Source organism: Microbacterium sp. A20 (assembly GCF_004794515.1).
GTDB lineage: Bacteria > Actinomycetota > Actinomycetes > Actinomycetales > Microbacteriaceae > Microbacterium.
In genome coordinates, this window is record NZ_SSDF01000091.1 from 339,759 (window position 1) to 436,875 (window position 97,117).

A 97,117-nucleotide genomic window follows, 5' to 3' on the forward strand; every position below is an offset into this window, starting at 1 on the left:
TCGCGCAGCTCGGCCGCACGCGCTGCGAGCGTCGGCGGGTGCACGACCAGGATCTTGCGCACACCCGGCGCGAGGGCGGCGGAGACCTGGTCGAGGATTCCTCGCCCGATCGTGATGTCGTAGGCGTCATTCCCGGTGACGCTGATGGTCGTCGTGCTCATCGCTGCTCTCTCCTCCATGCCACGATGTCGTCCGCGATCTTCTGCATCGGACGACGTGAGGTGTCGAAGGTCGCCGAGGCGACCTCGGCGTACCACCTCCGGCGCTCCTCGAAGATCTTTGTCCAGCGCTCCACCGGATCCTCCTCACCCGCAAGCAGTGGACGATTGCTGCCGCGGATCCTTCCGGCCACCGCGTCAGCGCTCACGGTCAGGAAGACGACCGGCTGATCCTTCAGCAGATCACGCGTGTCCGCCTGCGTCACCGCTCCGCCGCCCAGGGAGATCACACCGCCTTCGGACAGGGCCTCGGCCACGGCCGCACGCTCGAGCTCGCGGAAGTGCGGCTCTCCGTGCTCGGCGAAGATGTCGGGGATCGGCCCGTGAGCCGCGACGATGCGCTTGTCTGTGTCGACGAAAGCTACTCCCAGTCGACGCGCGACGCGCCGACCGACACTGGTCTTGCCGGCGGCCATCGGGCCGACCAGCACCAGCGTCAGAGGGTCAGCCTCGCTCGTCATGCGCGATGAGCGCTGCTTCGGACGCGGGCGTCGTGCGCAGCTCCGCCGGGATGCCCTCGAGGTACCCGTCGAGGTTGCGCCGGGTCTCGCGGATGCTGTCGCCGCCGAACTTCTCCAGCACGGCGTTCGCGAGCTCGACCGCGACCATGGCCTCGGCGACCACACCCGCAGCGGGGACGGCGCACACGTCGGAGCGCTGGTGGTGAGCGGTCGCATCGTCACCGGTCGCGATGTCGATGGTGCGCAGCGCGTGCGGCACCGTGGCGATCGGCTTCATCCCGGCGCGGACGCGCAGCACGGTTCCGGTGGACATGCCGCCCTCGGTGCCGCCGGCGCGGTCGGAGCCGCGGGTGATGCCGTCCGCCGTGGCGAACAGCTCGTCATGCGCCGCGGATCCTCGGCGCCGAGTGGTCTCGAAACCGTCGCCGACCTCGACGCCCTTGATCGCCTGGATACTCATCAGAGCCTGCGCGAGCCGGGCATCCAGACGGCGGTCCCAGTGCACGTGCGAACCCAGCCCGGGCGGGAGGCCGTATGCCAGCACCTCGACGATGCCGCCGAGCGTATCGCCGTCCTTCTTCGCATCGTCGACCTCGGCGACCATGAGCGCCGACGTCGCGGCGTCGAAGCAGCGGAGCGGATCGGCATCCAGGGCGTCCACGTCGTCAGGGGTGGGAAGAACAGACCCCGGGGGAACCTGCACCGGCCCGATCGAGAGCGTGTGGCTGACCAGACGGATGCCGAGCTCGCCGAGGAACGAACGGGCGATGGCGCCGAGCGCGACGCGCGCGGCCGTCTCACGCGCGCTCGCGCGCTCGAGGATAGGACGCGCCTCGTCGAAGTCGTACTTCTGCATGCCCACGAGGTCGGCATGCCCCGGACGCGGACGCGTCAGCGGAGCGCTGCGACCGCGGGACTTGTCGGTGAGCTCGACGGGCTCGGGGTTCATGACCTCGATCCACTTCGGCCACTCGGTGTTGCCGATACGCAGGGCGATCGGGCTTCCCAGGCTCTTGCCGTGTCGGACGCCGCCCGAGATGGTCAGCTCGTCCTGCTCGAACTTCATGCGGGAGCCGCGGCCATAGCCCAGCTTGCGGCGGGCGAGATCGGCCTGGATGGCCTCGGAGGAGACAGGGACGCCGGAGGGCAGACCCTCCATGACGGCGATGAGTTCTGGGCCGTGGGATTCGCCGGCCGTGAGCACGCGGAGCATTGCTCCAGTCTCCCACGGGTTCGGACCCCCGCTGCGCCGCGTTTCGTCGTGCGAGCGCGTCAGAGTGCCGCGCGCATGGCGGCGATGACCGAACCCTCGTCCCGGAGCGCGATCGCGGGATCGCCGTGATGGAAGATCCGGATCTGACGCACGGCCTGATGCAGCAGCATGCCGAGTCCCGAGATCACGGCCCCGTCGCCCCAGCTCGCCGCGAGAGCCGAGGGCCACGGGGCGTATGCGGCATCGAACAGCGCTCCCCCGCTCTCGGCCAGTGCTGTCGAGATGTGGGCGGGGAGCGTGGTCCCACTGGGCAGAGTCGCGATCGTGAGATCGGCGCGCGAGGGCTTCGCATCGAGCGGCTGCGCCTCCACCGCGACATCGATGCGCGCGCCGAGAGCCACGAGGCTCGACGCCCGTTCGGGTCGACGGGCATGCACGAACACCCGGCTCGCACCGATCTCGGATGCCGCGACGAGGGCAGAGGCCGCCGTGGCGCCGGCTCCGAGGATGCGCACCGTTCCTGCTTCGGTGACGCCCGCCTCGGCCAGCGCGTCGACGATCCCGCCGACATCGGTGTTGTAGCCCGCCGGCGACTCCCCGAGCAGCAGCGTGTTGACGGCGCCGGTGAGCTCGGCGTGGGCGTCGCGCGTCGCCGCCGCGCGGAACGCCGCCTCCTTCAACGGCATGGTCAGCGAGAGACCACGCCAGGAGTCGTCGAGTCCCGCGAGAGCGCCCGGGAACGCGTCGGACGCGACCTGACGGCGTCCGTATTCCCAGTCCACGCCGAGCACCCGGTAGGCCGCGGCGTGCAGGTCGGGCGACTTGGAGTGCGCGATCGGGTCTCCCCAGACCGCCAGGCGGGTACCGGTCACCGTCTCAGCAACCAGCGTCGGGGTTCGCCCGGCACCATTCGCGCCACTTCTCGATCCCCTGCTCGTGCTCGGACATCGTCTCCGAGAACTGCGTCTCTCCGGTGTCCAGATTGATCGTGACGAAGTAAAGCCAGGGGCCGTCCACCGGATGCATCGCCGCATCGATGGCAGCATCGCTCGGGCTCGCGATCGGGGTCGCGGGGAGTCCCTCGCGCTTATAGGTGTTCCACTCGTTGTCGCTCTCGAGCGCCTCCTTGGAGCTCGACACGACACCCTCGTGCAGCGATCCGTAGCCGTACTGGGCCGTCGAATCCATCTGCAGCAGCATGTCGATGTCCAGACGGTTCTGGATCACTCTCGACACCTTCGGGAAGTCGTCCAGCCTGCCTTCGCGCTGAATGATGGAGGCGATCGTCAGCACGCGCTGTGCGTCTTCGGGTGGCACTCCGGCCTCATCGAGCGCTTGGCGGGTGCGGTCGACCATCCGCTGGATGACCTGCGTCGGGGTGACCTCGGGATCGAACGTGTAGACGGCAGGGAACAGCCAGCCCTCGAGGCTCCGGGCGTCGACTCCGTATTGCGCCGGGTCCTTCACCGCGGCCTCGAAATCGGCGAGCGGAAGACCGAGCGTCTCCGCCATGCCGGGCAGTGACGAGACGATCGTGGCGCCCTCGCCGACCGACACCGTGTTCTCGAGCTTGTTGGCCTCGTCCTCGAGAGCGGCGAGGGCAGCCTCGGCCGTCATCTTCTCCTGCAGGCGGTAGACCCCGGGGTAGAACGTCGGGTTGAGGCCCTCGTCCACCAGGTAGTCGTAGAACACATCCTCGGTCTTCGTGACGCCCGCTTCATGGAGGGCGACGGAGACCGGACCGCCGGTGTCGCCGTCCTTGATCGTGACCAGGGCTTCGCCACTCGCCTGCCCGGGTTCCCAATCCTTCGGCTCGCCCCAGCCCATCGCCTCGCTGATCTTGTCACCGTAGGTGTTCGCCACCCAGACGCCCACTCCAGCGAGCCCGCCGATGATCGCGAGGACGATGATCAGCGCGATCAGGCATCCCTTGCGGCGTTTCTTCTTCGGCTTCGCGTCGACGTGATCGTCGTGCGGGGCGAAGAGGTCGTCGAGACCTCCGCCGATCACCGGTTCGGGTGCGGCGGTCGCCGACGGCGGTGTGACCACGGGGACGGCCCGCGTCGGTGTGTCGGCAGCGTCGGCGGACGCACGCACCGGGATCGGCGACGGAGCTTCGCCGCCGGAAGCGACCACCTCGTCGGCGGAAGCGCGCACCGGAACGGTCGATGGCGGGACGGGGATGCCTGATGCGCCCGTCCCGGGAGCGGCCGCGCCATCCCCGGATGCGGCCTCACGGGCTGCACGACGCGACCCCGGAGCGGGCGCGCTGTTGTCGACCGTGGGAATCTGCGTGGTCGGCTCGGGAAGGTTCTCGAACAGTTCCCCCAGGCGGGAGTCGGCGTCGTGCCGCGGCGTTCCGCTGTCGCGTTCGGACATCGTCAGGCGTGCTCCTCGTCGGGCGAGATGGCGGCACCGGCCGGGTTTCCGGTGCTCTTCTCCATGTCGATCGCCTGCTGCAGAAGCACCACGGCGGCGACCTGATCCACAATGCTACGAGACTTCTTCTGAGATCTCCCGGAACTGCGCAGGGCGGCGTGCGCGGAAACGGTGCTCAGCCGCTCGTCCACGAGCCGCACGACGATGCCGCTGCGCTGTTGGAGAGCGGCTGCGAACTCCCGTGCATCGGTGGTCGACGGCGTGTCGGTGCCCTGCATGTTCACCGGAAGTCCCACCACGAACTCCAAGGGCTCGTACTCCCCCGCCAGCTGGATGAGCCGGTCGATCGACGCCTCATCACGAGCGACCGTCTCGACCGGCACGGCGAGCATGCCGTCGGGGTCGCAGCGGGCGACGCCGACCCTCGCCCGACCCACGTCGATGCCGAGCCGCACACCGCGGCGGAAGCCGCTCACGCGACGTGCAGCTCCTGTGAGATGGCGTCGAGCGCCGCGGGAAGAGCCGCCGCATCCGCGCCTCCGCCCTGGGCGACATCATCGCGGCCGCCGCCACCGCCACCCAGCACACCGGCGGCACGCTTCGCCAGCGCCCCCGCCTTCGCGCCGGCGGACCGAGCGGCGTCATTCGTCGCGACGACCACGACCGGGCGACCGTTGACGACCGCGCCGAGGGCGACGACAGCGGCATCGGAGCCGAGGCGATCGCGAACCCCGTTGACGAGGTCGCGCACATCATCCGCGGAAGCGACGTCGCCGAGGTTCTGCGCCGCCAGTCGGAAGGATCCGACACGCTTCGCCGCCTCGACGATGGCCGGGATCTGCCCCGCCCGCTCCTTGGACTCGAACTGCGCGATGCGCTTCTCCGCCGCCTTCAGACTCGCGGTGAGATCGGCGATGCGCTCGGGCAACTGCTCACGGGGCGTCTTCAGCGAACTGGTGAGCTGAGAGACGATGGCCCGCTCGGCCGCGAGCTCGCGGAAGGCATCAGCGCCCACGAGGGCCTCGATGCGACGGTTGGACGCGCCGACGGACGATTCTCCGACCAGGCTGACCAGTCCGATCTCGGCACTCGTGCCCACGTGCGTTCCGGCGCACAGCTCACGCGACCAGGGGCCGCCGATGTCGACCATGCGCACGACGTCGCCGTACTTCTCGCCGAACAGGGCCATCGCGCCGGCTTCCTTCGCCTCGTTCAGCGAGACGATGCGCGTGGTCACCTCGAGAGCGTCCTGCACCGCGCGGTTCGTGATCTCCTCGATCTCACTGCGGGTGTCGGCGGAGAGCGCCTGCGACCACGAGAAGTCGAACCGCATGTAGCCGGCGCGGTTCAACGACCCCGCCTGCGTGGCAGTCGGTCCGAGCGTGTCGCGGAGAGCGGCGTGCACGAGGTGCGTGGCCGAGTGCGCCTGCCGTGCCGCGCGACGGTTGGCGGCGTCGACGACGGTCGTCGCGACGTCGTCGACCGCGACACTTCCGCGGGCGACCTCGACGGTGTGGCTGATGAGCCCGGGAACGGGCTTCTGCACGTCGAGGACCTCGAGCTCATAGCCCGGACCGACGATGGTGCCCTTGTCGGCGACCTGACCGCCCGACTCGGCATACAGCGTGGTCTCGCTGAGCACGACCTCGGCGATCTGCCCTTCGGCGGCGCTGCGCACCGGGACCCCGTCGACGAGGAGCCCGATTACACGGGACTCGACCTCGAGGGCCGTGTACCCGTCGAAGCCGGTCTCGCCCAGGGCGCGCAAGTCGCGGTAGACCGAGACGTCAGCGAGCTGACGCTTGCGATTGCGGGCGTCGTCCTTGGCGCGCTGACGCTGCTCCTGCATGAGCGTGTCGAACGCTGTGCGGTCGACCTCGAGCCCCGCCTCTTCGGCGACCTCGAGCGTGAGGTCGATCGGGAAGCCGTAGGTGTCGTGCAGCAGGAACGCCTCGGGGCCGCTGAGGGTCTTCCCGCCGCCCTTCTTCGTCTCGTCCAGCGCGAGGTCGAGGATCGTCGAACCAGCGACGAGGGTGCGGCGGAAGGTCTCCTCTTCGGCGAATGCCGACGCGGAGAGCACGGACCAGTCGGTCTCGAGCTCGGGATACGTGGTCTTCATGACGTCGCGCGATGCGGCGAACAGCTCGGGGAACACCGGCTCGTCGACGCCGAGCAGACGCATGGAGCGGACAGTACGGCGCATGAGGCGGCGGAGGATGTACCCGCGCCCCTCATTGGACGGACGCACTCCGTCGGAGAGGAGCATGAGCGAGGAGCGCACGTGGTCGGCGACGACGCGGAAGCGCACGTCGTCTTCGTGCTGCACACCGTAGGGGCGCCCCGAGAGCTCGACGGCGCGGTCCAGCACCGGACGCACCTGATCCGACTCGTACATGTTCTCGACGCCCTGCTTGAGGAAGGCGACGCGCTCGAGTCCCATGCCGGTGTCGATGTTCTTCATCGGCAGCTCGCCGACGATGTCGAACTCGGTCTTACCGCGGATGTTCTCGATGAAGTCCTGCATGAACACGAGGTTCCAGATCTCCAGGAACCGCGAGTCGTCGACGGCGGGGCCGCCGTCCTTGCCGTATGCCGGGCCGCGATCGAAGAAGATCTCGGAGTCGGGGCCGCCAGGACCGGGCTGTCCGGTGTTCCAGTAGTTGTCCGCTCGCCCCAGTCGCTGGATGCGCTCGGGCTTCAGTCCGATGATGTCGCGCCAGATGGCCTCGGCCTCGTCATCGGTCTCGTAGACGGTGACCCAGAGGTCCTTCTCGTCGAAGCCGAGACCGCCGTCGGACTCGGAACTCGTCAGCAGCTCCCAGGCGTAGCGGATCGCGCCTTCCTTGAAGTAGTCGCCGAACGACCAGTTGCCGAGCATCTGGAAGAACGTGCCGTGACGCGCGGTCCGGCCGACCTCTTCGATGTCGTTCGTGCGGATGCACTTCTGCACGTCGGCGATACGCGGGTGAGGCGCAGGAACGACGCCCGTGAGATACGGGATCATCGGCACCATGCCGGCGACCGTGAACAGCAGCGACGGGTCGTCGCTGACCAGGGAGGCCGAGGGGACGATGAGGTGGTCGTTCTTCTCGAAGAAGTCGAGGTAACGCTGCGCGATCTCCGCAGTTTTCATAGAGTGCCGGGTGTCCTTGCGTGAAGATGCCGCGCCGGAGCGCTGCTGCGGTGGTTCAGTTCTTGCCCGGCTCCGTGAGCCGTGCCTCCTGCTCGCGGTAGGCGTCGCCGATGATCGCTGTGAAGCCGTTGATGCGGGCGTCGACCTCGGCGAGGATGTCGTGACCGCGCGGGTCCTTGTTCATGAAGTGAGCCGCGACGAAGCCGCCGATCACGCCGATCAGGAACCACTGCAAGCTCTTCATGTCGTCATCCTTGCCCTTGACCCGCGAAGGCGCGGTGTCACCATCGTATGCCGAAACGACAAGAGGCGTCGGGTCACCCCGACGCCTCTTGCGTTGATGCTCTCAGAGAGCAGCGTGAGCGATGCTCAGCGAGCCGCGTAGTACTCGACGACGAGCTGCACTTCGCAGGTCACGGGGACCTCGGCGCGCTTCGGACGGCGAACCAGACGCGACTGGAGCTTGTCGAGCTCGACCTCGAGGTAGCCGGGAACGGGGGGCAGGACCTCGGCGTGACCGCCGGCTGCTGCCACCTGGAAGGGCTCGGTGCCCTCGCTCTTGGGCTTGACGTGGATGAGCTGACCCGGCTTCACGCGGAACGACGGGCGGTCGACGAGCTGGCCGTCGACGAGGATGTGACGGTGCACGACGAGCTGGCGAGCCTGTGCGGTGGTGCGGGCGAAGCCCGAACGCACCACGAGTGCGTCGAGACGCATCTCGAGGAGCTCGACCAGGTTCTCACCGGTCAGACCGTCGTGACGACGGGCCTCGTTGAACGTGTTGCGCATCTGCTTCTCGCGGATGCCGTACTGCTCGCGCAGACGCTGCTTCTCACGCAGACGGACGGCGTAGTCGCTGTCTGCCTTGCGCTTGGTGCGGCCGTGCTCACCCGGAGCGTAGGGACGCTTCTCGAGGTAGCGGGCGGCCTTCGGGGTGAGCGGGATGCCGAGGGCACGGCTCAGACGCACCTTGCGGCGGTCCTGGGACTTCGTGGTCACGAAGTTGTCCTTCCGATGACGTGGTCGCGACTTTCACGACTCACGGACGTATCGTCCGCGTTCTGCCTTGGAGCGCACGCCGGGGCGCCAGCAAGGTGTGGTGTGAACGAGGAGATGCCCGAAAACACGGTTTCGAGCCGCTCAAGTCTAACAGATCGCGGCTCCGCGCCCGATCGTGCGGATCACCGGTCGCCGAGGATGCGGCGGATGCGCTCCAGTCGCGAACCGATGTCGCGCTCGGCACCCAGATTCTTCGGCTCGTAGTAGTGCTTGCCGTCGAGCTCGTCCGGCAGGTATTGCTGCGGCACGACGCCGTACTCGCTGTCGTGGGAGTAGACGTAACCGCGGCCGTGCCCGAGGCGTTTGGCCCCCGGATAGTGCGCGTCGCGCAGGTGCAGCGGCACACGTCCGAAGCCCCCGGAGCGGATGTCGGCGATCGCGGCGTCGATCCCGACGTAGGCGGCGTTGGATTTCGCGGTGGTCGCGAGATAGACGGTCGCCTCGGCGAGCGGGATGCGCCCCTCGGGCATGCCGATGAACGCGACCGCATCGGCGGCGGCGACCGCGATGATGAGGGCCTGAGGATCGGCGAGACCGACGTCTTCCGACGCCGAGATCACCAGGCGTCGCGCGATGAACCGCGGGTCCTCCCCCGCTTCGATCATTCGCGCGAGGTAGTGCAGCGCGGCATCGGGGTCGGAGCCCCTGATCGACTTGATGAACGCACTGATGACGTCGTAGTGCTCGTCGCCCTGACGGTCGTAGCGCAGCAGCGCCTTGTCGACCGCCTGGGCGACGTCGTCGGCCGAGACCTCGGGCACCGTCGCCGTATCGTCTGAATCCTCTTGCGCGGCCTCGTCCGGCTGATCCACCGCAGCGGAAGCATGCGAGAGGGCGACCGCAGCGCCGGCCTCGAGACCGGTGAGCGCGCGTCTGGCGTCTCCCGAAGCGAGGCGGATCAGCGCAGCCCGCGCCTCGGCGCTCAGGGCGACGGCACCGTTCAGCCCCCGCGCATCGACGACGGCGCGATCCACGAGCACGCCGATGTCGTCGTCGGTGAGCGGCTGAAGCGTGAGCAGCAGCGAACGTGACAACAGCGGAGAGATCACGGAGAACGACGGGTTCTCGGTGGTCGCAGCGATCAGGATCACCCACCCGTTCTCGACGCCGGGCAGCAGAGCGTCCTGCTGCGCCTTCGTGAACCGGTGGATCTCGTCGAGGAAGAGGATCGTCGTCTGACCGTAGAGGTCTCGCTGGGTGATCGCCTCCTGCATCACCTCGCGCACGTCCTTGACACCCGCCGTGATGGCGGACAGCTCGACGAAGCGCCGACCCGAGGAGCGGGCGATCGCCTGCGCGAGGGTGGTCTTCCCGGTGCCCGGCGGACCCCACAGGATGATCGACACCGCACCCGGCGACGCCGCATCCGGATCGGCGAGGGCGACGATGGGAGACCCTGCACGCAGCAGATGCCGCTGGCCCGCGACCTCATCGAGCGAGATCGGGCGCATGCGCACGGCGAGAGGCGTCTGCCCGGAGAGCAGCGCGGCAGGGGAGGTCATCCCTCCAGGCTACCGGCGGCCCCTGACACTTCGGGCGGGCGCGCTCGCCCCGGTAGGCTCTCAGCGACGCCGCGCACCGGTGTCGGAACAGGAGATCCAGGCATGGCCGCACGCGGTTCCAAGAACGCACAGTCACGCACCGCCGCAGAGCGCGCGCGACTGCACACCGCGCGCACCCAGTGGCACGAGGGGCAGATCCGCCGCCGCGTCCGCGACAACACGATCGCCGCGATCGTCGGCAGTCTCATCGTCGTCGCCGCGATCGGCAGCCAGGTCGTCCACGCGCAGGTGACGGCACCGGAGCCGACGCCGACCCCGACCGTCGAGCCGACGACCACGCCGACCGACTCGCCGACGACGGCTCCGACCGACGCACCGTCGGAGAGCCCGGCACCGGTCCCCTCGGAGACCCCGGCCGAGTAGCACCCGGCCCGGCGGAAACCGCTAACCGCGACTCGGCAGCACGTACGACGACGGATCCGCTTCGAGGCGAGCGCCGACGAGAGTGTGCAGCGCCGGGTAGGCAGAGGCATCGCCGACCAGGATTCCCCCGAGCAGCGTGTGCGCGTCTCCCGCCAGAACCAGCTTCCGATAGACCCCGGCGACGGGATCTGCGTAGAGCACGTCGACCGCGTCCGGCGTCCGAGCCAACGCATCCCCGAAGCTCGCGACATCGACGCCGGCCAGCGTGATCGCAGCGGATTCGTCGAATCCGGAGAAACTCGCTTCCTGGCCGAGGATGCGCCCCACCGCCACGTCGGCCATGTCGCGGGCCGGAGCGACGAGACCGAAACGACGTCCGTCGAGACTGGCGACCTCGCCGATGGCCAGCACCGCCGGATCCGAGGTCCGGCAGGCGTCGTCGATGATGACGCCTCCATAGGGATGAACCGCGATCCCGGCGTTGCGGGCGAGCTCGTCGCGCGCTCGCAGCCCGACCGTGAACACGACGACGTCCACACGCTGGAAGGAGCCGTCTTGGAACTCGATCGCCGTGACGACGCCGGATTCGTCCGGGTCGAGCCGTGTCACGCGCGTCCCGGTACGCACTGCGATCCCCCGCGCCTGCAGATGACGCTTCACGATGCTTCCCGCGGTGCCGTCGAGCTGCGTCTCCATCAGCCGATCGGCGTACTGCACCACCGTGGCGTCGACCCCGATCGCCTGCAGCGCACCGGCAGCCTCGAGTCCGATGGGGCCTCCGCCGACGACCACCCCGCGCAGATCCCTCTCCAGCTCCGACGCGCGTGCGCCCACGAAGTCCCGCAGCGCCTCCGCATCCTCGACGGTGCGATACGAGAAGCAGCCGGGAAGTGCCGCACCCTCCACCGCGACCCGACCCGCGGCCGCGCCGGTGGCGAGCACCAGCACGTCGTACCGATGCAGGTGACGCGACCGGGTCCGCACCGTCTGCGCCCGACGATCGATGTGCAGCACACGATCGTCCAGGATCAACTCGACCCGGTCGTCCTCGAACGCTGCGAACGGCAGCGGGAGATCGTCAGCCGAGCCACCGAGGAACAGCTCCCGCAGGCGCGTGCGGTCGTACGGTCGGCGGCCCTCATCGCCGATCACTGTGACGCGCACGTCATCGCCGGCCCGCTGCACGAGCTGCTCGACGAAACGCTGCGCCGCCATCCCCGCACCGACCACGACGATCTCGGTGACGAGTGGATGATTCATCGGTGCAGCTCCTGTCGGCGGCGATCGTGCCGTAACCGCGACGCTATTCGGCCCGTGTTTCCCGGATGTCACGCGACGTGTTTCGCGCCGCGAACGATCGCATCACGGATGGATAACGACAGTCATCTCACACGGCGATGAACGGGAAGTGAGGGATTCGCTCCACAGTCGTAACTTCCGGTGCTGCCCCCGGAAACGCGGCTCGCGCATGCTCGAGTCAGTCGAGCATCCGTGCTCCCGTCCCCGTGGAGGTCCTGTGTCCTACATCAAGCCCGCCGAGCTCGCCACGCGCATGGTCGATGCCGGCGCGTACAAACTGCAGCTGTCCACCCGCGACACTCTGATCCGCGCCTTCATGGGCGCGGCACTGCTCACGATCGCCGCCGCCTTCGCCGTCACGGTCTCGACGCAGACCGGTCAGCCGCTGCTGGGCGCGGTCCTGTTCCCGGTCGGGTTCGTGATGCTCTACCTGCTGGGCTACGACCTGCTCACCGGCGTCTTCACGCTCGGACCGCTCGCCGTGCTCGATCGTCGTCCCGGTGCCACCTTCGGTGCGCTGATGCGCAATTGGGGGCTCGTCTTCCTCGGCAACTTCGGCGGCGCCTTCCTGGTGGCGATCCTGATGGCCATCTACTTCACCTACGGCTTCTCGACCGCTCCCAGCGCGGTGGGCGAGGCGATCAGCGAGATCGGCCACGGGCGCACGGTCGGATACGCGGACCACGGTGCCGCCGGCATGCTGACGCTCTTCATCCGCGGCGTGCTGTGCAACTGGATGGTCTCCACCGGCGTGGTCCTCGCGATGGTGTCGGACAGCACCATCGGCAAGATCGTCGCGATGTGGCTGCCCATCATGCTCTTCTTCTACATGGGCTTCGAGCACTCGATCGTGAACATGTTCCTGTTCCCCTCCGGCCTTCTGATGGGCGCCGACTTCACCGTCTGGGACTACCTCGTCTGGAACGAGATCCCGACGGTCGTGGGCAACCTCGTCGGCGGCCTGCTCTTCGTCGGTCTGCCGATCTACTACACGCACGGCCGCCCGAAGGTTCGGGCCGCCCGCGAGGCGCGTCGAACCGAGCGCCGGTCGCGCGTGGCGGCCGTCGCGACGACCGCAGCGGAGGAGCCGGTGCAGGGCATCGACAACACCACGGCGGAGCGAGAGCCGTCGCGGGTCTGACCGAAGACGCACGGAAGGGGCGGATGCTTCGGCATCCGCCCCTTCCGTGTCCTGCGCCGGATCAGGCGGAGCGGAAGCGCTCGACGATCACCTCGGCGATGCGCGGGTCTGCTCCCAACGGAGCGGAGACGAGATCTGCTCCCGATCGCTCCACGAGACCGGCGAAGTACCCCGGCGCGAGGACATGGCTCGCCGCGATCACCCGGGATGCGCCGTTCTGCCGCGCGACGGTGACGGCATCGGCGATGCGGGGCTCGATCGCTGAGGCATACCCGATCGTGACCGGCACGGGGATCAGGTCGGCGAGGTGCGCCGCCGCCGCGGTCACATCGGCCACCGCCGCAGGATTGCTGGATCCGGCCGCCGCGAGCACGACGTGATCGCCGGGAAGCCAGCGGTCGTGCACGGCCGTGCGCAGCCGCGCGCGCAGCACCTCGGCGATCAGCGGGTGGGTGCCCAGAGGAGCTCCCTGCCGAACCCCGTCGTAGGGACTCACGGCGCGCACGATGTCGACCGCGGTGTGGAACCCCACCGAGAGCAGCAGTGGCACCACGACGACGTCATCGTCGAGATGCTCCCGTTCGACGACCTCCGACACCGCCGGCTCCTGCACATCGACGAAGGCCTGGACGACTCTCGTGGTCGGAATGCGCTCACGCACCAGGTCGACGATCTCTTCGACCGTGCGACGTCCGGCCGGTGAATCCGTGCCGTGGGAGCAGGCGACGAGAGTGGTCATCGGGGTTCCTCCACGGTGAGTCGGTAGCCGCGTTTGACGATGGTCTGGATCGCCGCAGCGCCGCCCAGCGCCTCGCGCAGCCGCGCCACAGCCATCTCCACGGCGTGGGCGCTCTCGCCTCCTCGCGGCAATGCGAGTCCCAGCTGTTCCCGAGAGAGCACGCGACCAGCCGCGTCGAAGAGCTCGCTCAGGATGCTCGCGCCGGCGCGGGAGAGCGGAATGAATTCGCCATCGATCAGGACGCCGCCGCTGCGCATCTCCATCGCGCCCAGAGCCGTGTGCAGATGCGGGGCGGCACCCGAGGCGTAGTGGTCGACCACGCAGCGCACCAGAGACCCGAGGCGCCCCCGCGCGGCCAGAGTGGCCTTGAGCCCGGCATCCGTGAGCGGGACGGCCGTGATCGGCCCGACGGCGGCCAGCAGCAGGCGCCCGGACGCGGCTCGGCGACGGATCGATTCGAGCGCCTCAGCGCGGACGGCCGTCTTGACCCACTCTGCGGCACCGGGGGCGGAGGTGAAGAGCACGGCGTCCACTTCACCGGCACCCGCCTGCACGACGGAGCGGCGCACGATCTGAGGGTCCGGCGGCGGACCCCACCGATACACGGTGATGCTGACCACGTCCGCCCCGAGCCGCGACAGGAGGGTGTCGAGCCCGTCGGCGCCCGCGCCGTGATGCTGGATCGCGATCCGTCGCCCGAGCACTCCTTCGGCGACGAGGTACTCCCCCACCTCTGCGGAGGTCTCGGACTCGGCCACCCAATCGGCCACGAATCCCGCCTGCTGGATCGCCCCGTGCGCCTTGGGCCCTCGTGCGATGAACTGCGCGCCGGCCAGCGCGCCGGTGAGCTCCTCGGCCAGGTCGTTCTCGTGCGCGGCATCCATCCACCCGCGGAACCCCACCCCGGTCGTCACGATCACGATGTCGGGAGGGGCCGCGATGAGATCGCGGGTGCGGGCGATGAGAACCTCATCGTCCTCATTGGGGATGATGCTCAGGGCCGGGGCACGGTAGACCTGGCCGCCGCGTCGTTCGAGCGCCGAGACGAGGTCGCCGGAACGCCTGTCCGCGGCCACGACGATGGTGCATCCGGCCAGTACCGGAGTCAGTGGAGCACGGATCGTCACGCCAGAACAGCCCCGATCGAGTCCGAGGACGGGAGGAGCAACGTCTCGGCTGCGACCTCTCCGATCACGATCACCGCAGGGTTGCGGAGGCCGACGACCTGCGCGTCGGCGACAGCGCGTCCGAGGGTGGTTCGCGTCGTGCGCTGCTGAGCGGTGTGGCCGCTCTCGACGAACGCCATCGGCCGATCCGCCGGCACGCCGTGCGCGAGCGCCGCAGCCACCAGACGGTCGAGTGCGGCCACTCCCATCAGCACGACCGTGGTCACCGTCGCATCGGCCAGAGCCGCGAGCGTGCCCTCGCCGATCCTGCCCTGACCGTTCACGACATGGAATGCCGCCGCCGTGCCGCGATGCGTGACCGGGATTCCCGCAGCCTGGGGAACGGCGATGGCGCTCGAGACACCCGGAGTGATCTCGACCGGGATACCCGCCGCGAGGCACGCCTGCATCTCCTCGCCACCGCGTCCGAAGACGAACGGATCCCCGCCCTTGAGCCGGACGACGCGCCGGCCGCCCGCTGCCCGCTCCACGATGATCCGGTTGATCTCCTCCTGCGGCACCGGGTGCCGACCGGGGACCTTCCCCACGTCGATCACCTCGACGTCGGGATCGAGCCCGCGGACGATCTCGGCTGCCGGTCCCAGCCGGTCGGTCACGACGACGTCCGCTTCGGCGATCAGGCGCCGGGCACGCACCGTCATCAGGTCCGCGGGCCCCGGTCCGCCTCCGACCAGGTCGACGCGTCCGCTCCGACCCGCACGGCGCCGCCGGAGCGGCAGGCGTCCTTCGCCCACGAGGTCGACGATCGCGTCCCGGACGGCGACGGACCGACGGGGATCCGCACCGACCGTACTGGTCACCGCGACGGTCACGTCGCCGACCTCGGCCTGTGCGGTGAGCCTGGTCGACCCGTGGGCACCGTCCGACGCGTTGATGCACAGGATCCGCTTGCGCTCGCACCGCTCTGCGACTTCGCGGTCGACGCGAGCATCACCCGTGGCCGCGTGCACGAGCCAGGCGCCGGTCACATCCGATCCGCGGAAGCGACCCGGACGCCAGGCGAGTCCGAAACGCTCGACCAGCAACGCGGTGTCCGGGTGCAGAGCGGGGGCGACGAGCCGCACGCACGCTCCTTCTTCGAGGAAGCGTCGGAGCCTGCGCGCGGCCACGGCTCCACCGCCCACCATGAGCACATCGCGTCCGGCGAGGTCGATTCCCAGCATCACGGTCATCGCGTCTCCTCGATGTTCAGCTCGATCTGACCTTCGCGAACGGTGACATCCCACACCCGCAATGCCGCCGGCGCCTTGCCCTGCGTGTCCAGGCATTCGCCCGTGCGCAGGTCGAAGACCTGCTTGTGCATCGGCGATGCCAGCGTCGGCACATCGCCCCGCGTGCCCACGATCCCGCGGGACATCACGTGGGCGCCGCTGTAGGGGTCGAGGTTCGACACCGCATGCACCGTGCCGTCGGCGAGGAGGAACAGTGCGATCTGGACCGTGCCGAACAGCGCCGCCCTGCCCCTCTCCACCTCGAGGTCGTTGAGCGCGCACACGCGGACCCGCGTTCCGGTCTCGACTCCGAGCGTCATCGCCGCACCTCCAGAGTCGTGCCCGCGATGAGGACGGACGCGTCCGATCGTTCCTCCGTCGTCGCCGGCCGCACCTGACCGCGCTCGGGCACATAGGCCAGAGAAGGGTCAGGGGTGTCGGTCGCGTTCACGAAGGACTCGAAGCGCCGAAGCTTCACCGGGTCGCGCAGGGTCGCCGCCCACTCGTCCTCATAGCGGTCGACGTGCACGCTCATGGCCGCGTCGAGGTCATCGCAGATGCCCAGGCTGTCGTCGAAGATCACCTCGCGCAGGCCGTCGAGCCCGCCGTGGAGCTCGGCGCACCACCCCGCCGTGCGCTGCAGGCGGTCCGCCGTGCGGATGTAGTACATGAAGAAGCGGTCGATCGCGCGGATGAGGCCCTCATCGTCGAGGTCGGCGGCGAGCAGCTCCGCGTGCCGCGGCGAGAAGCCGCCGTTGCCGCCGACGTACATGTTCCAGCCCGTCTCGGTGGCGATCACACCCACGTCCTTCGAACGGGCCTCCGCGCACTCGCGCGCGCACCCCGACACACCGACCTTGAGCTTGTGCGGCGCGCGCAGACCGCGATACCGCAGCTCGAGGCGCACGGCCATGCCGACGGCGTCGAGCACCCCGTACCGACACCAGGTCGAGCCGACGCACGACTTCACCGTGCGCAGCGCCTTGCCGTACGCCTGTCCGGACTCGAACCCGGCGTCGACCAGTCGCTGCCAGATCTGCGGCAGCTGCTCGAGCCGGGCGCCGAACATGTCGATCCGCTGCCCACCGGTGATCTTCGTGTACAGCCCGTATGTCTCGGCGATGTTCCCGATCGCGATCAGCCCCGCGGGGGTGACCTCGCCGCCCGGCATCCGCGGCACCACCGAGTAGGTTCCGTCCTTCTGCATGTTGGCCATCACGTGGTCGTTTGTGTCCTGCAGAGCGGCGTTCTCGCCGTCCAGCACATGCGCTCCGACGAGCACCGAGAGGATGCTCGCGAGGGCCGGCTTGCAGATGTCGCAGCCGCGGCCGGTCCCGAAACGGTCGATGATGGCGCTGAACGTCGTCAGTTCGGACACCCGCACCGCATCGAAGAGCTGGCGACGCGACATCGAGAAGTGCTCGCACAGGGCGTCCGACGTCGCCTGCCCGAGTTTCGTCAGCTCCTGGCCGACGATCTTCTTGACCGCGAAGATGCAGGAACCACAGGTGGCACCGGCCTTGGTGCAGGCCTTCACGGCGGCGGCGTCCGTGCACCCTTCGGTGTGCACCGCCTCGCGGATCCGCCCGGCCGTCACGTTCGAGCAGGAGCAGACGACCGCCTCCGCCGGCAGCTCGCTGTCGGGTACCGACGTGCCGCCCTCCGGCATCAGGTAGGCGGCGGGATCCGCGCCCAGCGCTGCTCCCACCAGAGGTCGGAGCGAGCCGTATGCCGAGGCGTCCCCGACCAGGATGCCGCCCAGCAGTGTCTTCGCGTCGTCCGAGAGGACGAGCTTCTTGTAGACCCCGTTGACCGGGTCGGTGTACACGACATCCAGTGCGTTCGGGGTGGTCGCGAAGGCGTCGCCGAAGCTCGCGACATCGACACCCGAGAGCTTGAGCTTCGCGGAGTCGTCGTAGCCGGGGAACGTCGCGTCGCCGCCGAGAAGCCGAGTGGCTGCCACCTCCGCCATGGCGTATCCGGGGGCCACGAGACCGACGGAGCGTCCTTCGTAGCTGGCGACCTCGCCGATCGCGAGGATGTCTTCGTCTGCCGTGCGACACCTCGAATCGATCAGCACGCCCCCGCTGGGGTGCACGGCGAGTTGGGCGAGGCGGGCGAGCGAATCCTGCGGGCGCACGCCGACGGTGAAGATCACGATGTCCGTCTCGTGCATCGTGCCGTCCTGGAACTGCAGGGCCGAGACCGAGCCCGATGCATCCGGATCCAACCGCGTCGTCCGGGTTCCCGTCCGCACGTCGATGCCCTTCGACTCGATGAGGCGACGCAGGATGGTGCCGCCGGCGAGATCGAGCTGGGCGGACATGAGACGGTCGGATGACTGCACCACCGTGCAGTCGACGTCGAGACCCTGCAATGCGCCGGCCGCCTCCAGGCCCAGCAGCCCGCCGCCGATCACAGTCCCCCGCAACGGACGGCCGAGTGCCGTCGCACGGTGCCGCACGAACGCGTCGATCGCGGCGACATCGTCGAGCGTGCGATAGACGAAGCAGCCCGGAAGGTCCGCACCGTCGACGGCCGGCCGCATGGCATACGAGCCCGTCGCGAGGACGAGTGTCCCGTAGGTGTGGACCGCACCCGAACGTGTGCGCACCGTGCGACCGACCCGATCGATTCCGACGACGCGATCGTCGCCGATGAAGCGCACCCGGTCGTCCCGGAGCGTCTGCGCGTCGAGTGCGAGGTCATCGGCGCCGGCGCCCGAGAAGAAGGAGGTCAGGCCGACGCGGTCGTACGGCGGTCGCGCCTCCTCACCGATGACGGTGACGGTCGGCACCGCGCCTGCTCCGCGGAGCAGGCTCTCGACGAATCGGTGCGCGACCATCCCGGCCCCCACCACCACGACATCCGACGATGTGCTCTCCCGAACGATCACGAGCCCTCCTCTGTCCGTGGACTCGACGATAGGGACACGGTGTTTCGCGAAAGGCCGGGGCGGTGTTACGCCGATCGAACGTTCTCCTCACAACTCGATAACAGTCCTGTGAGAACCCCCGACGGCCGAGTCCGACGGCCCGGCGCGGGGCGTACTAGGCTGAGCCTCGTCCTTTCCGCCTCCCGCGGCCCTACCGCGCAAGGAGAATCACGTGTCTGCCACCGAGCCTTCGAAGCCGACTCCCCCTGTCCCCGCACCGCCTGCTGTGCCGATGCCGCCGAAGACGCCGAAGCCGGCAGCGGTGACGCCCGCGGCTCCCGCGCCGTCGCCCGCCGCGTCCTCGACCTCCGCAGAATGGGGCCGCGTCTCCGACGACGGCACCGTCGAGGTGCGCGAAGGCGACGTCTGGCGGGTCGTCGGCCAGTACCCCGACGGCACGCCCGAAGAGGCGCTCGCCTACTTCGTGCGCAAGTTCGACGACATCGCTTTCAAGGTGCACACGCTCGAACAGCGTCACCAGGCGGGCGGCGCTTCGGCGAGCGACCTCGCGAAGCAGGCTGCTCACCTGATCGACGAAGCGACGGATGCCGCGGCTGTGGGAGACCTCGCCGGACTCCGCGACCGGCTGAACGCCCTCACCTCCTCGCTGTCCGAGGCCACCGAGCAGGAGGCCCAGCAGGCCAAGGAGCTCGTCGACAAGGCGATCGCCGAACGCACTGCGCTCGTCGAGAAGGCCGAGGCCATCGCCGCGCGCGATCTCAGCAAGGTGCAGTGGAAGCAGGTCACCGCCGAGCTCGGCGAACTCTTCGACGCATGGCAGGCCCAGCAGCAGAGCGGTCCTCGTCTCTCCAAGGGCATCTCCCAGCAGCTCTGGAAGCGATTCCGTGATGCGCGCGCCGTGGTCGACAAGCAGCGTCGAGCCTTCTACTCCGAACTCGACGACGCGCACAAGAGCGCACGCGACGTGAAGACCCGCCTGGTCGAGCGTGCCGAGGCCCTCGCTCCGCGTGGCACCGACGGGATTCCCGCCTACCGCACACTGCTCGACGAGTGGAAGGCAGCCGGCCGCGCCGGGCGCAAGGCAGACGACGCGCTCTGGGCACGGTTCAAGGCCGCGGGCGACGCGCTGTATGCGGCTCGTGCCGAGCAGTCCGCCGCCGAGGAAGCCGAATCCGCGCCGAAGATCGAGGCCCGAGAGGCTCTCCTCGAAGAGGCCAAGGCCGTCGCCGACGAGTCGAACATCAAGCGCGCTCGCGCGCTGCTGACCCGCATCCAGCGTCAGTGGGACGAGATCGGCCGCATCTTCCCGCGGGACAAGGAGCGCGCGCTCGACGACAAGCTCCGCACGATCGAGCAGGGCCTGAAAGCCCGCGAAGACGTGGACTGGAAGAAGAACAACCCCGAGACGAAGGCGCGCGCGAACGACATGAGCTCGCAGCTGCTGGAGGCGATCGAGAAGCTCGAAGCCGAGGTCGCCGCTGCCGAGAAGGCCGGCGACAAGAAGGCGGCCAAGGAGGCCGCTGACGCTCTCGAGGCTCGGCGTGCCTGGCTGAGCGCTCTGGGCGGCTGACCCTTCTCCACAGGTCTCCGCGACCGTCTCGAACGCGGGGTGCACTGCGCCAGACTGGCGTGATGCACCCCGCGTTCCTCTATGTCCCCGGCGAGCGGTTGAGTCAGACCGAACTCAGCGCTGCGCGCATCGACGGCCATGTCGTCGACGTAGGCGACGCTTACATTCCGGCCGACTTCGTGGAGGGTCCGGACGTACGGGCGAGCACCATCGCCGCCCTCGTCCGGCCGGGCACCGCCGCCTGCAACCAGACGGCCGCATGGATCCACGGCGCGGGTGACACGCCGCCGGGAGTGCATCACGTCAAACGTTGCGTCGAACGTCGGATCCGTCCGGTCACCAGCTCACGCGTGGTGTTCCACGACACCCTGCTCCCCGAGACCGACATCTGGACGCTCGGCGGCATCGCGGTGTCGAGCCCGGCCCGGACGATGCTCGACCTCGCGACGACGCTGCATCGCGACCCCCGGGTGCTGCCGTGGATGGATCTTCTCGCCGTCGCATGCCCCGACACCCCGGAGGCGGCGCTGCGGGACCTGCAGGACCTTCGACGTGTGCCGGGCAGCCGCATGGGTGCAGCTGCTCTGCAGCGCCTCGCCCTCAGGAGGAGGTGACCCGGTAGACGTCGTAGACGGCGTCGATCCGACGGACGGCGTTCAGCACGCGGTCCAGGTGCACGGCATCGCCCATCTCGAAGACGAACCGGCTCAGTGCCAACCGCTCATCGGTGGTCGTGACGGTCGCCGAGAGGATGTTGACGTGGTGCTCGCTCAGCACCCGCGTCACGTCGGAGAGGAGGCCCGAGCGGTCCAGCGCCTCGACCTGGATCTGCACGCGGAACACGCTCTTCGTCGTCGGGGCCCATGAGACCTCGACGAAGCGGTCCTGCTCGTTGCTGAGCGCCTTGACGTTGACGCAGTCCGCCCGGTGCACCGAGACCCCGCTGCCCCGCGTCACGAATCCGACGATCTGGTCACCGGGAACCGGCGTGCAGCACTTGGCGAGCTTCACCAGGATGTCGTTGGCGCCGCGCACGAGCACACCGGAGTCGCCGGAACGCGGTTCACGCGTCGGGACGCTGCCGGGCAGATCGATCGCGCCCGTACTCGGATCGTTGGCCGCGACGAGAGCCGTGACCTTCTCGAGCACCGACTGCGTCGACACGTGTCCTTCGCCGACCGCGGCATAGAGCGCGGAGACGTCTTCGTAGTGCAGTCCACGAGCGACTTCGGCGAACGAGTCCTGGCTCATCAGCTTCTGCAGCGGCAGGTTCTGGCGGCGCATCGCGCGGGCGATGGCCTCCTTGCCCTGCTCGATGGCCTCTTCGCGACGCTCCTTGGTGAACCAGCCGCGGATCTTGTTCCGCGCACGCGTGCTCGCGACGAAACCGAGCCAGTCCTGGCTGGGCCCGGCATCGGGGTTCTTCGAGGTGAACACCTCGACCACGTCGCCGCTCTTGAGCTCCGACTCCAGGGGCACGAGACGGCCGTTGACCTTCGCACCCATCGTGCGGTGGCCGATCTCCGTGTGCACCGCGTAGGCGAAGTCCACGGGGGTCGCGCTGGCTGGGAGGCCGATCACCCGCCCCTTCGGCGTGAAGACGTAGACCTCCTTCGCACCGATCTCGAAGCGCAGCGAGTCGAGGAACTCCCCGGGATCGGCGGTCTCGGCTTGCCAGTCGGAGATGTGCGCGAGCCACGCCATGTCGGTATCGGAGGCGCGGACCTCGGTCTTGCCGCCGCCGTTCATCCGCTCCTTGTACATCCAGTGCGCGGCCACACCGTACTCGGCCTGCTGGTGCATCTCGTGAGTGCGGATCTGGATCTCGACCGTGCGCCCGGCGGGGCCGATCACCGTGGTGTGCAGCGACTGGTAGAGGTTGAACTTCGGGGTGGCGATGTAGTCCTTGAACCGGCCGGGCAGCGGAGTCCAACGCGCGTGGATCGCACCGAGGACGGCGTAGCAATCGCGCACAGACGCGACGAGGACGCGGATGCCGATCAGATCGTAGATGTCATCGAACTCGCGTCCGCGGATGACCATCTTCTGGTACACCGAGTAGAGCTGCTTCGGACGCCCGACGACCTTGCCGCGGATGCGGAGATCACGCAGGTCCTCGTCGATCTCCTCGACGACCTGAGCGAGGTACTTCTCGCGCTGCGGGGTCCGCTGTGCGATGAGGCTGTGGATCTCGTTGTAGATCTTGGGGTGCAGCACGGCGAACGAGAGGTCTTCGAGCTCCGACTTGATCGCCTGGATACCGAGGCGGTTCGCCAGTGGGGCGTAGATCTCGAGGGTTTCCTTGGCCTTCTTCGTGGCCTTCTCCGGCGGGACGAAACCCCAGGTGCGCGCGTTGTGCAGTCGGTCGGCGAGCTTGATGAGCAGCACTCTGATGTCTTTCGACATCGCCACGATCATCTTCCGGACCGTCTCGGCCTGCGCACTCTCGCCGTACTTGACCTTGTCGAGCTTGGTCACACCGTCGACGAGCATCGCGACCTCGTCGCCGAACTCGGCGGTGAGATCGGTCAACGCGTAGCCGGTGTCTTCGACGGTGTCGTGAAGGAGTGCGGCGGCGATCGCCCGTGGTCCGAGGCCGAGCTCGGCGAGGATCTGGGCGACAGCCAGCGGGTGCGTGATGTACGGCTCGCCGCTCTGGCGCTTCTGCCCCTCGTGCTTCTCCTTGGCGACCGCGTATGCGCGTTCGATGACGGAGAAGTCGCCCTTGGGGTGGTTCGCTCGAACCGTGCGGATCAGGTTGTCGAGGTCGTTGATGCGGGACGCGCGGGAGAAGATGCGGGGAACCAGTCGTCGCAGACTAGAACCCTGCGATGACGTCTGCGGTTCCGCCATCAACTCACCTCCCGATCAGTTCATCCTACGCGTGCTGGGGGCGCCGAGCTTCCGCTCGGGCGCCCCTCAGGCCTCGACCGATGCCCGGCTGCGAGCCTCGCGGATGCGGGCGTCGCGCTCCTTGAGCTGCGGCTCGTTCTCGCGGAACAGCGAGTACAGCGGCGCAGCCACGAACAGCGTGGAGTAGGTCGCCACGAGGATGCCGACGAAGATGGACAGCGAGATGTCGGTGAGCGATTCCGCGCCGAGCCAGAAGGCGCCGATGAAGAGCACCGCGCCGACGGGCAGCGCCGCGACGACAGACGTGTTGATGGAGCGCACGAGCGTCTGGTTCACGGCGAGGTTCACGGATTCGCCGAACAGGCGCGCAGACTTCTCCCCGTCTTCGGTGGTGTTCTCCCTGATCTTGTCGAACACGACGGTGGTGTCGTACAGCGAGTACGCGAGGATCGTCAGGAAGCCGATGACGGCAGCCGGCGAGATCTCGAAGCCGGCCAGCGCATACACGCCGACCGTGATCACCAGCACGTCGAGCAGGCCGATGATCGCCGCCGCCGACATCTTCCACGTGCGGAAGTAGATCGCGAGGATGAGGAAGGTGAGCGCCAGGAAGATCGCGAGACCCCACAGCGACTGCTTCGTGACGTTCTCGCCCCAGGCGGGTCCGATGAACGACGATGCCACGTTGGACGGATCGACACCGTAGGCGTCGGCGAGTGCTTCCGCGACCTCCTGCGTCTCGGCGGCGCTCATCTGGTCGGTCTGGACACGGATGTCCTTCTCGTTGACGACGACGACCTTGGTCGCAGCTCCCGGGACGACCGACTGGACGGCCTCCTTCGCCGTCTCCTGGTCGACCGTGTCCGGTGCCTGCACCGTGAACTGGGAGCCGCCGGTGAACTCGATCGAGAACTGGATGGGCCGGATGAGCGGAACGAGGGCCGAACCCACGACCAGCACGATCGCGATGATGAACCACAGGCGACGCTTGCCGACGAACGGGAAGGAGGTCTTGCCGGAGTAGAGGTTGTTTCCGAACTCATTCATGGAAGGCATCAGGCGTCTCCCTCACTTCCGGGCTTGGTGGGTCTGTCGCCCGCGAGTGCCTCGGCACGCTTGCGTTCCGCGATGGTCTGACGGCGATCCGCCTCGGCGCGCGAGCGGGCGTTCTTCGCCCCGCGACCGGCCGATGCCGTCGCGACCTCCCGATACTGGGAGCGGCTTCGATACACCGCGCCGAGCGCCTCGGGATCCAGGCCGGAGAGCTTGTGCCCACCGCCGAAGAACCGGGTGCGCGCGAGAAGCTGCATCACCGGGTGCGTGAAGATCACGAAGATGAACACGTCGATGAGGGTGGTGAGGCCGAGCGTGAACGCGAAGCCCTTCACCGTGGCGTCGGCGAGGATGTAGAGCACGACCGCGGCGAGGATGTTGATCGACTTCGAGATGTAGATCGTTCGCTTCGCGCGACCCCAGCCGTCTTCGACCGCGGCGGTGATCGACTTCCCGTCGCGGAGCTCGTCTCGTATTCGTTCGAAGTAGACGATGAACGAGTCGGCCGTGAAGCCGATCGAGACGATCAGACCGGCGACGCCGGCGAGCGAGAGACGGAAGCCGAGGCGCCACGCGAGGATGCAGATGATGATGTAGGTCAGGACGGCCATCACCGCGATGGAGGCGATGATCACCGACCCGAGTGCCCGATACACGATGAGCGAGTAGATCGCGACGAGGGCGAGACCGATGAGGCCCGCGATCAGGCCGATCTGCAGCTGCTGGGTGCCGAGAGTCGCGGAGATGGTGTCGGAGCTCTGCACGACGAAGCTGAGCGGCAGGGCACCGAACTTCAGCTGGTCGGCCAGGGTCGTCGCCGTCTCCTGCGTGAAGCTGCCCGAGATGCTGGGGCGGCCGTCGAGGATGACGCCGTTCATCCGCGGAGCGCTGATCACGTCGCCGTCGAGGACGAACGCGAACTGATCGCGCGGCGACAGTCCGTCGATACGGTTCTGGTTGAGCCGCGTGCTGACCTTGCCGAACGCGTCGCCGCCCTCGCCGTTCATGGTCAGCTGCACGATCCATGCGCCGGACTTCTGGTCGCGACCGGCGGAGGCGTCGGTGATCGCGGTGCCGTCGAGCTCCGTCGGGCCGAGGAGGAACTTCTGCGTCTTGTCCGGGGAGCACGCGACGACCGGCTGATCCTTCGGAGCACGCGCCGGGTCGTTGTCGGGGTTCTCGCAGTCGTAGGCCTGGAACTCCGCTGCCAGCTTGTCTGTCACCCAGGACAGGTCGCTCGCATCGGTCGGCTCGGCGGTCGGCGTCGCATTGAGTGAGGGGTCCGGGCTGGGGTAGGGAGTGGAGTTCCCGTCCTCGCCGACGAACTCGGTGCTCGCGGCCGTCGTGTACAGCACGGGTCGCAGTTCGAGCTGCGCGCTCGCCTGAATACGCTCACGCGTCTGCGCGTCCGCCTCGCCCGGGATCTGGACGACGATGTTCTGTCCGCCCTCGGTCGTGATGTCGGCCTCGGCCACACCCGACGCATCGACGCGCTGGCGGATGATCGCCGCGGCCTGGTCGAGCTGCTCCTGCGTGGGAGCCGCTCCGTCCTCGGTCTCGGCGCTGAGGACGATCTGGGTGCCGCCCTGCAGGTCGAGCGCGAGCTCAGGAGTCCAGGAGCTGACCGGCTGTCCTTCGGCGTCCTTGATGACGTACACGCCCAGGGAGTTGATGCCGAAGAGCACACCCGTCACGAGGAGCAGGCCGAGGAGGACCCGCCAGGCGTGACGGACGGGAGAGGATGAAGCCACGTGTGTTCAGCTTTCTGGGAGGACGGAGATCCGAAGGGCCGCGCCGGCCGCGGAGATTACTTGTCGTCGGCGTCGCGCTCGAGGCGAGCGCGCGTCTCCTCGGGGGTCTCGAGTTCAGGGGCGGCCGCCTCTTCGACGACCGGCTCCTCGACCACGTCGACGGGCACGTCGACGACGGCGTCCTTGGGCTCGACGACGCGGAGGATCGCCTGGCTGTGGACATCGATGATGGTGCCGGGAGCGATCTCCACGAGTGCCGGCGTGTCGAGGTCCTCGGGGTCGTACGAGACGATCGTGCCGTAGATGCCGCCCTGCAGAAGGACCTTGGCGCCGGGAACGGTCTTGGTCGCCTTCTCCTCCTGCTCGGCCTTCATCTGCTTCGTGCGCTTGCGCGTGTTGAAGATCATGAAGACGAGGAGGACGGCGAGAAGGCCGAAGAGCAGGAATTCCATGGGCATGGGGGAAGCGCCTTTCTCAGGTGCACGCTCCAGCCTTTGGGCGCGCGAAGGTAACCGGGAAGTCTTCAGTGATTATAGGTCATCCAACTTAAGCATCCCGTCCGGATGCGCGACGCCGAGGTGCTCGTACGCTTCCGGCATCGCCACGCGACCACGCGGAGTCCGCCCGAGGAACCCGATGCGCACGAGGTACGGCTCCACCACGCTCTCCACGGTCTCGCCCTCTTCGCCGACCGCCACGGCGAGCGTGCTCAACCCCACCGGTCCCCCACGGAACCGGCGGACCAGGGCCTCCAGCACCGCACGGTCGAGCCGATCGAGACCGATCGCGTCGACATCGTAGAGTTCGAGCGCCGCGCGCACGTCGTGGATCGTCGCCCCACCGCCTCCGTGCACGAGCGCGTAGTCGCGGACCCTGCGCAGCAGGCGGTTCGCGATGCGGGGCGTACCGCGCGAACGGCGTGCGATCTCGGAGAGCGCATCGGTCGGCACATCGACGCCGAGAACTGCGGCCGAGCGGGCGATGACCTGCTCGAGCTCGGACTCGTCGTAGAACTCGAGGTGTCCGGTGAACCCGAAGCGGTCGCGCAGCGGATTCGGCAGCAGACCGGATCGCGTCGTCGCTCCGACCAGTGTGAAGGGCGAGAGCTCGAGCGGGATGCTCGTCGCTCCCGCCCCCTTCCCGACCATGATGTCGATCCGGTAGTCCTCCATCGCGAGGTACAGCATCTCTTCTGCAGAGCGCGCCATGCGGTGGATCTCGTCGATGAACAACACCTCGCCCGGCACCAGGCTCGAGAGCAGGGCAGCGAGGTCGCCGGCGTGCTGGATCGCCGGGCCGCTGGACAGGCGAAGCGGCCGCTCGCTCTCGTGGGCGACGATCATCGCCAGCGTCGTCTTGCCGAGCCCCGGAGGGCCGGCGAGGAGAATGTGGTCCGCAGGTCGGTTCTGGATGCGTGCGGCGTCGAGCAGCAGCTGCAGCTGACCGCGCACCTTCTGCTGTCCGACGAAGTCGCCGAGGCTCGTCGGACGCAGCGCGCCCTCGATGGCGAGCTCCGTCTCGTCGGAGGGCTCCGTCGCGTCGAGGGCATCAGACACGGGCCTGGCCTCCCTGCGCAGGGCCGAGGAGCGCGAGAGTGCGCCGCAACAGCAGAGCGACGGTCGCCCGCTCCGCCTCCGACGCCTCGGACGCCGTCTGGGCCGCTGCCTCCGCGGCCACCTTCTCCGACCAGCCCAGGCCCACCAAGGCCGCGGCCACCTGGGTGACGACATCGGTGCTGCCCGACACCACCGGCCTCGACGGCGCGGCGAAGGCCTGTACCTTGCCGGCGAGCTGGAGCACGATGAGTTTCGCCGTCTTGGGGCCGATCCCGGAGACCCGCCGGAACGGCGCGTCGTCTTCCGCTGTCACGGCTTCGGCGATCTGATCCCCCGTGAGGTGCGAGAGCACTCCCAAGGCCGACTTCGGCCCGACCCCGGTCACGCTGATCAGGAGTCCGAAGATCTCGAGCTCGCCCCGGTCGGCGAAGCCGAACAGCGAGAGGGAGTCTTCGCGGACGATGAGGCTCGTGTGAAGAAGGAGCTTCTCGCCCACGGTCGCGGTGTGCGCGACATCGGCGGGGACGGCGACGGCGAATCCGACACCACCCACGTCGATGACGACCTGATCGGACGTCGCATGCAGGACGACGCCGTGCAGTGAGGAGATCATCGCCTCAGCCTAGGGTGTGGTTCGGACGTATGTTCGAGCGACACGCTTCTCGGCGTCCGCCCAGGCCCGTTGCGCAGGAGTGAGCGCACCCGATCCGGATGCCGCAGGCCCTCCGCGCCGCCAGGCGTGGCACAGCGCGATCGCCAGAGCGTCGGCCGCGTCGGCCGGCTGCGGGAGCGCATCCAGCCGCAGGATGCGCGCGATCATCGTCTGCACCTGCCGTTTGTCGGCAGCACCGTAACCGGTGACGGCCGCCTTGACCTCGCTCGGGGTGTGCGTGGCTGCGGGCAGCCCGGATTCGGCAGCGATCAGCAGCGCGACTCCGCTGGCCTGTGCCGTGCCCATCACCGTGTGGGTGTTCTGCTGAGCGAACACCCGCTCGACGGCGACCGCGTCCGGGCGATGCTCCGCGATCACCTCACGGATTCCGGCGGCGACGATCGCCAGACGATCACCGATCTCGGCGTCCGGTGCCGATCGGATCACTCCGACGTGCACCAGTGTGCCGCGGCGCGAACGATCGACATCCACGACGCCGACACCGCAGCGCGTGAGGCCGGGGTCGATGCCGAGCACGCGCAGAGAGGAGGTCACTCCCCCAGGCTAGGCGGCCGAACCGACACGGACCGTCCGGCGCGCCTAGGCGTCGTCGTTCTCGAGCTCGGCCTGCACCTCGGCCGACAGGTCGAAGTTGGTGAACACGTTCTGCACGTCTTCGCTGTCTTCGAGCGCGTCGATAAGGCGGAAGATCTTGCGCGCGGTGTCGGCGTCGATCTCGACCTTGAGGTTCGGCACGAACTCGACGTCGGCGGACTCGTAGTCGATCCCGGCTTCCTGGAGTGCGCTGCGCACGGCCACCAGGTCGGTGGCCTCCGTGATGACCTCGAAGCCCTCGGCATGCGGCTCGATCTCCTCGGCGCCGGCCTCGAGTGCCGCCATCATGACATCGTCCTCGGTGGTTCCCTCGGAGCCGACGACGATGACGCCCTTGCGGCTGAAGTTGTAGGCGACGCTACCGGGGTCGGCCAGGGTCCCGCCGTTGCGGCTGAGGGCGGTGCGCACTTCGGCGGCCGCGCGGTTCTTGTTGTCGGTCAGACACTCGATCATGAGCGCCACGCCGTTGGGCCCGTATCCCTCGTACATGATCGAGAGGTACTCGACGGCCTCGCCGCCGATGCCGGCACCGCGCTTCACCGCGCGGTCGATGTTGTCCTTGGGGACGGAGGTCTTCTTGGCCTTCTGAACGGCGTCGAAGAGCGTCGGGTTGCCCGCCAGGTCGGGTCCGCCGAGCTTCGCGGCGACCTCGATGTTCTTGATGAGCTTGGCCCAGGACTTCGCGCGCCTGGAGTCGATGATGGCCTTCTTGTGCTTCGTGGTCGCCCACTTGGAATGCCCGGACATAAGTCTCCGCTCGTCGTATCCGCCCCGGAGCGTGCCCAGGGCGTCGTCCATTCTATAGAAACACGCGCGGTTCCCGATCCCGAACCGCCTTGTCCGACGCCGACCCCGGTGGGAGACTTGCGCGCATGGAGGATCGGGAGCGTGCTCTCGACGCCGCTCACCGCCGCGCGACGGAGTTCTTGGGGACTCTGGACGAACGTCCGGTGTGGCCGCGCGCGAGCCTGGAGGACATGCTGGGAGCGTTCGGCGGGTCCCTGCCCGAGCACGGGGCCGACCCCACCGCGGTCATCGAAGAGATGGCGGTGCGTGCCGATCCCGGGCTCGTGGCGATCCCCGGCGGTCGGTTCTTCGGTTTCGTGATCGGCGGCACACATCCGGCCGCGCTGGCCGCCGACTGGCTCGTCTCGGCGTGGGATCAGAACTCGGGTTCGTCCACCCTCACACCCGCCACAGTCGCGATGGAACGCGTCGCCGGGCAGTGGATGCTCGAGCTCTTCGGCCTCCCGACGACCGCCAGCGTCGGTTTCGTCACCGGCGGTCAGCTCGCCAACTTCACCTGCCTCGCAACCGCGCGACACGCGGTTCTGGCACGCGCGGGATGGGATATCGCCGAGCAGGGTTTCCACAATTCTCCCCCGCTGCGCTTCGTCGTCGGAGCCGACCGACACGGGTCGATCGACCGCGCCGCACGCTTTCTCGGGATCGGCCGGGCGGAGTTGATCGTCATCGCGTCCGACGACCAGGGCAGGATGCGTCCGGACTCCTTGGAGGCCGCGCTGGCAGAAGGAGACGGCCCGCTCATCGTGTGCCTGCAGGCGGGAGAGGTGCACACCGGCGCCTTCGACGACTTCGCCGCGCTGATCCCGATCGCCCGCCGGCACGGCGCATGGGTCCACATCGATGGAGCGTTCGGCCTGTGGGCGGCAGCCGCGCCCGCACTCAGCCACCTCACCGACGGCATGGCGGATGCCGACTCCTGGGCGACCGACGCCCATAAGACTCTGAACGTGCCGTATGACTGCGGCATGGCGATCGTGCGCGATCCGGCTGACTCCATCGCGGCGTTCCGCACGGGAGGCGACTACCTGATCTATTCGGGCCTCGATCCGTGGGATGTCACCCCCGAGCTGTCGCGTCGCGCGCGCGGTGTTCCTGCCTGGGCCGCACTGCGCAGCCTCGGACGCTCGGGCATCGCCGAACTCATGGACCGCCTGCACGCGAACGCCGTCGCCATGGCCGCGGGACTCCGATCCGTGGAGTCGGTCGAGGTCATCAACGACGTCGACTACACACAGGTGATGTTCCGCCTCGGTTCCGACGAGGCGACGCGGGCCCTCGGCGCGGCGATCCTCGTCGAGGGGACGGCGGCCATGACGGGTGCCGAGTGGGAGGGCCGTGCGGCCCTGCGGTGCTCGATGTCGTCGTGGGCGACCACTCCGGACGACGTCGACCGCACCGTCCAGGCCATCCGCGCCCTGGTCGACGCAGGTTCACGCACCGAGTGACCGAGACCGTTGGTCCTGCCGCCGGCTGCTGCTAGCGTCGAGGAACCCGTGCCCCGGGGAAATCGCGACGCTGCGAGCGAAGGGAACGTCACGATGAGCGCAGGCGCCAATCGCCTCCGACCGGAGTGGACCGCACTTCCCCTGGTGCTCCGCGCGCGCATCGTCGACGCGATCGGCGGGCGATTCGTCCGCGATGAACCGGCGCAGAGCGGGTTCAGTGCGGCATACGCCGGCGTCGTCACGACCACGAAGGGCAAGGCCTTCGTTAAGGCGTGCGCGCGGGACTGGCACCCCGACTCGCTGCACTTCCTCCGTGCCGAGATGCAGGTGCTGGCGATGCTGCCACCGACGGTCGCCCCGGCAGTGCTGGGCGAGGTCGATGAGACGGCCGGTTCAGCGCTCGTGCTCGAGGCGATCGACGGGCACCACCCCGGCAGCCCCTGGACGACCGACGATCTGCACGCAATCGCGGAGACGCTCCGGACCATCTCCACGACTCCTGCCCCGGCCACCCTGCCCCGTGCCGCCGACACCATGGTTCCCGGCTTCACCCGGTGGGCCGAGATCTCCGACGATGTGCTCTTGCTCACGGGACTCCCGGGTGTTTTGCGAGAGTGGATGCCGGAACTGCTGCGCATCGAGGGGGATGTGCGTGGTGCCGTCGACGGCGACGCCATCGTGCATGATGACGTCCGAGCCGACAACATCCTCATCGGCGAAGCGGGCGCCCGACTTCTGGACTGGCCGCACGCCCGCCGCGGAGCCCCCTGGATCGATCTCCCGTGCCTGCTCCCGAGCGTCGAGGCCTCCGGCGGCCCCTCCTGCGAAGAGGTGTGGCCGCTGTTCGAAGAACACGGAGCCCCGCCCGCGCAGGAGATGCTGCCGGTGATCTCGGGCTTCGCCTCGTACCTCTGGTTCGCCCAGGCGCAACCCGAGATACCCCAGCTGCCCGGGCTTCGCGCATTCCAACGGGCGCATGCCGGCCCCGCGCTGCGGTGGCTCGCCGCGCTGCTGCAGGTTCAGGAACGCGCGGCGTCGAGGTAGGTCAGCACGGCTCTCACTCGACGGTTCTCCTCGACAGGTCCGAGGCCGAGCTCGTGAAGATGTTGCCGATGTGCTTGCTCACCGCCGCATCAGATTCCGGTCGCGCCTAATCGCCCGGCTGCGGTCGATGCCATCCGGACGTCGGTGTTCCTTGCTATCGTGGCCGCGTGCGATGGCTTGCGGACGAGGCGAGTGGTTCACGACGTGTTCCGCTCTCTCTGGGGTCACCCCGGGGTACGCAGTCTGACCTGGAACGAACGCCGCAGGCGCCTTACTGCGCTTCGCGCAGACCGGTGCCCGCACTGATGGACGAGTCGTACGCAGGCCATCGCACGCCCGGCGCCCGCTCCGCGGCTGCCCACTGATGGCGCCCTCCACCGCATCACGCGTACTCGGGCGCACGCCGCGACCGTTGCCGTCGTCGGTGGCCGCCTCGCTGGCCGATGCTTTCCTCGCCTCAGAGGTCTGGGCGAAGGAGCAACTCGTCGAGGCCGGCGCGTACGTCATGGGAGCGCGTCGCCGTTGGCTCTCTCCGCTCGTCGGCGATGTGTTGACCTCCTTCGTCCGCCCGCCTGTCGATGCCCCGCGGCTGCTGACGTCGGTGATCCTCCGTTCGCCCGATTTCGCAGAAGCCGTGCGCAAGGCCGACGAGCGTCGTTCGCCGCTGCGCATCCACCACCGCGTCGTCGGTCCATCGGCGTCGCAGCCGCCCTCGGGCGCTCTTCCCCGCATCGACAGCATCCCGGATCTCGCCGCCACGCTCGATCTGGACGTCGGCCGGCTCCAGTGGCTCGCCGACACCAAACATTGGAATCGGCGCGCACGCTCAGGCGCCTTGCACCACTACCGGTACGAGTGGCGCACACGGCACGGGCGGATACCCAGGTTGCTAGAGATCCCGGAGCAACGGATGCGCCGCGTGCAGCGCGGTCTCCTGGAACAGGTGCTCGGCCTCATAGCCGTGAACGATGCCGCCCACGGCTTCATGCCCGGTCGCAGCGCGGCGACAGGGGCGGCGCGCCACACGGGAGCCGACATCGTCATATCCCTCGACCTCACCACGTTCTTCTCCCGCGTGACCGGCGGTCGCATCTACGGAACACTTCGTCAGTCGGGACTGTCAGAACCCGTCGCGCACGTCGTGACCGGGCTGTGCACCAACGCCGTTCCTCCGCGCGTGCTTGCCGCCATGCCACCGGGCGGATCGTCCGACGAGCGGTTCGCCCTGCGTCGGGCACTGGCCACGAGTCATCTACCGCAGGGCGCTCCCTCCTCGCCGATGCTTGCCAACCTCGCCATCCGGCGCCTCGATTCACGGCTGACGGGGTGGGCCGATGCGGTCGATGCGACCTACACGCGATACGCCGATGACCTCGCGTTCAGCGGCGGTCCGCGACTCGCGAAGCGACCTGGTGCTTTCATCAGTGGTGTGCAGCGGATCATCGAGGACGAGGGGCACGTGGCCAACCCGCACAAGACGAGGGTCCGACGCCAGGGCGTCAGACAGAGCGTGACTGGAATCGTCGTCAACCAGCGAACGAATGTCTCACGGGACGACTACGACCGGCTCAAGGCGACGATCCACAACTGCGTCGTGCACGGTCCGGGCAGCCAGAATCACCGCCGACTCAACGATTTCCGTGCACATCTGCTCGGCCGCATCTCGTGGGTCGAGAGCCTGAACCCCCAGCGAGGCGAGAAACTCCGTGCGGAGTTTCTGCGTATCCGTTGGTGACCGCGGCGACCGGGCACGAAACCGTCGACAGAGCCGCTGGAGCAGCGTCCCGTCGGACGACCGGCACGGATGACGCAGGATGGACGCATGCGCAGATCACGACACATCACTCCTGCCGCTCGCCAGTCGGACGTGCGCGACGACGCGCCGACCCCGCCAGATGTGCTGCGGTATCTGGTCCATCTTCCGGATGACTACGACGCCGATCCGGGCAAGCTCTGGCCCCTGGTGCTGTTCCTGCATGGTGCGGGCGAACGCGGTTCCGACCTCGACCTCGCCGCGGTGCACGGCCCGCCGCGGCTGGCGGATGCCGGTCATGAGTTCCCCTTCATCCTCGTCACCCCGCAGTGCGGTGAGTCCAGCCAGTGGGTCGCGGAACTCTCGACGCTGTCCGGGCTGGTCGACGAGGTCGTCTCGATGCTCCGTGTCGATCCGGCCCGCGTATCGGTGACCGGGCTCAGCATGGGCGGCTTCGGAACCTGGAGCCTGGCGGTGCGCTATCCCGGTCGATTCGCCGCGATCGCGCCGATCTGCGGCGGGCTCTGGATGCAGAGTGCCGCGCCGATTCGTCACGTGCCGGTCTGGGCTTTCCACGGCGACGCCGACGATGTCGTACCGATCTCCGCCTCGGAGGAGATCATCACCGAACTCCGGTCGCTCGACGCCGACGTGCGGTTCACGCGCTATGCGGGCGTCGGCCACGATTCCTGGACCGAGACCTACGACAACCCCGAGCTTTACGGATGGCTGCTCTCCCACCGTCGCTAGCGCACGCACTTACGCAGCGAAGGTCCGCGCCTTCTCGAGGAACCGCTCGTGGAAGCGCGTCTCGCCGTCGACCTCCGGGTGGAAGCTCGTCCCGAGCAGGCTGCCCTGCTCGACGGCGACGACCGTGCCGTCCCTGAGCGACGCCAGGACGTCGACACCGGCGCCCACCCGCTCCACGACCGGCGCTCGGATGAACGTCGCATGCACCGGAGGCTCGCCGAGTTCGGGGACGACGAGCTCGGTCTCGAACGACTCGCTCTGGCGCCCGAAGGCGTTGCGACGAACGTCGATGTCCATCCCGCCGAACGACTCCTGGCCGGCGATCCCGTCGAGCACCGTGTCCGCCAGCAGGATGAGTCCGGCGCATGTGCCGTACACCGGCAACCCGGCACCGATCGCGGTGCGTATCGGCTCCTGCATGCCGAAGATGCGGGACAGCTTGTCGATCACGCTGGACTCACCGCCGGGGATCACGAGGCCGTCGACGGACGAGAGCTCTTCGGGTCGGCGCACCAGCACGACATCGGCGCCCAGGTGCGCGAGCAGGACGGCGTGCTCGCGCACGTCGCCCTGCAGCGCGAGGACTCCGACGCGGGTGTTACCAGCCACGCTCGGCGAGACGGTGGGGCGCGGGAAGGTCGCTGACGTTGATGCCGACCATCGCCTCGCCGAGCCCGCGGGAGACCTCGGCGATCACCTTGGCGTCATCGAAGAACGTGGTCGCCTTGACGATCGCCTTCGCGCGCTCAGCGGGGTTGCCCGACTTGAAGATTCCCGAGCCCACGAACACGCCGTCTGCTCCGAGCTGCATCATCATCGCGGCGTCCGCGGGGGTCGCGACGCCGCCGGCGACGAACAGCACGACGGGGAGGGTGCCGGTCTCGGCGATCTCCGCGACCAGCTCGTAGGGCGCCTGCAGCTCCTTGGCGGCGACGTACAGCTCATCCTTGGGCAGCGCAGCGAGGGCCGCGATCTCTCCACGGATCTTGCGGATGTGCTTCATCGCCTCGGAGACGTCACCGGTTCCGGCCTCACCCTTGGAGCGGATCATCGCGGCACCCTCGTTGATGCGGCGGAGCGCCTCGCCGAGGTTGGTCGCACCGCACACGAACGGCACCGTGAACTCGTACTTGTCGATGTGGTTCACGTAGTCGGCCGGAGAGAGCACCTCGGACTCGTCGATGTAGTCGACGCCGAGCTCCTGCAGCACCTGCGCCTCGACGAAGTGTCCGATACGCGCCTTCGCCATCACCGGGATCGAGACCGCATCGATGATGCTGTCGATCATGTCGGGGTCGCTCATGCGCGACACCCCGCCCTGCGCACGGATGTCTGCCGGCACGCGCTCGAGCGCCATGACGGCCACAGCGCCCGCGTCTTCGGCGATCTTGGCCTGCTCAGCGGTGACGACGTCCATGATGACGCCGCCCTTGAGCATCTCGGCGAGGCCGCGCTTGACGCGCGAGGATCCGGTGGTTGTCTGCTCGGTCATGGGGAACTCCTGTCGGATGCACCGAAGTCGGGTTTGATCTAGATCAAACGTAGCACTGTCCGATTCGACCTAGAATCGCTGAGGAGGATCATGAGCGACCAGATCACAGGCACCACCGCGTCGGAGATCGCCGACAGCGTGCGCTCGCTGCGCGACCGTGGCTCCCTGCCGCCGGGGAGCCTCCTGCCCCCGGTGCGCGAGCTGGCCGCCACCCTCGGCGTGAATCGCAACACCGCTGTGGCCGCGTACCGTCAGCTCGCGCAAGCCGGCCTGGTGGTCTCGCGCGGGCGCGCAGGCACCGTGGTCGCGGGCCTCGAAGCCGTCGCACAGGAGGGGTATGCCCCTGACACCGTGCTCCGCGACATCGGCACCGGCAACCCGGACCCCCGGCTCATCCCCGATCCTGCGCCGGCACTGATGACCATCGCCTCGCGCCCCGTCCTCTACGGCGAGCCCGTGATCGATCGCGGGCTCGAGGAATGGGCCAGGCAGTGGATCTCCGCAGACCTGGGCGACGTCGACTTCCGGATCACGATCACGAGCGGGGCCGTCGACGCCGTGGAGCGCCTGCTCGCTCAGGCACTCATGCGTGACGACGCCGTGGCCCTGGAAGACCCGTGCTTCCTGGCGAGCATCCACACCGTCCGCCTCGGTGGATATCGCGCCGTCCCGGTGCCCGTGGATTCCGAGGGCATGACGGTCGACGGGTTGCGGGCTGCACTGGACGCCGGAGTCCGCGCGATCATCTGCACACCCCGCGCGCAGAACCCCACCGGAGCGAGCCTCACCGCGTCGAGAGCCGCAGAGCTGCGGGCCGTGCTCGCCGACCACCCCTACGTCCTGATCATCGAGGACGACCACTTCTCGATGCTCTCGCAGCGCCCGTACGAGTCGCTCATCGGTCCCAACCACCGCCGCTTCGCGCTCGTGCGCTCCGTGTCGAAGTTCCTCGGACCCGACATGTGCCTCGCGATCGCGGCGACCGATGCGGAGACAGCCGATCGGCTCGCGATGCGTCTGAGCCCCGGCACCACGTGGGTGAGCCACCTGCTGCAGCGTCTCGCACTGACCCAACTGACCGACGACGCCGTGATGAGCGAGGTCGCCGCAGCGGCCGCCCATTACGCGGAGCGGAATGCCGCCTTCGCCGAGCGGCTGCGCGCCGGTGGGATCGAGGCGACCGCATCCGACGGCATGAGCCTCTGGGTCGAACTGCCCCAGCCCGCGCGCCTCGTCGCCGATCGGCTGATGCGCAGAGGATGGCTGGCCCGCACCGGCGACGACTTCGCGCTCGACGACCGCGCAGAGCCGTCGCACCACCTTCGCCTGACCGTGCACGACCTATCCGATGACGATGCCGCGACCCTCGTCGCCGACCTCGTCGCCGCCGGACGATGACCACCCCTCGCGGGCACCAGCCTGCCTTGAACGAAAGAGCCGGAGAATGAAGATCCTCTCCATCCAGTCAGCCGTCGCCTACGGGCACGTCGGCAACTCCGCCGCGGTGTTCCCCCTGCAGCGCATCGGCGTCGAGGTGCTCCCGGTCTACACCGTGAACTTCTCCAACCACACCGGTTACGGCGCCTGGCGCGGCCCGCTGATCGCTCCCGACGACGTCCGCGAGGTGATCACCGGCATCGAGGAGCGCGGCGTCTTCGGCCAGATCGATGCGATCCTCAGCGGATACCAGGGCGGCGAAGGCATCGGCGACGTGATCATCGACGCGGTCGCCCGCGTGAAAGCCGCCAACCCGAACGCCGTCTACGCATGCGATCCGGTCATGGGCAACGCCAAGTCGGGGTGCTTCGTGGCTCCGGCGATCCCGGTGCTGCTGCGGGAGCGCGTCGTCCCGGTCGCGGACATCATCACGCCGAACCAGTTCGAGCTCGGCTTCCTCACCGGCACCGAGCCGGACACGCTCGAGTCCACACTCGCCTCCGTCGACCTCGCCCACGCGATGGGCCCGCGCACCGTGCTGGTGACGAGCGTCGAGCGGCCCGACCGCGAAGAGGGCACCATCGAGATGCTCGCCGCCGACGCGCAGGGCGCCTGGCTGGTGCAGACCCCGCACCTGCCGATGAAGGCGAACGGCTCCGGCGACGTGACGGCCGCGCTGTTCACCGCGCACTACGTCGAGACCGGCAGCGCGAAGGTCGCCCTGGAGCGCACCGCATCCAGCGTCTACGACCTGCTGAAGGCCACTCTCGAGTCCGGTGAACGCGAACTGCAGCTCGTCGAGGCGCAGGAGTTCTACGCGAACCCGCAGATGCAGTTCACCGCCCGTCAGGTGCGCTGAACTACTCCGCAGCGGACTCCGACGTCGGCCAGGCGTTCGCCACGGCCTCCCGCACCTCGCCGAGGAGCTGCGGGAGCGCCTTGGTCTTCGCGATGATGGGGAAGAAGTTGGCGTCCGACGTCCACCGCGGCACCACGTGCTGATGCAGGTGCGCGTCGACGCCGGCCCCTGCCACCGCGCCCTGGTTCATGCCCAGGTTGAAGCCGTCGCAGCGTGACACCTCCCGCAGCACCCGCATCGCCGTCTGCGTCAGAGCCCCGATCTCGGCCACCTCCTCGGGCGTCGCCTGGTCGTAGGTGGCGATGTGCCGATACGGGCACACGAGCAGGTGGCCGGAGTTGTACGGGAACAGGTTCAACAGCACGTAGGCCGTCTCGCCCCGCGCCACGACGAGCCGCTCCTCGTCGGGGAACTTCGGCGCCTCGCAGAACGGGCACTCCTCGCGCAGCGGCTCCGGCCCCGCCTGGATGTACGCCATCCGGTGCGGGGTCCACAGCCGCTGGAACTCGTCCGGCACACCCGCCAGGCGTCCGGCATCCTCCAGCTCAGCCATCGCTGGGTCCCTGAGCGTGTCGAAGGGTCACGCCAGGTCCCCTGCTGTCTGCACGAGGGCGTGGGAGTCGATGGCGGCGCGGATGCGGGCCACGGCGTCCGCGATCGGGACGCCGTTCTCCTGAGCACCGTCGCGGTAGCGGAACGAGACGGTGCCCGCGGCACGGTCCTGCTCCCCCGCGATCAGCAGCAGCGGCACCTTGCCGGTCGTGTGGGTGCGGATCTTCTTCTGCATCCGGTCGTCCGAGGTGTCGAGCTCGGCGCGCACGCCCTGGGAGCGCAGCGTGTCGATGACGTCGCCCAGGTAGTCGGCGAAGTCATCGGCGACCGGGATGCCCACGACCTGCACGGGAGACAGCCACACCGGGAAGTCTCCGGCGTAGTGCTCGAGCAGGATCGCGAAGAACCGTTCGATCGAGCCGAAGAGTGCGCGGTGGATCATGATCGGGCGCTTCTTCTGCCCGTCCTTGTCCATGAACTCGAGGTCGAAGCGCTCGGGCAGGTTCGGGTCGACCTGCACGGTCGAGAGCTGCCAGGTGCGGCCGATCGCATCGCGCGTCTTGAGGTCGATCTTCGGGCCGTAGAAGGCGGCCTCTCCGGGGACCTCGGTCAGCTTGAGGCCGGAGGCGACGGCCACGCGACGCAGCGCATCGGTCGACGACTCCCAGAACTCATCGGAGCCGATCCACTTCGCCTTCTCGTCGTCCTTCATCGAGAGCTCGAGCTCGAAGTCGGTGAGACCGAAGTCGCGCAGCATCGAGAGGATGAATTCGAGGACCTTGGCAACCTCGGCCTCGAGCTGGTCGGGCGCCACGAACAGGTGCGAGTCGTCCTGAGTGAAGCCGCGCACGCGGGTGAGACCGTGCAGGGCGCCGGAGAGCTCATTGCGGTAGACCGTGCCGTTCTCGGCGAACCGCAGCGGCAGGTCGCGGTAGCTCCGCGCACGCTCCTTGTAGATGAGGATGTGCATCGGGCAGTTCATCGGCTTCAGGTAGTAGTCCTGGCCCTGCTTGGTGATGTTGCCCTCGTCGTCGCGCTCCTCGTCCATGACGATCGGCGGGAACATGCCCTCCTTGTACGTCACGAGGTGGTTCGACGTGAGGAACAGATCTTCCTTCGAGATGTGCGGCGTGTACACGTAGGTGTAGCCGCCCTCGATGTGGCGCTTGCGAGCGTGCTGCTCCATCTCGCCGCGGATCACGCCGCCGCGCGGGTGCCAGACCGAGAGGCCGGAGCCGATCTCCTCGGGGAACGAGAACAGGTCGAGTTCCTTGCCCAGGCGACGGTGGTCGCGCTTGGCTGCCTCCTCCAGACGGTGCTGGTACGCGCGCAGCTCGTCCTTGGTCGGCCAGGCCGTGCCGTAGATGCGCTGTAGCTGCGGGTTCTTCTCGCTGCCGCGCCAGTAGGCGGCCGCGATGCGGGTCAGGTCCCAGCCGTTGCCGATCATGCGCGTGTTGGGCAGGTGCGGCCCGCGGCAGAGGTCCTTCCAGACCACCTCGCCGTCACGCGTGGTGTTGTCGTAGATGGTCAGCTCGCCCTCGCCGACCTCGACGGAGGCGCCCTCGACCTTGCCCACCTGGGTCCCTGAGCCTGCCGAAGGGCCCTTGAGACCGATGAGCTCGAGCTTGAACGGCTCGTTCGCGAGTTCGGCGCGCGCCTCGTCGTCGGTCACGACGCGGCGCACGAAGCGCTGCCCCTCGCGGACGATGCGCTGCATCTCCTTGGTGATGGCCTTGATGTCCTCGGGCGTGAACGGCGTCTCCACGCCGAAGTCGTAGTAGAACCCATCGGTGATGGGCGGGCCGATGCCGAGGTTAGCCTGCGGGTTGATGCGCTGCACCGCCTGCGCCAGCACGTGGGCCGCGGAGTGGCGGAGGATGTTCAGCCCGTCCGCACTGTCGATCGTGACCGGCTCGACCTCGTCGGCGTCTGTCACGGTCGTGGCGAGATCCTTGAGATCGCCGTTGACGCGCATCGCGACGACGTTTCGGTCAGTGAACAGGGCGAAGCCATCGTGCGGCCGGGCGTTTTCAGGCACAGAAACTCTCCATCTGGGTCGGTGTCCAGGTTACTCGTATGAGCACGCGGTGTTGACCGCCGCGCACGCCCCATCGAAGATGCGCCGGAGGAGGGCCATCAGCCTCCGGGGACGACGATTCCGGACTCGTACGCGAGGATCACCAGCTGGGCACGGTCGCGCGCATCCGCCTTCGACATGATGCGGTTCACGTGCGTCTTCGCGGTGTGCGGCGAGATGGTGAGCGCCGACGCGATCTCCTGATTCGTCCGGCCTCCGGCGACCAGCACCAGCACCTCGCGCTCGCGGGCCGTCAACCGGGCGAGCACCTCCGCGTGCGCGCCCGGCGTCGATGGTGTGGCTCCGCGCACCGAACGTTCGATGAGCGTGCGCGTCGCCGTGGCCGACAGCAGCGACTCTCCCGCGTCGATCGTGCGCACCGCGCGGACGATGTCGTCCGGTTCCGCGCCCTTGCCGATGAAGCCGCTCGCGCCCGCGCGGAGGGCGGCGACCACGTAGTCGTCTTCCTCGAACGTCGTGAGGATCAGCACCCGGGGCTTCCCCTCCGGTCGCGCGGCGCAGATGAGCTCGGTAGCGGCGATCCCGTCCAGGTCCGGCATCCGGATGTCCATCAGCACCACATCCGGGACGAGTTCGGCGGCGGACGCGACCGCTGCGCGCCCGGTGGCGGCCTCGCCGACCACGTGCAGGTCCCCGTCTGTGAGGATGTCCCGCACCGCCTGGCGGACCAGCGGCTGGTCGTCGACTACGAGGACAGAGATCATCCGCGGACCCTCCGTCCGTTCGTGGGGAGGTGCACGGAGAGGACGAATTCCTCGCCCGTGCTCTCCACGGCCACGTCGCCCCGGACGGCGGAGACCCGTTCGCGGAGCCCACGGAGCCCGTGCCCGCTCGACGATGGCGGGACGACGCTCGGGTCCAGCGGATTCGCGACCGTCAGAGCGAGCGCATCATCGACCGCGCGCACCGTCACCACGACTCGCCCCTCCGCTCCGTGCTTGTGCGCATTCGTCAGCCCTTCCTGCACGACCAGATACGCGACGTGGTCGCTCGCCGGGGACATCGTCACGGTGTCGTCCGCGCGTCGCAGGTCGATGCGGAGACCGACATCCTCGAACCGCTCGACCAGGGCGCCGAGGTCGGCGAGCCCATGCTGCGGACGGAGATCGAAGGGGTCATCCACGTCGTCCGCGCGCAGCAGCGACATGAGCCCGCCGATGTCGGCGAGCACCGTGCGCGAAGCGCTGCGGATCGTCGTGAGCGCTTCCCGGGCACGTTCGGGCTTGCTCTCCAAGGCGGACGACGCCACCCCTGCGTTGAGGCTGATCACCGAGATCTGGTGCGCGACGACATCGTGCAGATCCCGTGCGATCCGCACCCGCTCCTCCATCACCCGGCGCCGCGCCTCGTCGTCGCGGCTCTGCTCGGCACGCTCGGCCCGCTCCGTCATGACCGCGACGAACTCCCGACGCGAGCGCGCGGCATCGCCCAGCGCACCGGCGAGCAGGAGTGACAGGACGAACTGGAGCGCGGCGGAGTCGAAGAGGTCGCCGCCCATGGCGAGGCCGTTCGAGAGGAACGCGACCACCGCCGCGGCGAGGACTCCGACCACTCCCACCAGCCGTCCGCGCAGATCGACGAGCGCGTAGCAGCTGAAGGCGGCCGCCAGGAGCGCGCTGGGTGATACGACCCCGGCGAACGCGAGCACGACCGCGCAGACCAGGCTCGCCCCGAGAGCCACGAACGGCACGCGACGACGGACCAGCACCGCCGCGGCTGGCAGGAGCGCGGGGACCAGCAGCCACCCGGTGGCCCGGAAGTCCTCGGCAGGGAACGGCAGGACGGCGAAGATGACGACCACGGCGAAGATGATGACACTCCGCAGCGCGGCCGCGATCCCACGAGCTCCAGGCACCGGCATCCCTCCAGTATTTCGCGGTTCTCCGGGCAACGAGTCCCCCACGAGGACGAGATCCGCATACCGCGGATGCGGTACGCGGATGTATGCGTCGGGGGGACGCGCCGGCGGACCCGACGAGGAACGCTGGAACCGGGTCGCACCGCGCGACCGGAAGAGGTGTCCATGAAGAAGGTCGCAAAGAGAGCGCTCATCACCGTGACGGCGATCGGCGCCGTGATCGCGGTGGGATTGGCCACCACGACGATCGTCAACGCTGTGGCGAGTGGTGTCGAAGCCGATCGCATCGAACCGTACGGCGAGACGGTGAGTGTCGATGGGCACGACATGAATGTGGCGATCTCGGGCGACGGGCCGGAGACCATCGTGTTGTTGCCCGGGTTCGGCACGCCCTCCCCCGTCATCGACTTCGAACCGCTGGTCGACGATCTCGCAGCCGACCACCGCGTGGTCGTGGTGGAGCCCTTCGGATACGGACTGAGCGACGGGACCGATCGGTCGCGAACCACGGAGAACATCGTCTCGGAGGTGCACGAGGCGCTACGGAGCCTGGACATCGACAGCTACGTGCTCATGGGGCACTCGATCGCCGGAATCTACGGCATCGAGTTCGCGCACCGGTATCCCGACGAGGTGCGGGCGTTCGTCGGCATCGATACCAGTGTCCCGGGCCAGCCCCACGTGGACACGGTGTTCCCCACCGGCCTCATGGGAGCGGCGAAGAACCTCGGTCTCGTCCGGTTGCTCACCGCGTTCGGCGGCACCGACGACGGGGAGTCCCCCTCCTCAGCGGAGGCGCGCGAGCAGATGATGCTCCTGACCAACCGCAACTCCCTGGGTCCGACCTACTTGGACGAGATGTCCCACATCCGGACCAACTTCGCTGACGCGATCGGCTCGACGTTCCCGCAGGATCTGCCCCTCCTCCTCTTCGTGGTGGCCGAGAACGAGACCACACCCGAATGGCTGTCCCTCCACGACGAGCAGGCCGCGACCGTCGCGGACGGAACCGTGGTGCCGCTGGATGGCGAGCACTATCTGCACCACACGCACTCCACGGAGATCGCCGACGGCTTCCGGTCCTGGGAGGAGGCACGGGACTTCTCCGGCGATTGACCGATTCAGTGCCGGTGCCCTCGGAGGCATCGCGCTTCCGAGGGCACCTGTAGCGTGAGCGGATGAGCAGAGCAGTCGCGCGCTGGATCCTCGGCGCCATCGGCGTCACACACTTCGTGAGCACCCGCGGCTTCCGCGTCGTGGTCCCCGACTGGGCTACCCGGTTCATGCGGCTCGACAAGGACGCGATCGTGATCGCCTCGGGGGCGGCGGAGGTCGCGCTCGCCGCAGGACTCGTCGCGCTCCCTCGAGAACGGCGCAGGATCGGATGGGCGACCGCCGCGTTCTTCGCCGCGGTCTTCCCCGGCAACGTGTACCAGTGGCGCACGCGGCGTTCGACTCCTGGGCTCGACACCGACGCCCGGCGGTTCGGTCGTCTCTTCCTGCAGCCCCTGCTCGTCGTGTGGGCGCTGTGGGCCACGGACGACGAGAGAGGGAACTCTCGCCGTATGCGGCGACGTTGATCGGGTCTGTCTCCCGAAGGGACGGCCCGGGTCAGCCAGAATAGGGCCATGGCCTCCCCCTCGCTCGTCTGGTTCCGAGACGATCTGCGCCTGGCGGACAACCCCGCCCTGCGCGCCGCGATCGATCGCGGTGAGCCGATCGTCGCGCTCTTCGTGCTCGACGAGGAGTCGCCGGGATTCCGCGCGCTCGGTGGCGCCGCACGATGGTGGCTGCATCATTCGCTGGAGTCCCTCGAGGGGAGGCTTCACGATCGCGGAGGTTCCCTGGTGCTGCGCCGCGGCCCGGCGGAACGCCTCGTTTCTGATCTGGCCGACGAGATCGATGCCGGAGCCGTCTTCTGGAATCGCCGGTACGGTGGCCCCGAACGGTCGGTGGATGCCGGGCTCAAGGCCGCGCTGCGAGCCGAGGGAATCGACGTCTCCTCCTTCGCGGCGTCACTCCTGCACGAGCCCTGGACGGTCACGACCGGCAGCGGGACCCACTATTCCGTCTTCACACCGTTCTGGCGTGCGTGCCTCGCCCTTCCGGCGCCGCGCGCGCCGCTCCCCGAGCCGCGAACGGTCGACGGCCCGGCTCATGCTCCCGCATCCGATGCTCTCGACGACTGGGACCTGCTGCCCACCCGGCCGGATTGGGCCGGCGGACTGCGCGAGACGTGGGAGCCAGGCGAACCCGCCGCCCGACGACGGCTTGCGGAATTCCTCGAACATGATCTCCCCGCCTACGACCGTGCCCGTGACGAACCCGCCGCCGGCGCGACCTCGCTGCTGTCCCCGCGGCTGCGATGGGGAGAGATCAGCCCGTTCACCGTCTGGCACGAGTCCGTCGGCATCGACGGCGCCGGTGGCTTCCTCTCCGAGCTCGGGTGGCGTGAGTTCGCCTGGCATACGCTGTACCACTCCCCCGATCTCGCGACGAAGAACCTCCGTCGTGAATTCGACTCCTTCCCGTGGCCGCCCCTCGATCCTTCGCACCTGGACGCCTGGCAGCACGGCGAGACGGGCGTGCCGTTGGTGGATGCCGGGATGCGCGAGCTCTGGCACACCGGCTACATGCACAACCGCGTCCGGATGGTCGTGGCGTCGTTCCTCGTCAAGAACCTGCTTATCGACTGGCGACTCGGCGAGGAGTGGTTCTGGGACACGCTCGTCGACGCCGACGAGGCCAACAACCCGTTCAACTGGCAGTGGGTGGCGGGCTCGGGCGCCGACGCCGCGCCCTACTTCCGAGTGTTCAACCCCGAGCTCCAGGCGAAGAAGTTCGACCCGCAGGGGCTCTACATCTCAGAGTGGGCCTCGGAAGCGCCGACCGAACCGATCGTCGACCTGGGCGAGACGCGCAAGGCAGCGCTCGCCGCGTACGACGTGGTCAAGCGGGCTCCTCGGCCGTAGCGCGGTCAGCGAGCGCTCGGCCCGAGCGGAAGCAGGTCGGCGTGGGCTGCCCTCTCATCGAGCCAGGTACGGAGGATGCGGTTGAAGAGCTCGGGGTCCTCGGCGTTCCACGCGTGGTGCATGCCGGGAGCGAGCCCGATCGTCGCATCCGGTCGCGCCGCGCGCACGACCTGCAGGCAGTCGTGGAAATAGCGCATCTCCCGCTCGCCCGCGATCGCCATGAGCGGAGCGGAGACGTCCACCAGAGAAGTCACGCCTCCGGGATAGACCTCATGCAGCTGCTCGGCCAGCTTCGCACGGGAGATGGGCGGACAGCTCACCACGAACCGCTTCGCCTCCTCTCCCGATAGCCCGAACTGACGTGCCATGACGGCCCAGAAGAAACGCCGGTTCCACAGCGTCAGCGGACCCCAGTTCATCAGCCGCATCGACGGACGATACGGGAGCACCGACGCCCCGGTCACGAAAGCACTTGCCACTTTGGCGGGGTGGCGGGCCGCGAGGTGCAGCGCGACCATCCCACCGAGAGAGAGCCCGACCACGTCGATCGGTTCGCCGGCCTCCCGGTCGATGAACGCCGCCAGCCGGTCGGCCACACTGTCGAAGTCGGTCCAGGGTTCGTCCCGTCTGGACAGGTACCCCGGCAGGTCGGGCGCGAGGGTGAGCCGGTCGTCGAACGCCGACGACTGCCCCGCCCAGCTCCAGCCGCCGACGGTGCCACCATGAAGGAACAGGACGGGGCGGGTCATGAACGCGTCTCCGCCCCGAGCCCCGATCGGAGCGCTTCCAGCCATTCGAGGTGACCGTCGTGCTCACGGAGGCCCTGATCCAGCGTCATGGAACGCAGCCAGCCCGAGCGGTCGGACCGAACGTCCGGACGCGGGGTCTGCGCACGAATCACCCGGAGCGCGTCTCGCGCCGCCGTCGCCTCTGCCATGCGAGCGTCGATCACCGCGACGAGCTCGGGATCGTCCAGCTCACCGGCGAAGAACATCCGGGCGATGAAAGCGTCCCGCGGCACCTGTCGAGCGGGCGGAGAGACGAGCCATGCCCGCATCGCCTCATATCCCTGGTCGGTGATGTGGTGGACCACACGATCTGGCGCGTTCGTTCCGGTCACGATCTCCGTGCGGGCGAGGCCCTCCTCCACCAGTTTTGCGAGAGTGCGATAGATCTGAGCCTTGTCGGCATGCCAGAAATAGGCTGCCGAGGTCGCGAAGGCCGCCATGAGGTCGTAGCCCGTCATGGGCCTGACGGCGAGGAAGCCGAGGATGATGCGGGAGAGCGTCATTCTCCGAGTGAAGCACGCGACTAGTCGATAAGTCAACTAGCCCTGTGGGGTGCATAGCGGTGCAGACCAGGAATCCGTAGTGTGCACTCATGGAAGAGAATCGAGTTCCTCAGGCCACTCTCGCGTACCGGGTGACAGCTTGGGTCGTCGCCGTGTTCGTCGGTTCGGTCGCGGGTACCGGTCTGGGGCTGCTCACCCAGGACTTCTGGACCGGCCTCGTCGCCGGCGTCGCCGCCATCGGCCTGATCGGCTTCTCGATCACCCTGGCGGCGCGACGCGAGGGACACGGAACGATCGATGCCGCCCCGCCATGGACGGGCGATACGGGCGCACGCCACGATGGCGGATCCCTCTGAACCCGCCGCGCTGCTGGATGCGGCGACGCGCGCGAACCGGCCCGCACTCCCCCAGGTCGCTCACTCTCCGGGCACGAAAAAACCCCCGGAGAACCGGGGGTTTGTCTGTGCGCGATACTGGGATCGAACCAGTGACCTCTTCCGTGTCAGGGAAGCGCGCTACCGCTGCGCCAATCGCGCCCGTTGGGGCTATTCAGTTTTCCCGTGAGGTGGCGACGGGATTCGAACCCGTGTAAACGGCTTTGCAGGCCGGTGCCTAGCCGCTCGGCCACGCCACCGTGTGGATTGACCCCACGTGCGAAGAGCCTTCCGAAGAAGACCCTCTGCACTCGAGCGGATGACGAGACTCGAACTCGCGACCCCAACCTTGGCAAGGTTGTGCGCTACCAACTGCGCTACATCCGCATTTCGTTCCCGGTTGTCCCGGGCACTCATGAAACATTAGCCGAAGATTCCCCCTCCGCCAAACCCGCAGCGAATCTCGCGCGTGTCTCGCAGAGTGGTCCGTACGGCCTCTGAGCGTCGGGTAGTATCGGTTGACGTACCCCACGGGTATGGGCGATTGGCGCAGTTGGTAGCGCGCTTCCTTCACACGGAAGAGGTCATCGGTTCGAGTCCGGTATCGCCCACCAGAGAAGCCCCTCATACCTCACGGCATGCGGGGCTTCCGGCATTCTGGCCCCTCGCTTGCGATTCAGCGGCCCTCGTCGAGCGACACGCGGACGACCCGATCGTCGCCGTCCCCGGGTTCGCCGCGACCGTCGGTGTTGTTGGTGAGCATCCACAGGGCACCGTCAGGGGCGACGACCACATCACGAAGCCGCCCGTAAGCTTCGATGAAGTGCTCGGCGAACGACGAGAGATCGTTCAGCGGCACCTCACGCAGCCGTTCACCCCGCAGATTCGCGATGAACACCGCCTCTTCCGCGATGGCGATGCCGCTTGGGCTGGCGGCATCCGGCGCCCACTGCTGTACAGGGTCGATGAACTCCGCACGGTCCGCGACGCCTTCGACGACCGGCCATCCGTAGTTCCCGCCCGGCTCGATGACGTTCAGCTCATCCCACGTGTCCTGTCCGAATTCGCTCGCGTACAGCGTCCCGGTTTCATCCCAGGCCAGCCCCTGCGGGTTGCGGTGTCCGAGGCTGTAGACCGGTGATCCGTCGATGGGGTTGTCGCCCGGGACCGCACCTTCCGGTGTGATGCGGAGGATCTTGCCCGACAGCGACGCCGGATCCTGAGCACTCTCGCGGTCGCCCGCATCCCCCACCGTCACGTAGAGCATTCCGTCGGGACCGAAAGCGATGCGGCCACCGTTGTGATTCGACGCGGCGGCCAGGCCGTCCAGGATCGTCTCCGGAGCGCCGAGACCGAGGGAACCAGGCGAACCGGCGAGGCGGAAGCGCTGCACGCGGTTCTCTTCCGCGACGGTGGAGTACGCGTACAGATACCCGTCGCGCACGGCGATTCCAAGCAAACCGCCTTCGCCGCCGGGTGCGACGCCATCGATCACCGCGACTTCGCCGACGTCGCCGTCATCCGACACCTCGACGATCCGAGCACTGTCACGCTCGCTGATCAGTGCGACTCCCTCGTGGAAGGCGATCGACCACGGCGCTGCCAGATTCTCGACGAGCGTGGTCTCGGTTCCGGCAGAGACCGATCCCGAAGCATCCGGAAGCCTCGAGGGCGACGGGGCCGATGCCGTCGGCGCACACGCCACGAGAGCGATCGACGCGGCCGACAGGACGATCCACGCGACCAAACCTCGCCGGGACCTGATCACCATCTCCGCTCCCCTCGGTCGTCACTGTCGCCGCTCGACGCGAGTACCCGTCCCTTTCGAGACTAGGCGCGTGATCCACCACACAGAAGAGGCGACTATCTGACACATGTCAGATAGACTGGACCCATGGATGCGAGGTCGCGACGTTCACGGGAGAGTCTTCGTGGCGCGGTGCTCGAACTGGCCAGTCGGATGCCGGTCGCCGATGTCACCGTCTCCGCGATCTGTGCAGCAGCGGGTGTCACCAGAGACACCTTCTACCGGCACGCGGAGAGTCCGGTGCAGCTCCTCGCCGACGCGCTTTCCGCGGAGATCGACGCCGCCATGGAGATCCTGCCGCAGACGGACGCCATCGGCGATGGCGAACGAGCTCTGCTGGAGCACATCCGGCGACGGGCTTCCGTGTACCGCGGGGCGATGCAGCCCCTGCTGGCCGCGCCCGTGCGCAGCAACCTGGAGGCATCCATCCGCTCCGGACTGCTGCTGTGGGCCGAGCTGCACACGCAGATCGTTCCGCCCGTGTTCGCGGAGGATCCTTCCGCGATGCGGATCGCCGTTGCGTACGCCGCAGCGGGCACCGTGGGCGCCATCGAGGAGTGGCTGCGGAGCGACGACGACGACATCGACCGTGCCGTGAGAATGATCCTCGCGGCATCACCGGAGTGGTGGCTGCGATGACGGCTACCGGAGAAGAAGGAGAGAAGAGATGAAGGCCGCACTGTTCCACGCCAAGGAAGATCTGCGCATCGAAGAGGTCCCCGAGCCGACTCCCGGGCCCGGACAGGTCAAGCTGCGCAACGCGTATGCGGGGATCTGCGGGTCGGACCTCCACGTGTACTACTCCCCCGAAGCAGCCGGACTCGACCTCGAGCACCCGCACCCCGTGACGGGTGCCACGCTGCCCCAGATCCTCGGCCACGAGTTCTCCGGCACCGTCGTCGAGCTCGGCGAGGGAGTGAGCGACGTCGCGGTGGGCGACCGGGTGGCCGTCTGGCCCATCTACTACTGCGGCGAATGCCCCGCTTGCCGCCGCGGCATGTTCAACGCCTGCCAGAAGATCGGCTTCCACGGGCTCAGCTCCGACGGTGGTGGCATGGCGGAGTTCACGACCGTCGACGCGACGAAGCTGCACGTGCTGCCGGAGAACGTCGACCTGCGCATGGGTGCCCTCGTCGAGCCGATGTCGGTCGCGTGGCATGCGGTCTCCCGCAGCGGCGTCGAGGCGGGCGGCACCGCTCTGATCGCGGGCGCCGGACCGATCGGCATCGGTGTGTGGTTCGCCCTGCGTGCGCGCGGGGTGGAGCGCGTGCTCGTGTCGGAGCCCAGCGCGGAGCGTCGCGCGATCATCGCAGCCCTCGGGGCCACGGTGGTCGATCCGGTGAACGAGGATCTCGCGGCCGCAGTCGCGACGCTGACAGACGGCGACGGTGTCGACGTGGCCTTCGACGCAGCGGGTGTCGGCGCAGCCATCAGCTCGTCCCTGGCGAGCCTGGTTCCCGGCGGTCGCGTGGTCGTGGTCGCCATCCACGAGCGCACGATGGACTTCCTCCCCACCCAGCTGGTGATGGCCGAGACCGAGATCGCGGGCGCGCTCGCGTACCTTCCCGAGGACTTCGACGCCGTGATCGAGGCGATGTCTCGCGGCGTCTACGACACGACCGGCTGGGTGCAGGAGACTCCGCTCGAGAACGTCGTCGACGCGATCCACGCGCTGCGCGGGGGTGCCGGCGCGAAGATCCTCGTGCACGCCGGCTGAGGCTGGTCCGGGTGTCGGAGGGCGCGCGTAGTCTGCTTCGGTGCCGATGAAACGCGCCCTTCCGAGCCCGTGTGCGCTATGCGGCAGCATCCACGGGGTCCGGATCGACGACGCCTGGTGCTGCGCCGAGTGCGGATGGCGCTACGGCGACGCTCCCGATCCCGACCTCCCGCTCCCCCGCATCGACGTCGTCTACTACATCCGATACGACGACCGAGTGAAGATCGGCACCAGCTGGCGCCCACGGCAGCGCCTCGCGAGCATCCGACACCAGGAGCTGCTCGCGTTCGAACGCGGCGACCGATCCGTCGAACAACAGCGCCACCGCGAGTTCGCCACCATACGCGAGGGCGGTGAGTGGTTCACCCTCACCCCGGAGCTGCGGGCGCACGTAGCCACTCTCCGTCGGGAAGGCGACCCCTGGTTGCTGTACGCCCGCTGGCTGAGCCACGCGCTGCGCGGTCTCGACGACTCACGGTAGCCCCTCGTATGGTGGTCGGACCTCCCACGACGAAAGGACGCCCATATGGAAGACGAACGTGGACTCTCCCGACGCTCAGTCATCACCGCCGGAGCCTGGTCCGTCCCGATCATCGCTGTGGCTGCCGCGACACCGCTCGCAGCCGCGAGCACCGGCGGCGGGACCCTCTACGTCGTCGGAGACGCGTATGGCGGCGACCCGGGCGGGATCTTCCTCAATGGCTCCAACTACAACGGCTTCGGTGCGACTCAGACGTACGAGCCCGGGGAGGTCGTGCTCACCTTCACGCTCCCGGAGGGCGTGGACTTCTCGGTGAATGCTCCCGGCGGATGGGTGGTCGCGGTCAGCGGCAATGTGGTCACCATCTCGAACGGCGTCGCGCTGCCGCCGAGCGAGACGGGCGATCTCGGCAGTTTCTCGATCACCGGCCCGTTCGAGGTGGGGAGCACTTATACGGTGACCTCCGCGCCGCCTCAGCTCAACGTGATCTACGAGGGAAACGTGGGCGGCGGAGTCTTCGCCGGAGCATGACGATGCCGGGCGACTGCTTCGGGAAGTCCAGTCGCCCGGCATCGCGTCCGGGTGTCGCTCAGGCGGCGGCGACGCGGCCCCGAGTGGTCGCCGGCTGAGGCTGCGAGAAGAGCACCACGACGATCACCGCGGCACCCACGACGACGTGCGGGAGCCAGACGTTGAGCGCCTCGTCGGCGAATCCGAAGATCCACGGCGAGAGGGCCAGGAAAAGGCTGGCGACGATGTCGAACACGAGGTGGACCGGCATCGGGATGAAGCCGAAGGGGCCCCATTCGTACTTCGTGAACAGGCTGTACACGATGAGCCCGACGCCGAGGACGATCGGGATGATGACCGCGGCTCCGCCCACGCTCGCGAAACCGAACAGCCAGGGCGCGGCGATCAACGCGATGCCGACGATGTAGTCGAGGACTCCGTGGACCTTGGTGGGGATGAAGCGCATGATTCCTCCTTGTGTGACGCCGCTGAACGCGACTCACCAATGGTTCGAAGCCCGTGCCGGATCGGATTGGCCGAGCGGCCACAGCTGTTCCCCTGCCTGCGGCGGGCACCGGGGCGAACGCGGTCGAGCGGGACGTGGCCGAGGCTCCCCACGGCCCCGTCCCAGCGAGCACTGCTACGGTGAGGAAGTCGGCATCGTGCCGACATCAGGGAAGACTTCTCGTCGACCAACGGGCCTTCTGGGTCATTTCGTTCTCCGTCGCCTCCTCTGTGTGAGCCCGAGGAGCGTCATGCCCACCCCGTCAACTCCCTCTTCCATCGACCCTGCGCACGCCTGGGCGGAGCCCATCGCGCTCCCGGCCGGCACGACGGCGATCGTGTACTGCGAAGGCCAGTTCGGCGAGCAGGACGGCAAGACCGCGAACGGATTGGTCCGCCACTCCGAGAAGTACGAGATCCTCAGCGTCATCGACAGCACGCATGCGGGCGCAGACGCCGGGATGCTGTTGGACGGCTCCGCGAACGGCATCCCGATCCTCGATAACCTCGCCACGGCGATCGCGCACGCGGGTCACGTCCCCGACTACCTGATCTGCGGCGTCGCACCCGCCGACGGGCTGCTCTCCACTGCGCAGCGGACCGTGCTGCTCGACGGCATCGCCCGCGGCATGCACATCATCAACGGGCTGCACGAGTTCCTCACCGACGACGCCGAATTCGTGGCGGCCGCCCTGCTCGCCGGGGTGACCATCACCGACATCCGCCGCCCCAAGGACAAGAAGGACCTCCACCTCTTCTCCGGCCGCATCTTCGACGTGACCTGCCCGCGCATCACGATCCTCGGCACCGACGGCGCGATCGGCAAGCGCACCACGGCCACGATCCTCGTGCGGGCGCTCAATGAACGCGGCATCCATGCCGTCATGGTCGGCACCGGGCAGACCACGATCATCCAGGGCGGTCGCTACGGCGTCGCGCTCGACGCACTCGTGCCGCAGTTCTGCTCGGGCGAGGTCGAGCACCAGGTGGTCGCCGCGTTCGAGGGCGAGCACCCCGACGTGATCATCGTCGAGGGCCAGGGTGCTCTCAGCCATCCGGCCTACATCACCTCGGCGCACATCCTTCGCGGAAGCCAGCCCGAGGGTGTCATCGTGCAGCATGCCCCGGGCCGCACGGTCCTGGGCGACTTCCCGATGGTCGCGATGCCGACCGTGACGAGCGAGATCGCGCTGATCGAGGCCTTCGCCGACACTCGCGTGATCGGCGTGACCGTGAACCACGAGAACCTCTCGGCGGATCAGCTGGCCGCGGCGATCGACGAGATCGAACTCGACACGGGTCTGCCGGCGACCGATCCGCTGACGCGACCGCTGTCGGAGCTCGTCGAGATGGTGCTCCAGGCGTTCCCCGCTCTCACCCCGCGACAGACCACCCGTACAGCCGCGTAAGAGCGGCTCCGACGCGGTCGTAGCGGCGCCTGTCGAGGACGGCGGCCTCCCGCCGCAGTCCTCGCTCGTGCACGCTGTACAGCTGTTCCACGTCGACCCAGGACTCACGCCCCTGCGAGTCCCACGCTCCGGTGCCGATCGACAGGTAGTCGCGGTCGCCGTCGTGCGGCTTGCTGGTCATGCGCACGGCGTAGACGCGCTCCGCCGATTGGCGACCGATCACGAGAACGGGGCGGTCCTTGCCGCGTCCGTCGTTCTCCTCGTAGGGCACCCAGGTCCAGACGATCTCGCCCGCATCCGGGGCTCCGTCCCTCTGGGGTGAATATGCGACCTGCAGGTCGCGGATCCGATCCGGATCGACACGAACGGTCGCGGTGCCGCGGTCGTGCGCCGCCCCCGACGTTGGGACGGATGCCGACCGCTCCTGAGATGTGCGCAGACGCGCGTCCGGGCGTCTCGGATCTGTCGTCCGAGACGCCCGGCCGGACCCCACTGCCTTGAGCAGGATGTCCACGAGTGCTGTCAGGATGCCGTTGGTCTTGCTCACACGGTCACCCTAACCGCAGATCATGCGTCGGCGAGTGCGTAGCCCTCCTCGCCGTGCACGACCTGGTCGACACCGGCGATCTCGTCCTCGTTCGTGACGCGGAACCCGATCGTCTTCTCGATCGCGAAGCCGATGATGAAGGCGACCACGAAGGAGTAGATCAGGACACCGAGCGCTGCGATGACCTGCACCGCGAGCTGACGGGCGTCGCCGCCGACGAACAGGCCGGTCTCGCTCGCGAAGAAGCCGAGGTACAGGGTGCCGATGAGCCCGCCGACGAGGTGGATGCCGACCACGTCGAGCGAGTCGTCGAAGCCGAGGCGGAACTTCAGCTCGATCGCGAGGGCGCAGACCACACCGGCGAGGGCGCCGAGCAGCAGTGCCCAGCCGGGCGTCAGGTTGGCGCACGCCGGGGTGATGGCGACGAGACCCGCGACGGCACCGGAAGCGGCGCCGACCGAGGTGGGCTTGCCGTCCTTGATCTTCTCCACCAGGATCCAGCCGAGGATGGCCGCCGCGGTCGCACCGAGGGTGTTCAGGCCGATGAGTCCGACGCCGCCCATGTCCTCCGCGAGCCATTCCGCGCCGGCGTTGAAGCCGAACCAGCCAAACCACAGCAGTGCGGCACCGAGCAGCGTCAGCGGGACGTTGTGCGGCTTGAGGATGCCCTTCTGGAAGCCGATGCGCTTGCCGAGGACCAGAGCCAGAGCCAGAGCGGCCGCACCGGCGTTGATGTGCACCGCGGTGCCGCCGGCGTAGTCGATCACGCCGATCCCGCTGTCCTCACCGAAGAGCGTGGAGCCGAGGTTCATGATCCAGCCGCCACCCCACACCCACGCGGCGACCGGGAAGTAGCCGACCGTGGCGAAGATGCCGGCGAAGATCAGCCAGCTGCCGAACTTGGCGCGGTCCGCGATCGCACCGGAGATCAGTGCGACCGTGATGATCGCGAAGGTCGCGCCGTAGGCGACTCCGAGGAGCGCGACGTTCGATCCCTCACCGGACGCCAGGCTGGACAGCCCGAAGTCGGCGAACGGGTTGCCGGCGAAGGCGGTCGGGCTGTCGACGGCGCTCATCGAGAAGCCGAAGAGAATCCACAACACAGCGACAAGACCGATCGAGCCGAAGCTCATCATCATCATGCTGACGACGCTCTTCGCCTTGACGAGACCGCCGTAGAAGAAGGCGACGCCGGGCGTCATGAGCAGCACCAGCGCTGTCGCGGTGATCGCCCACGAGATGTTGCCGGGAGCATCCATAGGAAAACCTCACATCCGAAGTAATTGAGAGCTTCAGTGTGACGACGCGCCGTTTCACGCATGCGTGAGGTTTGTTTCCCTGCGGTTACAGCGCGGCTCCGGGTGTGAACATCGCGTTACGCGAGCCTTGGGGCTTACGCAGAATGCGTCAGCGCGTTGAGGCGGGAGACCGCACGCAGGTACTTCTTGCGGTATCCGCCGGCCAGCATCTCCTCGGAGAACACCGAGTCGAGACCGAGGCCCGTCGCGATGATCGGGATCTGCGCGTCGTACACGCGGTCCACGAACGCGACGAACCGCAGCGCCTCGGACTGATCCGTGAGCTGACGCGCGCCGCGCAGCCCCACCTGCCCGAGCCCCTCGATGAGACGGATGTAGCGCGACGGGTGCACCTGGGCCAGGTGGCGGATCAGGTCGTCGAACCGGTCATCGGAAGCCGCGCCGACCTGACCGGCCGCCGCCGATGCGGTTTCATAGGCGGCGTCGTCGAGCACCACGGCATGACCGTCCAGCGCTCGCTGACGGAAGTCGACCCCGTCGATGCGCAGCGTCTGGAAGCTGTCGGACATGGCATGGATCTCGCGGAGGAAGTCCTGCGCGGCGAAGCGTCCCTCGCCGAGGGCGTTCGGCGGCGTGTTGGAGGTGGCCGCGAGACGGGTGCCTGTCGGAACGAGTTCGCCGATGAGTCGGGTCATCACCATCGTGTCGCCCGGATCGTCGAGCTCGAACTCGTCGATGCAGAGGAGATCGGCACCCTTGAGCAGGTCGACCGTGTTCTTGTAGCCCAGAGCACCCACCAGGGCCGTGTACTCGATGAAGGAGCCGAAGTACTTCCGACGTGCCGGCATCGCGTGATAGATGGATGCGAGCAGGTGGGTCTTGCCGACGCCGAAGCCGCCGTCCAGATAGACACCAGGCTTGAGCTCGGGTTCCTTCTTCGCCCGGCTGAAGAAGCCACCGCGCTTGACCGGGGCTCCGCGACCGGAGAAGCGCATCAGCGTCTCCTTCGCCTCCTCCTGGGAGGGATAGGCGGGATCGGCCCGGTAGCTGTCGAACGTCGCCGTGTCGAACTGGGGCGGCGGCACCAGGCTCGCGAGCATCTCCGGTCCGGTGACGGTCGGCTGGCGCTCTGTGAGGTGCACGATTCCGGTGCGGCTGGTCGGGTCGGTCATCACGGTCCTGAATCGGGTGCTGGCCTGTGTCGAAGTCTTACGAATCGGGCGCAGGGTGCTCGGCGGGGATCTATCGTCGAAGGGACGGATCAACACTACGCCGTCTGCACCCGCACCCTCGCCCGCTCAACGCTTCGGAGATCCCATGGCCATCGAGTTCGATTCCTCCTCCCCCAAGTTCGCCGAGTACGCCGAGCCCGGTCGGCTCGTCACGACGCAGTGGCTCGCCGAACGGCTGGGAACACCCGGGCTGGTGGTCGTCGAGTCCGATGAGGACGTGCTGCTGTACGAGACGGGCCACATCCCGGGCGCCGTCAAGGTCGACTGGCACACCGAGCTCAACGACCCCGTCGTGCGCGACTACGTCGACGGCGAGGGCTTCGCCGAGCTACTGAGCCGCAAGGGCATCGAACGCGACGACACGGTCGTCATCTACGGCGACAAGAACAACTGGTGGGCCGCCTATGCGCTCTGGGTCTTCTCGCTCTTCGGCCACGAAGACGTCCGTCTGCTCGACGGCGGCCGCGACCGCTGGATCGCCGAGGGTCGAGAGCTGACCCGCGAGGCCGCGAACCGTCCTGCCACGGAGTACCCGGTCGTGGAGCGCGACGACTCCGCGATCCGTGCCTACAAGGAGGATGTGCTCGCCCACATCGGCAACCCGCTGATCGACGTGCGCTCCCCCGAGGAGTACAGCGGAGAGCGCACCACGGCGCCCGCCTACCCGGAGGAGGGGGCGCTGCGCGCCGGGCACATCCCCACGGCGCAGAGCGTGCCGTGGGCGAAGGCGGTGGCCGAGGACGGCGGGTTCCGCAGCCGTGCCGAGCTCGACGCGATCTACCGCGAGGGCGCCGGCCTGAACGACGGCGACGATGTCGTCGCCTACTGCCGCATCGGCGAGCGGTCGAGCCACACGTGGTTCGTGCTCAAGCACCTCCTCGGTTTCGAGAACGTCCGCAACTACGACGGCTCCTGGACCGAATGGGGCAGCGCCGTGCGCGTGCCGATCGTCACCGGGGCAGAGCCGGGCACCGTCTGAACGTGGGAGAATGGCGGGGATGAGCGCGAGCGAAGTTCCTGAGGCACTGGCCGAGATCCGCGACGGGTTCCTGGAGACATCGGAGTCCGATCGCCTCCTGCTGCTGCTCGAGTATTCGGACGAGCTTCCCGACGTCTCCGACGAAGTCGCCGCCCACCCCGAGATGTACGAGCGGGTCGCCGAGTGCCAGTCGCCCGTTTACATCCACGTCGAGGTAGAAGACGACATCGTCACGATGCACGCCACGGCTCCGCCGGAGGCCCCGACCACGCGCGGTTTCGCGAGCATCCTGGTGCAGGGCCTCACCGGGCTCACAGCAGACGAGGTCCTGGCGATCCCGAACGACTATCCGCAGTCGATCGGTCTCACCAAGGCGGTCTCACCGTTGCGCATCGGCGGCATGACGGGAATGCTCATGCGCGCGAAGAACCAGGTCATTCAGAAGCGCTGAGCCCCTGTGCGTCGAGCCAGTCGGTGATCGCCGTGCTCCACCCGGTCTCGTCGTAGTTCCAGAGCTTGGTGTGCCGCGCGACCGTGAACCGCGGCATCGTGACCAGATCGGGGCGCGCCTCCTGCAGCGCGTGCGAGGAATCGGCGGGGACGAATCCGTCGTCGTCGCTGTGCAGGATCAGGATCGGCGCGGTCAGTTCGTCGGCCCTTGCGACCATGTCGAGGCGATCGAACAGGATCGGCTCATCGGCTCCGCTGAGGCGCGCGGTGAGCGGCGACTGCAGAGCGCCCATGGCGAGAGCGGGCAGCGGCGCGCGCACTCCTGCCATCTGCGCCTGGAACCGCAGCACCGTCCGCCAGTCGACGACCGGAGACTCGAGGATGATCCCCGCGATGCGGTCACGATGCCCCGAGGTGACAGCCGCCTGCAGCGACACCGCGCCGCCCATGGACCAGCCCATCAGGATCACGCGTTCGGCGCCGTGGCGGAGCGCGTACGCGATGGCGGCATCGACGTCTCGCCATTCCGACGCGCCCAGCGCGTAAGCCCCGGCCTTGGTGCGGGGCGCCTCGCCGTCGTTGCGGTACGACACGACGAGGTTCGGGAGGCCTGCGGCATGCAGCACCGGCACGGCCCGCAGGCACTCCGCACGCGTGGCACCGCGCCCGTGCACCTGGATCACCCAGGTCGACGAGGACGCCGGGAAGTACCAGGCGGGGCAGGGACCCGCAGGGGAACCGATCAGCACGTTCTCCCAGCGCAGATGCAGCTCACTCGGCGAGGAGTAGTAGTACCCGCTGAAGGAGGCCGCCCGGTCCACGCGTGAACCGGGTTCGATCTGGGTCAGCAACTTGCGGCGCACCGTCGTCGCATCCGCACTGAGCACGGCACCGAGCTTGACGTAGCCGTACGTCCCGGTGGTGAAGAGACCGTAGCGACCGGGCAGCTCGGTATCGAGGGTGCGCTGCAACTCGATCGTCTGGGCGCCCGTGTCGACGGCCAGGATCTGGGTGTCGGTCGGGCGACGCATCGGCGTGACCACCCGGCGGGCGACGGCGAACACGAGAAATGCGAACGCCGCTCCGAAGGCGAGCAGGGCAGGGACAAGGAGCGTAACGGCGTGCCTGAGACTCTTCATCGCTTCCTGACTCTAGCCTGTTGCCGTGACCGCACACCCCGAAGCCGGGACGCCCTTCGACAGCGCTGTGGCCGAGCTGCGCGAGACCGCGTTCCGCGATGACATCACGGTGCGCGAGATCGCCACCCCCCAGGGCCTCGCTCCGTTCGCCCTCGCGCTCGCCGCGGACGTTCGACCGGAGAGCGACGGGGAGTCTGTGTACGGCACCGGCCGCTTCGTCCTGCTGCATGATCCCGACGAGCCGGGAGCATGGGGAGGATCGTGGCGCATCGTGATCTTCGCGCAGGCGCCGCTCGAGACCGAGATCGGAACCGACCCGCTTCTGGCCGACGTGACGTGGTCCTGGCTGGTCGATGCACTCGACTCCCGGGAGGCCGTGTACCACTCGGCATCGGGCACGTCGACCAAGACGCTGTCGAAGGGGTTCGGAGGGCTCGCCGTCGAAGGCGACGGAGCCCAGATAGAATTGCGGGCGTCCTGGACTCCGGAGGGCCCGTTCCGACCGCACGTCGAAGCATGGGCCGAGCTGGTCGGAATGCTGGCGGGACTTCCGCCCGGCTCCGAGGGCATCGCCGTGATCGGCGCGCGAAAGGCTGTACGTGACTGAATACTCCGTGATCTCGGATGCCGAGGAGTTCCGCGCGGCGTGCGCCGTGCTCGCCGCCGGCACCGGCCCAGTGGCCGTGGACGTCGAGCGCGCCTCCGGCTTCCGCTACTCGCAGCGGGCCTACCTCGTGCAGGTCTTCCGCCGCGACGCGGGCGTCTTCCTGTTCGACCCGCCGGCGATCGGCGACTTCGCCCCGCTCCAGGAGGCGATCGGCGATGTCGAGTGGGTGCTCCACGCCGCGAGCCAGGACCTGCCGTCGCTGCGCGAGCTGCACCTCGAGCCGCCGGTGATCTTCGACACCGAGCTGGCCTCCCGACTGCTCGGCCATGAGCGCGTCGGACTCGGCGCCGTCGTCGAGGACACGCTCGGCATCGTCCTCAAGAAGGAGCATTCGGCGTCGGACTGGTCGACGCGTCCGCTGCCGGACTCGTGGCTCGAGTATGCGGCGCTCGACGTGCTGCACCTGATCGATGTCCGAGACATCCTGGTCCAGGAGCTGGAGGAGCAGGGCAAGACCGCGTTCGCCGCCGAGGAGTTCGCGGCGACCCTCGCCCGCGCGCCGAAGCCGCCGCGCGAGGACCCCTGGCGTCGGCTCAGCGGACTCCACCAGGTGCGCGGTGCCCGCAACCTCGCCGTGGCGCGCTCCCTCTGGCAGGCCCGAGAGGCCTATGCGCAGGCGCAGGACGTCTCCCCCGGCAGGCTCGTGCCCGACCGCTCGCTGGTCGCGGCGGTCATGGCGAATCCGACGTCGAAGCAGGCGCTCGCAGGTGTCAAGGAATTCCAGGGCCGCGCCAGCCGCACTCAGCTCGACCGCTGGTGGCAGGCGATCGTCGACGGCCGCGCATCGGAGGAGCTTCCTCGCGAGCGCGTGCCGAGCGACACCCTCCCGCCCCCGCGCGCCTGGGCGGACCGGAACCCCGAGGCCGATGCGCGTCTGAAGGCAGCGCGTCCCGTCGTCGAAGCGGTTGCCGAAGAACTGGGGATGCCCACCGAGAACCTGCTCACGCCCGAGTACCTGCGACGTGTCGCGTGGGACCTGCCCGGTGAGACGCCCGAAGAGATCGCCGCAGCTCTCGCCGCACTCGGGGCTCGCCCCTGGCAGATTGCACAGACTGCACAGAAGATCGCGGACGCCTTTGTAGAGGCGGCGCAATCGCCGGACACCACCCCGGCGGACGCTTCGTAGGTTCGATCCAACCGATTCCTCCCCGTTTCGCGGGCTTCATAGACTGAGGCCACGCACTAACTTGGAGGCAGAGTGGCCGAGATCTCGGACGTCTTCTTCGTCGATGGAGTACGCACCCCTTTCGGGCGCGCCGGCGAAAAAGGCATGTACTGGAACACCCGCGCGGATGACCTCGCCGTGAAGGCGACCATCGGCCTGATGGAGCGCAACGCTGCCGTCCCGGCCGACCGCATCGATGACGTGGCGATCGCCGCGACGAGCCAGACCGGCGACCAGGGACTCACCCTCGGCCGGTCGGTGGCGATCCTCGCCGGACTTCCGCAGACCGTTCCCGGACTCGCCGTCGAGCGCATGTGCGCCGGCGCGATGACCAGCGTCACCACCATGGGCGCCTCGATCGGCGTCGGCATGTACGACTTCGCCCTCGCCGGTGGTGTCGAGCACATGGGGCACCACCCGATCGGCGGCAACGCCGACCCGAACCCGCGCTTCGTCGCGGAGAAGATGGTCGACCCGGGTGCCCTCAACATGGGTGTCACCGCCGAGCGCATCTTCGACCGTTTCCCGCACCTCACCAAGGAACGCTCCGATCGGTTCGGCATGCTGAGCCAGCACAAGGTGCAGGCCGCGTACGACGCGGGCAAGATCCAGCCCGACCTCGTGTCCGTGGCCACGAAGGGCGCTGATGGCGCCTGGGGTCTCGCGACCGAGGACGAGGGCCGTCGTCCGCAGACCACGATGGAGGACCTCGCCGCACTGAAGACGCCGTTCCGTCCGCACGGGCGCGTCACGGCGGGCACCTCCTCCCCCCTCACCGACGGCGCGACGATGTCGCTGCTCGCCGGCGGCGGCGCGGTCAAGGAGTTCGGCCTCGCCCCGAAGATGCGGATGGTCTCGTTCGCCTTCGCTGGCGTGCAGCCCGAGATCATGGGCATCGGTCCGATCCCCTCGACCGAGAAGGCGCTGAAGAAGGCCGGTCTCACGATCGACGACATCGGCCTGTTCGAGCTGAACGAAGCCTTCGCCATCCAGGTGATCTCGCTGCTCGACCACTTCGGCATCGCCGATGACGACCCCCGCGTCAACCAGTGGGGCGGCGCGATCGCGCTGGGGCACCCGCTCGCGGCATCCGGTGTGCGTCTGATGATCCAGCTCGCCGCGCAGTTCGCTGAGCGCCCCGACGTCCGCTACGGCCTGACCGCCATGTGCGTCGGACTCGGCCAGGGCGGCTCGGTCATCTGGGAGAACCCGCACTACGACGGCAAGAAGAAGAAGTGAGCGCGAACGTGACGAACTACGACGACATCGACTTCTCCCCCATCCAGGCGCTCACCGAGGGCGAGGTCATCACGCAGTCGCCCGTGCGCGACATCCGACTCGCCTCGGGCAAGGTGCTCGCGCTCATCACGCTCGACAACGGTCGCGATCACACGCGCCCGAACACCCTGGGCCCGGCGACACTCACGCAGCTGGGCGAGACCCTCGACGGCGTGAAGGCACGTGCCGCCGCAGGCGAGATCCAGGCCGTCGGCATCACCGGCAAGCAGTACATCCTCGCGGCCGGTGCCGATCTGTCCGACATCAGCAAGGTGGGGTCGCGTGACAACGCACGCCTCATCGCGCAGCTGGGGCACAAGGTCCTCGGCAAGCTCAGCGACCTCGGGGTGCCTTCGTTCGCCTTCGTGAACGGCCTCGCGCTGGGGGGCGGCCTCGAGATCGCGCTGAACTCCAGCTACCGCACGGTCGATGCCTCCGCGGCCGCGGTGGCGCTGCCCGAGGTCTTCCTCGGCATCATCCCCGGCTGGGGTGGCGCCTACCTGCTGCCGAACCTGATCGGCATCGAGAACGCGCTCGAGGTGGTCATCTCGAATCCGCTCAAGCAGAACCGGATGCTGAAGCCGCAGCAGGCGTTCGACCTGGGCATCTTCGACGCGATCTTCCCCGCCGCGAACTATCTCGAGAACTCGTTGGCCTGGGCCGACGCGGTCCTCGGCGGCAAGAAGGTCGAGCGCAAGAACGAGCCGGGCAAGATCGAGCGCCTCACCAAGTGGCCGATCGCCATCAAGATGGCGCGCGGCATGCTCGAGTCGAAGATCGGCACCGTGCCGAAGTCGCCGTATGCCGCGCTCGAGCTGCTCGACAAGGCGAAGAGCGGCACCAAGGCCGAGGGCTTCGCCCGTGAGGACGAGGCGCTGGCAGAGCTCGTGACCGGCGATCAGTTCGCCGCGTCGATGTATGCCTTCGACCTGGTGCAGAAGCGGGCCAAGCGACCTGTCGGCGCTCCCGACAAGCAGCTCGCGAAGAAGGTCACGAAGGTCGGCATCATCGGTGCGGGACTCATGGCGAGCCAGTTCGCCCTGCTCTTCGTGCGCAAGCTCCAGGTGCCCGTGCTCATCACCGACCTCGACCAGGCGCGCGTCGACAAGGGCGTCGCCTACATCCACGAGGAGATCGGCAAGCTCGAGGCCAAGGGTCGTCTGGACTCCGACTCGGCGAACAAGCTGCGTGCGCTCGTCACCGGCACGACCGACAAGAGCCTCTACGCGGACTGCGACTTCGTGATCGAGGCCGTGTTCGAAGAGGTCGGCGTCAAGCAGCAGGTATTCGGCGAGATCGAGAAGATCATCGCCGAAGACGCGATCCTCGCGACCAACACCTCGTCGCTGTCGGTCGAGGAGATCGGTTCGAAGCTCGCGCACCCCGAGCGTCTGGTCGGCTTCCACTTCTTCAACCCGGTCGCCGTCATGCCGCTGATCGAGATCGTGAAGACGCCGACCACCTCGGAGGCCGCGCTGTCGACTGCATTCGTCGTCGCGAAGAACCTGGGCAAGAACGCGGTCCTCACCGCCGACGCGCCCGGCTTCGTCGTGAACCGTCTGCTCGCCAAGGTCATGGGCGAGGCCGCTCGCGCGGTCTACGAGGGCACGCCGATCGCGGATGTCGAGAAGGCCTTCGGTCCGCTCGGTCTGCCGATGGGCCCGTTCCAGCTGATCGACCTGGTCGGCTGGAAGGTCGCCGCCCACGTGCAGGACACCATGGTGCAGGCGTTCCCGGACCGGTTCTACGCCAACGAGAACTTCCACGCACTCGCCGAACTCGACACGGTCGTGGAGAAGGACAAGGGCGGTCGCGTCGTCGGCTGGAGCAAGCAGGCCGAGAAGGTCCTGAAGCCCGCCGTCGGCAAGACGCCGGCAGCGGCTGCGACCATTCTCCAGCGCGTGCAGGACGGCCTGGCACAGGAGATCAAGCTGATGCTCGACGAGGGCGTCGTGCCCGAGGTCGAAGACATCGACCTCTGCCTGATCCTCGGTGCCGGCTGGCCGTTCATCGACGGTGGGGCCTCGCCCTACCTCGATCGCGAGGGCGCCTCCGAGCGGGCGTTCGGTGGCTCGTTCCACACTCCGCAGATCCGCGGTGTCGAGCACCGCTGACCACGAAGTTCACGCGAAGCGCCCCACCGGATTCCCTGCGGATCCGGTGGGGCGCTTCCTCGTCCACCGCGGCCGATGCCCTAGCCAGGAGTGATGGGCTCCACACACCCGGATCGCCGAGACTCAGCCAGCGGACTGCGCCGGCCGGCTGTCGTCGTCTCCGCGTCGAGGCCAATACGACAGTGCCCGCTCTGCGAGCGCGGTGATCGTGAGCGAGGGGTTCACGCCGGGATTCGCGGGAACCGCCGCACCGTCGACGACGTGCAGGCCGGGGTGCCCCCACACCCGGTGGTACGCATCGATGACACCGTCCGCGCGTGACGCCGAGATCACGGCGCCACCCAGGAAGTGCGCGGTCAGCGGGATGCCGAACACCTCCGGCCAGGATCCGCGTGCGGCCGCGGGCACCCCGCCTTCGGCCTCGACCCGCGCGGCGATCGCCGCCGCCGCCGTGTGAGCCTGTGGCAGGTAGCTGGGATTCGGCTCGCCGTGTCCCTGGGCACTCGTCATCACGAGGCGACCGAAGCGACGGCTCAGCGAGAGGGTGAGCGAGTTGTCCGCCGTCTGCATCACCAGCGCGATGATCCCGCGCTCGCTCCAGCGACGGAGGCTGCCGAGTCGGAACTGCCGCGACGGAGAGCGGAGCACCTGCGCGACGAGGCTGCGCAGACGCACCCCGAGCGGTCGGTCGCCGGGGACGAGGACGGTCGCCAGCGCACCCATGAGGTTCGATCCCGGGCCGTAGCGGACGTTCTCGACGTGCGCGCGGTCGTCGATGTGGAACGAGGTGGTGATCGCCACGCCGCTGGCGAGCTGGAGCGACTCCGGGACGCTCGTGGCGACCGCGCCGTCCAACGCCTCGGAGTTGGTGCGCGTGAGCCGGCCGACGGACGCCGAGACCTGCGGCAGTGCCCCGGACTCCTTCATCCGGTGCAGCAGCTGCTGCGTGCCCCAGGTACCGGCTGCCAGGACCACCTGCTCTGCGGTCACCGTCCTCCGCGCGTGCCGGAACCAGGCTCCGCTGCGCTGCGTCGTCACCGCGAACCCGCCTCCGGCGAGCTCTCGCACCTCGCTCACCGTGCGCAGCGGCTCGATTGCGACCCCACGGCGCTCCGCGAGGGCCAGGTAGTTCTTCATGAGCGTGTTCTTCGCGCCGACCCGGCAACCCACCATGCAGTTGCCGCAGAGCGTGCAGCCGGTGCGATCGGGGCCCTCGCCGCCGAAGAACGGATCCGGCGTGCGCTCCCCCGGTCTCCCGAACCAGACTCCGACCGGCGCGCGCCGAAACGTCGAGCCGACGCCGAGGTCGTCGGCCGCGCCGGCCATGATCCGTTCCACCGGCCCCGTGTGCGGGTAATGCTCGACGACGCCGAGCATCCGCTTCGCCGTGGCGTAGTGCGGTGCCAGTTCGGACTCCCACTCCGCGATGCCCCGCCACTGCGGGTCCTCGAAGAACGCCGCCCCCGGCTGATACAGCGTGTTCGCGTAGTTGAGCGATCCCCCGCCCACGCCGGCACCCGCCAGGATCATCACGTGCGGCAGTCGGTGGATGCGCTGCACACCGTGGCATCCGAGCGCCGGCGCCCAGAGGTAGCGGCGGACATTCCAGTTGCTCTTCGCGAAGTCGTCGTCCTCGAAGCGGCGCCCCGCCTCGTAGACCCGGACACGGTAGCCCTTCTCCGCCAGTCGCAGAGCCGCTACAGAACCTCCGAAGCCGGACCCGACGATCACGACGTCCTCGTCGAACTCAGTCATCGCTCTCCCTCGGCCCCATCATCGTGAGCGCCCCCGGCAGCACCGAGATGGTGCACTCGTGCTCGCCGATGCGCTCGCCGTCCGCGTAGACCACGAGGCCGGGGGCAGACACCGTGACCGACCGTGCACGGCGATGCGCGACCTCAACGCGCGCGAGATGCGTGCCGCGGAGCAGCAGCGGGAACAGTCGCAGCAGACGCAGGCGGCCCAGCGGCGCGACATGGACGATGTCGAGGAGCCCGTCGTCGGGAACGGCCCCGGCGCAGATGGGCATCCCTCCGCCATAGCTGGAGGTGCTGCCGGCCGCGATCAGCGTGCCCGGCGCGCTCCTGGTCGCCTCTCCGTCGACGGCGAGGACGAAGTCCATCGGGCGCAGTCGGACGAGCTCGATGAGCAGTGCGAGGTAGTAGCGAGGTGCGCCATGCGGCCAGCGGAGTCGGTTGGTACGGTCGCTGACCTTCGCGTCGAAGCCCAGCGCCGCGATGGTCAGGAACTTCCGGCTGCCCATCGCCGTGCGCACCACGCCGACGTCGATCGACCGCGGCACACCGGTGAGGGCGAGCTCAGCGGCGGCCCGGGCGTCACCGCGCGGGAGTCCGAGCGCACGGGCGAGATCGTTCCCCGTTCCCGCGGGCACCAGAACAACGGGGACAGAGGCGGCGCACACCGTGTCGAGCACGCCGGAGAGCGTACCGTCGCCGCCCACGATGACCAGCACACGCGGTTCGTCCGCCAGCGCGGTGACGGCGAGCCGAGCGGTGTCCGCTGCGGAGCCACCGGCGTAGGCGCGCACCTCGGCACCGCGCTCCCGGAGAACCCGTACGGCCGCCTCCGCCGCCCGCCCGCCCCGGCCTTTGCCGGAGAACGGGTTCGCGAGCACGGCGATGTGCTCGGCCACGTCAGCGCGTCCGCTCAGGAACGGTCACGGCGCCAGGGTTGAGGATTCCCGCCGGATCTAGTTCACGTTTGATCGCGCGGAGGATGCGGATGCCGGTCTCGCCGATCTCCTGCTCCAGCCAGGCGGCGTGGTCACGTCCGACCGCATGGTGATGGCTGATGGTGCCGCTGGTCGTGATGATCGCGTCGTTCACGCGCGACTTGATCGGACCCCACACCGGGAGCGGATCGGCGCGGATGCCGGCGAGGACGGTGAAGTACAGCGACGCACCCGTGGGGTAGATGTGCGACACGTGGCACATGACGTACGACCGGGCGCCCGCCTCCGCGAATCCCTCCTTGAGGGCGGACTCGACTGCCGCACGCAGTTCGAGCAGGTTCGACCACGTCGTCGCGGTCTCGAGCGTCTCGCAGAACACTCCGGCATCCAGCAGCGAATCGCGCAGGTACGGGCCGTCGAAGCGCCCCCGCAGCCACTCCTCCGCCGCGCCCTCTCCCGCCGATGTGCCGCCGGCGGCCGACAGCAGCGCGCTGGTGCGGGCTCGACGCTCGGCGATCCCCTCGCCCTCGTACACGGTCACGACACTCGCGCCCTTCGCGAGCGCCTTGCCGATCTTGCCGACCTGCGCCAGGCTCACGGCGGTCTCCGCCTCGTCGGACAGGCGGATGACGGTGGGCCCGGACCCCTGCTGCGCCACGCTCCGCAGCCCCGCGGCTCCGGCGGCGAAATCCGGGAACGACCACGACTCGAACACGCGCTCCCGCGGGACCGGGTGCACACGCACGCGCACCTCGGTGATCACGCCGAAGATGCCCTCCGAGCCGAGGAACACCCGGATCAGATCCGGACCGGCGGCGGAGCCTGGTGAGCGCCCGAGGTCGATGTCGCCGGTCGGCGTCGCGACCCGGATCCCCGTCACCATGGTGTCGAAGCGCCCGTTGCCCGCGGAGTTCTGGCCGGAGGAGCGGGCCGCCGCGAAGCCGCCGATCGTCGCATACCGGAAGCTCTGCGGATAGTGACCGAGTTCGAAGCCGTGAGCCGCGAGCAGCGACTCGGCCTCCGGTCCCGTGCTGCCGGCCGCGAGCACCGCTTCTCCGCTGACCTCATCGAGGCGGATCAGCCCGCTCAGGCGGCGCAGGTCGAGGCTCACGACCGCGTGCTGGTCTCCCCTCTCCGGGTCCAGCGCTCCGACGACGCTCGTTCCACCGCCGAAGGGGATGATCGCGACACCACGCCTGACGGCGACATCGAGGCAGGCGCGGACCTCGTCGTGGCTCGCGGGTCGGATCACCGCGTCCGGGACCTCCTGCTCCCGCTGCCGGCGCCGGAGGAGGTCCGGAGTCGATCGTCCGCCGGCATGACGGATGCGCGCTTCCGCGGTGACGTCCACGTGCTGCGGGCCAACGGCGGCGCGGAACGCCACGAGGTCCTCGTCATCGAGCGCCGAGGGCGACACCCACACCTGGGCGAGCTCGACCGCAGGCTCGGGCTTGCGGACACGTCCGAGCAGCAGGGGCAGCAGCGTGCGCACCGCGAGCGGCAGATCCTTCGCCTTGTCCGGGTCGCCCCAGCCGTTCCACCTCATCGACGGGTCGGCATCGACCCTGCCATCGTCTTGGCCCATGCGTTACAGTGTGACACATCATGGAAGAACGTCAACCACTCTGGGACACCACGCAGGCGCGCATCCTCGACGCCGCGGACACGCTGATCGAACGTCGGGGAGTCCACGGGGTCACGATCGCCGAGCTCGCACGCCGCTCCGAACTCAGCCGCCCCACGATCTACCGCAACTGGAGCGACGCCGACGACGTCGTCCGCGCCGCACTGCTCCGCCGCGTCGACGGCATCCTGAGCACCTTCTCCGCCGACGCGCGCACACGGACGGCGCTGGTCGACGACGTGCTGCGCTTCACCTCTCTCTTCCGCAACGACCCGCTGTACGCGCGACTGCTCGACGACGAGCCGGAGGCGTTCACGCGCTACACCCTGCAGCGCGTCGGATCGAGTCAGCGCATGATCCTGCAGTGGCTGGCGACCGCGATCGGCTCCGCGCAGGCCGACGGGTCGGTCAGGCCGGGGGAACCACAGGAGATCGCAGTCATGGTGATGCTCATCGCGCAGTCCGCGGTCCTCTCGCACGGCACGGTCGCCGACCTCATCTCCGAGTCCGCGTGGGAGCGGGAGCTGCGCGCCGCGCTCGATGGGCTGCTGCGCCCATGAGCACGCCGTCATCCGCGCTCAACGTCGCACGCCGAAGGACCGACCTGACCCTCGCCGCCGACGAACGGGTGGACGTGCTCGTCATCGGCGGCGGCATCACCGGAGTCGGCGTGGCGCTCGACGCCGCCTCCCGCGGCCTCAGCGTGACCCTGATCGAGGCGGAGGATCTCGCCTTCGGCACCAGTCGTTTCAGCTCGAAGCTCGTGCACGGCGGACTGCGCTACCTCGCGACGGGCGACGTCGCCACCGCGAAGGAGAGCGCGCGGGAGCGGCACCTGCTCATGACGACGATCGCTCCGCACCTGATCCGACCGCTCGGACAGCTGCTGCCCTTCAGTCGCGACGTCACGCTGCGCCAGCGGGTGGCGGGCGCCGCCGGTATGGGGCTCGGCGACCTGCTCCGGATGCGGGCGCACACGCCGCGGGCAGTGCTGCCCGCACCCCGGATCCTGTCAGCGACGGAGGCGACCCGACTGGCACCCGCCCTCGACGCTCGCGGTCTGCGGGGCGGCATGCTGTCATACGACGGACAGCTCGACGACGACGCCCGGCTGGTGACCACGGTGGCACGGACCGCCGCGGCGCGCGGTGCGCGCATCCTCACCAGGGTCCGCGCGATCGCGCTCCGGGGTGACGGGGCGACCGCCGAGGACGTGCTCACGGGAGAGCGGCTCGAGGTCGCCGCCCGCTCCGTGATCAACGCCACCGGCGTATGGGCCGGATCGCTCGATGAAGCCATCCGTGTGCGTCCCAGTCGGGGGACCCACATCGTGCTCGACGCCGCAGATCTGGGGTCGCCGACGGCGGCACTCACCATCCCCCACGAGGGGTCGGTCAGTCGCTATGTCTTCGCTCTTCCGCAGGCGTACGAGCGCGTGATCGTCGGTCTCACGGACGAAGACGCGCCGGGCGCCGTGCCCCGTGTGGCGCAACCGACCGAACCGGAGATCGACTTCCTCCTGCGAAGCCTCAACCGGGTGATCACGACACCGATGCGACGCGATCAGGTGCGCGGCGCGTTCGCGGGGCTGCGCCCTCTCGTCGACAGCGGGACGGACGCCACGGCCGACGTCTCGCGTCGACACCTCGTGGCAGTGTCCGACGGGGGTTTCGTGACGGTGCTCGGTGGGAAACTGACGACGTATCGTCGCATGGCCGAGGATGCCGTGGATCTGGCATCGGAGGCGCGTGGACTGCGGGCGGCACCCAGTCGCACCGCCTCACTGCGCCTCGTGGACCGCGAGGTCGCCACCACGGGCGAGGTGCTCGATGTCGTGACGGGGCTGACGCGCGCGGAGGTCGAGTTCGCTGTCCGGGCCGAGGGTGCCCTGACCGTCGAGGACGTGCTCGATCGGCGTACCAGGGTCGGGCTCGTCGACGCCGATCGGAACCGGTGTCTTCCGGCCGTCGAGGCGGTCGTCGCGCGCACCCTCGCCGACGTCGGCTGAGCCGGCCGCGGGGCCGTTCCGCGTCGCCCCGTATCCACGGCACGGCGCCCAGGGGAACGACCGGGGAACAGCGCATGAAATCCCCCGGTCGATGCTCTCGTCCGGCGTCCTCGCGCGTCATCACCCTGCACAGTGGTGTCATGGACATGCTCTTCACGATGCTGGGCGGCAAGGGGATGTCGGGGCTGCTGAAGACCGGCACGGCGATCCTCACCACGCTACTGGTCCTCCCCGCGCTGCTCAAGCTCTTCGTCGTCACAGTCGATGAGGGGTGGGCCGCGATCCGGACCCGCAACGGCAAGCCCATCATCCGCAACCGTCCGCAGCGCCGGCCGACCGCTCGCGGCGGGGCTGTCGGGGAGGTCGTCGTCCTCGACCCCGGCTCTCACGGCGCCTTCCCCCTCTTCTACTGGTATCGACTCGTCGATGTGCGCTGCCGGGCGACCGACCTGCCCGTCCGCGAGATGGGCGGCGCGAGCGGGCATCAGCACCGCGTGCATGCGTCGTTCGAATGGCGTCCGATACCGACCGGCCGCGATCTCCGGGTGTTCGAGCTCGACGTCGTCAACGTCAAGGAGCGCGCCTCGAACATCGTCGGGGCGGCACTGCGAGACGTGATCAGGGGCCTCGACGGCACTGAGCTGCCGCACAACGACGAGATCAATGCGCGTGTGATCGCCGCCAGTGCGGAAGAGGTTCGTCGCGCCTGCGGGGTGGAGCTCGTGCGTGTGATGGTCACGGGCGACGCACTGACCGACGGGTATCTGATGTCGACGGCGCTCCGCGACGTGGATCGCGGCGCGCAGGCCGTCGCCGCACTGCACGCACTGAACTGACGCGGTCCATCGGCTCGGACCGTCGGGTCCGTCAGCGCATCAGTGGCGTTCGCGGAGGGGCAGGTCGATCGTGCCCGTCTCGCCCGCATCCCGCGCCTTCGGGATCCTGGTCCCGAGGACCTGCGACACGATGTCCTGGGCGATCTTCGGCGCCGTGAGGCCCGCATCCGCGAGGATCTGATCCCGCGAGGCATGATCGATGAACTCGTCGGGCAGACCCAGCTCATCCACCGCGGTGTCGATGCCGGCTTCCCGCAGGACCTGTCGCACCCGTGTGCCGATACCGCCGACGCGGATGCCGTCCTCGACGGTGATGACGAGACGGTGGTGCGCAGCCAGCTCGATCACCGACGGCTGCACCGGGATCGCCCAGCGCGGATCGATGACGGTGGCGCCGATACCCTGCGCTCGGAGCCGGTCTGCGACGTCGAGGGCCAGCTCGGCGAACGGGCCGATGGCGACGATCAGCACGTCCTCCGATTCCCCTCGGGCGAGCACGTCGACGCCGTCCTCCAACCGCTCGATGGCGGGCAGGTCGGCCGCGACCTCACCCTTCGGGAAGCGGATGACGGTCGGAGCATCAGCGACCTGGACGGCCTCGCCCAGAGCCTCGGTCAGGCGTGCTCCGTCCCTCGGAGCGGCGATGCGGATGTGCGGGACGATCTGCAGCATGGCGAGATCCCACATCCCGTGGTGGCTGGGGCCGTCCGGGCCCGTCACGCCGGCACGGTCGAGCACGAACGTGACGCCCGCACGGTGCAGTGCGACATCCATCAGCACCTGATCGAACGCTCGGCCCATGAACGTCGCATAGAGCGCGACCACGGGGTGCAGTCCGCCATACGCCAGCCCCGCTGCGGAAGCCACCGCATGCTGCTCGGCGATCCCCACGTCGTACACACGATCGGGGAATCGCTCGGCGAACGGCGCGAGACCTGTCGGTCGCAGCATCGCGGCCGTCATCGCGATGACGTCGCTGCGCTGCTCCCCCACAGCGACGAGGGCATCCGAGAACACGTCGGTCCATCCACGACCGCCCGACGACAGCGTCTCACCCGTCGTCGGATCGATTTTGCCGACCGCGTGGAACTGGTCGGCCTCGTCGTCGCGGGCGGGCTGATATCCGCGCCCCTTCTCGGTGATCGTGTGCACGATGACCGGGGCGCCGTACGACTTCGCCAGCTCGAGCGTCTCGAGCAGGGCGGGAAGGTCGTGTCCGTCGACGGGGCCGAGGTACTTGATGTCGAGGTTCGAGTAGAGCGCCTCGTTGTTGGTGAATCGCGAGAGGAAACCGTGGGTTCCGCCGCGCACGCCGCGGAACACCGCGCGCCCCACCGGACCGAACGCGCGGAACAGACGATCCGAGCGTTGGTGGAGATCCTTGTACGCCGCTGCCGTGCGCACGCGATTCAGGTAGCGCGACATGCCGCCGATCGTGGGCGCGTAGGAGCGGCCGTTGTCGTTGACGACGATCACGAGATTCCGGTCGTTGTCGTCGGAGATGTTGTTCAGTGCCTCCCACGTCATACCGCCCGTGAGCGCTCCATCGCCGACGACGGCCACGACGTGCCGATCCGCGCGACCGGTCGCCGTGAGCGCCCGGGAGATGCCGTCAGCCCAACTCAGCGAACTCGACGCGTGCGAGGACTCGACGACGTCGTGCGCGCTCTCACCGCGCTGCGGATAGCCGGCGAGTCCGCCGCGGACGCGCAGCGCCGAGAAGTCCTGCCGCCCCGTCAGGAGTTTGTGCACGTAGGACTGATGCCCGGTGTCGAAGATGAAGGGGTCATCCGGAGACGAGAAGACCCGGTGCAGAGCGATGGTCAGCTCGACGACGCCCAGGTTCGGCCCGAGGTGCCCACCGGTCTGCGAGACGTTCTCGACCAGGAACGCGCGGATCTCTGCGGCGAGCTCGTCCAGTTGATCGGCCGAGAGCGCGTCCAGATCACGGGGTCCTGAGATGCTCGGAAGAATGGGCATCTGCGCCTCCTCACAGGCTTCGCCAGAAGCGCCCGACGAGGGTGCGGGCGCCCGTCGATCCTACCGCGCCCGGTGGAGAGAAGCCGGTGAGCGCGGCCCCCCTTGACACGAAGGGGCGGCACGATGAAGGGGCCCGGATCCGAAGACCCGAGCCCCTTCCTCTGCGCGATCAGACCAGCGAACGCAGCACGTACTGCAGGATGCCGCCGTTGCGGTAGTAGTCGGCCTCACCGGGGGTGTCGATGCGGACGACCGCGTCGAACTCGATCGTCTGCTTGCCCTCGGGCGAGTGCTCGCTCGGGGTGGCGGTGACCTTGACGGTCTTCGGCGTGACACCGTTGTTGAGCTCCTCGAGGCCGGAGATCGAGACGATCTCGGTGCCGTCGAGACCCAGCGACTCCCAGCTCTCGCCTGCGGGGAACTGCAGCGGGACGACGCCCATGCCGATCAGGTTCGAACGGTGGATGCGCTCGAAGCTCTCGGTGATCACGGCCTTGACGCCCAGCAGGCTGGTGCCCTTGGCCGCCCAGTCGCGCGACGAACCGGAGCCGTACTCCTTGCCTCCGAAGATGACGAGGGGCGTGCCCTGCTCCTGGTAGTTCATGCTCGCGTCGTAGATGTACGACTGCGGGCCGCCGGGCTGCGTGAAGTCGCGCGTGAAACCACCCTCGACCACCTGCCCGTCGTTGACGGCAGAGACCATGAGGTTCTTCAGGCGGATGTTCGCGAACGTGCCGCGGATCATGACCTCGTGGTTGCCGCGACGCGAGCCGAAGGAGTTGAAGTCCTTGCGGTCGACGCCGTGCTCCGTGAGGTACTGGGCCGCAGGCGTGCCGGCCTTGATGTTTCCGGCGGGCGAGATGTGGTCGGTGGTGACCGAGTCGCCGAGCGTCGCCATGACACGCGCACCCTCGATGTCCTTCACCGGGGTGAGCTCCATCGTCATGCCGTCGAAGTACGGAGCCTTGCGGACGTACGTGGAGTCCTCGTCCCACTGGAAGATGGCGTCATCCGGGGTGGGGAGGCTGCGCCAGCGCTCGTCGCCGTCGAACACGGTCGCGTACTGCTTGATGAACTGCTCGCGCGAGATCGAGGAGTCGACGAGTTCCTGCACCTCGGCCGGCGTGGGCCAGATGTCCTTCAGGAAGACGTCTTCGCCGTCCTTGCCCTTGCCGAGCGCGTCGTTCTCGAAGTCGAAGTGCATCGACCCTGCGAGAGCGTACGCGATGACCAGCGGCGGGCTGGCGAGGTAGTTCATCTTCACGTCGGGGCTGATGCGCCCCTCGAAGTTGCGGTTGCCCGAGAGGACGGCCGTGACGGCGAGGTCGTGCGAGTTGATCGCCTCCGACACCTCTTCGATCAGCGGACCCGAGTTGCCGATGCAGATCGTGCAGCCGTAGCCGACGGTGTAGAACCCAAGACCCTCGAGGTCCTTGTCGAGCCCGGACTTCTCGTAGTAGTCCGTGACGACCTTCGATCCCGGTCCGAGCGTGGTCTTGACCCAGGGCTTCTGCTTCAGCCCCTTCTCCAGCGCCTTGCGTGCGACGAGACCGGCGGCGATCATCACCGACGGGTTCGACGTGTTGGTGCACGAGGTGATGGCGGCCAGCGTGACGGCGCCGTTGTCGAGGATGTACTTCTCCCCCGACGGCGTCGTGACCGGCACCGGCTTCGAGGCGTTCGCCGGAGCGCCGCTGTTGATGTGCACCGGCCGCGTGGTCGGCTCTTCTTCGCCGGGGACCGAGCCCGGGTCGGATGCCGGGAAGGAGTGCTTCGACTCGAGGTCGACGATGTCGTCGGACGTCGATGCGGTCGTGTAGCCGAGGATGTCCTGCTCGAACTGGGCCTTGGCCTCGGAGAGCAGGATGCGGTCCTGCGGACGCTTCGGGCCGGCGATCGACGGGACGACGGTGCCGAGGTCGAGTTCGAGGTACTCGCTGAAGGTCGGCTCGACGCTCGCGTCGTGCCAGAGCTTCTGCTCCTTGGCGTACGCCTCGACGAGGGCGACGGCCTCTTCGCTGCGACCGGTGAGGCGCAGGTAGTCGAGGGTCACGTCGTCGATCGGGAAGATCGCGGCCGTGGAGCCGAACTCGGGCGACATGTTGCCGATGGTGGCACGGTTGGCGAGCGGCACCGAGGCGACGCCTTCGCCGTAGAACTCGACGAACTTGCCGACCACGCCGTGCTTGCGCAGCAGGTCGGTGATCGTGAGCACGACGTCGGTCGCGGTGACGCCGGCGGGGATCTCGCCGGAGAGCTTGAAGCCGACGACGCGCGGGATGAGCATCGACACGGGCTGGCCGAGCATGGCCGCCTCGGCCTCGATTCCACCGACGCCCCAGCCCAGCACTCCCAGGCCGTTGACCATGGTGGTGTGCGAGTCGGTGCCGACGCAGGTGTCGGGGTATGCGCGCAGCACACCGTCGACGTTGCGGTCGTAGATCACCTTGGCGAGGTGCTCGATGTTCACCTGGTGGACGATTCCGGTTCCCGGCGGGACGACCTTGAAGTCGCTGAACGCCGTCTGGCCCCAGCGCAGGAACTGGTAGCGCTCGCCGTTGCGCTCGTACTCGATCTCGACGTTGCGCTCGAGCGCGTTCTCCGAGCCGAACAGATCGGCGATGACGGAGTGATCGATGACCATCTCGGCGGGCGAGAGCGGGTTGATCTTGTTCGCATCGCCGCCCAGCGCCGTGACGGCCTCACGCATGGTGGCGAGGTCGACGATGCAGGGCACACCGGTGAAGTCCTGCATGACCACGCGGGCCGGCGTGAACTGGATCTCGGTGTTGGGCTCTGCCGCGGCATCCCACGAACCCAGCGCCTCGATCTGCGCCTTCGTCACATTCGCGCCGTCCTCGGTGCGAAGCAGGTTCTCCAGGAGGACCTTGAGACTGAAGGGGAGCTTCTCGAAACCGGGCACCGTGTCGATGCGGAAGATCTCGTAGTCGGTGCTGCCGACTGTCAGGGTGCTCTTGGCACCGAAGCTGTTCACCGTGGACACGAATCCGTCTCCTTCTATTCGGATGGGAGCGACAGGCGCCTCCATCTTGCTCGCCAGCGAGCCCCTGCGGCTAGCAAGGCGGACCTAACCAGTCTGCTCCGCGCAGCTCACCGGCGAAAGCCTGCGATTTATCTTGATGTCAAGATAAATCTATCATGCCTCGGCGACATCTTCGCGCGACGGTCCGCGCGGATGGAGAGCGCGCACGACGAGCCAGGTGACGGCGATCAGCGGCGCGAAGAGCGGGAGTCCCATGACGAGCTTGAGCGTGCCGAGTGCGGTCACGTCGCCCGCGAGATACAGCGGGAGCTGCACGGCGAGTCGGGCGAAGAAGAGTGCGGCCCACGCGATTCCGAGCCAGAAGTAGGCACGGCGCTTGCGGCGATCGTTGCGCCAGGTGGCGCCCTCCCCCATCAGGAAGCCGACGGCGAGGCCGATCAGAGACCAGCCGATCAGGGCCGACACCAGGATGACCGTTCCGTAGACCGCATTGGTGATGAGCCCCGGAACGAAGTTGTCCGCGCCGCGTCCGGTCCACAATGCGAGTCCGGCCGCGGCGGCCGCGGCGACCAGCCCGCCGATAGCGGCGGACGGCGGCGACTTCTGCAGCAGGCGCACGATCGTGAAGACCGCGGCGAGACCGACCGATATGCCCAGCGACAGGATCAGCGGCTCGGGGCGGATCGTGAAGATGATCACGAATGCGAGGCTGGGCAGCACCGACTCGAGGATGCCGCGGACCCCGCCGATCGCCGACCAGACGACCTTGTGCGTGCTCGCGCTCTCCGACGGGTCGAGCCCGGCACGGCGCGCGGCGCCGCCGAGAGCCTCTCCGAGGATCTCGGAGGTGCTCTTCTCGCGTTCCGGGTCGGCTTCCGGGGTGCTCACGCGGAGCCCGGGGTCGCCGGCATCTTCAGCGGGATCAGATCACGCGGCGGCATCGGAGAGCCGCCGCGGACGACGACGATCGAACGGAACAGATCCTCGACCTTGGCACCGGCCTCAGGATCCGACGCACCGGCTCCGCCGATCACGCCGCGGAGGAACCAGCGCGGGCCGTCGATGCCGATGAACCGCGCGAGACGAAGACCCGAGCCTTCGCTGGCCGCTGCGGGGACCTCGGCGAGAAGCTCCTTGCCCAGGGGGCCGTCCCGCTCCTCGACGCGCCCGCCCTGTGCCTTGACCTGGTCGCGCAGCTGCACGCGCGTCTCATCCCACAGTCCGCCGGACCTCGGCGCGGCGAACGGCTGCACCTGCAGAGAGGAGTCCGCGTAGTCGAGGCCGACGGCGACGATGCGCTTGGTCTGCTCCTCCACCTCGAGCCGGAGGTTCAACCCCTCGCGCGGCAGGATCTTGATCCCGCCCAGGTCGATGTACGGGCGAACCGGGTTCGCCTCGGAGTCGTCGAAGGGTCCGTCGGTGGCGCGGTTCGCGGGCGCCGACTTGGAAGGAGTCGCGTTGTTGTCAGTCATCTGTTCTGCCCTGCTTCGTTCTGCGTGAGCCCCGCCTGGTACCCGGTGGAGCCGAAACCGCCGGCGCCGCGGACGCTGTCCGGCAACTCGTCCACCGAGATGAACGTGGCGCGTGTCACCGGCATGACGATCAGCTGCGCGATGCGATCGCCGACCGCCACATCGTACGCGCTCCTGATGTCGGTGTTGATCAGACTCACCTTGATCTCACCGCGATAGCCGGCGTCGACCGTCCCCGGCGAGTTCACGATGGAGATCCCGTGCTTGGCGGCAAGCCCGCTGCGCGGAACCACGAAGGCCGCATAACCGTCGGGAAGAGCGATCCGGACTCCGGTGGCGACGAGAGCGCGCTCGCCCGGCTCCAGATGCACAGCCTCGGCCGCGACCAGATCGGCGCCCGCGTCGCCCGGATGCGCGTATCCGGGCACCACTGCAGCGATAATGGGGACATCAACGGAATCGGTCACCCCATGAGGCTAATGCAGAACCCCGCCACAGACGCACGTGTCCGCTATCGCGAACGACTCTCCCCCAGCCTCTGGCTGTTGGTCACGGTCGCGGTCGCAGGGCCGATGGTGTCCCTCGTCTTCGTGCCCATCGGATCGACCTTCGCGCTCATCGTCGGCGCCGCCGTCTCCGCGCTCCTGGTGCTCGGCTTCATCGCGGCGACTCCGGTCGTGTCGGTGGAGGGTAACGTCCTGCGCGCCGGACGCGCACACATCGACGTCGAGCACCTCGGCGAACCTCTCGCGCTCGTCGGTGAAGAAGCCCGCCAGGCACGCGGCCCCGGTCTCCCCGCGCGCGGCTGGCACCTGATCCGCGGCGGGATCGACGGGGTCGTCGTCGTCCCGAATCTCGACGTGGACGACCCGGTCGACACGTGGACCATCTCTACCCGGACGCCCGACCGCCTGGTCGCGGCGATCCGCGCTGCCCGTTCCTGACCGCACCCGCCGTTCATCGGGGGCACCGCCCGTTCCTGACGGGCGGTGCCACATACGACAGCGCGCCCCTGACCGGACGGTCGGGGGCGCGTGAGACGTCGCTCGGAGGACTGCTTACGCAGCGCACTCCTTGCAGATGGGCCCGGATGCGCCCTCGTGGTCGAGCTGAGAGCGGTGCTTCACGAGGAAGCAGCTCATGCACGTGAACTCGTCCTGCTGCGCGGGCAGCACGACGACGTCGAGCTCGAGGTCGGAGAGGTCGGCACCCGGAAGGTCGAAGTTCGACGGGTTGTCGGAGTCTTCGTCCCCGCTTGAGCCGGAAGATTTGTCCGGCACACGCTCCTTGAGGGCTTCGATCGACTCGGAGTCGTCTTCGCTCTTTCGGGGGGCGTCGTAATCGGTTGCCATGCGGTAGATCTCCACTTTCATGGTGCGAGTGGGTGGTGCGCCGTCGGGTATCGGCGGCCATAGTTTGCACGACCGGGAGACATAACGCAAATGCGGTCCGTGCGACAGAGCAAACTCACGGCACGCCCAGGGTATTCCCGGTCCGGACGCCGCATGCGTGACACCATGAACGGACACCCATCAGAGGGGCATTCGCATGGAAAACGTCACCATCGTCGGCACAGAAGCAGGAGTCCTCGTACTCGCGACAGAGTCGGGCGAGCGGTTCTCGCTGCCCATCGACGACGTGCTGCAGCGTGAGATCCGTCGCGCCACCCGGCAGGCCGAGCCCACCGCCCAGAAACTCGCGGCGAGCCCGCGCGACATCCAGGCGCAGATCCGCGCCGGACTCACCGCGCCCGAGGTCGCCGAACTGCTGGGAATCAGCGTCGACGACGTCGCCCGCTTCGAGGGTCCGGTCCTCGCCGAGCGCGAGCACATCATCGGTCAGGCACTCGCGGTTCCGGTGCTGATCGGAAGTGAAGTCGAACCCGACGCCCAGCCCACCTTCGGCGTCGCGGTCCGCGCGAAGCTCGCCGAGGTCGCAGCGACCGCGGAGCGGTGGGCCAGCTGGAAAGAGGAGTCCGGCTGGACGATCAAGCTCGAGTTCACCGCGAACGACGTCGATCACGATGCCCGGTGGAGCTTCGACCCGCGTCGCAGTGCCCTCTCGCCTCTGAACGCGGATGCCACTCAGCTCTCGCGCCAGGGCTCGCTGCCCGAGGGGCTCATCCCGCGCCTGCGCGCCGTGGACGCGGAGCGCACGACCTCCCCTTACAAAGATGAGAGCCGGTTCGATTCGGGCGCCTTCGGCCCGCGTCTGCTTCCCGCACCCGAGGCCGAGGTCGAAGACCCGTCACTCCCCGAGCGCTCCGACGTCGCCGCGCAGGATGCCGCGATCAATCGCGCGCCCTCTGCGCAGAACACGAGCCCCGAAACAGCGGACCTGCTCGAGGCTCTCCGCCGTCGTCGGGGTCAGCGCGAGACGGCTCCGCTGCTCGAAGACACCGACGACGTCGAGCACTCCGACCCGATCTCGCTGTTCGACGCGCTCGAACAGCCCGACGAAGAGCCGGAACCCGCACGCCCTTCGGCCCATACTGCTCCGTCGGATTCCGGAGACTCCGGCGGCCGCCGCCGTCGCCGCAACGCGATGCCCTCATGGGATGAGATCGTCTTCGGAGCGCGCACCGACGAGTGATCCGCACCGAGGGGTGATCCGCACTGACGAGTCAACCTCCACGAGCAGGTGACCGGCGGCCGTCCGATAGGCACTCTCTCTCAGCGCGCGAAGGCTCCGAGCCTGATCAGCGGCACCTGTCGCTCCTCCGGAGTGAGCGCTCCGTGCTGCCCGACCATGCCTCGCCCGCGCTGGTCCGCCGCGGTGCCGTCGTAGACCGCCCACGTGCCGCGCGCGATGGCCAGCAGATCGCCGATCCGCGCGGACGCCGCCGTGGTGACGGTCGGCCCGAACATTCCGCCGCGAACGGCTTCATCGCGGGTGACGACGTCGGCGATCCCCTCGAGGTCGGCGCGCCACCGCGCGGTCACTGCGGCGGCGTCGGCGTCGGGCTCGAGGTAGGCGTGCAGCATCCGCGGCTCGCCGCCGACATGCCGGACGCCCCGCAGATGTGCCTCGTCGAGCACGACCTGCCGATTGACCGCGACGTCGACCATGCCGTGGTCCGAGGTGACGAGCACGCCGACTTCGGGCGGCACCCGCACCGCCAGGGCGGCATCGATGTCCTCGAGGGCGGCGACCCACTCGGCAGATGCGATCCCGTGCTTGTGGCCGGCTTTGTCGACCTCCGGCAGGTAGCAGTAAACGAGCGATCCCGGGTGCTCCTGGGCGAGCGTGTATGCGGTTTCGATGCGCGCTGCCGCGGTGCCGGCAGCGACGAACTCCGCGCCGCGGAGTGTGGCTTTCGTGAACCCGCTGCGCGCATATCCGGCGAACCCGACCGCGAAGCTCTCGTGTCCGGCGCGACCGGCGCGTTCGAAGATGGTCGGCGCCGGCTGCCAGGTGAACGGATCGATCCCGTCGGTCTCCCAGCCGCTGAGCTGGTTGACGAGCACGTCGCGGCCGGCGTCGAGCGCCCGGTAGCCGACCAGGCCGTGCTCACCCGGCCAGACGCCGGTGACGATGCTGGTGAGCGCCGCGGCCGTCGTGGAGGGGAACACCGACTGCGCGACATCCTTCTTCGCCATCCCGGCCGTCAGCGCGCGGGCATGTCCCGCGTGGGCCCGAAGACTGATCGCCCCGAGGCCGTCGACGACGACGAGAACGACGGACTCCGCACGCGGCAGCACCTCGGATTCGCCTCGGAGCGCGGCGAACAGGTCGTCCGCCACCCCGACGACGCTCCGGGCGCCGGGCGACGCGGACGGTAGCATGAGGGACATCCGAGCCAGTCTGACACAGGCTCCCGTACGCCCTCAGGAAGTCCATGCCGAAAACCCCGCCGCCCGAGCCCGTCGAGGAGCGCATCCAGGACATCGACCTCTCCACCGAGATGCAGGGCTCGTTCCTCGAGTACGCGTACTCGGTGATCTACTCGCGCGCTCTGCCTGACGCGCGCGACGGTCTGAAGCCGGTGCAGCGCCGCATCCTGTACCAGATGGCCGAGATGGGCCTCCGCCCCGACCGCGGCCATGTCAAGAGCGCACGCGTCGTGGGCGAGGTGATGGGAAAGCTCCACCCGCACGGCGACTCCGCCATCTACGACGCGCTGGTCCGTCTCGCGCAGGAGTGGGCGCTGCGTGTTCCTCTGATCGACGGCCACGGGAACTTCGGTTCCCTCGACGATGGTCCGGCCGCGGCGCGATACACCGAGGCGAGACTCGCCGCACCCGCCCTCGCTCTCACGGAGAACCTCGACGAGGACGTCGTCGACTTCATCCCGAACTACGACGGTCAGTTCCAGCAACCGTCCGTCCTCCCGGCCGCATTCCCGAACCTCCTCGTCAACGGCGCGAGTGGCATCGCCGTGGGCATGGCGACCAACATGGCGCCGCACAACCTCATCGAGGTCGTGGCCGCTGCGACGCATCTGCTCGAGAACCCGGATGCCACGACCGAAGAGCTGATGGAGTTCGTCCCCGGTCCCGACTTCCCCTCGGGCGGCATCCTGATGGGTCTCGACGGCGTCAAGGACGCCTACACGAACGGACGCGGCGCACTCAAGGTCCGCGGGAAGACCTCGATCGAGCCGCTGGGCCCCCGACGCACCGGCATCATCGTCTCCGAGTTGCCGTACATGGTCGGACCCGAGCGCCTGATCGAGAAGATCCGCGATGCCGTGCAATCGAAGAAGCTCCAGGGGATCAGTGACGTCACCGATCTGACCGACCGCAACCACGGGCTGCGCGTCGCCATCGGCGTCAAGACCGGGTTCGACCCGAACGCCGTCCTCGAGCAGTTGTACCGACTGACTCCGCTGGAAGACTCGTTCAGCATCAACAACGTCGCGCTCGTCGACGGTCAGCCGCGCACCCTCGGCCTCAAGGAGATGCTGAGCGTCTACGTCGGCCATCGCCTCGAGGTGATCACGCGGCGGAGCCGCTATCGCCTCGCCCGCAGAGAAGAGCGCCTGCACCTCGTCGAGGGCCTGCTCATCGCGATCCTCGACATCGACGAGGTCATCCAGGTCATCCGTTCCTCCGACGACTCGGAGCAGGCACGCACGCGCCTGCGCTCGGTGTTCGATCTGAGCGAGCTGCAGGCCGAGTACATCCTCGAACTTCGACTGCGTCGCCTGACCAAGTTCTCCCGCATCGAGCTCGAAACCGAGCGCGATGCGCTGCTGGCGGAGATCGCGTCGCTCCGTGAGCTGCTCGGCAGCCCGGTGCTCCTCCGCGCCGTCGTCGCCAGAGAGTTGGACGCTGCCGCCGATGCCTACGGCACACCGCGCCGGACCCTGCTGATGAACGCCGCTCCCCCGAAGCCGCGAGCGACCAAGGGAGCGGTCGACCTGCAGATCGCCGACGCCCCCACGGTCCTCGTCCTCTCCACCACGGGCCGCGCCGTGCGGGTCGACCTCGGCGAGGGGCAGGAGCTCACGGTTCCGGCACGCCGCAGCAAGCACGACGCGATCCTGACGACGGTCGAGACGACGGTCCGCGCGGAGATCGGTGCCCTCACCAGCCTCGGCCGTGTCGTGCGCTTCTCCCCCGTCGACCTGCCCTCCGTTCCCTCGACGTCCGTCCAGCTCGCCGCGGGAACGCCGCTGCGCGACTACCTCGGCATCACGACCAGGAACGAGCGGATCCTCGGGTTCGTGCGTTTCGACAGCGAGACGCCGATCGCGCTCGGCACGGCGCAGGGAACGGTGAAGCGCATCGTCCCGTCGGCGCTGCCGGTGCGTCCCGATCTCGAGGTCATCGGCATGAAGCCCGGCGACACGGTCGTGGGAGCCGCAGAGGCCCCCGACGACGCCGATCTCGTGTTCGTCACGACCGACGCGCAACTGCTCCGCTTCTCCGCTGCGAACGTGCGCCCCCAGGGGGCACCTGCGGGCGGCATGGCGGGCGTCAAGCTGGGCTCCGGGGCATCCGTGCTGTTCTTCGGCGCGATCGATCCCACGACGGAGGCTGTCGTCGCGACGGTCTCCGGTGGCGAGAGCATCCTGCCGGGCACCGACCCCGGACGAGCGAAGGTGTCGGCCTTCACGGAGTACCCGGCCAAGGGCCGCGCCACGGGCGGGGTGCGTGCGCACGCGTTCTTGAAGGGCGAGGATCGACTCACCGTCGCCTGGGTGGGCCCGAACCCGCCGCTGGCGGTCGATCCCACCGGCGCCGTGCGCAAGCTCCCCGAGGCCGGAGCACGACGTGACGCCTCGGGCCAGCCCATCGACGGCGTGATCGGCAGCATCGGCCGCACACTCGTCTGAGAACGGGAGAGGGGCCGCGGATTGCCGCGGCCCCTCTCCTATTCCGTCGCCCGGTCCGGGTCAGGCGTCGATCGACTCCCGTGACAGCCGGTCGGACGAGTCGATGATGAACTCGCGTCGCGGCGCCACCTCGTTGCCCATGAGGAGCTCGAAGACGCGCCCCGCGGCCTCGGCATCCTCCATCCGCACCCGACGCAGCAGACGGCCGGAGCGGTCCATGGTGGTGTTCGCCAACTGCTCGGCATCCATCTCACCGAGACCCTTGTATCGCTGGATGGGCTCGTGCCACCGCTTGCCGGCCTTGCGAAGCTTCGTCAGCAGGGCATGCATCTCCTGCTCGCTGTAGGTGTAGATCGTCTCATTCGGCTTCGACCCGGGGTTCATCACGATCACCCGGTGCAGCGGCGGGACGGCGGCGAACACGCGGCCGTCCTCGATGAGCGGCCGCATGTAGCGGAAGAACAGCGTCAGCAGCAGCGTGCGGATGTGCGCACCGTCGACGTCGGCGTCGCTCATCAGGATGATCTTCCCATAGCGAGCGGCGTTGATGTCGAACGTCCGGCCGGAGCCGGCGCCGATCACCTGGATGATCGACGCGCACTCCGCGTTCGACAGCATGTCGCCGACGGAGGCCTTCTGCACATTGAGGATCTTCCCTCGGATCGGCAGCAGGGCCTGGAACTCGCTGTTACGCGCGTTCTTGGCGGTACCGAGCGCGGAGTCGCCCTCGACGATGAAGAGCTCGCTGCGGTCCACCTCGTTCGTGCGGCAGTCGACGAGCTTGGTCGGAAGCGTCGACGACTCGAGCGCGTTCTTCCGGCGCTGAGTCTCCTTATGGGCTCGCGCCGACACGCGAGCCTTCATCTCGGAGACGATCTTGTCGAGCAGCTGTGAGGCCTGGTTCTTGTCGTCGCGCTTGGTCGAGCTGAAACGCTGCCCCAGGTCCTTGCGGATCACCTGGGCGACGATCGATCGAACGGCCGGCGTGCCCAGCACCTCTTTGGTCTGACCCTCGAACTGCGGCTCGGGCACGTTGACCGTCAGGACAGCCGTGAGACCGGCCAGGACATCGTCCTTCTCGAGCTTGTCGTTGCCGACCTTGAGGCGGCGCGCGTTCTGCTCGACCTGCGTGCGCAGCACCTTCAGCAGCTCCTGCTCGAAGCCCTGCTGATGCGTACCGCCCTTGGGCGTCGCGATGATGTTGACGAACGAGCGGACGCGGGTGTCGTAGCCGGTGCCCCAGCGCAGCGCGATGTCGACTGCGCACACACGCTCCACCTCCGTGGCGATCATGTGGCCGTCGGCCTGCAGAACGGGAACGGTCTCCTTGAACGTCCCCTCGCCCTGGATACGCCAGGTGTCCGTGACGGGAGGATCGATCGCCAGGTACTCGACGAACTCCGAGATGCCGCCCTCGTACAGGTACGAGGTCTCGACGGGGCCGAGCGTGGTGGTCTCACCGTCGGAATCAGGAATCGGGATGACCTGACCGGCGGCCCGCTCGTCCTTGACCACGATCTCGAGTCCCGGGACGAGGAAGGCCGTCTGGCGCGCCCGCGTCTCGAGATCGGCCAGCTGGAACGCCGCGTCCTTCGTGAAGATCTGACGGTCGGCCCAGTAGCGCACGCGTGTTCCGGTGACCCCGCGCGGCGCCTTGCCGATGACGCGAAGCTCACTGTTGTCCTCGAAAGGCGTGAACGGGGCGTCGGGGCGCTTCTCGCCGGAATCCTTGAAGATGCCGGGCTCACCGCGATGGAACGACATCGCATAGGTCTTCCCGCCGCGATCCACCTCGACGTCGAGACGTTCCGAGAGCGCGTTCACGACCGACGCGCCCACTCCGTGGAGGCCGCCGGATGCGGCGTACGAGCCACCGCCGAACTTCCCGCCCGCGTGGAGCTTGGTGTAGACGACCTCGACGCCGGTCAGGCCGGTGCGGGGCTCGACGTCGACGGGGATACCGCGGCCGCGGTCGTGGACCTCGACGCTGCCGTCGGCGTGCAGGATGATGTCGATCTTCGAGCCGTTGCCCGCCACCGCCTCGTCGACGGAGTTGTCGATGATCTCCCAGAGGCAGTGCATGAGGCCCGGAGAGCCGTTCGACCCGATGTACATGCCCGGGCGCTTGCGGACAGCTTCGAGCCCCTCAAGCACCTGGAGATGGTGGGCAGAATACTCGGCATTCACAATCTCCGAGTCTATTCTCGCCACCCGCATTCCAACCGCAGACACTCCCCGCTGAGGTCCAGACGGTGGCCTTCCCGTACGCGCTGAGCGAAACACGCCGCAAACCGGGCATGCCCACAGGTAGTGCGTGGTTGTATTGACCAAATCAGCAAGCGAAGCCGACACCCGAGGAGGCGCCGAGATGAATGCAACGACCGAACGTGACACCTCCACCGTCGAGTTCCGCCTGACGGCCATGGATCGGTGTGATTCATGTGGCGCTCAGGCATACATCGCCGCTGAAGTGAACGGCTCCGAACTCCTCTTCTGCGCCCACCACGGCCGCAAGTACGAAGAGAAGCTGCGCAGCATCGCGACCAGCTGGCACGACGAGACCGCTCGCCTCATCGAAGCGGTCTGAGCTCTCGCTGCGGCCCGTCAGTCCTGGACGACGCGGCGGACCCGCGGCGTCAGCCGGGTGAGGATCTCCTCGCCCACCGTGTCGATGCGTTCGGCGAGCGAGGTCGCCGAGGACTCCCCCTGGGCCCCCGCTCCGAACAGGACGACCTCGTCGCCGACACGCGCGCCCGGCCACTCCTCGACAGACGACGCGGTGTGGCCCACGGAGCGGAGTTTCCTGGCGCCGCCCGGCGTGCCGACGAGCGCGCCGGACAGGGTCGACGGAAGCCCGTCGAAGCTTCCGATCGCGATCCAGACCTTGCCGTCGGTGACCTCATCGACGGTGGCGACGAGGCTCGCGACGGGCACGATCCCCTCAAGTTCCGGACCGTCCGCGGAGCGGATGCCGTAGCAGAACGCGCCGATGCGTGACATGGTTCCGCGAAGCTCAGGCCTCCACCAGGAGGCGGCCGACGCTGTCAGGTGCACCGCAGCAGGCGAGGAGCCGGAGTCCTCCACGACTCGCACGGCCTCGAGGAACACCGCCTGGGCGGCGTCGTCCTCGGCATCGCTCGCCTCGGCGATGTGGCTCCACACGCCGACGAGGTCCACCAGACCGGCCCGCTCCGCCTGTCGCACCTCGGCGACGGCCATCGCCCAGTCCTCGGGGAGCACGCCGTTCCGGTGCAGCCCGGTGTCGATCTTCAGGTGGACACGGGCCATCGCTCCCACAGCCGCGGCGCGGGAGATGATCCGCCGGAGGTAATCGATCGTGCCGACGCCGAGGTCGATGTCGTGCAGGAGCGCGTCGTCGATCTCGTCATCGGTCGACGTCACCCAGGCGAAAATCCGTGCGTCCCCTCCCGCCACCCGGCGTATCGCGAGTCCGCTGCGGATGTCGTAGCTGCCGAACCACTCCACGCCCTCTTGCCGCGCGGTGTCGACAGCCCAGGAGAGCCCGTGCCCGTAGGCGTCGTCCTTGAGGACGAACATCAGGCTCGAGGGCGAGACGCGCCGACGCACGGCCGAGATGTTCGCACGGAGGCTGCCGGTGCTCAGCCGGAGTTCAGGGCGGGTCACGCCTCCCACCCCCGGACTGCGTGCGATGCCGCGACGGTGATGAGTTCCGCCGGCTCCATCCCGGTGACCTCGGCCCACCGCGAGACACCACCCGCGAGCGGGCCGTTCCCGCCGAAATAGGTGACCTCGGCCCCGGGCGCCGCGTCCGATCCTTCGAGGTCGACGACACAGACATCCATGGCCACACGTCCGACGATGGGCCTGGCCGAGCCGTCGATCTCGACGTAGGCATGGTTTCCGAGCGCCCGGACGATTCCCTGCGCGTATCCTCCGGTCACCAGCGCCACCGTCGTCGCGGCCACGGCGCGGAACGTGTACCCGTACGACACGGCATCCCCCGCGCGCAGAGGCTTGGTCGACAGCACGCGGCCGGTCAGCCGCATCACCGGACTCGTCGAAGGACTGCCCGGCTCGGCGGGCAGCCCGTACAGCAGCGCGGGATCGATGTCGGGCTCTCCGCTCGTCACCCCGACGATCCCTTCCAACTGGAGGGCTTCGACCTCGCCCGGCGCGTCGACACGCACACTTTCGGCGCCGGCGGCCGTCACGGCCTGCGCGACAGCGATGACGCCGTGCCCCCAGGCATCGCGGCGAAGGTCGGCGATGCGGCCACCCGCCTGAACCGCCGCTGCAGCGCCGGCGGCCAGCGCCGACCGGGAGATGATCGCCCGCGGCAGCGAGCTGGAAGTCGTTTCCCACACGTCTTCCAGCCTAGCCGCCGGCTCCCAGGTCGACCTGCAGCTCCCCCGTAGACTGGAGGAGACCCCGACCCTGGAGCCATATGTCTCGTCTTTCCCTCGCGCCCCGCATCCGTTACCTGCTGGGACGTGCTCGCCGCATCGACGTCGGATCGGTGGTGGAACGGGCCAAAGAGGCTTCGGAGCAGCACCACAAGGCCGTGCCCGGCATCGTCGTGGACATGCTGTGGTCCGCCGCGCGCCACAACGTCGGCTTCCAGGACTACATCGACTACGACTTCGCGATGCTCACCAAGGCAGAGCGCGAGACATACATGACGCATCCGGTATCGAACCAGCTGTCGCAGCGGTACGACCACCCGGACTACCGCTGGATCTTCCAGGACAAGGTCGAATTCGACAAGCAGTTCTCCGCATTCCTGAAGCGCGAGTGGCTGGTCGTCGAAGAGGGCAACGCGCAGGCCGTCCGCGAACTCACCGAACGCTTGGGCACCATCGTGACGAAGGAGCCGGTGGGGCAGGCGGGCACGGGTGTGCACCGCTACCACGCCGCCGATATCGAGGATTGGGACGATTTCCACAAGGGGCTGCTCGCACGCGGTGAACTCCTCATCGAAGAGGTCATCCGCCAGCATGACGCTCTTGCGGCCGTGTGCCCCGGCACCGTGAACACCACCCGCATCACCGCGTTCTTCGACGGTGAGAAGGCGCACATCCTCGCGATGGCGCAGAAGTTCGGGCGCGGCGCGGTCAGCGACCAGATGACCTTCGGCGGCTTCTACACGATGCTCGACGAGAACGGCCACGCCGTCGGCGCAGGGTACGACTCGCACGGGCACGTGCACGAGACGCATCCCGACTCGGGTTTCCGCATCGCCGACTTCCAGCTGCCGTTCATGGATGAGGTGCGGGCATTCATCGACGAGGTCGCCCGTGTCGTGCCGCAGGTGCAGTACGTCGGCTGGGACATCGTCGTGTCCCCCGACGGCCCGGTGCTGGTCGAGGGCAACTGGGGCGCCGGTGTCTATGAGAACAAGCCCAGCGTCACCGGCATCCGCACCGGTCACAAGCCTCGCTATCGCGAGGTCATCGGCTTCTGAGACAAGACGAAAGGCCCCGGATGCGCGCGCATCCGGGGCCTTTTCTCGTTGTTCTGCGGGTTCAGCTCGCGCGGACGATGCCGAGCGGCGTGGACTCGAGGCCCTGACCGAGCGGGTTGTCGCCGAGGATCTTCACCAGACGACGCTCGCCGTCCTTGTCGAGCGTCGAACCGAGGATGTTTCCGCCGAGATCGTTGATGTCGACCACGGCGACCTCTGCGTGACCGCCGATGAGCTTCTTCAATCGTGCGGCGACGCCGTCGGGGTCCTTCGGCCCGAGCACGACAGCCTCGTTGTACGGAGGGATCGTGTGCTTGGTGGGACCGTCGATCGCTCGCGCCTTGTCGCCCGCGATGCGATAGAAGTCACCCCGGCGACCGAACGCCTTGGTGACTGCCGCCACGGCAGATGCGAAGAGGATGCGCGGCGTACCGCACTCCCGCAGCGCCATCTCCATCGTCTCCGGCATGCCGAGGCCGATGCCGTACGGCGTGCGCGTGACGTACTTCGACAGGAACAGAGCGAGCTTGCGCGGCTTGATCTCATCGAGACGGTACGAGCGCCCCTGCGTGATCGCCACGATCTTCTCGGTCACGAACAGCAGGTCGCCCGGCTGCACCGCATCCTTGGCGTACTCGGTGATGATCGCATCGAGGTCGTCCTCGGGCATGACCACGCGCGTCCGCAGCGGGATGCGCGCATAGCTCTTGCCGTCGACGCTCGCCTCGAGAGCCTTGCCGTCGTTCGCCTGGCTCATTCGAGGTAGTCCCGAAGGGACTGCGAACGACTCGGGTGACGCAGCTTCGCCATCGTCTTCGACTCGATCTGACGGATGCGCTCACGCGTCACGCCGAACGTGTCACCGATCTGGTCGAGGGTCTTCGGCTGACCATCGCCCAGACCGAAGCGCATGCGGATCACGCCGGCCTCGCGCTCGGAGAGCGAGTCGAGCAGCTGCTCGAGCTGACGCTGCAGCATCGTGAATCCCACGGCGTCCGCGGGAACCACGGCCTCGGTGTCCTCGATGAGGTCACCGAACTCGCTGTCGCCGTCTTCACCGAGCGGAGTGTGCAGCGAGATCGGCTCGCGGCCGTACTTCTGCACCTCCACGACCTTCTCCGGCGTCATGTCGAGCTCGCGGCTGAGCTCTTCCGGGGTGGGTTCGCGACCGAGGTCCTGGAGCATCTGACGCTGCACGCGGGCGAGCTTGTTGATGACCTCGACCATGTGCACCGGGATGCGGATCGTACGGGCCTGGTCGGCCATCGCACGCGTGATGGCCTGACGGATCCACCAGGTGGCGTAGGTCGAGAACTTGAAGCCCTTCGTGTAGTCGAACTTCTCGACGGCACGGATCAGACCGAGGTTGCCCTCCTGGATCAGATCCAGGAACTGCATGCCGCGGCCGGTGTAGCGCTTGGCGAGGGAGACGACGAGACGGAGGTTGGCGCCGAGCAGGTGGCTCTTCGCGCGCTGGCCGTCGCGGGCGACCCACTGCAGGTCGAGTCCGAGCTGGCTCGTCTTCTCGGCCGCCGACATCGCCGACAGCTTCTCTTCGGCGAACAGGCCCGCCTCGATGCGCATCGCGAGCTCGACCTCTTCGGCCGCGTTCAGGAGCGCGACCTTTCCGATCTGCTTCAGGTAGTCCTTGACGGGGTCGGCCGTCGCACCGGTGATCTGCGTCGAGTAGACCGGGACGTCTTCATCGTCGTTCGACGAGATGACGATCGCGCCGGTCGGCAGCGGCTCGGTGAACTTCGGCTTGGCATCTTCGTCCTCGTCGTCGTCGACAGCGGCCACGGCAGGAGCCTCGTCTTCTTCGACGACGTCCTCGGACTTCTTCTTCTTGACGGGGGCGCGCTTCGCGGCAGCACGCTTCGCCGCGCTCAGGGGCGCGGGCTTCTCGGGCGCATCGGCCTCGACCGGAGCGTCGGCGGTCGTCTCTTCGGCAGCCTTCTTCGTCCGGGTGTTCTTCGTCGTGGCAGGAGTCACGTTTCGCCTTTCACGGGGCTGCTGTGTAGCCCCGGGACATTTCGGACACTAGTAAGACCCTTGTCAAGTCCAGCGCTCGAAAACACTGATTGACAACGGGTCAGAGTCCTAGTATCGCACACGTGTGGCGATGCGGATGCATTCCGACGAAGTTCTCCCTGATCGATCTCAACCGCGACCGGGCTTGTCCTCGTCGCCGGAAGGGCGGGAGGCGAGGTAGCGCTCCAGCTCGGCCGCCAACTCGTCGGCACTGGGAAGGTCGCGCTCACTGAATCCGCCCTCGTCGTACGAGTCATCGTCAGGGTTTCGGCCCGCCATGTAGGCGTCGTAGCGGCGCTCGAGGTTGTGCACCATCTGCTGCAGCTCATCGTTCCCCGTGACCTGCTCTCCCACTCGCGTCAGGTAGTCCTCGCGGCGCTCCTGGACGGCATCGAGCATCAGCACCAGACCCGTCGAGGCCATGAGCTTCTCGGCGGCGGCGATCACGGCATCGGGGTTCTCCGTCTCCGCGAGATAGTGCGGCACGAGCAGCACGAATCCCACAGCGCGCTCACCGCGCTCGATGAAGCGGAACTCGAGAAGGTGTCCAGCAGTCGCCGGCACCTGGGTGCGCGGCCTCCAGACCGAATGCGCAACGGTGAGGTCACGGCGGTTGCCGCTCACCGTCGTACCGATCGGACGCGTGTGCGGCACCGGCATGGCGATCGAGTGCACCCAGTGCAGACCGGAGACCTCGAACTCCGCGGCCAGATCGAGCACCGTGCTCGCGAAGGCATTCCAGGCGAAGTCCGGCTCATAGCCGGCGAGGAGCAGGAAAGGCCGACCGAGCGCATCCGTCGCGAGGGAGAGCTCGAGCCGGGGCGGACGGAACTCGGTGAGGTGATCCTGATCGAAGGAGATCACGGGACGACGTGCGCGATAGTCCAGCAGGACGTCGTTGTCGAAGACGACGATCGGCTCCGGTGAAGCGGTCTCCCGCAGGTGATCGATCAGACCGGAGACGGCGCTGCCCGCGTCTGTGAAGCCAGTGAGCAGAAGCACCAGAGGCAGGCCGTGCGGCACTGTCGGCGCATTCGCGACGCGTTCGTGGATCTCACCGGAGAGGGGCATGTCTCCATGCTACGAGCAGGTCCGGATGCCGGGGCGCGGAGCATCATGCTGAGAGCGAACACGCGCACGGCGGGCGCGCGACCGTGCTGCGGCGGAGATCCTAGGATGGAGGGCATGACGCTTCCCGTGCTCTCGCACACCACCGCTCAGTTCCCCGGAAGCGCTGCAGATGCCGCAGTGCTCGTCGTCGCCTCTCTTCCCGAATCCGTGGACTCGCTGTCCGCGTACCCGGGTCTGGCCGATGCGCTGGCCGGCGTCGGATTCACCGGTTCCGCCGGATCGTTCACGCGGGTGCACCTCCCCGGCGTCACCGCCCTGCCGTTCGCGGTCGTGGGAGCAGGCGACAAGCCGGATGCCGCCTCCGTCCGCAATGCGGCAGGCACCGCGCTGCGATCCATCACCGGCTTCGACAACGTCGCGCTCGGTCTCGCCGAAGGCCTCGAGGGATTCGCCGCTGCCGCAGCCGAGGGAGCCGTCCTCGGCGGCCACCGCTTCGACGGATACCGCTCCGAGAAGGGCAAGACCCGCGCCACCGCGGTCACCCTCCACGCGACGCTCTCCGACGAGGAGGCCGCCCACGCCCAGACCATCGGCGATGCGGTCGCGCTCATCAAGGACCTCGTCAACGTCCCCGCTGAGTGGCAGAGCCCCGCGCAGCTCGCGCAGAGCGCGGCCGACAGCGTCGCCGACCTCGACGTCACGGTCGAGATCCTCGACGAGAACGAGCTGGCGGAGCAGGGCTTCGGCGGCATCCTCGGCGTCGGACAGGGCTCCGACCGTCCGCCGCGGCTGGTCCGCCTCGACTACTCCCCCGCCGGCGCGAAGCGCCACATCGCCCTGGTCGGCAAGGGCATCACCTTCGACACGGGCGGCCTCTCGCTCAAGCCCGCGGCATCGATGGTCGGGATGAAGTTCGACATGGCGGGGGCAGCCACGTCGCTCGCGGCGCTTCGGGCGATCGCCGCCCTCCAGCTCCCGGTGCACGTGACGGCGTGGCTCTGCATCACGGACAACATGCCGTCCGGACGCGCGCTTCGCCCCGGCGACGTCATCCGCATTCTCGACGGCACGACCGTCGAGGTCCAGAACACCGATGCCGAGGGCCGGCTCGTGCTCGCCGACGGTCTGGTCGCCGCGAGCCGCGAGCAGCCCGACGTGATCATCGACGTGGCCACTCTCACGGGTGCGATCGTCGCCGCCCTCGGACACCGGCACACGGGCGTCTTCGGCGACGACGACACCGTCGCGGAGTTCCTCGCCGCCACCGAGCAGGTCGACGAGCCTGCCTGGCACATGCCGCTGCCGAGCTACATGGAAGAGTCGCTCGAGTCCCCCATCGCCGATCTGCAGAACGCGAACATGGGCGACCGGATGGGCGGGGCGTCGTTCGCCGGTCTGTTCCTTCGTCGATTCGTCGGACGCACGTCCGAGGCCGAGGACGCACCCCGCATCCCTTGGGTCCACCTCGACATCGCCGGCTCAGGCGAGCATGGCGGATCGCCGTACGGTTTCACCGAGAAGGGCCCCACGGGGGCGATGGTCCGATCGATCGTCGCCTTCGCCGCAGCATCCCACAAGGAGGCATGACACATGACAACCCACACCTTCGACGTCGTCGTCCTGGGCGGCGGCAGCGGCGGCTACGCCGCTGCTCTCCGAGCGAGTGAGCTCGGGAAATCCGTCGCGCTCATCGAGAAGGACAAGGTCGGCGGCACCTGCCTGCACCGCGGCTGCATCCCGACCAAGGCGCTGCTGCACGCAGCCGAGGTCGCCGAGCATGTCCGCGACGCCGCCTCCGTCGGTGTCACCGCGACGCTGGAGGGCATCGATCCGGCAGGTGTCCGCGCCTACCGCGAGGGCATCGTCGCGAAGAAGTTCAAGGGACTCGAGGGACTCGTGAAGGCCCGCGGCATCACGACGGTCGCCGGTCTCGGCCGCCTGAACCCCGATCGCAGCGTCAGCGTCAGCGACGATGTCTACGTCGGCGCCGACGTGGTACTCGCGACGGGCTCGTACAGCCGTTCCCTTCCCGGCCTCGACATCGGCGGCCGCGTCCTCACCAGCGAACAGGCGCTCGCCCTCGACGTCATCCCGGAGCGCGTCCTCATCCTCGGCGGCGGCGTCATCGGCGTCGAATTCGCCAGCGTGTGGCGCTCCTTCGGTTCGGAGGTCACGATCATCGAGGCGCTGCCGCACCTCGTCCCGAACGAGGACATCGCCCTCAGCAAGGGCCTGGAGCGCGCGTTCCGTCGTCGTGGCATCCAGTATTCGCTCGGCGTCCGCTTCCAGACGGCGACGCAGGACGACTCATCCGTCACCGTCACGCTCGAAGACGGCAAGGAGTTCACGGCCGACTACCTCCTCGTCGCCGTCGGTCGCGGCCCCGTCACCACAGATCTCGGATTCGAAGAGGCGGGAGTCACCCTCGACCGCGGATTCGTGACCGTCGACGAGAACCTGCGCACCGGCGTTCCCGGAGTGTGGGCCGTCGGTGACATCGTTCCCGGTCTTCAGCTCGCTCACCGCGGGTTCCAGCAGGGCATCGCCGTCGCCGAGCGCATCGCCGGCCTGTCCCCCGCGAACATCCCCGATGTGCAGATCCCCAAGGTCACGTACTCAAGCCCCGAAGTCGCCTCGGTCGGTGTCACCGAAGAGGCCGCGATCGCCGAGCACGGTGCCGACGCGATCGCCGCCTACGAGTACAACCTCGCCGGCAACGGCAAGAGCGAGATCATCGGGACGAGCGGGCTGGTCAAGGTGGTCCGCCTCAAGGACGGCCCGGTCCTGGGTGTGCATCTGCTCGGCGACCGAGTCGGCGAACTCATCACCGAGGGGCAGCTCGCTGTGGCCTGGGAAGCACACCCCGAGGACATCGCGCCGCTGATCCACGCTCACCCGACCCAGAGCGAGGCACTCGGCGAAGCCTTCCTCGCACTGGCCGGCAAGCCCCTGCACGCCCTCTGAGCACCAACCGGTGCCCGAGTCACTAAGCTAGACAAGCGTCATACAACTTCCTGAAGGAGACTCAGTCATGAGCACATCCGTCGTCCTCCCCGCTCTCGGCGAGAGCGTCACAGAGGGTACGGTCACCCGCTGGCTCAAGCAGGTGGGAGACACCGTGCAGGCGGATGAGGGCCTGCTCGAGATCTCGACCGACAAGGTCGACACCGAGATCCCCTCCCCCGTTTCCGGCGTCATCGAGGAGATCCTCGTGGCCGAAGACGAGACCGTCGAGGTCGGTGCGCTTCTCGCGCGAATCGGCGACGGCAGCGAGTCGGCTCCTGCCGGCGATGCTCCTGCCGCCACCGAAGCTGCACCCGCTGAAGCCGCGCCTGCGGAGTCGGCACCTGCCGAGTCCGCACCCGCCGAGGCCGCACCCGCTCCGGCTGCCGAGTCCGCACCTGCTCCGGCCGCCGAGGCCCCGGCTGCGGAATCCGCTCCCGCCGGCGACGCGACCGACATCGTGCTTCCCGAACTCGGTGAGAGCGTCACCGAGGGCACTGTGACCCGTTGGCTCAAGCAGGTCGGCGACAGCATCGCCGTTGACGAGGCACTTCTGGAGATCTCGACCGACAAGGTCGACACCGAGATCCCGTCGCCGGTCGCCGGTGTGCTGCAGGAGATCGTTGCCGGCGAAGACGAGACCGTCGCCGTCGGCGCAGTACTCGCTCGCGTCGGCTCCGGCGCCGCTCCGGCTGCTCCGGCTGAGGCACCTGCCGCTCCGGCAGCGGAAGCACCTGCTGCTCCGGCACCCGCCGCCACTCCGGCACCCGCC

At 68.4% G+C, this 97,117-nt stretch carries 90 protein-coding genes and 4 tRNA genes (1 of these 94 running past the window's edge); 37 read left to right on the plus strand and 57 right to left on the minus strand.

Annotation, left to right across the window (positions count from 1 at the left end; all coding sequences use genetic code 11):
* The 10 genes from aroB to DW298_RS18735 form a co-directional block, all read right to left on the minus strand.
* Positions 1-161, minus strand: partial view of a 3-dehydroquinate synthase gene (gene aroB / locus DW298_RS18690; protein WP_136043957.1) — the beginning only. Its footprint begins 928 nt before the window's first position; 161 of the gene's 1,089 nt are visible here — the first part of the coding sequence; the start codon lies at positions 159-161; its stop codon lies off the left edge, out of view.
* Positions 158-679 carry a shikimate kinase gene (locus DW298_RS18695; RefSeq protein WP_136043958.1) on the minus strand — a complete coding sequence of 174 codons (522 nt, stop codon included), beginning with the start codon at positions 677-679 and terminating at the stop codon, positions 158-160. The genes aroB and DW298_RS18695 overlap by 4 nt, the downstream gene beginning before the upstream one ends.
* A complete protein-coding gene (gene aroC / locus DW298_RS18700; RefSeq protein WP_136043959.1) occupies positions 663-1,892 on the minus strand; it encodes a chorismate synthase in 1,230 nt (409 codons plus the stop codon). The genes DW298_RS18695 and aroC overlap by 17 nt, the downstream gene beginning before the upstream one ends.
* A gap of 59 nt (positions 1,893-1,951) precedes the next feature.
* Entirely contained in the window at positions 1,952-2,764 is an 813-nt protein-coding gene (locus DW298_RS18705) for a shikimate dehydrogenase (protein ID WP_240745194.1), read from the minus strand.
* A gap of 4 nt (positions 2,765-2,768) precedes the next feature.
* Complete coding sequence (gene mltG / locus DW298_RS18710; protein ID WP_136043960.1) at positions 2,769-4,271, minus strand: endolytic transglycosylase MltG; 1,503 nt, start codon at positions 4,269-4,271, stop codon at positions 2,769-2,771.
* Positions 4,272-4,273: 2 nt separating this feature from the next.
* On the minus strand, positions 4,274-4,747 hold the full coding sequence (gene ruvX / locus DW298_RS18715) for a Holliday junction resolvase RuvX (protein ID WP_136043961.1): 474 nt from the start codon (positions 4,745-4,747) through the stop codon (positions 4,274-4,276).
* Positions 4,744-7,404 carry an alanine--tRNA ligase gene (alaS, locus tag DW298_RS18720; RefSeq protein ID WP_136043962.1) on the minus strand — a complete coding sequence of 887 codons (2,661 nt, stop codon included), beginning with the start codon at positions 7,402-7,404 and terminating at the stop codon, positions 4,744-4,746. Before alaS ends, ruvX begins: the two co-directional genes overlap by 4 nt.
* A gap of 55 nt (positions 7,405-7,459) precedes the next feature.
* Positions 7,460-7,648: a hypothetical protein gene (locus tag DW298_RS18725; RefSeq protein ID WP_105721276.1), complete on the minus strand. Its 189-nt coding sequence runs from the start codon at positions 7,646-7,648 to the stop codon at positions 7,460-7,462.
* A gap of 125 nt (positions 7,649-7,773) precedes the next feature.
* Entirely contained in the window at positions 7,774-8,403 is a 630-nt protein-coding gene (rpsD, locus tag DW298_RS18730) for a 30S ribosomal protein S4 (RefSeq protein ID WP_029263334.1), read from the minus strand.
* Positions 8,404-8,585: 182 nt separating this feature from the next.
* Positions 8,586-9,965 (minus strand): replication-associated recombination protein A, encoded by a 1,380-nt coding sequence (locus tag DW298_RS18735; protein WP_136043963.1) that lies wholly within the window; start codon positions 9,963-9,965, stop codon positions 8,586-8,588.
* Between the two features lie 102 nt (positions 9,966-10,067).
* Here DW298_RS18735 and DW298_RS18740 point away from each other — a divergent pair, with 102 nt between their 5' ends.
* Complete coding sequence (locus DW298_RS18740) at positions 10,068-10,388, plus strand: hypothetical protein (RefSeq protein ID WP_136043964.1); 321 nt, start codon at positions 10,068-10,070, stop codon at positions 10,386-10,388.
* A 21-nt stretch (positions 10,389-10,409) separates the two neighbouring features.
* Here the strand turns inward: DW298_RS18740 and DW298_RS18745 are convergent, their stop codons facing one another.
* Positions 10,410-11,648: an FAD-dependent oxidoreductase gene (locus DW298_RS18745; RefSeq protein WP_136043965.1), complete on the minus strand. Its 1,239-nt coding sequence runs from the start codon at positions 11,646-11,648 to the stop codon at positions 10,410-10,412.
* A gap of 256 nt (positions 11,649-11,904) precedes the next feature.
* Here DW298_RS18745 and DW298_RS18750 point away from each other — a divergent pair, with 256 nt between their 5' ends.
* On the plus strand, positions 11,905-12,828 hold the full coding sequence (locus DW298_RS18750) for a formate/nitrite transporter family protein (RefSeq protein WP_240745195.1): 924 nt from the start codon (positions 11,905-11,907) through the stop codon (positions 12,826-12,828).
* Positions 12,829-12,889: 61 nt separating this feature from the next.
* Here DW298_RS18750 and DW298_RS18755 read toward each other — a convergent pair whose 3' ends face one another.
* From DW298_RS18755 to nirB, 5 genes are read right to left on the minus strand one after another with little or no spacing between them, the layout of a single operon-like run.
* On the minus strand, positions 12,890-13,567 hold the full coding sequence (locus DW298_RS18755) for a CbiX/SirB N-terminal domain-containing protein (protein WP_136043966.1): 678 nt from the start codon (positions 13,565-13,567) through the stop codon (positions 12,890-12,892).
* Positions 13,564-14,694 carry a uroporphyrinogen-III synthase gene (locus DW298_RS18760; RefSeq protein ID WP_136043967.1) on the minus strand — a complete coding sequence of 377 codons (1,131 nt, stop codon included), beginning with the start codon at positions 14,692-14,694 and terminating at the stop codon, positions 13,564-13,566. Before DW298_RS18760 ends, DW298_RS18755 begins: the two co-directional genes overlap by 4 nt.
* Positions 14,691-15,926 carry a uroporphyrinogen-III C-methyltransferase gene (gene cobA / locus DW298_RS18765; protein WP_136043968.1) on the minus strand — a complete coding sequence of 412 codons (1,236 nt, stop codon included), beginning with the start codon at positions 15,924-15,926 and terminating at the stop codon, positions 14,691-14,693. Before cobA ends, DW298_RS18760 begins: the two co-directional genes overlap by 4 nt.
* Positions 15,923-16,285, minus strand: a complete 363-nt coding sequence (nirD, locus tag DW298_RS18770) for a nitrite reductase small subunit NirD (protein ID WP_136043969.1) — start codon at positions 16,283-16,285, stop codon at positions 15,923-15,925. Before nirD ends, cobA begins: the two co-directional genes overlap by 4 nt.
* A complete protein-coding gene (nirB, locus tag DW298_RS18775) occupies positions 16,282-18,861 on the minus strand; it encodes a nitrite reductase large subunit NirB (RefSeq protein WP_136043970.1) in 2,580 nt (859 codons plus the stop codon). The genes nirD and nirB overlap by 4 nt, the downstream gene beginning before the upstream one ends.
* A gap of 211 nt (positions 18,862-19,072) precedes the next feature.
* On the opposite strand from nirB, the gene DW298_RS18780 reads away from it, so the two are divergent.
* On the plus strand, positions 19,073-20,431 hold the full coding sequence (locus DW298_RS18780; protein ID WP_205820450.1) for a DUF349 domain-containing protein: 1,359 nt from the start codon (positions 19,073-19,075) through the stop codon (positions 20,429-20,431).
* A gap of 62 nt (positions 20,432-20,493) precedes the next feature.
* Positions 20,494-21,045: a type IV toxin-antitoxin system AbiEi family antitoxin gene (locus DW298_RS18785; RefSeq protein ID WP_136043971.1), complete on the plus strand. Its 552-nt coding sequence runs from the start codon at positions 20,494-20,496 to the stop codon at positions 21,043-21,045.
* On the opposite strand, the gene DW298_RS18790 is transcribed toward DW298_RS18785, so the two are convergent.
* The 8 genes from DW298_RS18790 to DW298_RS18825 form a co-directional block, all read right to left on the minus strand.
* Complete coding sequence (locus DW298_RS18790) at positions 21,032-23,284, minus strand: bifunctional (p)ppGpp synthetase/guanosine-3',5'-bis(diphosphate) 3'-pyrophosphohydrolase (protein ID WP_136043972.1); 2,253 nt, start codon at positions 23,282-23,284, stop codon at positions 21,032-21,034. The genes DW298_RS18785 and DW298_RS18790 overlap by 14 nt on opposite strands.
* A 66-nt stretch (positions 23,285-23,350) precedes the next feature.
* Positions 23,351-24,340, minus strand: a complete 990-nt coding sequence (secF, locus tag DW298_RS18795; RefSeq protein WP_136043973.1) for a protein translocase subunit SecF — start codon at positions 24,338-24,340, stop codon at positions 23,351-23,353.
* Positions 24,340-26,088 carry a protein translocase subunit SecD gene (gene secD / locus DW298_RS18800; RefSeq protein WP_136043974.1) on the minus strand — a complete coding sequence of 583 codons (1,749 nt, stop codon included), beginning with the start codon at positions 26,086-26,088 and terminating at the stop codon, positions 24,340-24,342. Before secD ends, secF begins: the two co-directional genes overlap by 1 nt.
* A gap of 56 nt (positions 26,089-26,144) precedes the next feature.
* A complete protein-coding gene (locus tag DW298_RS18805; protein ID WP_136044056.1) occupies positions 26,145-26,540 on the minus strand; it encodes a preprotein translocase subunit YajC in 396 nt (131 codons plus the stop codon).
* 78 nt (positions 26,541-26,618) lie between these two features.
* Entirely contained in the window at positions 26,619-27,644 is a 1,026-nt protein-coding gene (ruvB, locus tag DW298_RS18810; RefSeq protein ID WP_136043975.1) for a Holliday junction branch migration DNA helicase RuvB, read from the minus strand.
* On the minus strand, positions 27,637-28,257 hold the full coding sequence (gene ruvA / locus DW298_RS18815) for a Holliday junction branch migration protein RuvA (RefSeq protein ID WP_136043976.1): 621 nt from the start codon (positions 28,255-28,257) through the stop codon (positions 27,637-27,639). The genes ruvB and ruvA overlap by 8 nt, the downstream gene beginning before the upstream one ends.
* A gap of 9 nt (positions 28,258-28,266) precedes the next feature.
* Positions 28,267-28,851: a crossover junction endodeoxyribonuclease RuvC gene (gene ruvC / locus DW298_RS18820; protein WP_136043977.1), complete on the minus strand. Its 585-nt coding sequence runs from the start codon at positions 28,849-28,851 to the stop codon at positions 28,267-28,269.
* 45 nt (positions 28,852-28,896) lie between these two features.
* Entirely contained in the window at positions 28,897-29,658 is a 762-nt protein-coding gene (locus DW298_RS18825; protein ID WP_136044057.1) for a YebC/PmpR family DNA-binding transcriptional regulator, read from the minus strand.
* 125 nt (positions 29,659-29,783) lie between these two features.
* Here DW298_RS18825 and DW298_RS18830 point away from each other — a divergent pair, with 125 nt between their 5' ends.
* The 4 genes from DW298_RS18830 (at position 29,784) to DW298_RS18845 (ending at position 34,710) form a co-directional block, all read left to right on the plus strand.
* Positions 29,784-31,163, plus strand: a complete 1,380-nt coding sequence (locus tag DW298_RS18830) for an aminotransferase class V-fold PLP-dependent enzyme (RefSeq protein ID WP_136043978.1) — start codon at positions 29,784-29,786, stop codon at positions 31,161-31,163.
* Positions 31,164-31,256: 93 nt separating this feature from the next.
* On the plus strand, positions 31,257-32,207 hold the full coding sequence (locus DW298_RS18835) for an aminoglycoside phosphotransferase family protein (protein ID WP_136043979.1): 951 nt from the start codon (positions 31,257-31,259) through the stop codon (positions 32,205-32,207).
* Positions 32,208-32,571: 364 nt separating this feature from the next.
* Positions 32,572-33,942, plus strand: coding sequence for a reverse transcriptase family protein (locus tag DW298_RS18840; protein WP_136043980.1), 1,371 nt, complete (start codon positions 32,572-32,574; stop codon positions 33,940-33,942).
* Between the two features lie 87 nt (positions 33,943-34,029).
* Positions 34,030-34,710: a PHB depolymerase family esterase gene (locus DW298_RS18845; RefSeq protein ID WP_136043981.1), complete on the plus strand. Its 681-nt coding sequence runs from the start codon at positions 34,030-34,032 to the stop codon at positions 34,708-34,710.
* 9 nt (positions 34,711-34,719) lie between these two features.
* On the opposite strand, the gene pdxT is transcribed toward DW298_RS18845, so the two are convergent.
* Together pdxT and pdxS are read right to left on the minus strand one after the other, a co-directional pair.
* Positions 34,720-35,319: a pyridoxal 5'-phosphate synthase glutaminase subunit PdxT gene (gene pdxT / locus DW298_RS18850; protein WP_136043982.1), complete on the minus strand. Its 600-nt coding sequence runs from the start codon at positions 35,317-35,319 to the stop codon at positions 34,720-34,722.
* Positions 35,309-36,202, minus strand: a complete 894-nt coding sequence (pdxS, locus tag DW298_RS18855) for a pyridoxal 5'-phosphate synthase lyase subunit PdxS (protein ID WP_029263308.1) — start codon at positions 36,200-36,202, stop codon at positions 35,309-35,311. Before pdxS ends, pdxT begins: the two co-directional genes overlap by 11 nt.
* A 90-nt stretch (positions 36,203-36,292) precedes the next feature.
* Here pdxS and DW298_RS18860 point away from each other — a divergent pair, with 90 nt between their 5' ends.
* On the plus strand, positions 36,293-37,600 hold the full coding sequence (locus tag DW298_RS18860) for an aminotransferase class I/II-fold pyridoxal phosphate-dependent enzyme (protein ID WP_168429600.1): 1,308 nt from the start codon (positions 36,293-36,295) through the stop codon (positions 37,598-37,600).
* Positions 37,601-37,646: 46 nt separating this feature from the next.
* Entirely contained in the window at positions 37,647-38,498 is an 852-nt protein-coding gene (pdxY, locus tag DW298_RS18865; protein WP_136043984.1) for a pyridoxal kinase PdxY, read from the plus strand.
* A 1-nt stretch (position 38,499) separates the two neighbouring features.
* On the opposite strand, the gene DW298_RS18870 is transcribed toward pdxY, so the two are convergent.
* The 4 genes from DW298_RS18870 to DW298_RS18885 form a co-directional block, all read right to left on the minus strand.
* On the minus strand, positions 38,500-39,051 hold the full coding sequence (locus DW298_RS18870) for an HIT domain-containing protein (protein ID WP_136043985.1): 552 nt from the start codon (positions 39,049-39,051) through the stop codon (positions 38,500-38,502).
* A gap of 27 nt (positions 39,052-39,078) precedes the next feature.
* Positions 39,079-41,025 carry a threonine--tRNA ligase gene (thrS, locus tag DW298_RS18875; RefSeq protein WP_240745205.1) on the minus strand — a complete coding sequence of 649 codons (1,947 nt, stop codon included), beginning with the start codon at positions 41,023-41,025 and terminating at the stop codon, positions 39,079-39,081.
* Between the two features lie 161 nt (positions 41,026-41,186).
* Positions 41,187-41,852: a response regulator transcription factor gene (locus DW298_RS18880; protein ID WP_136043987.1), complete on the minus strand. Its 666-nt coding sequence runs from the start codon at positions 41,850-41,852 to the stop codon at positions 41,187-41,189.
* Positions 41,849-43,003 carry a histidine kinase gene (locus DW298_RS18885; protein WP_240745196.1) on the minus strand — a complete coding sequence of 385 codons (1,155 nt, stop codon included), beginning with the start codon at positions 43,001-43,003 and terminating at the stop codon, positions 41,849-41,851. The genes DW298_RS18880 and DW298_RS18885 overlap by 4 nt, the downstream gene beginning before the upstream one ends.
* Before the next feature lie 168 nt (positions 43,004-43,171).
* On the opposite strand from DW298_RS18885, the gene DW298_RS18890 reads away from it, so the two are divergent.
* The 3 genes from DW298_RS18890 (at position 43,172) to DW298_RS18900 (ending at position 45,978) form a co-directional block, all read left to right on the plus strand.
* Entirely contained in the window at positions 43,172-44,122 is a 951-nt protein-coding gene (locus tag DW298_RS18890) for an alpha/beta hydrolase (protein ID WP_136043989.1), read from the plus strand.
* Between the two features lie 62 nt (positions 44,123-44,184).
* The gene (locus DW298_RS18895; RefSeq protein WP_136043990.1) at positions 44,185-44,586 is read left to right on the plus strand and encodes a hypothetical protein; all 402 of its coding nucleotides are present in this window, start codon (positions 44,185-44,187) and stop codon (positions 44,584-44,586) included.
* Between the two features lie 48 nt (positions 44,587-44,634).
* The gene (locus DW298_RS18900; protein ID WP_136043991.1) at positions 44,635-45,978 is read left to right on the plus strand and encodes a deoxyribodipyrimidine photo-lyase; all 1,344 of its coding nucleotides are present in this window, start codon (positions 44,635-44,637) and stop codon (positions 45,976-45,978) included.
* Between the two features lie 5 nt (positions 45,979-45,983).
* Here the strand turns inward: DW298_RS18900 and DW298_RS18905 are convergent, their stop codons facing one another.
* Both DW298_RS18905 and DW298_RS18910 read right to left on the minus strand, forming a co-directional pair.
* Positions 45,984-46,727: an alpha/beta hydrolase gene (locus DW298_RS18905; RefSeq protein WP_168429599.1), complete on the minus strand. Its 744-nt coding sequence runs from the start codon at positions 46,725-46,727 to the stop codon at positions 45,984-45,986.
* Positions 46,724-47,269: a PadR family transcriptional regulator gene (locus tag DW298_RS18910; protein WP_136043993.1), complete on the minus strand. Its 546-nt coding sequence runs from the start codon at positions 47,267-47,269 to the stop codon at positions 46,724-46,726. The genes DW298_RS18905 and DW298_RS18910 overlap by 4 nt, the downstream gene beginning before the upstream one ends.
* A gap of 89 nt (positions 47,270-47,358) precedes the next feature.
* Between DW298_RS18910 and DW298_RS18915 the strand changes: the two genes are divergently transcribed.
* Complete coding sequence (locus DW298_RS18915; RefSeq protein WP_136043994.1) at positions 47,359-47,625, plus strand: hypothetical protein; 267 nt, start codon at positions 47,359-47,361, stop codon at positions 47,623-47,625.
* A 108-nt stretch (positions 47,626-47,733) separates the two neighbouring features.
* On the opposite strand, the gene DW298_RS18920 is transcribed toward DW298_RS18915, so the two are convergent.
* The 3 genes from DW298_RS18920 to DW298_RS18930 all read right to left on the minus strand — a co-directional run bounded on the left by DW298_RS18920 (position 47,734) and on the right by DW298_RS18930 (position 48,030).
* Positions 47,734-47,805 (minus strand) — tRNA-Val (locus DW298_RS18920).
* A 27-nt stretch (positions 47,806-47,832) separates the two neighbouring features.
* Positions 47,833-47,903 (minus strand) — tRNA-Cys (locus tag DW298_RS18925).
* Between the two features lie 54 nt (positions 47,904-47,957).
* Positions 47,958-48,030: transfer RNA gene (locus DW298_RS18930), tRNA-Gly, on the minus strand.
* A 151-nt stretch (positions 48,031-48,181) separates the two neighbouring features.
* Here DW298_RS18930 and DW298_RS18935 point away from each other — a divergent pair.
* Positions 48,182-48,257: transfer RNA gene (locus DW298_RS18935), tRNA-Val, on the plus strand.
* 62 nt (positions 48,258-48,319) lie between these two features.
* On the opposite strand, the gene DW298_RS18940 is transcribed toward DW298_RS18935, so the two are convergent.
* Positions 48,320-49,414, minus strand: a complete 1,095-nt coding sequence (locus DW298_RS18940) for a PQQ-dependent sugar dehydrogenase (RefSeq protein ID WP_136043995.1) — start codon at positions 49,412-49,414, stop codon at positions 48,320-48,322.
* Between the two features lie 123 nt (positions 49,415-49,537).
* On the opposite strand from DW298_RS18940, the gene DW298_RS18945 reads away from it, so the two are divergent.
* From DW298_RS18945 to DW298_RS18960, 4 genes are read left to right on the plus strand one after another with little or no spacing between them, the layout of a single operon-like run.
* Entirely contained in the window at positions 49,538-50,089 is a 552-nt protein-coding gene (locus DW298_RS18945) for a TetR family transcriptional regulator (protein ID WP_136043996.1), read from the plus strand.
* Between the two features lie 28 nt (positions 50,090-50,117).
* Positions 50,118-51,167, plus strand: a complete 1,050-nt coding sequence (locus DW298_RS18950) for a 2,3-butanediol dehydrogenase (protein WP_136043997.1) — start codon at positions 50,118-50,120, stop codon at positions 51,165-51,167.
* A 46-nt stretch (positions 51,168-51,213) separates the two neighbouring features.
* Positions 51,214-51,648: a GIY-YIG nuclease family protein gene (locus DW298_RS18955; RefSeq protein ID WP_168429606.1), complete on the plus strand. Its 435-nt coding sequence runs from the start codon at positions 51,214-51,216 to the stop codon at positions 51,646-51,648.
* A 45-nt stretch (positions 51,649-51,693) separates the two neighbouring features.
* Complete coding sequence (locus DW298_RS18960) at positions 51,694-52,179, plus strand: hypothetical protein (RefSeq protein ID WP_136043999.1); 486 nt, start codon at positions 51,694-51,696, stop codon at positions 52,177-52,179.
* 58 nt (positions 52,180-52,237) lie between these two features.
* Here DW298_RS18960 and DW298_RS18965 read toward each other — a convergent pair whose 3' ends face one another.
* A complete protein-coding gene (locus DW298_RS18965; RefSeq protein WP_136044000.1) occupies positions 52,238-52,624 on the minus strand; it encodes an SPW repeat protein in 387 nt (128 codons plus the stop codon).
* Positions 52,625-52,913: 289 nt separating this feature from the next.
* Here DW298_RS18965 and DW298_RS18970 point away from each other — a divergent pair, with 289 nt between their 5' ends.
* Complete coding sequence (locus DW298_RS18970; RefSeq protein ID WP_205820451.1) at positions 52,914-54,071, plus strand: DUF1611 domain-containing protein; 1,158 nt, start codon at positions 52,914-52,916, stop codon at positions 54,069-54,071.
* On the opposite strand, the gene DW298_RS18975 is transcribed toward DW298_RS18970, so the two are convergent.
* The 3 genes from DW298_RS18975 to zapE form a co-directional block, all read right to left on the minus strand.
* The gene (locus DW298_RS18975; RefSeq protein WP_136044001.1) at positions 54,037-54,618 is read right to left on the minus strand and encodes a type II toxin-antitoxin system PemK/MazF family toxin; all 582 of its coding nucleotides are present in this window, start codon (positions 54,616-54,618) and stop codon (positions 54,037-54,039) included. The two genes, DW298_RS18970 and DW298_RS18975, sit on opposite strands and share 35 nt — an antisense overlap.
* A gap of 20 nt (positions 54,619-54,638) precedes the next feature.
* Positions 54,639-55,877: an ammonium transporter gene (locus DW298_RS18980; protein WP_136044002.1), complete on the minus strand. Its 1,239-nt coding sequence runs from the start codon at positions 55,875-55,877 to the stop codon at positions 54,639-54,641.
* A 134-nt stretch (positions 55,878-56,011) separates the two neighbouring features.
* The gene (gene zapE, locus DW298_RS18985) at positions 56,012-57,049 is read right to left on the minus strand and encodes a cell division protein ZapE (RefSeq protein ID WP_136044003.1); all 1,038 of its coding nucleotides are present in this window, start codon (positions 57,047-57,049) and stop codon (positions 56,012-56,014) included.
* Positions 57,050-57,194: 145 nt separating this feature from the next.
* Here zapE and DW298_RS18990 point away from each other — a divergent pair, with 145 nt between their 5' ends.
* Positions 57,195-58,088 (plus strand): sulfurtransferase, encoded by an 894-nt coding sequence (locus DW298_RS18990; protein WP_136044004.1) that lies wholly within the window; start codon positions 57,195-57,197, stop codon positions 58,086-58,088.
* A gap of 19 nt (positions 58,089-58,107) precedes the next feature.
* Complete coding sequence (locus tag DW298_RS18995) at positions 58,108-58,539, plus strand: SufE family protein (protein WP_136044005.1); 432 nt, start codon at positions 58,108-58,110, stop codon at positions 58,537-58,539.
* Here the strand turns inward: DW298_RS18995 and DW298_RS19000 are convergent.
* Entirely contained in the window at positions 58,523-59,677 is a 1,155-nt protein-coding gene (locus DW298_RS19000) for an alpha/beta fold hydrolase (RefSeq protein ID WP_136044006.1), read from the minus strand. The two genes, DW298_RS18995 and DW298_RS19000, sit on opposite strands and share 17 nt — an antisense overlap.
* A gap of 25 nt (positions 59,678-59,702) precedes the next feature.
* Between DW298_RS19000 and DW298_RS19005 the strand changes: the two genes are divergently transcribed.
* The 4 genes from DW298_RS19005 to DW298_RS19020 all read left to right on the plus strand — a co-directional run bounded on the left by DW298_RS19005 (position 59,703) and on the right by DW298_RS19020 (position 64,901).
* Positions 59,703-60,284 (plus strand): DUF3000 family protein, encoded by a 582-nt coding sequence (locus tag DW298_RS19005; RefSeq protein ID WP_136044007.1) that lies wholly within the window; start codon positions 59,703-59,705, stop codon positions 60,282-60,284.
* Positions 60,277-61,470, plus strand: coding sequence for an HRDC domain-containing protein (locus DW298_RS19010; RefSeq protein ID WP_136044008.1), 1,194 nt, complete (start codon positions 60,277-60,279; stop codon positions 61,468-61,470). Before DW298_RS19005 ends, DW298_RS19010 begins: the two co-directional genes overlap by 8 nt.
* 72 nt (positions 61,471-61,542) lie before the next feature.
* The gene (locus DW298_RS19015; protein ID WP_136044009.1) at positions 61,543-62,748 is read left to right on the plus strand and encodes a thiolase family protein; all 1,206 of its coding nucleotides are present in this window, start codon (positions 61,543-61,545) and stop codon (positions 62,746-62,748) included.
* An 8-nt stretch (positions 62,749-62,756) separates the two neighbouring features.
* A complete protein-coding gene (locus DW298_RS19020) occupies positions 62,757-64,901 on the plus strand; it encodes a 3-hydroxyacyl-CoA dehydrogenase NAD-binding domain-containing protein (protein ID WP_136044059.1) in 2,145 nt (714 codons plus the stop codon).
* 123 nt (positions 64,902-65,024) lie between these two features.
* Here the strand turns inward: DW298_RS19020 and DW298_RS19025 are convergent, their stop codons facing one another.
* Genes DW298_RS19025 through DW298_RS19035 form a run of 3 tightly spaced genes read right to left on the minus strand, consistent with a single transcriptional unit; the run spans position 65,025 to position 69,178 of the window.
* A complete protein-coding gene (locus DW298_RS19025) occupies positions 65,025-66,656 on the minus strand; it encodes a GMC family oxidoreductase (protein WP_136044010.1) in 1,632 nt (543 codons plus the stop codon).
* The gene (locus tag DW298_RS19030) at positions 66,649-67,554 is read right to left on the minus strand and encodes a YegS/Rv2252/BmrU family lipid kinase (protein WP_136044011.1); all 906 of its coding nucleotides are present in this window, start codon (positions 67,552-67,554) and stop codon (positions 66,649-66,651) included. Before DW298_RS19030 ends, DW298_RS19025 begins: the two co-directional genes overlap by 8 nt.
* Before the next feature lies 1 nt (position 67,555).
* Entirely contained in the window at positions 67,556-69,178 is a 1,623-nt protein-coding gene (locus DW298_RS19035) for an FAD-binding oxidoreductase (protein WP_240745197.1), read from the minus strand.
* A gap of 20 nt (positions 69,179-69,198) precedes the next feature.
* Here DW298_RS19035 and DW298_RS19040 point away from each other — a divergent pair, with 20 nt between their 5' ends.
* The 3 genes from DW298_RS19040 (at position 69,199) to DW298_RS19050 (ending at position 72,061) form a co-directional block, all read left to right on the plus strand.
* Positions 69,199-69,777 carry a TetR/AcrR family transcriptional regulator gene (locus tag DW298_RS19040; RefSeq protein WP_136044012.1) on the plus strand — a complete coding sequence of 193 codons (579 nt, stop codon included), beginning with the start codon at positions 69,199-69,201 and terminating at the stop codon, positions 69,775-69,777.
* Positions 69,774-71,225, plus strand: a complete 1,452-nt coding sequence (locus DW298_RS19045; protein WP_136044013.1) for a glycerol-3-phosphate dehydrogenase/oxidase — start codon at positions 69,774-69,776, stop codon at positions 71,223-71,225. Before DW298_RS19040 ends, DW298_RS19045 begins: the two co-directional genes overlap by 4 nt.
* Before the next feature lie 140 nt (positions 71,226-71,365).
* Complete coding sequence (locus DW298_RS19050) at positions 71,366-72,061, plus strand: SPFH domain-containing protein (RefSeq protein WP_136044014.1); 696 nt, start codon at positions 71,366-71,368, stop codon at positions 72,059-72,061.
* A 39-nt stretch (positions 72,062-72,100) separates the two neighbouring features.
* Here DW298_RS19050 and dxs read toward each other — a convergent pair whose 3' ends face one another.
* The 5 genes from dxs to dut form a co-directional block, all read right to left on the minus strand.
* Positions 72,101-74,041: a 1-deoxy-D-xylulose-5-phosphate synthase gene (gene dxs, locus DW298_RS19055; protein ID WP_136044015.1), complete on the minus strand. Its 1,941-nt coding sequence runs from the start codon at positions 74,039-74,041 to the stop codon at positions 72,101-72,103.
* A gap of 169 nt (positions 74,042-74,210) precedes the next feature.
* The gene (locus tag DW298_RS19060; protein ID WP_205820452.1) at positions 74,211-77,090 is read right to left on the minus strand and encodes an aconitate hydratase; all 2,880 of its coding nucleotides are present in this window, start codon (positions 77,088-77,090) and stop codon (positions 74,211-74,213) included.
* Positions 77,091-77,198: 108 nt separating this feature from the next.
* A complete protein-coding gene (locus DW298_RS19065) occupies positions 77,199-77,933 on the minus strand; it encodes a DUF3159 domain-containing protein (protein WP_136044017.1) in 735 nt (244 codons plus the stop codon).
* Positions 77,930-78,517: a DUF3710 domain-containing protein gene (locus tag DW298_RS19070; RefSeq protein ID WP_136044018.1), complete on the minus strand. Its 588-nt coding sequence runs from the start codon at positions 78,515-78,517 to the stop codon at positions 77,930-77,932. The genes DW298_RS19065 and DW298_RS19070 overlap by 4 nt, the downstream gene beginning before the upstream one ends.
* Positions 78,514-78,984 (minus strand): dUTP diphosphatase, encoded by a 471-nt coding sequence (gene dut, locus DW298_RS19075; RefSeq protein WP_168429598.1) that lies wholly within the window; start codon positions 78,982-78,984, stop codon positions 78,514-78,516. The genes DW298_RS19070 and dut overlap by 4 nt, the downstream gene beginning before the upstream one ends.
* A gap of 12 nt (positions 78,985-78,996) precedes the next feature.
* Between dut and DW298_RS19080 the strand changes: the two genes are divergently transcribed.
* Positions 78,997-79,461 carry a DUF3093 domain-containing protein gene (locus DW298_RS19080; RefSeq protein WP_136044019.1) on the plus strand — a complete coding sequence of 155 codons (465 nt, stop codon included), beginning with the start codon at positions 78,997-78,999 and terminating at the stop codon, positions 79,459-79,461.
* Positions 79,462-79,575: 114 nt separating this feature from the next.
* On the opposite strand, the gene DW298_RS19085 is transcribed toward DW298_RS19080, so the two are convergent.
* Positions 79,576-79,869, minus strand: a complete 294-nt coding sequence (locus DW298_RS19085; protein ID WP_105725536.1) for a DUF4193 domain-containing protein — start codon at positions 79,867-79,869, stop codon at positions 79,576-79,578.
* 196 nt (positions 79,870-80,065) lie between these two features.
* Between DW298_RS19085 and sepH the strand changes: the two genes are divergently transcribed.
* Complete coding sequence (gene sepH, locus DW298_RS19090) at positions 80,066-81,109, plus strand: septation protein SepH (protein ID WP_136044020.1); 1,044 nt, start codon at positions 80,066-80,068, stop codon at positions 81,107-81,109.
* An 80-nt stretch (positions 81,110-81,189) separates the two neighbouring features.
* Here the strand turns inward: sepH and DW298_RS19095 are convergent, their stop codons facing one another.
* A complete protein-coding gene (locus DW298_RS19095; protein WP_168429597.1) occupies positions 81,190-82,311 on the minus strand; it encodes a nucleotide pyrophosphatase/phosphodiesterase family protein in 1,122 nt (373 codons plus the stop codon).
* Between the two features lie 44 nt (positions 82,312-82,355).
* On the opposite strand from DW298_RS19095, the gene DW298_RS19100 reads away from it, so the two are divergent.
* Positions 82,356-84,797, plus strand: coding sequence for a DNA topoisomerase IV subunit A (locus tag DW298_RS19100; RefSeq protein ID WP_136044021.1), 2,442 nt, complete (start codon positions 82,356-82,358; stop codon positions 84,795-84,797).
* Between the two features lie 60 nt (positions 84,798-84,857).
* Here DW298_RS19100 and DW298_RS19105 read toward each other — a convergent pair whose 3' ends face one another.
* Positions 84,858-86,984: a DNA topoisomerase IV subunit B gene (locus DW298_RS19105; protein WP_136044022.1), complete on the minus strand. Its 2,127-nt coding sequence runs from the start codon at positions 86,982-86,984 to the stop codon at positions 84,858-84,860.
* A gap of 181 nt (positions 86,985-87,165) precedes the next feature.
* Between DW298_RS19105 and DW298_RS19110 the strand changes: the two genes are divergently transcribed.
* Complete coding sequence (locus tag DW298_RS19110; protein WP_136044023.1) at positions 87,166-87,384, plus strand: hypothetical protein; 219 nt, start codon at positions 87,166-87,168, stop codon at positions 87,382-87,384.
* Positions 87,385-87,401: 17 nt separating this feature from the next.
* On the opposite strand, the gene DW298_RS19115 is transcribed toward DW298_RS19110, so the two are convergent.
* Both DW298_RS19115 and DW298_RS19120 read right to left on the minus strand, forming a co-directional pair.
* Positions 87,402-88,442, minus strand: coding sequence for an alanine racemase (locus DW298_RS19115; RefSeq protein WP_136044024.1), 1,041 nt, complete (start codon positions 88,440-88,442; stop codon positions 87,402-87,404).
* Positions 88,439-89,143: an alanine racemase C-terminal domain-containing protein gene (locus DW298_RS19120; protein ID WP_240745198.1), complete on the minus strand. Its 705-nt coding sequence runs from the start codon at positions 89,141-89,143 to the stop codon at positions 88,439-88,441. Before DW298_RS19120 ends, DW298_RS19115 begins: the two co-directional genes overlap by 4 nt.
* Before the next feature lie 80 nt (positions 89,144-89,223).
* Between DW298_RS19120 and DW298_RS19125 the strand changes: the two genes are divergently transcribed.
* The gene (locus DW298_RS19125; RefSeq protein ID WP_136044025.1) at positions 89,224-90,240 is read left to right on the plus strand and encodes a sugar-transfer associated ATP-grasp domain-containing protein; all 1,017 of its coding nucleotides are present in this window, start codon (positions 89,224-89,226) and stop codon (positions 90,238-90,240) included.
* Between the two features lie 61 nt (positions 90,241-90,301).
* Here DW298_RS19125 and DW298_RS19130 read toward each other — a convergent pair whose 3' ends face one another.
* From DW298_RS19130 to DW298_RS19140, 3 genes are all read right to left on the minus strand, one after another.
* On the minus strand, positions 90,302-90,997 hold the full coding sequence (locus DW298_RS19130; protein ID WP_136044026.1) for a coenzyme F420-0:L-glutamate ligase: 696 nt from the start codon (positions 90,995-90,997) through the stop codon (positions 90,302-90,304).
* Entirely contained in the window at positions 90,994-92,232 is a 1,239-nt protein-coding gene (locus tag DW298_RS19135) for an RNA polymerase sigma factor (protein ID WP_136044027.1), read from the minus strand. Before DW298_RS19135 ends, DW298_RS19130 begins: the two co-directional genes overlap by 4 nt.
* A 168-nt stretch (positions 92,233-92,400) precedes the next feature.
* On the minus strand, positions 92,401-93,342 hold the full coding sequence (locus DW298_RS19140) for a PAC2 family protein (protein WP_136044028.1): 942 nt from the start codon (positions 93,340-93,342) through the stop codon (positions 92,401-92,403).
* A gap of 114 nt (positions 93,343-93,456) precedes the next feature.
* Between DW298_RS19140 and DW298_RS19145 the strand changes: the two genes are divergently transcribed.
* The 3 genes from DW298_RS19145 to DW298_RS19155 all read left to right on the plus strand — a co-directional run.
* On the plus strand, positions 93,457-94,929 hold the full coding sequence (locus DW298_RS19145) for a leucyl aminopeptidase (protein WP_136044029.1): 1,473 nt from the start codon (positions 93,457-93,459) through the stop codon (positions 94,927-94,929).
* A 3-nt stretch (positions 94,930-94,932) separates the two neighbouring features.
* The gene (gene lpdA, locus DW298_RS19150; protein ID WP_136044030.1) at positions 94,933-96,306 is read left to right on the plus strand and encodes a dihydrolipoyl dehydrogenase; all 1,374 of its coding nucleotides are present in this window, start codon (positions 94,933-94,935) and stop codon (positions 96,304-96,306) included.
* Positions 96,307-96,373: 67 nt separating this feature from the next.
* On the plus strand, positions 96,374-97,117 hold a 744-nt coding region (locus DW298_RS19155; RefSeq protein ID WP_342589084.1), incomplete at its 3' end, for a biotin/lipoyl-containing protein.

Excerpts from the sequence above, each read along its gene's own strand:
- DW298_RS18695 (WP_136043958.1), bottom strand. The coding sequence starts at position 679 with ATGACGAGCGAGGCTGACCCTCTGACGCTGGTGCTGGTCGGCCCGATG.
- aroC (WP_136043959.1), bottom strand. The coding sequence starts at position 1,892 with ATGCTCCGCGTGCTCACGGCCGGCGAATCCCACGGCCCAGAACTCATC.
- mltG (WP_136043960.1), bottom strand. The coding sequence starts at position 4,271 with ATGTCCGAACGCGACAGCGGAACGCCGCGGCACGACGCCGACTCCCGC.
- alaS (WP_136043962.1), bottom strand. The coding sequence starts at position 7,404 with ATGAAAACTGCGGAGATCGCGCAGCGTTACCTCGACTTCTTCGAGAAG.
- DW298_RS18725 (WP_105721276.1), bottom strand. The coding sequence starts at position 7,648 with ATGAAGAGCTTGCAGTGGTTCCTGATCGGCGTGATCGGCGGCTTCGTC.
- DW298_RS18735 (WP_136043963.1), bottom strand. The coding sequence starts at position 9,965 with ATGACCTCCCCTGCCGCGCTGCTCTCCGGGCAGACGCCTCTCGCCGTG.
- DW298_RS18740 (WP_136043964.1), top strand. The coding sequence starts at position 10,068 with ATGGCCGCACGCGGTTCCAAGAACGCACAGTCACGCACCGCCGCAGAG.
- DW298_RS18745 (WP_136043965.1), bottom strand. The coding sequence starts at position 11,648 with ATGAATCATCCACTCGTCACCGAGATCGTCGTGGTCGGTGCGGGGATG.
- DW298_RS18755 (WP_136043966.1), bottom strand. The coding sequence starts at position 13,567 with ATGACCACTCTCGTCGCCTGCTCCCACGGCACGGATTCACCGGCCGGA.
- cobA (WP_136043968.1), bottom strand. The coding sequence starts at position 15,926 with ATGACCGTGATGCTGGGAATCGACCTCGCCGGACGCGATGTGCTCATG.
- nirD (WP_136043969.1), bottom strand. The coding sequence starts at position 16,285 with ATGACGCTCGGAGTCGAGACCGGAACGCGGGTCCGCGTGTGCGCGCTC.
- DW298_RS18785 (WP_136043971.1), top strand. The coding sequence starts at position 20,494 with ATGCACCCCGCGTTCCTCTATGTCCCCGGCGAGCGGTTGAGTCAGACC.
- DW298_RS18790 (WP_136043972.1), bottom strand. The coding sequence starts at position 23,284 with ATGGCGGAACCGCAGACGTCATCGCAGGGTTCTAGTCTGCGACGACTG.
- secF (WP_136043973.1), bottom strand. The coding sequence starts at position 24,340 with ATGCCTTCCATGAATGAGTTCGGAAACAACCTCTACTCCGGCAAGACC.
- DW298_RS18805 (WP_136044056.1), bottom strand. The coding sequence starts at position 26,540 with ATGGAATTCCTGCTCTTCGGCCTTCTCGCCGTCCTCCTCGTCTTCATG.
- ruvA (WP_136043976.1), bottom strand. The coding sequence starts at position 28,257 with ATGATCTCCTCACTGCACGGCGTCGTCCTGCATGCGACGTCCGATCAG.
- DW298_RS18825 (WP_136044057.1), bottom strand. The coding sequence starts at position 29,658 with ATGTCCGGGCATTCCAAGTGGGCGACCACGAAGCACAAGAAGGCCATC.
- DW298_RS18830 (WP_136043978.1), top strand. The coding sequence starts at position 29,784 with ATGGAGGATCGGGAGCGTGCTCTCGACGCCGCTCACCGCCGCGCGACG.
- DW298_RS18835 (WP_136043979.1), top strand. The coding sequence starts at position 31,257 with ATGAGCGCAGGCGCCAATCGCCTCCGACCGGAGTGGACCGCACTTCCC.
- DW298_RS18840 (WP_136043980.1), top strand. The coding sequence starts at position 32,572 with ATGGCGCCCTCCACCGCATCACGCGTACTCGGGCGCACGCCGCGACCG.
- DW298_RS18845 (WP_136043981.1), top strand. The coding sequence starts at position 34,030 with ATGCGCAGATCACGACACATCACTCCTGCCGCTCGCCAGTCGGACGTG.
- pdxS (WP_029263308.1), bottom strand. The coding sequence starts at position 36,202 with ATGACCGAGCAGACAACCACCGGATCCTCGCGCGTCAAGCGCGGCCTC.
- DW298_RS18860 (WP_168429600.1), top strand. The coding sequence starts at position 36,293 with ATGAGCGACCAGATCACAGGCACCACCGCGTCGGAGATCGCCGACAGC.
- pdxY (WP_136043984.1), top strand. The coding sequence starts at position 37,647 with ATGAAGATCCTCTCCATCCAGTCAGCCGTCGCCTACGGGCACGTCGGC.
- DW298_RS18870 (WP_136043985.1), bottom strand. The coding sequence starts at position 39,051 with ATGGCTGAGCTGGAGGATGCCGGACGCCTGGCGGGTGTGCCGGACGAG.
- thrS (WP_240745205.1), bottom strand. The coding sequence starts at position 41,025 with ATGCGCGTCAACGGCGATCTCAAGGATCTCGCCACGACCGTGACAGAC.
- DW298_RS18880 (WP_136043987.1), bottom strand. The coding sequence starts at position 41,852 with ATGATCTCTGTCCTCGTAGTCGACGACCAGCCGCTGGTCCGCCAGGCG.
- DW298_RS18890 (WP_136043989.1), top strand. The coding sequence starts at position 43,172 with ATGAAGAAGGTCGCAAAGAGAGCGCTCATCACCGTGACGGCGATCGGC.
- DW298_RS18895 (WP_136043990.1), top strand. The coding sequence starts at position 44,185 with ATGAGCAGAGCAGTCGCGCGCTGGATCCTCGGCGCCATCGGCGTCACA.
- DW298_RS18900 (WP_136043991.1), top strand. The coding sequence starts at position 44,635 with ATGGCCTCCCCCTCGCTCGTCTGGTTCCGAGACGATCTGCGCCTGGCG.
- DW298_RS18905 (WP_168429599.1), bottom strand. The coding sequence starts at position 46,727 with ATGACCCGCCCCGTCCTGTTCCTTCATGGTGGCACCGTCGGCGGCTGG.
- DW298_RS18910 (WP_136043993.1), bottom strand. The coding sequence starts at position 47,269 with ATGACGCTCTCCCGCATCATCCTCGGCTTCCTCGCCGTCAGGCCCATG.
- DW298_RS18915 (WP_136043994.1), top strand. The coding sequence starts at position 47,359 with ATGGAAGAGAATCGAGTTCCTCAGGCCACTCTCGCGTACCGGGTGACA.
- DW298_RS18940 (WP_136043995.1), bottom strand. The coding sequence starts at position 49,414 with ATGGTGATCAGGTCCCGGCGAGGTTTGGTCGCGTGGATCGTCCTGTCG.
- DW298_RS18945 (WP_136043996.1), top strand. The coding sequence starts at position 49,538 with ATGGATGCGAGGTCGCGACGTTCACGGGAGAGTCTTCGTGGCGCGGTG.
- DW298_RS18950 (WP_136043997.1), top strand. The coding sequence starts at position 50,118 with ATGAAGGCCGCACTGTTCCACGCCAAGGAAGATCTGCGCATCGAAGAG.
- DW298_RS18955 (WP_168429606.1), top strand. The coding sequence starts at position 51,214 with ATGAAACGCGCCCTTCCGAGCCCGTGTGCGCTATGCGGCAGCATCCAC.
- DW298_RS18960 (WP_136043999.1), top strand. The coding sequence starts at position 51,694 with ATGGAAGACGAACGTGGACTCTCCCGACGCTCAGTCATCACCGCCGGA.
- DW298_RS18965 (WP_136044000.1), bottom strand. The coding sequence starts at position 52,624 with ATGCGCTTCATCCCCACCAAGGTCCACGGAGTCCTCGACTACATCGTC.
- DW298_RS18970 (WP_205820451.1), top strand. The coding sequence starts at position 52,914 with ATGCCCACCCCGTCAACTCCCTCTTCCATCGACCCTGCGCACGCCTGG.
- DW298_RS18980 (WP_136044002.1), bottom strand. The coding sequence starts at position 55,877 with ATGGATGCTCCCGGCAACATCTCGTGGGCGATCACCGCGACAGCGCTG.
- zapE (WP_136044003.1), bottom strand. The coding sequence starts at position 57,049 with ATGACCGACCCGACCAGCCGCACCGGAATCGTGCACCTCACAGAGCGC.
- DW298_RS18990 (WP_136044004.1), top strand. The coding sequence starts at position 57,195 with ATGGCCATCGAGTTCGATTCCTCCTCCCCCAAGTTCGCCGAGTACGCC.
- DW298_RS18995 (WP_136044005.1), top strand. The coding sequence starts at position 58,108 with ATGAGCGCGAGCGAAGTTCCTGAGGCACTGGCCGAGATCCGCGACGGG.
- DW298_RS19000 (WP_136044006.1), bottom strand. The coding sequence starts at position 59,677 with ATGAAGAGTCTCAGGCACGCCGTTACGCTCCTTGTCCCTGCCCTGCTC.
- DW298_RS19025 (WP_136044010.1), bottom strand. The coding sequence starts at position 66,656 with ATGACTGAGTTCGACGAGGACGTCGTGATCGTCGGGTCCGGCTTCGGA.
- DW298_RS19035 (WP_240745197.1), bottom strand. The coding sequence starts at position 69,178 with ATGGGCCAAGACGATGGCAGGGTCGATGCCGACCCGTCGATGAGGTGG.
- DW298_RS19040 (WP_136044012.1), top strand. The coding sequence starts at position 69,199 with ATGGAAGAACGTCAACCACTCTGGGACACCACGCAGGCGCGCATCCTC.
- DW298_RS19045 (WP_136044013.1), top strand. The coding sequence starts at position 69,774 with ATGAGCACGCCGTCATCCGCGCTCAACGTCGCACGCCGAAGGACCGAC.
- DW298_RS19050 (WP_136044014.1), top strand. The coding sequence starts at position 71,366 with ATGGACATGCTCTTCACGATGCTGGGCGGCAAGGGGATGTCGGGGCTG.
- dxs (WP_136044015.1), bottom strand. The coding sequence starts at position 74,041 with ATGCCCATTCTTCCGAGCATCTCAGGACCCCGTGATCTGGACGCGCTC.
- DW298_RS19060 (WP_205820452.1), bottom strand. The coding sequence starts at position 77,090 with ATGGAGGCGCCTGTCGCTCCCATCCGAATAGAAGGAGACGGATTCGTG.
- DW298_RS19070 (WP_136044018.1), bottom strand. The coding sequence starts at position 78,517 with ATGACTGACAACAACGCGACTCCTTCCAAGTCGGCGCCCGCGAACCGC.
- DW298_RS19080 (WP_136044019.1), top strand. The coding sequence starts at position 78,997 with ATGCAGAACCCCGCCACAGACGCACGTGTCCGCTATCGCGAACGACTC.
- DW298_RS19085 (WP_105725536.1), bottom strand. The coding sequence starts at position 79,869 with ATGGCAACCGATTACGACGCCCCCCGAAAGAGCGAAGACGACTCCGAG.
- sepH (WP_136044020.1), top strand. The coding sequence starts at position 80,066 with ATGGAAAACGTCACCATCGTCGGCACAGAAGCAGGAGTCCTCGTACTC.
- DW298_RS19095 (WP_168429597.1), bottom strand. The coding sequence starts at position 82,311 with ATGTCCCTCATGCTACCGTCCGCGTCGCCCGGCGCCCGGAGCGTCGTC.
- DW298_RS19100 (WP_136044021.1), top strand. The coding sequence starts at position 82,356 with ATGCCGAAAACCCCGCCGCCCGAGCCCGTCGAGGAGCGCATCCAGGAC.
- DW298_RS19110 (WP_136044023.1), top strand. The coding sequence starts at position 87,166 with ATGAATGCAACGACCGAACGTGACACCTCCACCGTCGAGTTCCGCCTG.
- DW298_RS19125 (WP_136044025.1), top strand. The coding sequence starts at position 89,224 with ATGTCTCGTCTTTCCCTCGCGCCCCGCATCCGTTACCTGCTGGGACGT.
- DW298_RS19130 (WP_136044026.1), bottom strand. The coding sequence starts at position 90,997 with ATGAGCCAGGCGAACGACGGCAAGGCTCTCGAGGCGAGCGTCGACGGC.
- DW298_RS19140 (WP_136044028.1), bottom strand. The coding sequence starts at position 93,342 with ATGCCCCTCTCCGGTGAGATCCACGAACGCGTCGCGAATGCGCCGACA.
- DW298_RS19145 (WP_136044029.1), top strand. The coding sequence starts at position 93,457 with ATGACGCTTCCCGTGCTCTCGCACACCACCGCTCAGTTCCCCGGAAGC.
- lpdA (WP_136044030.1), top strand. The coding sequence starts at position 94,933 with ATGACAACCCACACCTTCGACGTCGTCGTCCTGGGCGGCGGCAGCGGC.